This is a genomic window from Pseudoroseicyclus sp. CXY001, from assembly GCF_041714655.1.
In the GTDB taxonomy this organism is placed as follows: Bacteria; Pseudomonadota; Alphaproteobacteria; order Rhodobacterales; family Rhodobacteraceae; genus Pseudoroseicyclus_A.
Window position 1 is genome coordinate 709165 of sequence record NZ_CP168219.1, and the last position, 109692, is coordinate 818856.

107 protein-coding genes and 2 tRNA genes (1 of these 109 only partly in view) are annotated in these 109692 nt (G+C 69.4%); 53 read left to right on the plus strand and 56 right to left on the minus strand.

Annotation, left to right across the window (positions count from 1 at the left end):
• The first annotated feature begins 461 nt into the window (after nt 1-461).
• Nucleotides 462-1436, plus strand: coding sequence for a class II fructose-bisphosphatase (gene glpX / locus ACAZ03_RS03590; RefSeq protein WP_373355995.1), 975 nt, complete (start codon nt 462-464; stop codon nt 1434-1436).
• Between the two features lie 10 nt (nt 1437-1446).
• Here the strand turns inward: glpX and ACAZ03_RS03595 are convergent, their stop codons facing one another.
• Complete coding sequence (locus ACAZ03_RS03595; protein ID WP_373355996.1) at nt 1447-2127, minus strand: sugar transferase; 681 nt, start codon at nt 2125-2127, stop codon at nt 1447-1449.
• A 439-nt stretch (nt 2128-2566) separates the two neighbouring features.
• On the opposite strand from ACAZ03_RS03595, the gene ACAZ03_RS03600 reads away from it, so the two are divergent.
• From ACAZ03_RS03600 to ACAZ03_RS03610, 3 genes are read left to right on the plus strand one after another with little or no spacing between them, the layout of a single operon-like run.
• Nucleotides 2567-3277 carry a sulfotransferase family 2 domain-containing protein gene (locus ACAZ03_RS03600; RefSeq protein ID WP_373355997.1) on the plus strand — a complete coding sequence of 237 codons (711 nt, stop codon included), beginning with the start codon at nt 2567-2569 and terminating at the stop codon, nt 3275-3277.
• Nucleotides 3274-4536: a hypothetical protein gene (locus ACAZ03_RS03605; RefSeq protein WP_373355998.1), complete on the plus strand. Its 1263-nt coding sequence runs from the start codon at nt 3274-3276 to the stop codon at nt 4534-4536. Before ACAZ03_RS03600 ends, ACAZ03_RS03605 begins: the two co-directional genes overlap by 4 nt.
• A complete protein-coding gene (locus tag ACAZ03_RS03610) occupies nt 4533-5768 on the plus strand; it encodes an O-antigen ligase family protein (RefSeq protein WP_373355999.1) in 1236 nt (411 codons plus the stop codon). The genes ACAZ03_RS03605 and ACAZ03_RS03610 overlap by 4 nt, the downstream gene beginning before the upstream one ends.
• On the opposite strand, the gene ACAZ03_RS03615 is transcribed toward ACAZ03_RS03610, so the two are convergent.
• The 5 genes from ACAZ03_RS03615 to ACAZ03_RS03635 all read right to left on the minus strand — a co-directional run bounded on the left by ACAZ03_RS03615 (nt 5681) and on the right by ACAZ03_RS03635 (nt 9474).
• Nucleotides 5681-6394: a hypothetical protein gene (locus tag ACAZ03_RS03615; RefSeq protein WP_373356000.1), complete on the minus strand. Its 714-nt coding sequence runs from the start codon at nt 6392-6394 to the stop codon at nt 5681-5683. The genes ACAZ03_RS03610 and ACAZ03_RS03615 overlap by 88 nt on opposite strands.
• A gap of 136 nt (nt 6395-6530) precedes the next feature.
• A complete protein-coding gene (locus ACAZ03_RS03620; RefSeq protein ID WP_373356001.1) occupies nt 6531-7370 on the minus strand; it encodes a glycosyltransferase in 840 nt (279 codons plus the stop codon).
• Nucleotides 7321-7851, minus strand: coding sequence for a serine O-acetyltransferase (locus ACAZ03_RS03625; protein ID WP_373356002.1), 531 nt, complete (start codon nt 7849-7851; stop codon nt 7321-7323). Before ACAZ03_RS03625 ends, ACAZ03_RS03620 begins: the two co-directional genes overlap by 50 nt.
• Nucleotides 7838-9121 carry a hypothetical protein gene (locus ACAZ03_RS03630; RefSeq protein ID WP_373356003.1) on the minus strand — a complete coding sequence of 428 codons (1284 nt, stop codon included), beginning with the start codon at nt 9119-9121 and terminating at the stop codon, nt 7838-7840. The genes ACAZ03_RS03625 and ACAZ03_RS03630 overlap by 14 nt, the downstream gene beginning before the upstream one ends.
• 268 nt (nt 9122-9389) lie before the next feature.
• A tRNA-Leu gene (locus tag ACAZ03_RS03635) sits at nt 9390-9474 on the minus strand.
• Between the two features lie 123 nt (nt 9475-9597).
• On the opposite strand from ACAZ03_RS03635, the gene ACAZ03_RS03640 reads away from it, so the two are divergent.
• Nucleotides 9598-10344 carry a rhomboid family intramembrane serine protease gene (locus ACAZ03_RS03640; protein ID WP_373356004.1) on the plus strand — a complete coding sequence of 249 codons (747 nt, stop codon included), beginning with the start codon at nt 9598-9600 and terminating at the stop codon, nt 10342-10344.
• Nucleotides 10345-10399: 55 nt separating this feature from the next.
• On the opposite strand, the gene ACAZ03_RS03645 is transcribed toward ACAZ03_RS03640, so the two are convergent.
• Nucleotides 10400-11188, minus strand: a complete 789-nt coding sequence (locus tag ACAZ03_RS03645; RefSeq protein WP_373356005.1) for an inositol monophosphatase family protein — start codon at nt 11186-11188, stop codon at nt 10400-10402.
• 390 nt (nt 11189-11578) lie between these two features.
• Here ACAZ03_RS03645 and ACAZ03_RS03650 point away from each other — a divergent pair, with 390 nt between their 5' ends.
• The 8 genes from ACAZ03_RS03650 to ACAZ03_RS03685 all read left to right on the plus strand — a co-directional run bounded on the left by ACAZ03_RS03650 (nt 11579) and on the right by ACAZ03_RS03685 (nt 22955).
• Nucleotides 11579-13516, plus strand: a complete 1938-nt coding sequence (locus tag ACAZ03_RS03650; RefSeq protein WP_373356006.1) for a putative bifunctional diguanylate cyclase/phosphodiesterase — start codon at nt 11579-11581, stop codon at nt 13514-13516.
• Between the two features lie 192 nt (nt 13517-13708).
• A complete protein-coding gene (locus ACAZ03_RS03655; protein ID WP_373356007.1) occupies nt 13709-14617 on the plus strand; it encodes a sulfite exporter TauE/SafE family protein in 909 nt (302 codons plus the stop codon).
• A complete protein-coding gene (locus tag ACAZ03_RS03660) occupies nt 14614-15378 on the plus strand; it encodes a TIGR02186 family protein (protein ID WP_373356008.1) in 765 nt (254 codons plus the stop codon). The genes ACAZ03_RS03655 and ACAZ03_RS03660 overlap by 4 nt, the downstream gene beginning before the upstream one ends.
• 283 nt (nt 15379-15661) lie before the next feature.
• Nucleotides 15662-16450, plus strand: a complete 789-nt coding sequence (locus ACAZ03_RS03665; RefSeq protein ID WP_373356009.1) for an autoinducer binding domain-containing protein — start codon at nt 15662-15664, stop codon at nt 16448-16450.
• 83 nt (nt 16451-16533) lie between these two features.
• Nucleotides 16534-17160: an acyl-homoserine-lactone synthase gene (locus ACAZ03_RS03670; protein ID WP_373356011.1), complete on the plus strand. Its 627-nt coding sequence runs from the start codon at nt 16534-16536 to the stop codon at nt 17158-17160.
• An 89-nt stretch (nt 17161-17249) separates the two neighbouring features.
• A complete protein-coding gene (locus ACAZ03_RS03675) occupies nt 17250-18779 on the plus strand; it encodes an ATP-dependent RecD-like DNA helicase (protein WP_373356012.1) in 1530 nt (509 codons plus the stop codon).
• Between the two features lie 262 nt (nt 18780-19041).
• On the plus strand, nt 19042-20307 hold the full coding sequence (gene lysA / locus ACAZ03_RS03680; RefSeq protein WP_373356013.1) for a diaminopimelate decarboxylase: 1266 nt from the start codon (nt 19042-19044) through the stop codon (nt 20305-20307).
• A 92-nt stretch (nt 20308-20399) separates the two neighbouring features.
• Nucleotides 20400-22955 (plus strand): TIGR02302 family protein, encoded by a 2556-nt coding sequence (locus tag ACAZ03_RS03685; protein ID WP_373356015.1) that lies wholly within the window; start codon nt 20400-20402, stop codon nt 22953-22955.
• A 30-nt stretch (nt 22956-22985) separates the two neighbouring features.
• Here ACAZ03_RS03685 and ACAZ03_RS03690 read toward each other — a convergent pair whose 3' ends face one another.
• Complete coding sequence (locus ACAZ03_RS03690) at nt 22986-23876, minus strand: zinc-ribbon domain-containing protein (protein ID WP_373356016.1); 891 nt, start codon at nt 23874-23876, stop codon at nt 22986-22988.
• A 157-nt stretch (nt 23877-24033) separates the two neighbouring features.
• Here ACAZ03_RS03690 and ACAZ03_RS03695 point away from each other — a divergent pair, with 157 nt between their 5' ends.
• Genes ACAZ03_RS03695 through ACAZ03_RS03710 form a run of 4 tightly spaced genes read left to right on the plus strand, consistent with a single transcriptional unit; the run spans nt 24034 to nt 26941 of the window.
• Nucleotides 24034-24711, plus strand: coding sequence for a cell division ATP-binding protein FtsE (locus tag ACAZ03_RS03695; RefSeq protein WP_373356017.1), 678 nt, complete (start codon nt 24034-24036; stop codon nt 24709-24711).
• Nucleotides 24711-25613 (plus strand): cell division protein FtsX, encoded by a 903-nt coding sequence (locus tag ACAZ03_RS03700; protein ID WP_373356018.1) that lies wholly within the window; start codon nt 24711-24713, stop codon nt 25611-25613. The genes ACAZ03_RS03695 and ACAZ03_RS03700 overlap by 1 nt, the downstream gene beginning before the upstream one ends.
• A gap of 50 nt (nt 25614-25663) precedes the next feature.
• On the plus strand, nt 25664-26335 hold the full coding sequence (locus ACAZ03_RS03705; protein ID WP_373357037.1) for a lysophospholipid acyltransferase family protein: 672 nt from the start codon (nt 25664-25666) through the stop codon (nt 26333-26335).
• A 3-nt stretch (nt 26336-26338) separates the two neighbouring features.
• The gene (locus ACAZ03_RS03710) at nt 26339-26941 is read left to right on the plus strand and encodes a pyridoxamine 5'-phosphate oxidase family protein (protein WP_373356019.1); all 603 of its coding nucleotides are present in this window, start codon (nt 26339-26341) and stop codon (nt 26939-26941) included.
• Nucleotides 26942-26966: 25 nt separating this feature from the next.
• On the opposite strand, the gene ACAZ03_RS03715 is transcribed toward ACAZ03_RS03710, so the two are convergent.
• The 3 genes from ACAZ03_RS03715 to ACAZ03_RS03725 all read right to left on the minus strand — a co-directional run bounded on the left by ACAZ03_RS03715 (nt 26967) and on the right by ACAZ03_RS03725 (nt 29749).
• Nucleotides 26967-27659, minus strand: coding sequence for a nitroreductase family protein (locus ACAZ03_RS03715; protein WP_373356020.1), 693 nt, complete (start codon nt 27657-27659; stop codon nt 26967-26969).
• Entirely contained in the window at nt 27659-28636 is a 978-nt protein-coding gene (gene mbfA, locus ACAZ03_RS03720) for an iron exporter MbfA (protein ID WP_373356021.1), read from the minus strand. The genes ACAZ03_RS03715 and mbfA overlap by 1 nt, the downstream gene beginning before the upstream one ends.
• 117 nt (nt 28637-28753) lie before the next feature.
• Entirely contained in the window at nt 28754-29749 is a 996-nt protein-coding gene (locus ACAZ03_RS03725; protein ID WP_373356022.1) for an asparaginase, read from the minus strand.
• Nucleotides 29750-29942: 193 nt separating this feature from the next.
• Here ACAZ03_RS03725 and ACAZ03_RS03730 point away from each other — a divergent pair, with 193 nt between their 5' ends.
• Nucleotides 29943-30470: a hypothetical protein gene (locus ACAZ03_RS03730; protein WP_373356023.1), complete on the plus strand. Its 528-nt coding sequence runs from the start codon at nt 29943-29945 to the stop codon at nt 30468-30470.
• Nucleotides 30471-30612: 142 nt separating this feature from the next.
• Nucleotides 30613-30981, plus strand: a complete 369-nt coding sequence (locus ACAZ03_RS03735; RefSeq protein ID WP_373356024.1) for a VOC family protein — start codon at nt 30613-30615, stop codon at nt 30979-30981.
• Between the two features lie 3 nt (nt 30982-30984).
• On the opposite strand, the gene ACAZ03_RS03740 is transcribed toward ACAZ03_RS03735, so the two are convergent.
• Nucleotides 30985-31356: a DUF4260 domain-containing protein gene (locus ACAZ03_RS03740; RefSeq protein ID WP_373356025.1), complete on the minus strand. Its 372-nt coding sequence runs from the start codon at nt 31354-31356 to the stop codon at nt 30985-30987.
• 128 nt (nt 31357-31484) lie between these two features.
• On the opposite strand from ACAZ03_RS03740, the gene rlmN reads away from it, so the two are divergent.
• A complete protein-coding gene (gene rlmN, locus ACAZ03_RS03745; protein WP_373356026.1) occupies nt 31485-32684 on the plus strand; it encodes a 23S rRNA (adenine(2503)-C(2))-methyltransferase RlmN in 1200 nt (399 codons plus the stop codon).
• A 77-nt stretch (nt 32685-32761) separates the two neighbouring features.
• Complete coding sequence (locus ACAZ03_RS03750) at nt 32762-33595, plus strand: hypothetical protein (protein ID WP_373356027.1); 834 nt, start codon at nt 32762-32764, stop codon at nt 33593-33595.
• Nucleotides 33596-33770: 175 nt separating this feature from the next.
• Here the strand turns inward: ACAZ03_RS03750 and ACAZ03_RS03755 are convergent, their stop codons facing one another.
• The 7 genes from ACAZ03_RS03755 to ACAZ03_RS03785 all read right to left on the minus strand — a co-directional run bounded on the left by ACAZ03_RS03755 (nt 33771) and on the right by ACAZ03_RS03785 (nt 42475).
• The gene (locus tag ACAZ03_RS03755) at nt 33771-34904 is read right to left on the minus strand and encodes a Gfo/Idh/MocA family protein (RefSeq protein WP_373356028.1); all 1134 of its coding nucleotides are present in this window, start codon (nt 34902-34904) and stop codon (nt 33771-33773) included.
• A 12-nt stretch (nt 34905-34916) separates the two neighbouring features.
• On the minus strand, nt 34917-35657 hold the full coding sequence (locus tag ACAZ03_RS03760) for a sugar phosphate isomerase/epimerase family protein (protein ID WP_373356029.1): 741 nt from the start codon (nt 35655-35657) through the stop codon (nt 34917-34919).
• Between the two features lies 1 nt (nt 35658).
• Nucleotides 35659-38073: a glycosyl hydrolase 2 galactose-binding domain-containing protein gene (locus ACAZ03_RS03765; protein WP_373356030.1), complete on the minus strand. Its 2415-nt coding sequence runs from the start codon at nt 38071-38073 to the stop codon at nt 35659-35661.
• Entirely contained in the window at nt 38070-39152 is a 1083-nt protein-coding gene (locus ACAZ03_RS03770; RefSeq protein WP_373356031.1) for an ABC transporter ATP-binding protein, read from the minus strand. Before ACAZ03_RS03770 ends, ACAZ03_RS03765 begins: the two co-directional genes overlap by 4 nt.
• Before the next feature lie 5 nt (nt 39153-39157).
• Nucleotides 39158-40162: a carbohydrate ABC transporter permease gene (locus ACAZ03_RS03775; RefSeq protein WP_373357038.1), complete on the minus strand. Its 1005-nt coding sequence runs from the start codon at nt 40160-40162 to the stop codon at nt 39158-39160.
• Nucleotides 40163-40169: 7 nt separating this feature from the next.
• Entirely contained in the window at nt 40170-41105 is a 936-nt protein-coding gene (locus tag ACAZ03_RS03780) for a carbohydrate ABC transporter permease (RefSeq protein WP_373356032.1), read from the minus strand.
• 140 nt (nt 41106-41245) lie between these two features.
• Nucleotides 41246-42475, minus strand: coding sequence for an ABC transporter substrate-binding protein (locus ACAZ03_RS03785; RefSeq protein WP_373356033.1), 1230 nt, complete (start codon nt 42473-42475; stop codon nt 41246-41248).
• Nucleotides 42476-42664: 189 nt separating this feature from the next.
• Between ACAZ03_RS03785 and ACAZ03_RS03790 the strand changes: the two genes are divergently transcribed.
• The 3 genes from ACAZ03_RS03790 to ACAZ03_RS03800 are packed head-to-tail and all read left to right on the plus strand — an operon-like array spanning nt 42665 to nt 45924.
• The gene (locus ACAZ03_RS03790; RefSeq protein ID WP_373356034.1) at nt 42665-43741 is read left to right on the plus strand and encodes a LacI family transcriptional regulator; all 1077 of its coding nucleotides are present in this window, start codon (nt 42665-42667) and stop codon (nt 43739-43741) included.
• Between the two features lie 12 nt (nt 43742-43753).
• The gene (locus ACAZ03_RS03795; RefSeq protein ID WP_373356035.1) at nt 43754-44809 is read left to right on the plus strand and encodes a sugar phosphate isomerase/epimerase family protein; all 1056 of its coding nucleotides are present in this window, start codon (nt 43754-43756) and stop codon (nt 44807-44809) included.
• Nucleotides 44806-45924 carry a Gfo/Idh/MocA family protein gene (locus tag ACAZ03_RS03800; RefSeq protein WP_373356036.1) on the plus strand — a complete coding sequence of 373 codons (1119 nt, stop codon included), beginning with the start codon at nt 44806-44808 and terminating at the stop codon, nt 45922-45924. Before ACAZ03_RS03795 ends, ACAZ03_RS03800 begins: the two co-directional genes overlap by 4 nt.
• A 370-nt stretch (nt 45925-46294) precedes the next feature.
• On the opposite strand, the gene ACAZ03_RS03805 is transcribed toward ACAZ03_RS03800, so the two are convergent.
• Both ACAZ03_RS03805 and ACAZ03_RS03810 read right to left on the minus strand, forming a co-directional pair.
• The gene (locus ACAZ03_RS03805; RefSeq protein WP_373356037.1) at nt 46295-47188 is read right to left on the minus strand and encodes an LOG family protein; all 894 of its coding nucleotides are present in this window, start codon (nt 47186-47188) and stop codon (nt 46295-46297) included.
• 102 nt (nt 47189-47290) lie between these two features.
• Nucleotides 47291-47581 (minus strand): hypothetical protein, encoded by a 291-nt coding sequence (locus ACAZ03_RS03810; RefSeq protein WP_373356038.1) that lies wholly within the window; start codon nt 47579-47581, stop codon nt 47291-47293.
• Between the two features lie 213 nt (nt 47582-47794).
• Between ACAZ03_RS03810 and dapD the strand changes: the two genes are divergently transcribed.
• Both dapD and ACAZ03_RS03820 read left to right on the plus strand, forming a co-directional pair.
• Nucleotides 47795-48622, plus strand: coding sequence for a 2,3,4,5-tetrahydropyridine-2,6-dicarboxylate N-succinyltransferase (gene dapD, locus ACAZ03_RS03815; RefSeq protein WP_373356039.1), 828 nt, complete (start codon nt 47795-47797; stop codon nt 48620-48622).
• Nucleotides 48623-48628: 6 nt separating this feature from the next.
• A complete protein-coding gene (locus ACAZ03_RS03820; RefSeq protein ID WP_373356040.1) occupies nt 48629-49375 on the plus strand; it encodes a class I SAM-dependent methyltransferase in 747 nt (248 codons plus the stop codon).
• A gap of 379 nt (nt 49376-49754) precedes the next feature.
• On the opposite strand, the gene malG is transcribed toward ACAZ03_RS03820, so the two are convergent.
• The 4 genes from malG to ACAZ03_RS03840 are packed head-to-tail and all read right to left on the minus strand — an operon-like array spanning nt 49755 to nt 55077.
• Nucleotides 49755-50645, minus strand: coding sequence for a maltose ABC transporter permease MalG (malG, locus tag ACAZ03_RS03825; protein ID WP_373356041.1), 891 nt, complete (start codon nt 50643-50645; stop codon nt 49755-49757).
• A gap of 23 nt (nt 50646-50668) precedes the next feature.
• On the minus strand, nt 50669-52201 hold the full coding sequence (malF, locus tag ACAZ03_RS03830; RefSeq protein ID WP_373356042.1) for a maltose ABC transporter permease MalF: 1533 nt from the start codon (nt 52199-52201) through the stop codon (nt 50669-50671).
• Nucleotides 52202-52242: 41 nt separating this feature from the next.
• Entirely contained in the window at nt 52243-53415 is a 1173-nt protein-coding gene (gene malE / locus ACAZ03_RS03835; protein ID WP_373356043.1) for a maltose/maltodextrin ABC transporter substrate-binding protein MalE, read from the minus strand.
• Nucleotides 53416-53445: 30 nt separating this feature from the next.
• Entirely contained in the window at nt 53446-55077 is a 1632-nt protein-coding gene (locus tag ACAZ03_RS03840; protein ID WP_373356044.1) for an alpha-amylase family glycosyl hydrolase, read from the minus strand.
• Between the two features lie 199 nt (nt 55078-55276).
• Here ACAZ03_RS03840 and ACAZ03_RS03845 point away from each other — a divergent pair, with 199 nt between their 5' ends.
• A complete protein-coding gene (locus ACAZ03_RS03845; protein WP_373356045.1) occupies nt 55277-56350 on the plus strand; it encodes an ABC transporter ATP-binding protein in 1074 nt (357 codons plus the stop codon).
• A 310-nt stretch (nt 56351-56660) separates the two neighbouring features.
• Here the strand turns inward: ACAZ03_RS03845 and ACAZ03_RS03850 are convergent, their stop codons facing one another.
• Nucleotides 56661-57341: a GntR family transcriptional regulator gene (locus ACAZ03_RS03850; RefSeq protein WP_373356046.1), complete on the minus strand. Its 681-nt coding sequence runs from the start codon at nt 57339-57341 to the stop codon at nt 56661-56663.
• A gap of 183 nt (nt 57342-57524) precedes the next feature.
• Complete coding sequence (locus ACAZ03_RS03855; RefSeq protein WP_373356047.1) at nt 57525-58250, minus strand: M48 family metallopeptidase; 726 nt, start codon at nt 58248-58250, stop codon at nt 57525-57527.
• 130 nt (nt 58251-58380) lie between these two features.
• On the opposite strand from ACAZ03_RS03855, the gene ACAZ03_RS03860 reads away from it, so the two are divergent.
• The 3 genes from ACAZ03_RS03860 to ACAZ03_RS03870 all read left to right on the plus strand — a co-directional run bounded on the left by ACAZ03_RS03860 (nt 58381) and on the right by ACAZ03_RS03870 (nt 59617).
• On the plus strand, nt 58381-58713 hold the full coding sequence (locus ACAZ03_RS03860) for a TIGR02300 family protein (RefSeq protein WP_373356048.1): 333 nt from the start codon (nt 58381-58383) through the stop codon (nt 58711-58713).
• Nucleotides 58714-58830: 117 nt separating this feature from the next.
• Nucleotides 58831-58906 (plus strand) — tRNA-Ala (locus ACAZ03_RS03865).
• Nucleotides 58907-59077: 171 nt separating this feature from the next.
• Entirely contained in the window at nt 59078-59617 is a 540-nt protein-coding gene (locus tag ACAZ03_RS03870; protein WP_373356049.1) for an AAA family ATPase, read from the plus strand.
• Between the two features lie 19 nt (nt 59618-59636).
• On the opposite strand, the gene ACAZ03_RS03875 is transcribed toward ACAZ03_RS03870, so the two are convergent.
• The 6 genes from ACAZ03_RS03875 to ACAZ03_RS03900 form a co-directional block, all read right to left on the minus strand.
• Complete coding sequence (locus tag ACAZ03_RS03875) at nt 59637-60566, minus strand: 2-hydroxyacid dehydrogenase (protein WP_373356050.1); 930 nt, start codon at nt 60564-60566, stop codon at nt 59637-59639.
• A gap of 9 nt (nt 60567-60575) precedes the next feature.
• Complete coding sequence (gene rodA / locus ACAZ03_RS03880; protein WP_373356051.1) at nt 60576-61715, minus strand: rod shape-determining protein RodA; 1140 nt, start codon at nt 61713-61715, stop codon at nt 60576-60578.
• 1 nt (nt 61716) lies between these two features.
• A complete protein-coding gene (gene mrdA / locus ACAZ03_RS03885) occupies nt 61717-63666 on the minus strand; it encodes a penicillin-binding protein 2 (RefSeq protein WP_373356052.1) in 1950 nt (649 codons plus the stop codon).
• A complete protein-coding gene (locus ACAZ03_RS03890) occupies nt 63663-64202 on the minus strand; it encodes a rod shape-determining protein MreD (RefSeq protein ID WP_373356053.1) in 540 nt (179 codons plus the stop codon). The genes mrdA and ACAZ03_RS03890 overlap by 4 nt, the downstream gene beginning before the upstream one ends.
• Nucleotides 64203-64637: 435 nt before the next feature.
• Nucleotides 64638-65585, minus strand: a complete 948-nt coding sequence (mreC, locus tag ACAZ03_RS03895; protein ID WP_373356054.1) for a rod shape-determining protein MreC — start codon at nt 65583-65585, stop codon at nt 64638-64640.
• 38 nt (nt 65586-65623) lie between these two features.
• Nucleotides 65624-66661, minus strand: a complete 1038-nt coding sequence (locus ACAZ03_RS03900) for a rod shape-determining protein (RefSeq protein WP_373356056.1) — start codon at nt 66659-66661, stop codon at nt 65624-65626.
• A gap of 378 nt (nt 66662-67039) precedes the next feature.
• Between ACAZ03_RS03900 and ACAZ03_RS03905 the strand changes: the two genes are divergently transcribed.
• Genes ACAZ03_RS03905 through ACAZ03_RS03915 form a run of 3 tightly spaced genes read left to right on the plus strand, consistent with a single transcriptional unit; the run spans nt 67040 to nt 68200 of the window.
• Nucleotides 67040-67372 (plus strand): ArsR/SmtB family transcription factor, encoded by a 333-nt coding sequence (locus ACAZ03_RS03905; RefSeq protein WP_373356057.1) that lies wholly within the window; start codon nt 67040-67042, stop codon nt 67370-67372.
• The gene (locus tag ACAZ03_RS03910) at nt 67369-67827 is read left to right on the plus strand and encodes an SRPBCC domain-containing protein (protein WP_373356058.1); all 459 of its coding nucleotides are present in this window, start codon (nt 67369-67371) and stop codon (nt 67825-67827) included. Before ACAZ03_RS03905 ends, ACAZ03_RS03910 begins: the two co-directional genes overlap by 4 nt.
• A gap of 4 nt (nt 67828-67831) precedes the next feature.
• The gene (locus ACAZ03_RS03915; protein ID WP_373356059.1) at nt 67832-68200 is read left to right on the plus strand and encodes an iron chaperone; all 369 of its coding nucleotides are present in this window, start codon (nt 67832-67834) and stop codon (nt 68198-68200) included.
• A 62-nt stretch (nt 68201-68262) separates the two neighbouring features.
• Here ACAZ03_RS03915 and ACAZ03_RS03920 read toward each other — a convergent pair whose 3' ends face one another.
• From ACAZ03_RS03920 to ACAZ03_RS03930, 3 genes are all read right to left on the minus strand, one after another.
• On the minus strand, nt 68263-69825 hold the full coding sequence (locus ACAZ03_RS03920; protein WP_373356060.1) for a 2-isopropylmalate synthase: 1563 nt from the start codon (nt 69823-69825) through the stop codon (nt 68263-68265).
• Nucleotides 69826-69838: 13 nt separating this feature from the next.
• Entirely contained in the window at nt 69839-70192 is a 354-nt protein-coding gene (locus ACAZ03_RS03925; RefSeq protein ID WP_373356061.1) for a cupin domain-containing protein, read from the minus strand.
• A gap of 208 nt (nt 70193-70400) precedes the next feature.
• A complete protein-coding gene (locus tag ACAZ03_RS03930) occupies nt 70401-71162 on the minus strand; it encodes a MauE/DoxX family redox-associated membrane protein (protein ID WP_373356062.1) in 762 nt (253 codons plus the stop codon).
• A gap of 101 nt (nt 71163-71263) precedes the next feature.
• Between ACAZ03_RS03930 and ACAZ03_RS03935 the strand changes: the two genes are divergently transcribed.
• Entirely contained in the window at nt 71264-71923 is a 660-nt protein-coding gene (locus tag ACAZ03_RS03935; protein ID WP_373356064.1) for an SDR family NAD(P)-dependent oxidoreductase, read from the plus strand.
• 66 nt (nt 71924-71989) lie between these two features.
• Here ACAZ03_RS03935 and ACAZ03_RS03940 read toward each other — a convergent pair whose 3' ends face one another.
• Both ACAZ03_RS03940 and ACAZ03_RS03945 read right to left on the minus strand, forming a co-directional pair.
• The gene (locus ACAZ03_RS03940; RefSeq protein WP_373356065.1) at nt 71990-73861 is read right to left on the minus strand and encodes a glucose/sorbosone family PQQ-dependent dehydrogenase; all 1872 of its coding nucleotides are present in this window, start codon (nt 73859-73861) and stop codon (nt 71990-71992) included.
• A gap of 305 nt (nt 73862-74166) precedes the next feature.
• Entirely contained in the window at nt 74167-75660 is a 1494-nt protein-coding gene (locus tag ACAZ03_RS03945; protein ID WP_373356066.1) for an MORN repeat-containing protein, read from the minus strand.
• Between the two features lie 156 nt (nt 75661-75816).
• Here ACAZ03_RS03945 and ACAZ03_RS03950 point away from each other — a divergent pair, with 156 nt between their 5' ends.
• The 3 genes from ACAZ03_RS03950 to ACAZ03_RS03960 all read left to right on the plus strand — a co-directional run bounded on the left by ACAZ03_RS03950 (nt 75817) and on the right by ACAZ03_RS03960 (nt 78632).
• Entirely contained in the window at nt 75817-77478 is a 1662-nt protein-coding gene (locus tag ACAZ03_RS03950) for an NAD+ synthase (protein WP_373356067.1), read from the plus strand.
• 159 nt (nt 77479-77637) lie between these two features.
• Nucleotides 77638-78186 (plus strand): 2OG-Fe(II) oxygenase, encoded by a 549-nt coding sequence (locus ACAZ03_RS03955; protein ID WP_373356068.1) that lies wholly within the window; start codon nt 77638-77640, stop codon nt 78184-78186.
• Between the two features lie 26 nt (nt 78187-78212).
• A complete protein-coding gene (locus ACAZ03_RS03960; RefSeq protein ID WP_373356069.1) occupies nt 78213-78632 on the plus strand; it encodes a DUF1801 domain-containing protein in 420 nt (139 codons plus the stop codon).
• 93 nt (nt 78633-78725) lie between these two features.
• On the opposite strand, the gene lpdA is transcribed toward ACAZ03_RS03960, so the two are convergent.
• The 12 genes from lpdA to ACAZ03_RS04020 all read right to left on the minus strand — a co-directional run bounded on the left by lpdA (nt 78726) and on the right by ACAZ03_RS04020 (nt 92337).
• Complete coding sequence (gene lpdA, locus ACAZ03_RS03965) at nt 78726-80111, minus strand: dihydrolipoyl dehydrogenase (protein ID WP_373356070.1); 1386 nt, start codon at nt 80109-80111, stop codon at nt 78726-78728.
• Between the two features lie 45 nt (nt 80112-80156).
• On the minus strand, nt 80157-80552 hold the full coding sequence (locus tag ACAZ03_RS03970; RefSeq protein ID WP_373356071.1) for an MAPEG family protein: 396 nt from the start codon (nt 80550-80552) through the stop codon (nt 80157-80159).
• Nucleotides 80553-80639: 87 nt separating this feature from the next.
• Entirely contained in the window at nt 80640-81872 is a 1233-nt protein-coding gene (gene odhB, locus ACAZ03_RS03975) for a 2-oxoglutarate dehydrogenase complex dihydrolipoyllysine-residue succinyltransferase (RefSeq protein WP_373356072.1), read from the minus strand.
• 4 nt (nt 81873-81876) lie between these two features.
• Nucleotides 81877-84831, minus strand: coding sequence for a 2-oxoglutarate dehydrogenase E1 component (locus ACAZ03_RS03980; protein ID WP_373356073.1), 2955 nt, complete (start codon nt 84829-84831; stop codon nt 81877-81879).
• Nucleotides 84832-84880: 49 nt separating this feature from the next.
• Nucleotides 84881-85498, minus strand: coding sequence for a hypothetical protein (locus ACAZ03_RS03985; protein WP_373356074.1), 618 nt, complete (start codon nt 85496-85498; stop codon nt 84881-84883).
• Between the two features lie 6 nt (nt 85499-85504).
• A complete protein-coding gene (gene sucD, locus ACAZ03_RS03990) occupies nt 85505-86392 on the minus strand; it encodes a succinate--CoA ligase subunit alpha (RefSeq protein WP_373356075.1) in 888 nt (295 codons plus the stop codon).
• A 36-nt stretch (nt 86393-86428) separates the two neighbouring features.
• A complete protein-coding gene (locus ACAZ03_RS03995) occupies nt 86429-87583 on the minus strand; it encodes a hypothetical protein (protein ID WP_373356076.1) in 1155 nt (384 codons plus the stop codon).
• The gene (locus tag ACAZ03_RS04000; protein WP_373356077.1) at nt 87580-88050 is read right to left on the minus strand and encodes a hypothetical protein; all 471 of its coding nucleotides are present in this window, start codon (nt 88048-88050) and stop codon (nt 87580-87582) included. The genes ACAZ03_RS03995 and ACAZ03_RS04000 overlap by 4 nt, the downstream gene beginning before the upstream one ends.
• A 23-nt stretch (nt 88051-88073) precedes the next feature.
• Nucleotides 88074-89267, minus strand: coding sequence for an ADP-forming succinate--CoA ligase subunit beta (gene sucC / locus ACAZ03_RS04005; protein ID WP_373356078.1), 1194 nt, complete (start codon nt 89265-89267; stop codon nt 88074-88076).
• 254 nt (nt 89268-89521) lie between these two features.
• Nucleotides 89522-90751, minus strand: coding sequence for a peptidase T (gene pepT / locus ACAZ03_RS04010; RefSeq protein ID WP_373356079.1), 1230 nt, complete (start codon nt 90749-90751; stop codon nt 89522-89524).
• A 117-nt stretch (nt 90752-90868) separates the two neighbouring features.
• Entirely contained in the window at nt 90869-91831 is a 963-nt protein-coding gene (gene mdh / locus ACAZ03_RS04015; protein ID WP_373356080.1) for a malate dehydrogenase, read from the minus strand.
• Nucleotides 91832-92034: 203 nt separating this feature from the next.
• Nucleotides 92035-92337 carry a hypothetical protein gene (locus ACAZ03_RS04020; RefSeq protein ID WP_373356081.1) on the minus strand — a complete coding sequence of 101 codons (303 nt, stop codon included), beginning with the start codon at nt 92335-92337 and terminating at the stop codon, nt 92035-92037.
• Nucleotides 92338-92602: 265 nt separating this feature from the next.
• On the opposite strand from ACAZ03_RS04020, the gene ACAZ03_RS04025 reads away from it, so the two are divergent.
• From ACAZ03_RS04025 to ACAZ03_RS04075, 11 genes are all read left to right on the plus strand, one after another.
• Entirely contained in the window at nt 92603-93436 is an 834-nt protein-coding gene (locus ACAZ03_RS04025) for a CoA ester lyase (protein ID WP_373356082.1), read from the plus strand.
• Nucleotides 93437-93470: 34 nt separating this feature from the next.
• Nucleotides 93471-94022, plus strand: a complete 552-nt coding sequence (locus ACAZ03_RS04030) for an NnrU family protein (RefSeq protein WP_373356084.1) — start codon at nt 93471-93473, stop codon at nt 94020-94022.
• A gap of 5 nt (nt 94023-94027) precedes the next feature.
• The gene (locus tag ACAZ03_RS04035) at nt 94028-94231 is read left to right on the plus strand and encodes a DUF1737 domain-containing protein (protein WP_373356085.1); all 204 of its coding nucleotides are present in this window, start codon (nt 94028-94030) and stop codon (nt 94229-94231) included.
• Nucleotides 94232-94458: 227 nt separating this feature from the next.
• A complete protein-coding gene (gene sdhC / locus ACAZ03_RS04040; protein WP_373356086.1) occupies nt 94459-94848 on the plus strand; it encodes a succinate dehydrogenase, cytochrome b556 subunit in 390 nt (129 codons plus the stop codon).
• Between the two features lie 8 nt (nt 94849-94856).
• The gene (sdhD, locus tag ACAZ03_RS04045) at nt 94857-95228 is read left to right on the plus strand and encodes a succinate dehydrogenase, hydrophobic membrane anchor protein (protein ID WP_373356087.1); all 372 of its coding nucleotides are present in this window, start codon (nt 94857-94859) and stop codon (nt 95226-95228) included.
• Nucleotides 95225-95668, plus strand: coding sequence for a hypothetical protein (locus ACAZ03_RS04050; RefSeq protein ID WP_373356088.1), 444 nt, complete (start codon nt 95225-95227; stop codon nt 95666-95668). The genes sdhD and ACAZ03_RS04050 overlap by 4 nt, the downstream gene beginning before the upstream one ends.
• Entirely contained in the window at nt 95665-97470 is a 1806-nt protein-coding gene (sdhA, locus tag ACAZ03_RS04055; RefSeq protein WP_373356089.1) for a succinate dehydrogenase flavoprotein subunit, read from the plus strand. Before ACAZ03_RS04050 ends, sdhA begins: the two co-directional genes overlap by 4 nt.
• 10 nt (nt 97471-97480) lie before the next feature.
• Nucleotides 97481-98623, plus strand: a complete 1143-nt coding sequence (locus ACAZ03_RS04060; protein WP_373356090.1) for a glycosyltransferase — start codon at nt 97481-97483, stop codon at nt 98621-98623.
• Nucleotides 98623-98940, plus strand: coding sequence for a hypothetical protein (locus ACAZ03_RS04065; protein ID WP_373356091.1), 318 nt, complete (start codon nt 98623-98625; stop codon nt 98938-98940). The genes ACAZ03_RS04060 and ACAZ03_RS04065 overlap by 1 nt, the downstream gene beginning before the upstream one ends.
• Nucleotides 98937-99257 carry a hypothetical protein gene (locus ACAZ03_RS04070; RefSeq protein WP_373356092.1) on the plus strand — a complete coding sequence of 107 codons (321 nt, stop codon included), beginning with the start codon at nt 98937-98939 and terminating at the stop codon, nt 99255-99257. Before ACAZ03_RS04065 ends, ACAZ03_RS04070 begins: the two co-directional genes overlap by 4 nt.
• Nucleotides 99258-99274: 17 nt before the next feature.
• Nucleotides 99275-100054 (plus strand): succinate dehydrogenase iron-sulfur subunit, encoded by a 780-nt coding sequence (locus ACAZ03_RS04075; RefSeq protein WP_373356093.1) that lies wholly within the window; start codon nt 99275-99277, stop codon nt 100052-100054.
• A 185-nt stretch (nt 100055-100239) separates the two neighbouring features.
• On the opposite strand, the gene ACAZ03_RS04080 is transcribed toward ACAZ03_RS04075, so the two are convergent.
• Nucleotides 100240-100851: a MarR family transcriptional regulator gene (locus ACAZ03_RS04080; protein WP_373356094.1), complete on the minus strand. Its 612-nt coding sequence runs from the start codon at nt 100849-100851 to the stop codon at nt 100240-100242.
• Between the two features lie 58 nt (nt 100852-100909).
• On the opposite strand from ACAZ03_RS04080, the gene ACAZ03_RS04085 reads away from it, so the two are divergent.
• The 3 genes from ACAZ03_RS04085 to creD all read left to right on the plus strand — a co-directional run bounded on the left by ACAZ03_RS04085 (nt 100910) and on the right by creD (nt 104174).
• Nucleotides 100910-101884: an ATP-binding cassette domain-containing protein gene (locus ACAZ03_RS04085; RefSeq protein ID WP_373356095.1), complete on the plus strand. Its 975-nt coding sequence runs from the start codon at nt 100910-100912 to the stop codon at nt 101882-101884.
• Nucleotides 101885-101888: 4 nt separating this feature from the next.
• The gene (locus tag ACAZ03_RS04090) at nt 101889-102647 is read left to right on the plus strand and encodes an ABC transporter permease (RefSeq protein ID WP_373356096.1); all 759 of its coding nucleotides are present in this window, start codon (nt 101889-101891) and stop codon (nt 102645-102647) included.
• A gap of 123 nt (nt 102648-102770) precedes the next feature.
• Complete coding sequence (gene creD, locus ACAZ03_RS04095) at nt 102771-104174, plus strand: cell envelope integrity protein CreD (protein WP_373356097.1); 1404 nt, start codon at nt 102771-102773, stop codon at nt 104172-104174.
• A gap of 94 nt (nt 104175-104268) precedes the next feature.
• Here the strand turns inward: creD and ACAZ03_RS04100 are convergent, their stop codons facing one another.
• Nucleotides 104269-104610 (minus strand): DUF6455 family protein, encoded by a 342-nt coding sequence (locus ACAZ03_RS04100; protein ID WP_373356098.1) that lies wholly within the window; start codon nt 104608-104610, stop codon nt 104269-104271.
• Nucleotides 104611-104691: 81 nt separating this feature from the next.
• Between ACAZ03_RS04100 and ACAZ03_RS04105 the strand changes: the two genes are divergently transcribed.
• Nucleotides 104692-105546, plus strand: a complete 855-nt coding sequence (locus ACAZ03_RS04105; RefSeq protein ID WP_373356099.1) for an urea carboxylase-associated family protein — start codon at nt 104692-104694, stop codon at nt 105544-105546.
• Here the strand turns inward: ACAZ03_RS04105 and deoD are convergent.
• Nucleotides 105543-106247, minus strand: a complete 705-nt coding sequence (gene deoD / locus ACAZ03_RS04110) for a purine-nucleoside phosphorylase (RefSeq protein WP_373356100.1) — start codon at nt 106245-106247, stop codon at nt 105543-105545. The genes ACAZ03_RS04105 and deoD overlap by 4 nt on opposite strands.
• 72 nt (nt 106248-106319) lie before the next feature.
• Nucleotides 106320-106754, minus strand: a complete 435-nt coding sequence (locus ACAZ03_RS04115; RefSeq protein WP_373356101.1) for an H-NS family nucleoid-associated regulatory protein — start codon at nt 106752-106754, stop codon at nt 106320-106322.
• A 313-nt stretch (nt 106755-107067) separates the two neighbouring features.
• Between ACAZ03_RS04115 and ACAZ03_RS04120 the strand changes: the two genes are divergently transcribed.
• Complete coding sequence (locus ACAZ03_RS04120; protein WP_373356102.1) at nt 107068-108456, plus strand: 1-acyl-sn-glycerol-3-phosphate acyltransferase; 1389 nt, start codon at nt 107068-107070, stop codon at nt 108454-108456.
• A gap of 3 nt (nt 108457-108459) precedes the next feature.
• On the opposite strand, the gene ACAZ03_RS04125 is transcribed toward ACAZ03_RS04120, so the two are convergent.
• Complete coding sequence (locus tag ACAZ03_RS04125) at nt 108460-109026, minus strand: MOSC domain-containing protein (protein WP_373356103.1); 567 nt, start codon at nt 109024-109026, stop codon at nt 108460-108462.
• Between the two features lie 6 nt (nt 109027-109032).
• Nucleotides 109033-109692 carry the final stretch of an ABC transporter transmembrane domain-containing protein gene (locus ACAZ03_RS04130; RefSeq protein WP_373356104.1) on the minus strand. Its footprint extends 1128 nt past the window's final position, so only the last 660 of its 1788 coding nucleotides appear in the window; its start codon lies beyond the right edge, outside the window; the stop codon is at nt 109033-109035.

Sequence of the window (109692 nt, forward strand, 5' to 3'; positions counted from 1 at the left end):
ATCGGATCGGATGCGGAGATAGCGCGGGCAGGCCGGGAGGGAAAGGCGGGGTTGCGGTGGCGGGCGAGAGTGACGGGGCGGCGGCTCCTGCAGGCGGTCGAGCGGTGCCCCCCCCCGGTACGCGCCGGAACGGCGCAGTGCGAGTGCCGGCCCGTCCCGCGGGCTGGCGCTCTCGTGGGGCAGCGCAACGCGTCGGGCGGAGGATGTGGCGGCGCCATAAAGTGCGATGCGGAACCGTCAGGAGCGCCAACCCCCGGCCCGGCGCTCGCCCTGCGCGGCACCGGTGTGCTCGGTCGCGAGGGGGACGGTGGGTTGCAAACCCACCCTACGAAGGTTGCGGCGGTCGCGCGGAGCTTCTCCACCCGCCGCAGAAGCCCTTCCGCCCGACGGTTTGCGCTACCAGCCTTGGCGCTGTCATCTTGACGCGCTAGGCCCTTTCAGGACCCCAGAGAGGACCCCAGATGCCCGATCCCGCCACGAAGTTCCACGACCGCATGCTCTCGCTCGGCCTCGCCCGCGTCTCGGAGGCGGCGGCCATCGCCTGTGCCGATCTCATCGGCCGGGGCGACGAGAAGGCCGCCGACCAGGCTGCCGTCAACGCCATGCGCAACCAGCTCAACATGCTGGACATCAAGGGCACCGTCGTCATCGGCGAGGGTGAGCGCGACGAGGCGCCGATGCTCTACATCGGCGAGGAGGTCGGCGCCGGCGAGGGGCCGGAGGTCGACATCGCCCTCGACCCGCTCGAGGGCACGACGCTGACCGCCAAGGACATGCCGAACGCGCTCACCGTCATCGCCATGGGCCCGCGCGGCTCGATGCTGCATGCGCCCGATGTCTACATGGACAAGCTCGCCGTCGGCCCCGGCTTCCGCCGCGGCGTGGTAACGCTCGACATGAGCCCGTCCGAACGGGTCAGCGCGCTGGCCACCGCCAAGGGCTGCTCGACGAAGGACATCACCGTCTGCGTCCTCGACCGGCCCCGGCACGAGGACATGATCGAGGAGATCCGCTCGACCGGCGCCGCCATCCGGCTGATCACCGACGGCGATGTCGCCGGCATCATGCATTGCGCCGAGGCGCAAAAGACCGGCATCGACATGTACATGGGCTCCGGCGGCGCGCCCGAGGGCGTGCTCGCCGCGGCGGCGCTCAAATGCATGGGCGGGCAGATCTTCGGCCGGCTCCTCTTCCGCAACGACGACGAGCGCGGGCGGGCGAAGAAAGCCGGCATCACGAATTTCGACCGCGTCTACACGCGGGACGATCTGGTGACGCAGGATGTGATCTTCGCCGCCACGGGCGTGACGGACGGATCGATCCTGCCCGGCATCAAGCGCGAGCCCGGCTACGTGACGGCGGAGACGGTGCTGATGCGCTCGAAGACCGGATCGGTCCGGCACATGTCCTACCGCAACCCGGTCTCGGCGATCTGAGGGGCCCGGCCTAGAGGCCGGTCGGGCTGATGACGGCCCTGGCGGTCCGGAAGAGGATCGCCAGGTCGCCGCGCAGGCTTATGCGCGAGATATAGGCCCGGTCGAGCGCGATGCGCTCGGCATAGGTCGTGCCGTTCCGGCCCGTGATCTGCCAGAGCCCGGTGATGCCCGGGCGCACGCTCTCGTAAAGCCCGCGGGAGACCCCGTAGAGCGCCAGCTCCACCTCGGGGACGGGCCGGGGCCCGACGAAGCTCATGTCGCCCCGCAGGACGTTCCAGAGCTGCGGCAATTCATCGAGGCTCGTCCTGCGCAGGACCGCGCCGAGCGTGGTGACGCGCGGGTCATTGTGAAGCTTGTACCCGGCGGCCCATTCCGCGGCGGCCTCGGGATTCTCGGCGAGATGGCGCGCCAGGCGCTCGGAGGCATCGGGCACCATCGTGCGGATCTTCCAGCAGATGAAGGGCTTGCCGTCCCGGCCGATGCGCCGATGGCCAAAGAAGCCGCGTCCACCGTCGCGACGGGCTAGGAGCCATAGGATTCCAATCATCGGCGCCACGATCGGCATGATGACGATGGCGAGGATCAGATCCGTCGGGCGTTTGAAACGCCGGCCATACAGCCTCGATCTGCGGCCGCGACGGCCCTCGGTGCCATGGCGTGGCATTTCCTCGGTCAAGGAATTGTCGGTCAAATCACGTCCCCCAGCACGCCCTTCAGGGCCGAATCCCTGAATTTGCAGGGAGAGAATCGCTTTAGCAGCATTCCCTAGCGTAAAGTATCAAATTGTTCCGATCTACAATATTCGCGCGCCACAGTCCCTGCGTCCGGGCACTCCGCCAATTTACTAGTCACATGACCGGCTGAACACCTCCTTCTGGCGCGCCGTTCGGCAGCTTGTCAACTGCGCACCTCGGGATCCTGTCTTGCCCGGGTGTTTGGTTAACGGATGGCGGAGAATCGCCAAGCTATCGAGCGCCTACAAATGATGCCGGGCACGGGGGGAGAAGAACAGTCCCCATATCTGGCAGGTTTACGAGGGCCTGCGGCCATGCGAGCTCTCTGTGTGCAGGCCGTGTTCGCCTGCACCGGCGGCGCCCCGCTGCCGCAAGTTGGTTAACGATGCAGGCCGGATGGTGACCGCACGGCTCTCTCCTCTGTCGCGCCGCTGCCTCTTTCGGCAGCGGCTGCAGGACAGGATCGGCGTAGAGGCGCTGACCCTCTATCGTCTGGCCACGCGGCGGAGCTATTTTCCCGCGTCGTATCACGCGCTGGGCGCCATTTTCATTCACATTCCGAAATGCGCGGGGACGAGCCTTGGCGAGGCTCTATTCGGTACCGGCCGGCCCGGGCATTTCGAGTGGCGACATTACGCCGCGGAAAACCCCGAGGCGTTCCGCCGCTATTTCAAGTTCGCCGTGGTGCGCGACCCGGTGGAGCGGTTCCTCAGCGCCCATGCCTATCTGATCGCCGGCGGCAAATCCGCCGCCGACCGGGCCGCGGGGCAGGACATTGCCGCCCATGGCGACGCGGCCTCCTTCCTCAGATCCGGCTTCCGGGCGGGGGGCTGGCAGGATTACGTGCATTTCCGCCCGCAGGTCCGCTTCATTTGCGACAGGGAGGGCCGGCTGCAGGTCGACCTCCTCGCGCGGCACGAGACGCTGGCGGCGGATTGCGCGGCCATCGGCGCGCGGCTTGGCCGACCCGCCCGGCTCGAGCGGCGGAATGTCACCCCCGGGGGCCGGCCGGGGCGCGAGGCGCTCGACCCGGCGGCGCTGAGAGTGCTGGCCGAGGCCTATCGGGACGATTTCGCCTGGCTCGGGTATCCGGAGCCCGACACGTGAGGCAGGACGGCCTCGGCTCCGCACTCGCGATCTCGCTCGCGGCCAAATTCGCCGCCGCGCCTGTGGCCTACCTCTTCCTTCTGCTCCTTGCGCGGCTCCTCGGGGCGGAGGGCTTCGGGCAGGTCGCGCTCGTGCTCAGCGCCGCCGGCTTCGGGGCGCTCCTGGCCGGAGCGGGCCAGCCGACGCTGGTCCTGCGAGAGCTCTCCGCCCGCGGCCCCGCGGGCGCCGTCTGGGGGCGGGCGCTGGCCCTCTCGGCGCTCGGCGCGCTCCTCGGCGCGGCCGGGCTCGCGGTTGCCCTGCGGCTCGGCTTCGGCACGAGGCTGACGCCCGGCGTGCCGCTGGCGGGCGGGGCGCTTCTGGCGGCACTGGTCGGGGCGGAGCTCTTCTCCCACGCGCTGCGCGCCGGCGGGGCGCCGGGGCTGGCGCTTCTGCCGCGCGAACTCGCCTGGCGGGCGCTGGCGGGGCTGGCGCTCTGCGGCGCGGCGGCGGCCGGGCTCCACCCGACACCGGCGGGAGTGCTCTGGCTGATGGCCGGCGTGCTGGCCCTGCTCGTCGGGCTGCAGGCCGCTGCCGGCCGGCGACACCTGCCGCGCCCCGTACGGGGCGCCCCGGGGCGTGGCGGGGCCGCGGCCTTCTGGGGCATCGCCGTCGCCTCGGGTCTGCCGCAGCACCTGACCCTTGTCGCGGCGGGGCTCTCCCTGCCGGCTGAGGCGACAGGCGGGCTCTTCGCCGCCCTCCGCACCGCGGCGCTCCTGTCGCTGCCTCTGGCCGCCGCCAACCTCGCGCTCGCCCCGCGTCTGGCGCGGGCGGGCGGGCATGGGGCGGAGGTGCAGGCCGCCATCCGGCTGATCCTGCCGTTGGCGGCTCTGCCCGCGCTCCTCGGGCTCGCGGGGCTGGCGCTCTGGGGCGCCCCGGTGCTCGGCCTTTTCGACGAGACCTATCGCGCCGCCGCCCCCGCGCTGGTGATCCTGGCCGCCGGCTTCACGCTCAACAGCCTCACCGGGCCGGCGGGGCTGGTGATGACGATGGGCAGAGGCGAGCGCGCCTGGCTTCGCCTGACCCTTTGCGCCGGCGCGGCCGGGGTCATCGGCGCCGCGCTCGCCGCGCCCTTCGGGCCCGCGGCCGCTGCCGCCGCCATCGCGCTCGCCCAGACCGGGCAGAACCTCGGCGCCGCCGCCTGGGTGCGCCGCGAGCGGGGGGTGGAGACGACTGTGCTCGCCCTCCTCCGCCCCCGGGCCGCGCCCGCAGTCGCGCCATGACACCCTTCCTGCTCTCCGGTCACGGGCTGGCCGCGCCCCTGCCGCCGAAGCCGCTTCTGCCGGCGCTGATGACGCTCCTCGTCATCTCGCTCTTCGTGCAGATCGAACTCGTCGAGATCGCGGCGCGCAGCCTCACCGCCTATCACGTCGTCGCCTGCCTCGGCGGGCTCATCCTCCTCCTCGGCTGGACGGTCGGGCGAGGGCCCGCCGTGTCGCGGCAGGTGGCGCTCGCCCTCGGCTTCACCGGCAGCCTCGCCGCCCCGGCGCTGCTGGGCTGGGACCTCGGGCTGGCGAGCTCGGTGCTGGGCTTCGCGCTCGTCTTCTATCTCTTCGGGCTGCGCTTCGGCCGGACGGCGCCCGAGGCGCGCGCCCGCATCTATGCCATTGCGGCGCTTGTCTTTTTCATCGCTACCCTGGGGCGAAACCTCCTTCATGCCGGCGAGCTTCCGCGGGTCTATTCGCGGCTCAGGGGTTGCGAGGGGTGCTTTCTTGCCCCCGGCGGGCGCAATATCGAGGCGACGCTGCTTGCCACGCTGGCGCTTCTCTACCAGGGGCGGCACCGGCATCTCTTTGCCCTGATGATGACGGCGACCGTGCTGCTCTATGAGAGCCGCGTCGGGCTGATCGGCGCGGGCATCTACTGGATCGATGCGCTTCTGCGCAGCCGCCTGCCGGTGCGCCGCCTCGCGCCGCTCATCGCCGGCATCGCGGCGGCGACGCTGCTCCTCGCCACCGGCCCGCCGGAAATTCTCGCGCGCTTCAGCCTCTCTCACGAGATCACCCTCGGCAACGAGGGGCTGGGCCGGCTGGCGCTCTGGTCGGCGGCGGTGGAGCTGATCCCGGCGCATCCGTTCGGCGTCGGGCCGGGGCAGGCGGTCGGGGCGATCAACCGCGAGCTGATCCGCAGCTTCTGGGAGAACAACGTCCACAACGTCGCGCTGACCTGGCTGCTCGACCTCGGCTGGCTGCATGGCGCCGCCCTCTCGGTCTTCGTCCTCGGCGCCGCCTGTCTGGCGGGGCTCGGCCCCCGCCAGCCCGAATCGGCGGCGCTGATCTTTCTGACCCTCGCGGGGCTCGTCGGCCTTTCCGGCTATGATGCGCCGCTCTTCTTCTGCCTCGGCACCTTCGTCGCCGCGCGGGCGCGTCAGGCCAGCGCCGCCTCGGCCGCCGCCACAGCGCCGAGGTCGGCCGAGCCGAGGATCACCGCATGCCGGAGCTCGCCCGAGACATAGGCGGAGTTCCAGCGGCTCCCGAAGAGCTTGAATTCCGTGGGCGAGGTCAGCGAGCCGTCATAGCCGGCATCGGCGGCGACCTCGGTGCCGTCGATCCGCAGCCGCGCCGTGGCGCCGGCGGCGTCGAGCACGAGCGTGAAGACATGCGACCCGCTCCAGTCGCCGCCCGCCTCCATCGGATCGATGGCCACGTCGCTGCCGATGACGAGGGCGCGGAAGGCCGAGGGGTCCCCGGCGCGAAGCTCGGTGCCCTTCGCCCCGTGGCAGCAGAAGAGGTCGCCGTGATGGGCGCTCCAGCTGTCGATCCGCGCCTTGACGATGATGGCATGGCTCGCCGGGATGGCGAGGCTGGCCTTGAGATAGACCCCGGCCCCGGCGAAGCCGACGCCGGTCGCGGTGCGGCTGGCCGGCGCGCCGGTGGCGCCTATTGTCAGCGCCGGGGCTCCGCCTGCGCGGGAGCTGAGCCGGCGGACGGGCTGGCCGGCTTCGCTGGCGGGCGTCGTGCCGGCGGCATCCTGATAGAGCGCGGGGCCATGGCCCGCATCGTACCAGGCAAGCGGCGCGAGCGCGGCGATGCCGCCCGGGCGGGCCGGCGCGAGGCCGGTCGACAGGCCAAGACCCAGCATCAGGAGGCGCCCCCGCGCCCTGTCGATCCACCCATGCCCTTGCCTCCTTCGCCCAGTGATCCGGGCCGGGAGGATCGGCGGGGGAGGTGAAGGGCGCCTGACGCCACCGCGACGGCGCCCCCCGGGGCGCAACGCTCTAGCGGTGCAGCCGGCGCGCGTAGAGCTCCTGCATCAGGGGCCCCGGCAGCAGGCGAAGCGGCAGCCTTTGGGCAAGGTTCGCCGCCACCTCGGGCAAGGTCATCAGCCCTTCGCGAAGGATCTGCCGGAAGAAGGCGACCTCCTTGAGCGCATAGCCGAGGCCGGAGCGCCGGGCGATCATCGCCCGGCCGCCGCGGAAATCGAGATGCACCGCGTCGATCACCCCGATGGCCCAGCCGGCACGGATGAGGCGGAGCGAGATCCACCAATCCTCGAAGGGCAGGCGCGTCTCGGGGAAGGGCACGGAGGCGAGCGCCTCGGCCCGGAAGATCGAGGCGCTGTGGTTGATCGGCGTGCGCCTGCGGGCATAGGCGGCGAGGTCGAGCCCGGCCGGCAGGCGCCGCTGGCCGACGGGCCGCTCCGGCGCGCTCTCGAAGATCGACACCTGGGCGGAGGCGACGCCGACCTCGGGATGCGCCTCCATATAGGCGACCTGCTCGGCGATGCGCTCCGGCCGCGAGATATCGTCGGCATCGGTGCGCAGGATATAGCGGCAGCGGCCGTTCAGCCGCTCCGCCCCGGCGCGGAGCGCGTTCGAGAGGCCGACATTGGCTGGCAGGAACAGCACGTCAGTCGAGATCGGGCACTCCGCCCTGTGGCTCGCGAGCGCCTCGCGCAGCCCCTCCGGCAGCGCCCCGTCGGCGACGACGAGCACGCGGGCGGGCGGCAGGCTCTGCCTCTCGGTGATGGCGTGAAGCGCCGCCCGGAAATGCGCGGGGTCGTCGCGCTCATAGACCGCCATGAGCACGATGACGCCGCTCGCCTTGATCTGGCCCATGATCTCCTCCGTTCCGGGCTGGGATGAACGCCGCCAGGCTGCGTGGCGTGACCACGGCATTGGCGGGAATGCGGGTGCCGGCCGGGATCTCTACCGGGCCGAGGATCGCGGCGCCGGTCCCGACGGTGACGCCGTCGCCGAGCACGGGCGCGCCGTCGCCGGGAAAGCGGTTGCCGATGCAGATGCGCGCATGCAGCCGGCAGGAGCGCCCGAGCCGGGCGCCGCCGTTGATGATGATCCCGTGGTAATGGAAGATGACGAGCCCGCCGCCGATGTCGGCGGTGAAGGGCAGGTGGATGCCGAAGACGAGCTCGAGGAGCTTCTCGAACAGCCGGACGGGCGCGAAGATCCGGTGGCGCCGGTAGAGGCCGGAGCCGAGGCGGAAGAGCGCCAGGTAGACGAGCGACAGATCGAAGAGCGTCGCCGGCCCGTGGGCGCGGGCGAGGGCGCGCACGGCGCGCAGATCTTCAGCGAAGCGCATCGGGCAGGAGCCTCCGGCGGATCGCCTCGGGCAGGGGCCGCGCCTCCGCCGCCGCGAGCGGCACGATATGGGCGCCGAGATACCATGTCAGCAGCGCGGGCTCGGCGAGGAGCCGCTCGAAGAGCGAGCGCCCGAGAAAGCGGCAGGGCCGCCCGAGGATCCCCGCCTCCAGCCCGACGGTGGAATTGATCGTGACGACCTCCTCCGCCCGCGTCAGAAGCGGCCAGGACGGACCGGCCGCCGGGATGAGCCGCGGTTCGCGGAGCGCCATCCAGCCGAAGGCGAGCATCTGGCTGAGCCGGTGCTCCGCCGGATGGAGGTTGCTGACGAGCGCGCCCCCTCGGGGGAGCTGGCAAAGGGCCAGGCGCAGCGCCGAGCGATTGTCATGGGCCGCATGGAAAAGAAGCTGGCTGTCGGAGGAGACCTGCTGCGGCAGGTAGGTGAGCCGGCCCGGCGCCCGCCCGCCCCGCTCCCGCGCCTTCCCGAGCGCGGCGAGCGCCGCCGTGACCGGCCGCTTCAGAAGGTAGCCGAGTGCGCGGTCGGCGCTGAAGGCGATGTAGCGCGGGGTCATCCGCCAAGGCGTCAGGAGCTGGCCCAGTTTCTCGGCGAGGTCGTCCCCGGTGAGCCGCGCCTGCGGCGGGGCGCCCGGCCGCTCCTTGCCGGCGAGCCAGGCCCGGCGCCAGGCGGCGTAGTCGAACCCCTCGGGCGGCGGCGGGGCGGCGCCCGAGCCAAGCGCCCGGAAGGTGCCGCTCTCGGCATTGGTGCCGCCCTCCTCGATGACGAAATGCCCGGCGATATTCGCCGTCTCGAGCGCGCGGAGCGGCAGGCCGCTGGCGGCGAGGCAGCGGTCGATGAACTTGGTGCCGTTCCAGCACCAGATCACGTCCGGCCGGGCGGCGGCGAGGAGCGCCCCGATCTCGGCGTGATAGCCCGCGGCGAGCCCCGGCGGCAGCGCCCCGAGCCGGCCGCAGAGCGAGCGGGCGTAGAGCCGGCGCAGCTCGGCATCCGGCCGGCGCCGGCGGGGGGAGAGGCGGATCACCTCCTCCCCCGCCGCGCGAAGCCGCCGGGCCGCGGGCCGGCTCTCGGTCACGAAGAGCGCCGCCACGCCCTCCGCCGGATCGGTCTCCGGCCCGCCCGCCCGCAGCCCCTCGAGGAGCTTCAGAAAGAGCGCAACCCGCGCCACTCCATCCACATGGATGAGCGCCTTCACCTCGCCCAAAGCAACATGCCTCCACTGGCGCGACCCCTCCCGGGCGCCGCGATCCTGCATCTGCAACGATCTGATAAGCTCTTGGTTAAAAAGGCGTAAATGGCAGACAGGCGTTAACCATTTTCTCGCGCCCGCCCCACATGTCTTTGCTCCCGGGCATCCTCGGGGGGAGTCGGCCCCTTGGGGCCGGCGGGGGGGAAGACAGCCCCCCGGGGCGACCCGGCCTCCGCCAGGACGGTGGCCGGCTCCAATGCCCGGCGGGTGCCACCGGGCCCAAAATTCTTCTCGAAGAATTCTTGCCCCTCCGCCGGCGGCGGAGCTCAGGCGCTGGTGCCCGCGGCCGGACTCGAACCGGCACGGCCGAAGCCAAGGGATTTTAAGTCCCCGATGTCTACCAATTCCACCACGCGGGCGCCGGATGCCGTTGGTAGAGCGCCGGGGGCCTGCTGGCAAGAAAGGCGCGCGAGCCGCGCCCGGTGGCTCCCGCAAGAGAGCGCGCTTGACCGCCCGGCGGGGCTGGCGGAAAGCTCGGCCCCATGTTTCCGATCCGCGATCACAACCCCTCCGAACGCATGCCCTGGGTCACCTGGGGCCTCATCGCCGCCAATGTCGCGATCTGGGTCTGGATGGAGATGGCGCTGAGGGACGATGCCTCGCTCGGCGCCTTCTACTACCGCTTCGCCATGTTCCCGGCGGGGGTCGTCGGCGGGGAGGGGCTGCACACCTTGGTCACGGCGACCTTTCTCCATGCCGGATTCCTGCACCTCGCCGGAAACATGCTCTTCCTGTGGATCTTCGGCGACAATCTGGAAGACCAGATGGGCCACGGCCCCTATCTGGTCTTCTATATCGCCTGCGGCGCGGCCGCGAATGTCGCGCAGATCCTCCCCGATCCGATGAGCCCGATCCCGGTCGTCGGGGCTTCGGGGGCCATCGCCGGGGTGATGGGCGGCTACCTCTTGCTCTTTCCGCGGGCGAAGGTGGACATGCTGCTGTTCCTCCTCGTCTTCGTGCGCATCTTCAAATGGCCGGCCTGGGTGATGCTGGGCATCTGGTTCGCGTTCCAGGTGGTCCGCGGGATCGGCGACAGCGGCGCGGGCGGCGGCGTCGCCTACTGGGCGCATGCCGGCGGGTTCGTCGTGGGGCTGGTGCTGACCCTGCCGCTCTTCTGGCGGCGCGGCGGGCGGCGCTTCTGGGACAGGACGCATGGGCAGCCCCCGCATCCCGAGGCGCGCTACAGGTTCGAGGACAGCACCGTGCCGAAAGTGACCCGTCGGCGCTGAGCGGCCATCGCGGCGCCGGGGGGGCGAACCCCGCCGGGCGTCAGACCGCCGGGCCTCAGACGTTGCGGATGAGCTTGGCGAAGCGCTCGAACGTGCCGGCATTGCCGGCGATGAGGGCGCCCGATTCCAGCGGATTGTCGGCCGGGTCCATCGCCTCGACGAAGCCGCCCGCCTCGGTGACGAGCAGCAGGCCGGCGGCGATGTCCCAGGCGTTCAGCTCGCGCTCCCAGTAGCCGTCGTAGCGGCCGGCGGCGACATAGGCGAGATCGAGCGACGCTGCGCCGAAGCGGCGGACGCCGGCCGTCTCGGGCAGGATGCGGGCGAGGTCCTTCAGGCTCTGCGGCAGGGTGGTCTTGGCGGCGAAGGGCAGGCCGGTCGCGAAGATGCACTCGATCATCCGCGTGCGGCCCGAGACGCGCAGCCGCGATTCGTTCATCCAGGCGCCTTCGCCGCGCTCGGCCCAGAAGAGCTCGTCCTTCGCCGGGTCGTAGACGACGCCGGAGACGACGCGGCCCTTGTGCTCGAGCGCGATGGAGACGGCCCAGTGCGGCAGGCCGTGAAGATAGTTCGTGGTGCCGTCGAGCGGGTCGACGATCCAGCGGCGGGTCGGGTCCTCGCCCTCCTCGGCGCCGCCTTCCTCGCCGACGAAACCGTAGGTCGGCCGCGCCTCGCGCAACATCTTGCGGATCATCGCCTCGGCGGCCCGGTCGGCGCGCGAGACGAAATCGCCCGGCCCCTTGGCCGAGACCTGCAGCTGCTCGACCTCGCGGAAGTCCTTCACGAGCTGGCGGCCGGCCGTCCGGGCGGCGCGCTGCATGACGTTCATGTTGGCACTGGCCGCCATGGGGGGCTCCGTTGCAAGGGTCTGAGGCTGTCGCGATCGACGCCCGCCTATAGGGGCAGCGCCGGTCAGGGGCAAGCATCGGGCCGGCTGGCGGGTCCGGTGGCGGCACGGTGGCGGCCGGCACGCCGCCTCGCGCTGCGGCAGGGCCACCGCGCGACGGCCCGGATTCGGCCCTGGCTCCGCCGCGCCCCGGATCGTGGCCAAACTCTGTCAAATTGTCGGTTTTCTGTTGTCGTGCCGAGGCTTCGTGGCAACAGTTCATGTAACCAGCGGGCTCTGATCACAGCAGTTTACCTTTCTTCTTGCGCCATGGGGACGGGCGGGGCGAAGTGAGCGGCGAACCCACCGGCGCTCGCCTTCGCGGGCCCGAGCGCTTTTCCGAACGGACCCATGCTGCGCAGATTGTACGAGAACATCCGCCACGAGACGCGCTTCGTGATTCACATCGCGGCGCGGGACGTCTTGAAACGGATTGCCTCCATCGCGCTGATCCTGGCCGTCTGCGTCTTCGCCGGGGTCGACTGGCTCGAGATCCTGGTCGTCGCCGCGGTCATCGCCGTGGCCGAATGCATGGCGCTGGTGCTCCACAAGGTCCGCCCCGAGCGCGAGCAGGACATGTCCTTCCTCTTCGTGATGGCGATGTGGTGGACGAACGTGACCTCGACGCTGGCCTATCTCTGGCCTGCGACGATCCTCGCCGGCCAGCCTTCGATCGCGCTGCTCCTCGGCGGCTACATGTGGATGTTCGGCGTCTATGTGCACATCTCGAACACCTATGTGGCGCTGCCGCTCTACAACTGGTCGATGATGATCCCCTCCTTCGGGACGGCCGCCATCGTGCTCGCCACGGCAATCGAGATCGATTACGGCCCCTCCCGCCCCGCCGAATGGTGGGTCGCGGGGGCGCTGATGGTCGTCTATGCCGCGAATACCTTCGAGACGATGACCATGCAGAAGGACACGCAGCGCGCCCTCGCCGCGGCGAGGGCGGAGGCGAATGCAAGGTTGCGGGCGCTCGAGCACATGACCCGCCACGACGGGCTCACGGGACTTCTCACCCGGCGGGCCTTCGACGAGGCGCTGGCGCGGCGGCTCAGCCCGGCGCGCGGGCGGCCGCAGGGCGCGGTCTTCCTCGTCGATCTCGACGGCTTCAAGCCTATCAACGACAGTTTCAGCCATGAGGCCGGCGACCGGGTGCTGATCGCCATCTCCGCGCGGATGCGCGAGATGGCGGGGCCGGACGGGCTCTCTGCCCGTTTCGGGGGCGATGAATTCGCGCTCGCCATGCCGGCCATCACCAATGCCGAGGACGCGGAGCGCTTCGCCGTCTCGCTCGCCCGCCGGCTCGAGGCGCCAATCGAGTTCCGCGGCAAGTTCCTTCGGGTCACCGCCTCCATCGGCATCGCCATCGCCACCGACGGGCTGGCGACCGTCTCGGCGATCTGCGCCGCCGCCGATCAGGCGATGTATCGCGCCAAGTCGGACAACGAGACGCGAGCGGTCATCTACGATCCGTCCTACTTCCAGCCGCGGCCCTCGCTGCAGGAGCGGCAGGCCGTCATCGAGGCGCTGCAATCGGGGCATATCCGCCCCTGGTATCAGCCGAAGGTGCGGCTCGATACCGGCGAGATCGTCGGTTTCGAGGCGCTGGCCCGCTGGGAGGATGGCGAGCGCGGCGTGCTGCTGCCCGGGCGCTTCCTGCCGCTGATCAACGAATTCGGGCTTCAGGGGGATTTCCTCCACTGCATCGCCAGCCATGTGCTCGCCGATGTGGCCGCCCTTCTGAAGGAGGGGCTCGACCCGGGCCGCGTCTCGCTCAACGTGCCCGAGGTGGCGCTGGCGACGCTGTCGGGCCAGCAGGAGCTGCAGCGCCTGCTCGACGATGCGCCGGAGGCGGCGCGGCATATCACCTTCGAGATCACCGAGGATGTGTTCATCGCCCGCGCCGGCTCGATGATTCAGAAATCCGTCGCCGAATTCCGCCGCGCCGGCGTGCGCATCTCGCTCGACGACTTCGGCACCGGCTTCGCCAGCTTCCAGCACCTGCGGCAGCTCGAGTTCGACGAGCTCAAGATCGACATGAGCTTCGTGCAGGGGCTCGGCGTGGACCCCTCGGTGGAGGTGCTCCTCGCCGGCTTCCTGCAGATCGCGGGCGGGCTCGGGGTGTCGGTGATCGCCGAGGGCGTCGAGACCGACGACCAGCGCGCCCAGCTCCTCCGGCTCGGCTGCGTCTTCGGCCAGGGCTGGCGCTTCGGCCGCGCCGCGCCGCTCGAAGAGGCGCGCATCCGGCTCTTCGCCGAGATGTCGCGGGCCAGCGGCACCGCCTGAGAGCCGTGGCCCGGGGCCGGGCCGCTCGGCCGGCCCTGCCGGGCCGTTTCGCCCCCCCTTCCCGCCGCCCCGCCTGCCGAGCGGGCAGGCCATGACCGCAAATCCCCATGAGGGCTTCTTTTCTCCGCCCGGCTCTGGCAAGGCGTCGCCAAGAGGTGTTCAGTTGATCGGCAGGGGGGTGCGCGCGCGACCATGACCATCTATCTGCCGATCGCCGAAGTCTCTGTCTCCGCCTTCCTGCTCCTCGGCATCGGCGGCCTCGTGGGGCTGCTCTCCGGGCTCTTCGGGGTGGGCGGCGGCTTTCTGATCACGCCGCTGCTGTTCTTCGTCGGCATCCCGCCGGCGGTCGCCGTGGCCTCCTCCGCCAACCAGATCGTCGCCTCGTCGGTCTCGGCGCTTCTGGCGCATCTGCGACGGCGGAACGTCGATCTCGTCATGGGGATGGTGCTGCTCGTCGGCGGCCTCGTCGGCTCGGCGCTCGGTGTCGTCGTCTTCAACATCCTCAAGCGGGTCGGGCAGGTCGATCTGGCCGTCTCGCTCTGCTACGTCGTCTTCCTCGGCATCGTCGGCGCCATGATGCTGGCGGAGAGCCTGCGGGCGCTCCTCCGCCAGCGCGCCGGGGCGGTGCCGAAGCGGCGGCGGCACAACTGGGTCCATGCGCTGCCCTTCAAGATGAAGTTCCGCGTCTCGGGCCTCTACATCTCCGTCATCCCGCCGCTCATGGTCGGGCTCGCCGTCGGCGTGCTGGCGGCGATCATGGGCGTCGGCGGTGGCTTCATCATGGTGCCGGCGATGATCTACCTGCTGGGGATGCCCACCAAGGTCGTCATCGGCACCTCGCTCTTCCAGATCCTCTTCGTCACCGCCTTCACGACGATGCTGCACGCCGTCACCTCGCACAGCGTCGACCTCGTGCTCGCGCTTCTGCTGATCGTCGGCGGCGTCATCGGCGCCCAGTTCGGCACCCGCATCGGCGCGCGGATGCGGGCCGAGCAACTGAGGATCCTCCTCGCGCTTCTCGTCCTCGGCGTCTGCATCCAGCTCGGGCTCGAGCTGGTGCTGCATCCCGGCGATCTCTTCTCCATCGAGGCGGCGAGATGAAGCGCCTGGCCCTCCTCCTCGTCCTCCTCCTCGCGGTGCCCGCCACGGCACCCGTCGCGGCGCAGGAGCGTCTGGTCTTCGGCCTCAGCCAGGAGGAGGTGGCGATCACCGCCACCTTCGACGGCGACGATCTTCTGATCTTCGGGGCCATCGCCCGCGAGTCGCCCCTGCCGGCCGATCCGGCGCAGGTGATCGTCACCATCTCCGGCCCCACGCGGCCGGTGACCGTCCGCCACAAGGAGCGGCGCTTCGGCATCTGGGTGAACACCGAGCATGTGCTCATCGACGCCGCGCCCTCCTATTACGCCGTCGCCACCTCGGCGCCGCTGGAGGAAGTGCTGACCTACACAGAGGACATGCGCTACGGCGTGACGCTGCCCCATGCGATCCGCTCCGTCGGCAACCAGGTGCTGAACTCGGCGGATTACACCGAAGCGCTGATGCGCATCCGCGGGAGGCAGGGCTTCTACCGGATGATGGAGGGCGAGGTCGATTTCGCCGAATCGACGCTTTTCCGCACAAGGATGACCCTGCCCGCGAACCTGACCGAGGGCGCCTATCAGGCACGCATCCTCCTCACTCGCAACGGCGAGGTGGTCGACGAGCTCCATGCGCAGATCCCCGTCTTCAAGGTCGGGCTCGAGCGCTGGCTCTACAACCTCGCCCAGAACTTCGCGCCGCTCTACGGGCTCCTCGCGCTCAGCCTCGCCGCCTTCGCCGGCTGGGCCGCCTCCGCCGCCTTCTCGCTCCTGCGCCGCTAGGGGCCTGGCCGCAGGAGCCCCCGCCATTTCGGGGGGGACCGAAGCCGCGAGTGGTCTGGTCACCTGCGTTGACGATAGGCTGTCGGGATTAGTCACCTGTTAACCAATCGTCAGGATTGTCTCATGTGGAACGACTGGATCATCGACGTGCTCTCGGACCTCGGCGCCCATGCCCGCGCCAACGGCCTGCCGGCGACGGCTGAGGCCCTGCGGGAAGCAGCGCTCGTCGCCGCCATCGAGACCGCGTCGGAGAGCCGGCCGCCGCCTGTGCCGGGAGGGTGCCATGAGACTAAAGACGTTTCTGGAGGAGCTGGAGGCCGCCACTGGGCTTGAGCGCATGCAGGAGCTGATCCTGTCGCTGAGAGAGCGCTACTCCGTCGCCCATGTGGTCTATCACTGGGTCTCGCCCGACGGCGAGCAATATGGCTGCGGCTCCTACGACCCCGTCTGGGTCGCCCGCTACGTGGCCGAGGATTACATCCGCATCGATCCCGTCGTCATCGGCTGCTTCCAGCGCTTCCACCCGGTGGACTGGAAGGATCTCGACTGGTCCGGCAAGATCACCCGCGCCTTCCGCGAGGATGCGCTCCGCCACGGCGTCGGGCGGCAGGGCTTCTCCGTGCCGATCCGCGGGCCGAACGGGCAGTATGCGGTCCTGTCGCTGTCGGACAATCGCTCGGAAGACGATTGGGCGCGGCTGACGGCGGCCTGCAAGCGGGAGTGGATCCTCCTCGCCCATTGCTTCCACCAGAAGGCGTTGGAGCTCGAAGGCAGCCGCGCGCCGGAGCCGCTCCGCGGCCTCTCCCCGCGCGAGATCGAGGCGCTGACCTTCCTGGCCATGGGCTATGCCCGCGCGCAGGTGGCCGACATCCTGTCGATCTCGGAACATACGCTCCGGGCCTATATCGAAAGTGCGCGCTTCAAGCTCTCGGCGCTCAACACGATCCATGCCGTGGCCCGGGCCATCGCCGAGGGGCTGATCGTCACCTCCGGCGCCGCCCGCGCGGCCCCCGGCGCCTGGCCCGGCCGCGAGATGCCGGACCGCACCGAGCGCCGCGCCGCCAACGGGTGAGTTACGCAACGCCCGGTGGGGCCGGGGGGCATTAACCCTGCCTTGGGCATCTTTCCTCGCGACAGAGCCGCGAGGAGGGACAGATGCTCAGATTTCTCTACGCCCATGATCTTGCCGCCGAGCCGGCGCTCGAAGACGGCATGTTCCGCCACCGGGCGGAGCAATTCGTCCGCCGCCTCGGCTGGGATCTCGCCCTCGACGCAAGGGGGTGGGAGCGCGACGACTACGACGCCCTCAACCCGCTCTACGTCATCTGGCAGGGCGAGGACGGCGCCCACCTCGGCTCCGCCCGCTTCCTGCCGACGACCGGGCGCACCATGGTCAACGAGCATTTCGCCCATATCGCCGGCGGGCCGATCACCAGCCCCTTCATCTGGGAATGCACCCGGCTCTGCCTCGCCCCCGGCGCGGGGCCGGAGGTGGCGGCGGCGCTCCTCCTCGGCGGCTCGGAGCTGATGCGGCAGGCGGAGCTGCAGCATTTCGTCGGCGTCTTCGACCAGCGGATGCTGCGCGTGTACCGCGGCATCGGCGCCATGCCGGAGGTGCTGGGACTTGAGGCCCGCATCGGCGTCGGCCTCTGGGCCTACGAGCCCGAGGCCCGCGCCCGGCTCTGCGCCCGGAGCGGCGTGACGGAGGATCAGGTGCAGGGCTGGTATCGGGAGGCCACGACCGGGCCCCGCCGCTCGGCCCTTGCGGTCGCGGCGGAATAGGGCAAGCCAAGGCAGACCCCCCAAGGAAACCCCGGCCCGATCCCCCTCGCCTCTGGCGGCCCCCCGGCAGGGGGGCTAGTCTGGCCCCCATGTCCGCCCTCACCCTCTCCGCCGATCAGGCCCAGGCCTGGGACGCGCTGGCCGAGGCGCTGCAGGAGGCGGGCATCGACCTTGCCGACGGCAGCACCGGCCCGCGCCCCGAGGGCGCCTCGCAGGTGCTCGCCATCACCGGCAAGGCCGGCTCCGGCAAGACGATGCTCCTCGCCGAGCTGACCAAGGCCCTGAAGGAGACCGGCGTCGACCTCGTCTCCGGCGATTACGAGGGGCGGCGGCGGAAGGAGCGGCGGACGCTGGCGATCCTGTCGCCCACCAACAAGGCGGCGAGCGTCCTGCGCACGCGGGGCGTCCCCGCCACCACGATCCACCGGATCATCTACACGCCGGTCTACGACCCCGAATACGAGAAGGTCGCCGAATGGCTGGCGGGGCAGGGCGACCGGCCGGAGGTCGAGGGGCTGACGCCCGAGCAGCTCGACCGCGCCTTCGCCGCCTATCAGGCCTATGCCTCCGTCCCCGCGGCGCTGGCGGCGGCGGGCCTGCGCGGCTCCGATTTCATCACCGGCTGGAAGCGCCGCGACGAGCCGCTCGACATCGGCTTCGTCGATGAAAGCTCGATGCTCGATGCCAAGCAGTTCGAGGACCTCAAGGAGATCTTCCCCTCGCTCGTCCTCTTCGGCGACCCCGCGCAGCTTCCCCCGGTGAAGAGCGAGGGCGGCATGGTCTTCGACCGGCTGGGCGAGGCGCAGCGGTTCGACCTCTCCCGCATCCACCGGCAGGAGGCGGACAGCCCGATCCTCGACCTCGCCCATGCCCTCGCCGACCCCGCGCTCGATTTCGCCGGCTTCGAGCAGATGGTCGCCGAGGCCGCCGCCCGCGACGACCGCGTTCAGCTCGCCCCCCGCGCCGATGCGGGGCTGATGGCGCGCTCGCCGGTGCTCGTCTGGCGGAATGCCACGCGCATCCGCCTGATCGGCGCCTTCCGCAAGGCGCATGGCGCGCCCGAGGACATGCTGCTGCCCGGCGAGCCGCTCATCTGCGACGGGATCGAGCTGCCGCTCAAGCACCGCAAGCGGCGGCTGGATCTCGAGGCGCGCGGCCTCATCAAGGGCGCGCAGGTCATCTACCTCGGCCCCGGCAAGCGCCCCGGCTTCTCGCGGCTCTGGATCGTCGGCGCGGAGGAGCCGCAGGTTTCCGCCGCCTCGATCGTGAAGATCGAGAAGGACGGCGAGGAGGAGCCCTTCATGCCCTATGCCGCGACGATGGGCGCGGTGTTCCTGCACGGCGCCGCGGTGACGATCCACAAGGCGCAGGGCAGCCAGTGGGAGCAGGTGCAGGTCTTCGCCCCAGACCTCTGGGTCGCGGCGCGCATGGGCCGGGTCGAGGCCGGCCAGCCGCTCTGGAAGCGCCTCGCCTATGTGGCGATCACCCGCGCGCAGGAGCGGCTGCTCTGGGTCACCCGCGCCGCGCTCGCCCGCCCCTTGGAGCCCCTCTCCACCGCCGACATCCTCGCGGCCGCCCCCTCGCCGCTGGAGCTGACGGCCCCGTCGGGCGAGGACTGATCCCCCGGGTCGCTTGGGCGGCCGTCGCGGCCGCGCCATCGACGGCCCCGGCCCGCCTCCCTCTCCCGGGCGCGCCGCAACCCTCGCGCCCGGTCCGCACCGCCCCGTCCAAAAGCCCTGATCCCCTTTCATCTGGCCAAAAATACCTCGGAGGTGTGGAGGCAGAGCCTCCACCCGGCCCGGAACGGGCCGGCCCCCCGGCCTCTCCACCCCGGCGCCACTCCCGATTGAAGCCCCCGCCGGCTCTGCTATGAGCCTTGCCATGGATCATTTTCTCTACCGCGCCGGCCAGCTTCATGCCGAGGATGTCTCCGTGGCGGAGATTGCGGCCGCCGTCGGCACGCCGGTCTACATCTATTCCGCCGCCACGCTGACCCGGCATTTCCGGCTTTTCGACGAGGCGCTGGGCGAGACCCCGCATCTCGTCTGCTATGCCGCTAAGGCGGCCGGCAATGTGGCGATCCTGAAGCTCCTCGGCGATCTCGGCGCCGGGGTCGATGTCGTCTCCATCGGCGAATACCTGAAGGCCAAGGCCGCCGGCATCCCGGGCGAGCGCATCGTCTTTTCCGGCGTCGGCAAGACGCGGGGCGAGATGGCGGCGGCGCTGGAGGGGGGCATCCGCCAGTTCAACCTCGAGAGCGAGCCCGAGATGCGGGCGCTGTCCGAGGTCGCCTCCGGCATGGGCGCCGTTGCCCCCGTCACCATCCGGGTGAACCCGGATGTGGACGCGAAGACCCATGCCAAGATCGCCACCGGCCGGTCGGAGAACAAGTTCGGCATCCCCATCGCCAAGGCCCGCGCCGCCTATGCCGAGGCGGCGGCGCTGCCGGGCCTCAAGGTTGTCGGCATCGACGTGCATATCGGCAGCCAGCTCACCGAGCTCGCCCCGTTCGAGGCCGCCTTCACCAAGGTCGCCCAGTTGACCGAGGCCCTCCGCGCCGATGGGCACGATATCTCCCGGCTCGACCTCGGCGGCGGGCTCGGCATTCCCTATGAGCGCTCCAATTCCGCGCCGCCCCTGCCGGTGGAATATGGGCAAATGGTCCAGCGGACGCTCGGCCATCTCGGCTGCGAGATCGAGATCGAGCCCGGCCGGCTCATCGCCGGCAATGCCGGGATCCTCGTCTCGACGCTCATTTATTTGAAGGAAGGCGAGGGCCGCGACTTCCTGATCCTCGATGCGGCGATGAACGATCTCATCCGCCCGGCGATGTATGACGCCTGGCACGACATCGTGCCGCTGGCCGAGCCGGCGCCCGGCGTCGAGCCCCGGCCCTACGACATCGTCGGCCCGGTCTGCGAGACGGGCGACACCTTCGCCCGCGCCCGCCCGATGCCGCCGCTGACCGAGGGCGACCTCGTCGCCTTCCGCTCCGCCGGGGCCTATGGCGCGGTGATGGCGAGCGAATACAACGGCCGCCCGCTGGTGCCGGAGGTGCTGGTGAGCGGGGATCAATTCGCGGTTATCCGCCCAAGGCCGAGCTATGAAGAGATGATCGGGCGCGATAGCCTACCCACGTGGCTGTGAAGCGCATAGATGATGGCCTCAAAGAGAGAGGCAGTGAGCTGAGACATCCCGAGGGCCGCGCGCCCACTTCTTTTCCGGACATTTCCCGCCCCGTGACGCTGACGCGCGCGGGGATGGTGGCCGAACGTCTCTGCCGCGCCTTCTGGCCGTTCTGGATCGCGGCCGGGCTGGCCCTCGCCATGCTCGCCGCCGGCTGGCTGCGCGCCGCGCCGGTGGAGCTCTACTGGATCTCCGGGCTCGGCTTCGGGGCGGCGCTGCTCATGACCTTCGGGCTCGGGCTTCGCCGCTTCCGCTGGCCGTCCCGGGACGAGGCGCTGGCGCGCGTCGATGCCGCCATGCCGGGCCGGCCCATCGCGGCTTTGGCCGATGCCCAGGCCATCGGCGCCGGCGATGCCGCCTCCGAAGCTGTCTGGGCCGCGCATCAAAGGCGCATGGCGGCGGCGGCGGCCAGGGCGAGGCCGGTGGCCGGCGATTACCGCCTGTCGTCGCGCGACCGCTACGGGCTGCGCTATATCGCGGCGCTCCTTCTCGTCACCGCGCTCCTCTTCGGCTCGCTCTTCCGCATCGCCCTGCCGGGCGAGGTGGCCGGCGGGCCCGGCGCCGCGCTCGCCTCCGGCCCCGCCTGGGAGGGCTGGGTGGAGCCGCCGGCCTATACGGGCCGCCCCTCGCTCTACCTCGCCGATATTCCCGCCGGGCCCCTCAGCGTCCCCGAAGGCTCGGTCGTGACGCTCCGCCTTTACGGCGAGGTCGGCGCTCTGGCGGTGGCGGAGACCGTCTCGGGCCGCACCGGCAATGTGCCCTCCGCCGCCGACGAGCGGCAGAGCTTCACCATCCGCCAGGACGGCCGGCTGGCCATCGAGGGCGCCGATGGCGCCACCTGGCAGGTGCGCGTGACGGCGGACATGCCGCCCGAAGTGCGGCTCGACGGGCCGCTGCAGGTCGAGGGGACGGGCGAGATGAGCCAGCCCTTCGCCGCGACCGACGATTACGGCGTCGTCTCCGGCGCGGCCACGCTCTCGCTCGATCTCGGCGCGGTGGAGCGGGCCCATGGCCTCGCGGCCGAGCCCGACCCGCGCGAGCCGCTGATCGTCGACCTGCCGATGCCCTTCACCGGCAGCCGCGAGGCTTTCACCGAACGGCTGGTGGAGGATTTTTCGGAACATCCCTGGGCCAACCTCCCTGTCACGCTGACGCTGGAAGTGACCGATGCCGCCGGCCAGACCGGCGCCGCCGCGCCCATGGAGATGATCCTCCCCGGCCGCCGCTTCTTCCAGCCCATCGCCCGGGCGGTGATCGAGCAGCGGCGTGACCTCCTCTGGTCGCGGGAGAATGCGCGGCGCGTCCTGGGGATGCTGCGCACGATCGCCTACGAGCCGCAGGGCTTCTTCCCGAACGAGATCACCTATCTGCGGCTCTCCTTCACGCTCCGGCGCCTCTCAGGCTACCTCGAGGCGGGGGCGCTGACGGCCGAGCAGCAGGACGAGCTCGCCGCCGCGCTCTGGGAGCTCGCCGTGCAGCTCGAGGACGGCACGCTGGCCGATGCCCGCGCCCGGCTCGAGCGCGCCCGCGACCGGCTGGCGGAGGCGATGCGCAACGGCGCCAGCGAGGAGGAGATCCAGGAGCTGATGAACGAGCTCCGCGACGCCACCGACGATTACATGCAGATGCTCGCGCAGAATGCCCAGCCGTTGGAGAACCAGGCCGACCAGCCGCAGAGCGCCCAGAACGAGATGCAGACGATCACGCAGGACGAGATCGACGCGCTCATGGATCAGATCCAGGAGCTCATGGAGCAGGGCCGGATGGCCGAGGCGGCGGAGCTCATGGAAGAGCTCAACCAGCTCATGGACAACCTGCAGATGCAGCAGGCCGAGGGCGGCCAGGGGATGAACACGCCGGGTCAGCAGAGCATGGAGGATCTCGCCGAGACGCTCCGCGACCAGCAGGGCCTGACGGACGAGAGCTTCCAGGAGCTGCAGGAGCAGTTCGGCCAGAATGGTCAGGAGGGGCAGCAGGGCCAGCAAGGCGAGCCCGGCCAGCAGGGCGAAGGCCAGAGCCCCGGCGCCGGCGAGGCGCAGGACGGCCGCCAGGGCGAGAACGGCCAGGGCGGCGAGGGCGGCGCCGAGGATCAGCCCGGCGGCCCGGGCTCGCTCGCCGAGCGGCAGGAATCGCTCCGGCGCGAACTGAACCGCCAGCGGCAGAACCTGCCCTATACCGGCGGCGACGAGGCCGATGCGGCCCGCGAGGCGCTGGACCGCGCCGAGGGCGCCATGGAGGGCGCCGAGGATGCCCTGCGCGAGGGCGACCTCGCCGAGGCGATCGACCGCCAGGCGGAGGCGATGAACGCGCTCCGCGACGGGATGCGCAATCTCGGCGAGGCGCTGGCGCAGAACCAGCAGGAAACGGAGCCCGGCCAGGGCCAGGGCGAAGGCCAGACCATGGGTCAGGTCGCGCCGCTCCGCCGCGACCCGCTCGGGCGCGAGATGGGCGAGGCCGGCCAGCTCGGCACCGACGAGAACCTCCTCGGCAGTCAGGACCTCTCCGAACGGGCCGACGAGCTGATGGAAGAGATCCGGCGCCGCTCCTCCGAACGCGAGCGTCCGAAGCTGGAGCTCGATTACCTGCGCAGGCTCCTCGAGCGGTTCTGAGAGGGCGGGCCCGGAGGGGCCCGCGGCCGCTCAGCTGTCGCCGGCGATGTTGTTCAGCCGGGTGGTGAGGGACTGCAGCTCCACGTCCAGCCAGACGCGGCCGGCGTTCACGGCATCCACATAGCGCTCCAGCGCCGGTGCCGCCGCCGGGAAGAGCTCGGAGAGATTCGGCGCGAAAGCATAGGCCAGGGCCAGGATCGCTAGCGCGAAGAGCGTCAGCGAGAACCCGCGCCGGAAGCCGCGGCGGGTGACGGCGGCCGTATCCTCCGGCTCCTCCGCCGGTTCCGGCTCGCTCTCGGGGCGGAGCGAGGTGTGAAGCTCGTCGATATCGGGCAGCAGCTCCCGGCGGGGGGCGGCGCTGTCCGCCCCGCCGAAACCCGGCCGCACGGGGCGGCGGCGGAGGGGCGGGTCTTCAGGATCGGGGGCATCGGGGGCGGGCGTCGGCGCGGGCGCGGCGCGCGCGGCCTCGGGCAGGTCCAGCTCCGTCTGCGTCTCCATCCCGCCCATGCGCTCGCGGCGGCGCTGCTCGGCCTCGCGGGCGGCCTCCTCGCGGAGGATGGCGGCGATCTCGGGCGTGACCGAGGGCCGCATCGGCGCCTCTTCCGGCTCCTCCCGCGGGGGCGGCGGCGTGACGCGGCGGGGGGCGGGCGGCGCCCCGGGCGCGGGGGTGCGGCCGCCGGGCGGCTCGGCGAGCGCGCGGAGCGAGGCGGGCAGGTCCTCCATCCCCTCGGGTTCCGCCACCGGCGGCGGCATCCGCCGGGCGGGCGGCGGCGCGGGCGCCGCCTCTTCCGCCACCGAGGCGCCGGGGCGCTCGAACCAGGTGTGAGAGCACGCAGAGCATTGCACGTCGCGCCCCTCGTCGGGGATCACGTCGTCCGGAACCTCGTATTCAGCGCCGCAATTGGGGCAGATCAGGCGCATGCGCGGTGCTTCTCCCGGCGGTTTCCTGCCGCTCGACTGCTCTTCTTCCCTCGCACCCTTACCCAGCCCGCCCGCATCCGCCAAGGACCACGGCGGCGGCGCGATTGATCCTGTTGCCGATATTCGGCAATAAGCGCGGACAGCCGGGAGGGGCGGAGTGATCGAGCTCAAGGACGTGGCCTATACCTATGGCGGGGCCGAGCTGTTTTCGGGCCTCGGCCTGACGCTCGCGCCGGGGTCATTTCATTTCCTGACCGGCCCCTCGGGCGCCGGCAAGACGACGCTTCTGAAGCTCTGCTACGGCGAGCTCACCGCCACCGCCGGCGAGGTCACGCTCTTCGGAGAGGAGCGGCGGGGCCTCAGCCGCGACGCGCTGGCGCTGACGCGGCGGCGGATCGGCGTCGTCCATCAGGATTGCCAGTTCCTCGACCATCTGCCGCTGGCCGAGAACATCGCCCTGCCGCTCACCGTCGCCGGCCGCCCCGGCGGCGGGGCGGAGGGGGACCTGCGCGACCTCCTCGCCTGGGTCGGCCTCACCCAGCAGGCCGGACAACTGCCGCCGCAGCTTTCGGGCGGCGAGCGGCAGAGGGCGGCGCTGGCGCGGGCGGTCATCACCTCGCCCGATGTCATCATCGCCGACGAGCCGACCGGCAACATCGACTGGGAGATGTCGCAGCGGCTGCTGAAGCTCCTCGTCGAGCTCAACCGGATGGGCAAGGCGGTGCTCATCGCCACGCATGACCTCGAGCTGATCCGGGCGGCGAAGGGCATGGTCTCCGCCCGGGTGCTGCGCCTGAAGGACCGCCGGCTGCAGATGGCGGGGGCGGGGCTCTGATGCCGGTGCTCCCCCGCCTTCTGTCGCTCGTCACCGGGGATCGCGGCGCCGACCGGGCCGTGCCGCCCTCGGGTTTCACCTCCTGGCTGACGCTGGGCGCCGCCGCCGCCATGGCCTTCCTCGCCGTCTTCGCGCTCGCCTTCTCGGCCGCGACCGGCCGGCTCGCCGACCGGTGGTCGGAGGAGCTGGCGCGCACCTCGACGCTCCGCATCTCCGCCCCGGCGGAGGAGATGGCGGCCCAGACCGCCGCCGCGCTCCGCGTGCTCGGCCAGACGCCCGGCGTCGCCGAGGCCCATGCGCTGACGGCGGAGGAGCAGGAGGCGCTCCTCGCCCCGTGGTTCGGGCCCGATCTGCCGCTGGATAGCCTGCCGCTGCCGCAGCTCGTCGAGATCGTCGAGGAGGGCGAGGGCTTCGACCCGGCCGGCCTCCGCGCCCGGCTGGTCGCCGAGGTGCCCGGCGCCGTGCTCGACGATCATGCCCGCTGGCGCGAGCCGCTGGTGGCAGCCGCCGGGCGGCTGCGGCTCCTCGCGACGCTCTCGACGCTGCTCATCGGCGCGGCGCTGGTGGCGATGGTGACGCTGGCCGTGCAATCCTCGCTCGCCGCCAATGCGCAGATCATCCGCGTGCTCCGCCTCGTCGGCGCGCGGGATGTCTACATCGCCCGCGCCTTCGTGCGCCGCTTCACGATGCGGGCGCTCCTCGGCGCGCTGGGCGGGACGGTGCTCGGCACCGCGGCGCTTCTCATCCTGCCCCGCTCCGATGTGGCGGGGGGCTTCCTCACGGGGCTCGGCTTCGCGGGGGCCTCGTGGCTCCTGCCGCTGACGATCCCGCCGGTGGCGGCCATCGCCGCCTTCTGGGCGAGCCGCTCGGCGGCGCTCACCCGGCTGAGGGCCGAATCGTGAGCTGGCAATGGGTGAAGTCGCTGGCCTTCGTGGCCATCGCCTATACGCTCATGGGGCTCGTCGCGATCGTCTACTTCCCCTATGCGCTCGCCACGCCCAAGGGCGCCACCGCCGCCGCCCATGCCTGGGCGCATAGCTGCCGCTGGCTCCTGCGCGTGATGCTGGACCTGCGGACGGAGGTGCGGGGCGAGATCCCGACAGGCGAGGTGCTGATCGCCGCCAAGCACCAGAGCTTCCTCGACATCATCGTCATCTTCTCCGTCATGCCGCGGCCGAAGTTCATCATGAAGCGCGAGCTTCTGTGGACGCCCTTCCTCGGCCAGTACACCTGGCGGATGGGCTGCATCCCGGTGAACCGGGGGCGGCGGGCCGAGGCCATCCGCAAGATGGTGGCCGATGTGCAGGCCGGCCGGTCGCTGCCCGGGCAATTGGTGATCTATCCGCAGGGCACGCGCGTCCCTCCCGGGGTGAAAGCGCCCTACAAGGTCGGCGCGGCGGCGCTTTATCAGGAGCTGAAGCAGCCCTGCGTGCCCGCCGCCACCAATGTCGGGCTCTTCTGGCCGAAGCGCGGAATCCTCAGGAAGCCCGGGCTCGCGGTGGTGGAGTTCCTGCCGCCGATCCCGCCGGGACTGACGAGCGCGGCGCTGATGACGCGGCTCGAGCGCGAGATCGAGGCGGCCTCCGACCGGCTGGCGGCGGAGGCGAAGGCGCAAGGGAGCTGAGCCATGGAGTTCATCGACGACATCGCGGGGCTCGAGGCGCTCTACGGCACGCCGGGCGAAGCCTCCGTCATCAAGGTCACGCCGCATCTGACGGAGGAATACCGCCGCTGGATCGCCGCCTCGCGCTTCCTCATCCTCTCCACCATCGGCCCCGAGGGCACGGATGCCTCGCCGCGCGGCGATGACGGCCCGGTGGTGGAGATCCTCGACGCAGGCACGGTGGCGCTGCCCGACTGGCGCGGCAACAACCGGATGGATTCGCTGCGGAACATCGTGCGCGACCCGCGCGTGTCGCTGATGTTCATGGTGCCCGGCTCCACCAATGTCATCCGCGTCAACGGCCGTGCCCGGGTGACGGCGGACGAGGCGATGCGCGCCCGCTTCGAGCGGCAGGGTGCCCTGCCGCGCACGGTGGTCATCGTGCGGATCGAGGAGGTCTATTCCCAATGCGCGCGCGCGATCCTGCGGGCGCGGCTCTGGACCGCCGGCGACGAGAGCGAGGGGCTGCCCACGGTCGGCGACATGCTGGCCGGCATCAAGGCGGGCTTCGACGGCGCGGGCTATGACGCCGACTGGCCGGGCCGGGCCGCCGCGACCATGTGGTAGGCTGCCTCGTTTCCGTGAGAATTCCTCACTCGAAGGTCGTGAGGATCTGCCCCAATGGCTTCTTGCGCTTGGCGACGGCGGGCACCGTCGCATCCTCCGCCGGGTAGCCCACGGGCAGGATCATCACCGGCTTCTCGCTCGCCGGGCGGCCGCACATCTCGGTCAGGAACCGCATCGGGTTCGGCGTGTGCTCGAGGCAGACGAGCCCCGCATGGTGGATCGCGGCGATGAGGAAGCCCGTGGCGATGCCGACGCTTTCGGGCACGTAGTAGTTCTTGTAGCGCGCGCCGTCCTCCGTCTCGCCCCAGCGCTGGGCGAAGATGACGATGAGCCAGGGCGCCGTCGTCAGATGCGGCTTCTCGGCGCCGGTGCCGATGGGCTCGAGCGCCGCGAGCCATTCGTCGCCGGCGCCGCCGCTGTAGAAGGCCTTCTCTTCCTCCTCCGCCGCCGCGCGCACCCGCGCCTTCATCGCCGGATCGGCGATGGCGGCGAAATGCCAGGGCTGGTGATTGGCGCCGGAGGGGGCGGTGCCGGCAGTGGCGACGATCGCCTCGACCACCTCCCGCGGCACCGGCCGGTCGGAGAAGGCGCGCACCGAATGACGCTTGCGCATATAGGCGAGGAAGGCCTCGGCGGCGGCCTGCGCCTCCTCCGGTTCCCGCTGCACTCGGTCGGGCAGGGGGAGCGGCTCGTAGCTGACCTCGCCCTTGCGATACATCACCCGGCCCCGATGAGCGCGCCCGCGGCGAAGACGAGGGCGCCGCCGAGGACCACCTGGAAGGTGGCGCGGAGGAAGGGCGTCTGCATGAAGCGGTTCTGGATCCAGGCGATGGCCCAGAGCTCGATGAAGACGACGATCAGCGCGATCACCGTCGCCGTCCAGAAATGCGGGATGAGATAGGGCAGGGCGTGCCCCAGCCCGCCAATCGTGGTCATCACGCCGGTAGCCACACCGCGCTTGAGCGGCGAGCCCCGGCCGGAGATCTGCCCGTCGTCGGAAGCGGCCTCGGTGAAGCCCATCGAGATGCCGGCGCCGACGGAGGCGGCGAGCCCGACGAGGAAGGTCGTATGCGGATCCTCCGTCGCGAAGGCGGTGGCGAAGATCGGCGCGAGGCTGGAGACAGAGCCGTCCATCAGCCCGGCGAGGCCCGGCTGCACCCAGGTCAGCACGAATTGCCGGCGTTCGGTCGCGGCCTCCGTCTCGCGCGCCGCCTCGCCCAGATGCGCGGCCTCGAGCCCCTCGGCGGCGGCCTCGTGCCCGGCCTCGGCGGCGGCGAGGTCGCCGAGGAGCGCCCGGGTCGCCGCATCGGTGCTGGCGCTGGCGGCATGGGCGTAGAAGGCGGCGGCATCCCGCTCCATCCGCGCCGCCTCGGCACGGATGCGGGCGAGGGAGAGGTTCTCGACCAGCCAGACCGGCCGGCGGGCGTAATAGCCCGCCACATGCTCGCGGCGGATGAGCGGCACGAACTCGCCGAAGCGGGCCCGATGCGCCTCGATCAGCCGGTGGCGGTGCGTGTCCTCCTCCGCGGCCATGCCGTCCATGACCTTGGCGGAATTGGGATAATCGGCGCGGAGCCGCTCGGCATAGGTCCGGTAGATGCGCGCATCATCTTCCTCGGAGGAGATGGCGAGCGCCAGCACCTCCTGCTCGGAGAGGTCGGAGAACCGGCGGCGCTGACTGAGGGCGAAACGCATGGGGCGACGCTACGAGGGGCGGGCGCGATGGGCAAGCGGCCTGACATCAAGCCGCCCGTCCTTGCTCGCCGCGGGGGGCCATCGGTGGCCGGCAGCCCCCCGGCCTCTCGGCCAGTCCTACCGCAGCGCGGGGGCGAGCCGCGTCTCCGCGGCGGCGATGCCCCGGCAGTTCACCAGCTTCTTCTCGGCATGTTCCTGATAGGCGGGCGAGGCGCGGTCGAGCACGCCCAGACCCGCCAGCACGCCGGCGATGGCGGCCTCGGCGGCCCGCGACGCCCCGTCGGCGATCTTGAGCGCGACGCCGAGCCCGAGGTCGGGCAGGATCGCCGTATAGACGCCCTCCGCCCCGCCCTTGATCGTCACGCGGCCGCCGCAGGCGCGCATGAGCTCGGTGCAGGCGGCGCCCTCGTCGGAGATGAGCTCGGGATGGGTCCGCATGGCCTCGGCGATGCGCACCATGGCCTCGGGGCGGCGGCCGGACTGGCCGGGGGCGGCGGCGAAGCGGGCCATGCCGCGGGCGAGATCGTCGAGCCGGCAGGCGAAGTTCGGGGCCGAGCAGCCGTCGATCCCGTAGCCGGGCGAGGCGCGGCCCGTCACCTCCTCGAAGGCCTCGCGGACGGCCTTCTGCACCGGGTGATCGACCTCGATGTATTCCGGCCCCGCGCCCAAATGCTTCGTCAGCGTCAGGAAGCCCGCATGCTTGCCAGAGCAGTTGTTGTGGATCTGGCAGGGCTCCTCCTCGGCGCGAATGAGCCCGTTCCGCGCCGCCTCGTTGCCCGGCATATGCGCGCCGCAGCGCAGGTCGGGTTCGCCGAGTCCGAGCTCGTCCAGCCAGGCCGAGACCCGCTCGGTATGGATCGCCGCGCCCCGGTGCGAGGCGCCGGAGAGCGCGAGCTGCTCGCTGGTGAGCCCGGCGGCATGGGCGGCGCCGCTTTCGATGAGCGGCAGGGCCTGGATCATCTTCACGGCGGAGCGGGGGTAGATGATGGCGCCGGCATTGCCATGGCTCTGCACCACCTCGCCGGCCGCATTGGCAATAACCACATGCCCGGCGTGGACGCTTTCCAGCCGTCCGCCCCGCCAGATTTCCACGAGATCGACGCGATGCTCCATAGCCTGCCTCATTCGCTGGTCGAGCGGCGCCGGCACGAATCCGCGCAAAGCTGTGAGATCGGGGGACTTTCCCCGCGCCGCGATTTGTTGCACAACCTCTGCTATCGAGACGAGCGGCCCCCTGCCACCCCTCAAATGCGCGCATGAAGCGCCGGGCGGGGCCCGTAACGAGGCAAGACGGAGGTTCGCCCTGATGTTTCCACGCATCGCCGCAGTAGCTGCCCTGGCCCTGGCCGGCCTGACAGGCCCGGCCCTGGCGCAGGAAGAAACCGACAACCGCGTCGCCGCCGCGACGGATTGGAGCGTCTTCCAGGAGACGAATCCGACGGAGTGCTTCGCGGTCTCCGCACCGAAGGAGCAGCTCAACACCCGCGACGGCTCGCCCGTCTCGGTGACGCGCGGCGAGACGCTCCTGTTCGTCTTCTACCGGCCCGAGCAGGGCGTGAACGGTCAGGTGACGTTCACCGGCGGCTATCCCTTCGCGGGCGGCTCCACCGTGACGCTGGATATCGGCGGCACCGAGTTCCAGCTCTTCACCGAAGGCGAATGGGCCTGGCCGGCGACGCCGGAGGACGATGCCCGCATCGTCACCGCGCTGAAGGCCGGATCCTCTGCTATCCTCACAGGCGTCTCCGGGCGCGGGACGACGACGCAGGATACCTTCTCGCTACTCGGCGTGACCGCCGCGATCGAGGAAGCGGAGCGGCGCTGCACGAGCTGATCTCATCGGGATGCGCGGGGGCGGCCGCCCCGTCGCCATTGGTGCTTGAACCAATGGCGCACTCGGGTGGCGACCCCCCGCCTCGGGGGGCGCTCGCGCCCCCCGAGATCCCCCCTGAGGATTTTTCTGGAGCAAAGACGGGGTGAGATTCGTCAATCCCCTGCCGTTCGTCGCCGATCTCGAGCGGTCGCGGCGCTTCTATGAGGGCGTGCTCGGCCTCCGCGTGACCGAGGCGGAGGGCGCCGTCGTGATCTTCGAGGGTGGCTTTGCCATCCACGAGGGGGCGGCGCTCCACCGGACGATCTTCGGGCAGCCGCCGGTAGAGGCCGGGCCCTGGGGGCGCGGCAATCTGGTGCTCTATTTCGAGGAGCCGGAGCTCGAGGCGGCCTTCGCACGGGTCTCCGCAGCGGCGGAGATCATACATGGCATCGAAGTGCAGGCCTGGGGGCAGCGGGTCTTCCGCTGCCGCGACCCCGATGGCCATATCGTCGAGATCGGAGAGCCCGAGTGAGGTTCAGCCCTTGCGGCCGATCTCGCCCAGATGCGTCTGGTTGAAGCCCTCGGGCAGCTTCAGCCCGTAGCCGAACATCCTGTCGAAGCCGGAATGCGCCAGCCAGAGCGCGCCGAGCCCGGCGAGGGGCAGCGAGGCGGTGACGATGCCGGCCGCGAGCACGAGTGCGCCGAAGGCATAGACATGCACGAGGTTGTAGACGACCGAACCGACCTTCGGGCCGGCGAGGTATCCGCCGAAGCTGAGGTCGGGCGCGAAGAACAGAAGGATCGCCGCCCACCAGGGCAGGCCCGGCGCCACGCCGAGGTAGATGGCGAGGCCCGCGGCGAAGACCGCCGCCCCTTCGAAGCGTTGCCAGAGGATCGCGCGGGGCATCTGTCGCTCCTTCCCGTGTCGCCCCGAAGCTGGGCAGCCCGGCGCCCGCCCGCAAGCCCCTCGCCCGCGTTTGACTTTGCGTCTGGCGGCAAAGGCACTATATGGCGGGCCTGCCCCGAGGAATGACGATGACCGAAGCCCACGCCGCCCCGATCACGCAAGACGTGCTGACCATCCCCCGCCGCGAGGCGGCCGAGGGGAAGCGCAACCTCGTCGGCCTGACGCGGGAGCAGATGCGCCTCGCCCTCATCGAGGCCGGCACGCCGGAGAAGCAGGCGAAGATGCGCCTGAACCAGCTCTGGCAATGGGTCTATCACTGGGGCGTCCGCGATTTCGACGCGATGACCAACCTCGCCAAGCCGTACCGGGCGCTCCTCGCCGAGCATTTCGAGATACGCCTGCCCGAGATCGTCTCGCGGCAGGTCTCGGAGGATGGCACCCGGAAGTATCTCGTCCGCATCAACGGCGGGCACGAGGTCGAGACGGTCTACATCCCGGAGGAAGATCGCGGCACGCTCTGCATCTCGTCCCAGGTCGGCTGCACGCTCACCTGCTCGTTCTGCCACACCGGAACCCAGAAGCTAGTGCGCAACCTCACCGCCGCCGAGATCGTCGGGCAGGTGATGCTGGCGCGGGACGACCTCGGCGAATGGCCGGAGCCCGGCGCGCCGAAGGACGAGACGCGGCTTTTGAGCAATGTCGTGCTGATGGGCATGGGCGAGCCGCTCTACAATTTCGACAATGTCCGCGACGCGATGAAGATCACGATGGACGGCGAGGGGCTGGCCCTCTCGCGCCGGCGGATCACGCTGTCGACCTCCGGCGTCGTGCCGGAGATCGCGCGGACGGCTGAGGAGATCGGCTGCCTCCTTGCCGTCAGCTTCCACGCGACGACCGACGAGGTGCGCGACAGGCTGGTGCCGATCAACAAGCGCTGGAACATCGAGACGCTGCTCGCGGCGCTGAAGGAATATCCGCGGCTGTCGAACTCCGAACGGATCACCTTTGAATACGTTATGCTCGACGGGGTGAACGACAGCGACGCCGATGCGCGGCGGCTGGTGAAGCTCATCGAGGGCATCCCGGCGAAGGTGAACCTCATCCCGTTCAACGAATGGCCGGGGGCGCCCTACAAGCGCTCGTCCAACAACCGCATTCGCGCCTTTGCCGACATCGTGCACAAGGCCGGCTATGCCTCGCCGATCCGCACGCCGCGGGGGGAAGACATCATGGCCGCCTGCGGGCAGCTCAAATCCGCCACCGAGCGGGCGCGCAAGTCGCGGGCCGAGATCGCCCGCGAGGCGGGGATGGGCTCCGGCGCCGCTTGACGGCACCGGCTTGACGGGACCGGCTTGACGGCGCCCGGGCGCCGGGCGAGGGAAGACCAACAAGGGGGAGGGCCGATATGAGGCTGAAGCTCAACAAGATCGATTTCGACATCGCCGCCGTGCCGGGCAAGACCCGCACCGCCGTCCTGCAGGATCCCTCCGCCGCCCCGGCGCTCGCCAGCGCCGTCTGGGAATGGAATGCCGAGACCGGCGAGGCGATCGTCGCACCCGGCATCGAGGGCAACATGCGCCTGCCGAACGGGCTGATCTTCTTCGTGGCGAAATCGGGCGGCGAGGGCCGCCCCGAGCGCAACGACGGCGCCAGCAAGAAGATGGCCGAGCGCTTCACCTCTGCCCTCGGCGCCAAGTCGCTCGGCGAAGTGGCGGGCGCCATCAACCGGGTGCTCGGCGTCGGCGAGGTCAAGCTGCCGGTGGAGACCTACGAGGCCCTGAAGGCCGGCTGCACCTTCCGGCTGGTCGCGCATATCGACTTCGCCGTGCTGCAGCTCCGCGCCGGCGACCGGAACCTCTCGGCCCATCTCCTCATCCCGGGGCAGATCGTCTTCCGCCCGTTGGTGGTGAAGGTCACCGACCAGGCCGCCCATGACGCGGCGCTGGAGGCGAACCCCGGGCTCGACAAGAAGCTGCAGGCCGCCGTCCTGCCGCCCCGCACCCGCGCGGCGCTCGACATGCGGCAGATGGCGCTGACGACGCGCTTCAAGGAAGCGCAGGAGCTTGCGAACAAGCTGGAGGCCGACGGCGCCGACGACGACGCCAAGCGCCTGCCGCAGATGGAGCTGCAGCGCCTCGGCGCCGAGGCCCAGGTGCTGGCGCGGCTCGCCGCGCAGCAGCAGGGCAAGGCGCCCGGTCAGGGCCCGGGCCTCGCGCGGCCGCAGCCGGCGAACAACTGAGCTGAGAGAGAGAGACTGGGGCCGCGATGGCCCCGGAGCGCACCGGCCCGGGCATCCCCCGGGCCGCGCGTTCTTGCGCCTGACCTCGATGCACCGGGTAGGGTGGGTTTGTAACCCACCGCCCGGCGGCCCCGGGGAGCGCCGGCGGCGAGGCCTCTCGCCGCCGCGCCGCGCCTCAGGCCATCAGCGCCTTGGCTTCGTCCGGCGAGAGCGCCTCGGGGCGGGCGCAGGTGGTGGTCATCTCGACGAAGTCACCCGTCTCCCCCGATTTCAGGATCGAGGTCATCACGTCGACCGCATGGACAGCCAGCTCCAGCGAGCAGCGATGCGGGCGGCCCTCGGCGATGGCCGTCGCCATGTCGGCGAGGCCGGCACAGCGGTAGTTTGCCTGGGTCGGCGCATCGACGGGCTGGTTCGCCACCGCGAACGGGTGGCCGCGCTCGGCGACCTCGATCGGGTCCTCGCCGCGCTCCGTCATCTCGACATGGCCGCCGAAGAAGTTCGGGTCGGGCACGTAGAGCGAGCCCTCCTCGCCGTAGAGCTCCATGTTGAAATGCCGGTGCTTCCAGACGTCCCAGCTCGCGCCCAGCGTCACGATGGCGCCGTTCTCGAACTCGAGAAGCGCATGGATGTTCGTCGGCGTGTTCACCTTCAGCATCTCGCCGTCACGCGGGCCGTTGGCGATCTTCCGCTCGGGGAAGGAGATCGACGCCATGGCGCCGACGCGCTTCACCGGGCCGATGAGCTGGATGAGGTTGGTCACGTAATAGGGGCCGAGGTCGAGCACCGGGCCGGCGCCGGGCTGGAAGAAGAAATCCGGGTTCGGATGCCAATGCTCCATCCCGTGGTTCTGCACGTGGCAGGTGCCGCCGATGATCCGGCCGACCTTGCCCTCGTCGATCACCGCGCGGGCGAGCTGATGGGCGCCGCCGAGGAAGGTATCGGGTGCCGAGCCGACGCGCAGGCCCGTCTCGTCGGCGAGCTCTTTCAGCGCCTTGGCCTCGTCCAGCGTCAGGACGAGCGGCTTTTCCGAATAGGCATGCTTGCCGGCCTTCAGGATGCGCGTGGTGATCTCGTAGTGCACCGCCGGGATGGTGAGGTTCACCACCACGTCGATGTCATCGGCGGCGAGGAGATCCTCGACGCTCATCGCGCGCACCGGGAATTCGGCGGCCCGCGCCTCGGCGGCCGCCATGTTGATGTCCGCCACGGCCTTCAGCTCGAGCGCCTTGAAGAGCGGCGCGAGGCGCAGGTAGGCGTGGGAGATGTTGCCGCATCCGATGATGCCGACACCGAGTTTGCTGGTCATTTGGAGTGCTCCTCAGAGGGTCTTCAGCGCGGCGAGCGAAGCGCTGGCAAAGCGCTTGTCGTCGCTGGGGTTGTCATGTTCCAGAACGAAATGGTCGATGCCGGCGGCGCGGGCGGCGGGGACGATGGTGGCATAGTCCACGACGCCGGTGCCGAGGTCGGCCCAGCCGTCCTCGTCCGCTTTCTCGCCTTCGGGGGCGATGTCCTTGATGTGGACGGCCTCGATGCGGCCCTTGTAGCGCTCGAGCATCTCCAGCGGGTCCTTGCCGGCGCGGGTGACCCAGCCGAGGTCGAGCTCGAGGCAGAGGCTTTCCTCCTCGAGGATGCAGTCGAGCGGCAGGAGGCCGCCCTCCAGATCCACCAGCTCGAAATCGTGGTTGTGCCAGCCGAAGGGGATGCCGGCAGCGGTGAAGGGCTTGCCGGCCTTGGCCAGCCGCGCCCCGAAGGCGCGCCAGCCCTCGGCATCGGTCGGGCGCTCGTCCGGCGCCATCCAGGGGCCGAAGACGGCGCGCATGTTCAGCTCCTTGGCCAGCGCCACGAAGCCCTCCGGGTCGCGCTCGAGGTCTCCCACGGCGATATGGGCGGTGGTCATGCTCATGCCCGTCTCGGCCAGCGCCGCCTTGAGGGCGGGAATGTCCCCGAAAAGGCCGCCGTAGCCCTCGCATTCGGTGAAGCCGGCCTCCGACAGCATCGCCAGGGTGGCGGGCAGGGGGCCGAAGTTGCGCGAGCAGAAGAGCTGGTAGGAATAGCCCATGTCAGGTCCGTTTCATGGTTGCAGAGTAAAGGTCGCGGAGCGTGAAGTTGGGCTCCGCTGAGGGGTCGGCGGGGGTGAAGCGCAAGGTGGTGCTGGCGCCGGGTCCGAGATGCACGGCATTGCCGCTCCAGCGGCCCGGCACGTCGGTCTCCGCCGTCAGGAAGAAGCTCATGGTCTCGACCGTGAGCGCGACGAGCCAGTCACCGCCCTCGCGGGTGATCTCGGCCTTGGGCGCCGAGTCGGGCAGGTCATAGGCCTTCCAGGGGCGCGGAGCGAAGATGTCGCCGGCATGGGTGCCGTCCGAGCCCTCCCAGCCGAAGGTCAGCACCTCGCCTTCCTCCAGCTCGCCCTCGGGGATGGTCATCAGCACCTCGGCCTCGAGCCCGAGCACGGCCGAGCCCTCGCCGAGGTCGCGGGTGGAGCCGTCCATCGCCGTTGCATAGGCGGTGACGGAGAGCTCCACATCCTCCAAGAGGTCGTTGATGCCCATGATGTCGACGCTGCCGTCCGCGCGGGGCACGGCGGTCGCCAGCACCGGGGCATAGAAGCCCTTGGCGAGGTGATGCAGCATCTTCCAGTCGCCGCCATGATCGAGAGACGACCAGGAGCAGACGGGCCATGTGTCGTTGAGCTGCCAGTAGAGCGTGCCCATGCAATGCGGCTTGAGGCTCCGCCAATGGGTCACCGCCGTCTTGATGGCGAGGCCCTGCTGGATCTGGGAGAGCCAGACGAAATCCTCGAAGCGCTCCGGCCAGCGAAAATAGCGGAACATCGTCTCGGCGATGCGGGCATTGCCGCCGGCGTTCTTCTGGTGGCTCTCGAAGACCGGGCTCGCGATGTTCCAGTCCTCCTCGCCCGCGAAGCGCCGGATGGCGTTGAGCGAGGGGTAGGACTGGAAGCCGAATTCCGAGCAGAAGCGGGGGGAGACATCGCGGTAATGGTCGAAGTCGCGGCCCTCGTGCCAGACCGACCAGAAATGCATGTCGCCCGCGCTGTCGTCATGCCAGGCATCGCCGAAGTTCATCGGCCCCGGCGAGGGCGAGGAGGGCCACCAGATCGCGCCAGGCGCCGTCTCTGAGAGCGCCGCCTCGATCGTGCGGTTCAGCCGGTCGTAGCTGACGAGATAGCGGTCGCGGTTGTCGCGGCTCTCGGGGAACCAGTTCAGCGCGCCAATGAGCTCGTTGTCGCCGCACCAGAGCGCGATGCAGGCATGGTGGTGCAGGCGGGCGGCCTGTTCGCGCACCTCGGTATCGACGTTGGAGAGGAACTCCGGCGTCGAGGGGTAGAGGTTGCAGGCGAACATGAAATCCTGCCAGACCATGAGCCCCAGCTCGTCGCAGGTATCGTAGAAGCTGTCCGGCTCGTAGCGGCCGCCGCCCCAGACGCGGATCATGTTCATGTTGGCGTCCACGGCGGATTGCAGCAGGTCGCGCGTGGCGTCCTCGCTGATCCGCCCGGGCAGCGCATCGGCGGGGATCCAGTTGGCGCCGCGCGCGAAGACGGGCGCGCCGTTGACATGGAGCTGGAAGGAGGTGCCGCCCTCGTCCTCCTCCGTCACCAGCTCGATGGTCCGGAGGCCGATCTGCCGCGAGGCCCACGCGCCGCCGCAGGTGAGGCCGAGCTCGTAGAGGTTCTGCTCGCCGAGACCGGCGGGCCACCAGAGCTGCGGGTCCTCGATCTCGAAGACCGCGGTGATGCCGCCGCCCTCGACGATGCCCTCCAGCTCCTGCCCGGCGCAGGTGAAGAGGCAGTTCTCGCCCTCGCCGCCGGAGATATAGGCCGTGACGGTCAGCGTGACGCGACCGTCGTCATGTTCCTGCGCCACCTCGATCCGCTCGATGGCGGGGCAGGTGGCATCGACAATCTCTGCCCTTCCGTAGAGGCCGAAGGGGGCGAGCGCGATGTTCCAGTCCCAGCCGAAATCGCACTGCACCTTGCGGAGCATGTTGCCGTGCGGGATCGGGGAGTTGTTGCTCGAATAGGGCAAGAAGAAGGGCTGGCGCTTCTGCAGCGCCGCGGCGCCCGCCACGTTGGAATGGAAGGTGATCTCGATCTCGTGCTCGCCGGCATCCAGATGCGAGACATCGGCCCGCCAGGTGCGGAAGGCATTGTCGGCGGTCAGGATCTCCTCGCCGTCGATGCTGACGGTGGCGAGCGTGTCGAGCCCGTCCAGCACCAGTTCGCCGGGCGTGTCGTCGTCGAGCGTGAAGTTCCGGCGCGCCACCCAGTCGGTCTCGGCGATCCAGCGCAGATCGTATTCGTTCCGGCCCCAGTAGGGATCGGGGACCTCGCCGGCATCGGCAAGGGCCGAAATGGCGTCGCCGGGCACCGGAAAGGGGGCGGAGATGCCTCCGCCCGCCTCTTCCAGAACCCAGTCTCCGCCGAGATCGGCAAGGACGGGGCGCGATGCTGTCACAGACGCTCCTCGGTCGCGGTGTCGAAGAGAGAGGCGCGGGCCGGGTCGATGCCGATGGTCAGGGTCTCGCCATCCTTCACCGGCAGGTGCCCGTCCATGCGGATGCGGAAGGGCTCGCCGTTCATGCGGCTCCAGACCAGCGTGTCGGAGCCCATGGGCTCGACCAGCTCGGCCTTGACCTCCATCGTCGCGGGCGCGTTCGCCGCGAGCTCGCCGGTGACGATATGCTCGGGGCGGATGCCGGCGATGGCCGGGCCGTCCTTGCCGCCGGAGCTGGCGAACTCGTAGCGGTCCGTCCGCATCGTCAGCTCGCCGGCGGTGAAGGTGCCGCCCGAGAGCGTGCCGTCGACGAAGTTCATCGAAGGGCTGCCGATGAAGTCGGCCACGTATTTGTTGACCGGCTTGTTGTAGATCACGTCCGGCGTGTCGAGCTGCATGATCAGCCCGCCCTTCATGATCGCGATGCGGTCGGCGAGCGTCATCGCCTCCACCTGGTCGTGCGTGACGTAGATCATCGTGTTGGTGAGCTGATGGTGCAGCCGCTTCAGCTCGACCCGAAGATCGGCGCGGAGCTTGGCGTCGAGGTTCGACAGCGGCTCGTCGAAGAGGAAGACATCCACGTCGCGCACCAGCGCCCGGCCGATGGCCACCCGCTGCCGCTGGCCGCCCGACAGGGCGCCCGGCTTGCGCTTGAGAAGCGGCTCGATCTGCAGGATCTCGGCGGCGCGGTCGACGCGGCGGCGGATCTCGTCCTTCGGCACGCGGGCGTTCTTCAGGCCGAAGGAGAGGTTCCCCTCGACCGTCATCTGCGGATAGAGCGCGTAGGACTGGAAGACCATGCCGATGCCCCGCTCGGAGGGCTCCTTCCAGGTGACGTTCTCGCCCTTGATGAAGATCTGCCCGTCGGTCGGCTCGAGCAGGCCGGCGATGCAGTTGAGCAGGGTGGACTTGCCGCAGCCCGACGAGCCGAGGAGGACGAGGAACTCGCCGTCGCGGATGTCGAGGTTGAGCTTCTGAAGGACCTTCACGGCACCGAAGTGCAGGTCGAGATCCTTGATCTGTACGGAGTGGTCGGTCATGTCAGTCAGCCTTTGACGGCGCCGGCGGCGATGCCGCGCACGAAGAGTTTGCCGGAGACGAAGTAGATGCACAGCGGCACAAGGCCGGTCAGCATCGTCGCCGCCATGTTGACGTTGTATTCCTTGATGCCCTGCACCGAGTTGACGATGTTGTTGAGCTGCACCGTCATCGGATATTGCTCGGCCCGCGTGTAGACGACCCCGAAGAGGAAGTCGTTCCAGATACCCGTGACCTGCAGGATGATCGCGACGACGAGGATCGGCAGCGACATCGGCAGCATGATCCGGAAGAGGATCTGCCAGAAGCCGGCGCCGTCGACACGGGCCGCCTTGAAGAGCTCGTCGGGGATCGAGGAGAAGTAGTTGCGGAAGAGCAGCACGAGGATCGGCATCCCGAAGATCGTGTGCACGAGGACGAGGCCCCAGACCGACCCGAAGAGCTGGATGCGGCCGCGGCACGAGCCCTCCGCCGAGGTGAAGATCCCGCAGGTGCCCTGCCAGATATCGGTCATAAAGCCGCCGATCTCGCGCAGGATGATGACCACCGGGTAGAGCATCACCTGGTAGGGGATGAAGGCGCCCATGAGCAGGATGGTGAAGAACACCTCCGAGCCTTTGAACTTCCATTTCGACAGCGTGTAGCCCGAGATGCAGGCGATCGAGATCGATATGATCACCGAGGGGATGAGGATCCGCACGGAGTTCCAGAAGCCGCGGGAGAGCCCGTCGCAGTTGACGCCCGTGCAGGCCTCCGCCCAGGCCTTGATCCAGGGCTCGAAGGTGATCTCGCGCGGCAGCGAGAAGACGTTGCCGATGCGGATCTCGGGCATGGTCTTCAGCGAGGTGACGATCATCACGTAGAGCGGCAGCAGGTAGTAGATCGCCACGATGATGAGCACGCCGTAGAGCGCGATGTTGCGCCGCGAGAAGGCCCGCTTCGGGCGGGCGCCGCGGGGTCCGTCGATCATGCCGTGGATCGGCTCTTCGGCGGCCTTGGTGGTGTTGAGCATTCCGATGTCAGCCACGCTTCCGGCCTCCGAATTCGAGCAGCGCCCAGGGGACGAGGATGATGACGACGCTGAGCAGCATCATGGTCGAGGCGGCGAAGCCCTGGCCGAGGTTCTGCCCGCCGAACATGGCCTGCATGACGTATTTGGCCGGCACTTCGGACGAGATGCCCGGGCCGCCGGAGGTCTGCGCGACGACGAGGTCGTAGAGCTTGATGATGCCGGAGGCGATGAGCACCACGGCGGTGACAAAGACGGGCCGCATCATCGGGATGATGATCCGCACATAGGTCTTCCAGACCGGGATGCCGTCGACGCGGCTGGCCTTCCAGATGTCGTCGTCGATGCCGCGCAGGCCCGCGAGCATGATGCACATGATCAGCCCCGTGCCCTGCCACAGCCCGGCGATCAGCAGGCCGAACATGACGATGTCGGGGTTGTGCAGCGGGTTGAAGGTGAAGCTCTCCCAGCCGAGCGAGCGCACGACGCCCTGCACCCCGTATTCGGGGTTGAGCACCCATTGCCACACGAGCCCGGTGACGATGAAGCTCAGCGCGAAGGGATAGAGATAGATGGTGCGGAAGGCATCCTCGAAGCGGATCTTGCGGTCGAGCAGCGCGGCGAGCACGAAGCCGATGACGAGGGTCAGCACCAGGCTGAAGACGCCGTAGATGGCGAGGTTCTCGATCGAGATCAGCCACTTGGAGGTGCTCCAGAGCCGCTCGTATTGCGCCAGCCCGACGAAATCGAGCTTGGGCAGCAGCCCCGAGGACGTGAAGGAATACACGACCGTCCAGATGGTGCCGCCGAGGAAGACCCCGCAGGCGATGAGGATCAGCGGGATGAGCGCGATCTTGGATGCGAGATTGCGAAAAAGCCGGATCGGGCGCCGGGCGGGCGCACTGCGTTCCGGGACGGCGGTGTCGGCGGATTCTGCGATCGCCATTGGCTGCCTCCCTGACCTAGAGCGATGCTGTCGTTAGGCATCATGCACGATTTTGTCGGGCAATCTGCAAGTTTTGGGCCTCGGGACGAAATGGGCCCCGCAATGGGGGCCCATCCGCTTCGGCCTGGCGGCCTGAGCTATCAGCTCGCCGATTCGATGATCTGCGCGTAGCGCTCCTGGACATCCTCGGCGGTCATCGAGGGGGTGTTCCAGAATTCGGTCATCAGGTCGTTCAGCTGCGTGTTGACGTCCGGCGAGATCAGCTGGTTGCCGGACGGCATGGTGTTGCCGGCGGCCAGCAGGTCGAGGCCCTTCTGGGTGCACTCGTTCACCGTGGTCAGGTCGACGTCGCCGCGGATCGGCAGCGAGCCCTTGACGGAGTTGAAGGCGACCTGGACTTCCGGCGAGAGCAGAAGCGCGGCAAGTTCCTTCTGGGCGGCGGTGATCTCGGGATCGTCCACCACGGGGAAGTAGAAGGCGTCCCCGCCCGTATCGAGGATCGCCACCTCCCCGAGACCCGGCAGGCAGGAGTAATCCTCGCCGGCGGTCATGCCGGCCACGGCGAACTCGCCCTGCGCCCAGTCACCCATGATCTGCGCGGCGGCATCGCCGGTGATCACGGCGTTGGTCGCCTGGTTCCAGTCCTGCACGTCGAGGCCTTCGGCCATGTCGCGAGCGTCGGCAAAGGCCTGGAAGACCTCGCCATAGGCTTCGCCGCGCACGACGGAGGCGTCCTTGTCACGGTTCACCGCGAGCCAGTTGTCGAGGCCGGCGAGGGCGACGACCATGACGCCGAAGGAGCCGGACTGCTGCCAGGACTGGCCGCCCATGGCGAGCGGCACGACGCCGGCTTCACGCAGGGCTTCGGTATCGGCGACGAACTCGGTCCAGCTTTCCGGAACCTCGAGGCCGGCCTTCTCGAAGGCGGCGTTGGAGAGCCACATCCACTGCCAGGAGTGGATGTTGACCGGCGCACAGTAGACGCGGCCTTCGTAGGTGCAGGCGTCGAGCAGCGACGGCGGGTTCACGATGTCTTCCCAGCCTTCGGCTTCGGCGACGTCGGTGAGGTCGAGCATCAGGCCGGCTTCGATGAGCTCCTGGGCCTGAAGACCGTGGTTGAACTGGAAGGCGGCCGGCGGGTCACCGCCGAGGATCCGGCTGACCATGACGGGGCGAGCCACGTCACCGCCGCCGGCGATGGCACCGTCGACCCAGGTGTTGCCGGTGGCATCCCAGGCCTTGGCGAATTCGGCCACAGCCGCGGCCTCGCCGCCGGACGTCCACCAGTGCATGACCTCGAGGTCCACGGCACCGGCACTGGTTGCGCTAACAATCGCAGTCGCAGCCAGGAGCTTGGTGGTGAGTTTCACGATTTGTCCTCCCTGATCTAAATCGTTGTAGATTCCTCTATAACGTTTTAGTTTTGTGAGGCAAGAAATATTCGTGCGCTGTTCACGTCGCTCGTGAAACAATGATGCTGCGACGCAGCGACGATTGCCGCAGGGGCACAATCGGGGGGTCGCCCCGGCACTCGCGGCGAGGGGAGGATCAGGCCCGCCATGGCCGACAAGAAGACCACGCGCGCCGGCTCCGATGCGGAGGCCGCGGTGCCGGCGGCGCCGGTCCTCAGGGCCGAGCGCAAGCCGACGCTGCGCACCATTGCCGACATATCCGGCCTTGCGGTGCCGACCGTCAGCCGTGCGCTCAACGACGCCCCCGACATCGGCGCGGCGACGAAGGAGCTCGTCCGGCGAATCGCCGACGAGATCGGCTACATCCCCAACCGCGCCGGGGTGCGCCTGCGCACGGGGCGGACGAATGTCATCGCGCTGGTCCTGTCGACCGAGCAGGAGATCATGAACCACACGGCGCGGCTCATCACCTCGATCTCGGCCACGCTGCAGGGCTCTCCCTTCCATCTCATCGTCTCTCCCTATGTGGGAGAGAAGGATCTGATGAAGCCGATTCGCTACCTGGTGGAGACCCGCTCGGCCGATGCGCTGATCTTCAACATGATCGAGCCCGAGGATGCCCGCGTCGCCTATCTGATGGAGCGCGGCTTCCCCTTCGCCACCCACGGGCGGACGAAATGGGCCGACCGGCATGCCTATTGGGATTTCGACAACGATGCCTTCGCGCGCATCGCTGTCGCGCGGCTGGCGGAGCGGGGGCGGCGCCACATGCTTTTGATCGCGCCGCCGCTGCATCAGAACTACGCCCAGCTCATGGTCGCCGGCGCCCGGGCCGAGGCCGAGGCGCGCGGCTGCACGCTCCGTGTCGCCGCGCCCGTCACCTCCGATTCGGAATCGGCGCCGATCCGCTCGCATGTCTCTGAGGCGCTCGCCCGGGCGCCCGAGATCGACGGCATCGTCTGCGGCTCGCCGACGGCCGCGATGGCCGCCGTCGCGGCTCTGGAGGCGCGGGGGCGGGTGATGGCCGGCGATATCGACGTGGTCGCGAAGGAAGCGATTCCCTTCCTCGCGCTTTTCCGCGACACAATGCTGGTGATCGATGAAGATGTGCGCGCCGCGGGGGAATTCCTCGCCCGGGCCGCCATGAAGGCCGTCCGCGAACCGGGCGCGCCGCCCATGCAGGGGCTTGAAATACCGACCGGGGAATCGTTCACCTCGGCCTGAAGGAGGAAAGATATGGCATTGCAGATCAAGGGGCCGGCGCTGTTCCTGGCCCAGTTCGCAGGGGACGAGGCGCCCTACAACACGCTCGAGGGCATCACCAAATGGGCCGCCGGGCTCGGCTACAAGGGGGTCCAGATCCCGACCTTCGACGGCCGGCTCTTCGACCTCGACAAGGCCGCCGAGAGCGACACCTATTGCGACGAGGTGAAGGGCATCTGCGCCGATGCCGGCGTCGAGATCACCGAGCTCTCGACCCACCTGCAGGGGCAGCTCGTCGCGGTGAACCCGGCCTATGACCTCGTCTTCGACGCCTTCGCGCCGAAGGAGGTGCATGGCAACCCCAAGGCCCGCCAGGAATGGGCGGTGGATCAGGTCAAGAAGGCCGCCGTCGCCTCGAAGCGGCTGGGGCTGAGCCACACCGTCGGCTTCACCGGCTCGCTCGCCTTCCCCTTTCTCTACCCCTGGCCGCAGCGGCCCGAGGGGCTGGTGGACGAGGCCTTCGCCGAGCTCGCGCGCCGCTGGGTGCCGATTCTCGATCACTATGCCGAAAACGGCCAGGACATAGGCTTCGAGATCCATCCCGGCGAGGACGTCTTCGACGGCGCCACGTGGGAGATGTTCCTCGACGCCTGCGGCGGCCATGTCGCGGCGATGATCAACTACGACCCCAGCCATTTCGTGCTACAGCAGCTCGATTATCTGGCCTTCATCGACCTCTACTACGACCGCATCAACGCCTTCCACGTGAAGGATGCCGAGTTCAATCCCGACGGGCGGCAGGGCGTCTATTCCGGCTATCAGCCCTGGCTGAACCGCGCCGGCCGCTTCCGCTCGCTCGGCGACGGGCAGGTCGATTTCGCGGCGATCTTCTCGAAGCTGACGGGCTACGGCTACGATTCCTGGGCCGTGCTCGAGTGGGAATGCTGCATCAAGAGCCCCGAGCAGGGCGCCGCCGAGGGCGCGCCCTTCATCGCCTCGCATCTGATCGACAGGGCCGACCGGGCCTTCGACGATTTCGCCGGCGGCGAGCGGGACGAGGCCACGATCAAGAGGATGCTGGGGCTATGAGCAAGCGCTTGAAACTCGGGATGGTCGGCGGCGGTCAGGGCGCCTTCATCGGCGGCGTCCACCGCATCGCCAGCCGCATCGACGGCCGGTGGGAGCTGGTGGCGGGGGCGCTGTCCTCCGACCCGGCCCGCGCCGCGGCCTCCGCCACCGACTTGGGCATCGACGAGGGGCGCAGCTACGGCTCCTATCAGGAGATGGCGACCGCCGAGGCGGCCCGCGACGACGGCATCGACGCCGTGGCGATCGTCACGCCCAACCACGTCCATGCCGGGCCGGCGGTGGCCTTCCTCGAAGCCGGGATCAACGTCATCTGCGACAAGCCGCTGGCGGCGACGCAGGAGGATGCGGCGCGGATCAAGGCCGCCGTCGAGGCCTCCTCGGCGAAGTTCATCCTGACGCATAACTACACCGGCTATCCGCTGATCCGGCAGGCGCGCGAGATGGTGGCGCGGGGCGACCTCGGTACCCTGCGGATCGTCCAGGCCGAATATGCGCAGGACTGGCTGACGGAGGAGGCCGACCCCTCCAACAAGCAGGCCGACTGGCGCACCGACCCGGCCCGCGCCGGCGGCGGCGGCATCGGCGACATCGGCACCCATGCCTATAACCTCGCGAATTTCGTCTCGGGGCTGAAGACGGCGGCACTGGCCGCCGACCTCTCCAGCTTCGTGCCGGGGCGGAAGGTGGACGACAACGCCCATATCCTGCTGCGCTATGAGGGCGGGGCGAAGGGCATGGTCTGGGTCAGCCAGGTGGCGCCCGGCAACGAAAACGGCCTCCGTCTGCGGATCTACGGCGACAAGGGCGGCCTGGAGTGGAACCAGGAGAACCCGAACGTCATGACCTGGGCGCCCTTCGGCGAGCCGAAGCAGCTCCTCACCCGCGGCGGGGCGGGCCTCGGCGGCGGGGCGGGGAGCCATACGCGCATCCCGCCGGGGCATCCCGAGGGCTATCTCGAGGGCTTCGCGAACCTCTATTCCGATGCCGCCGACCTGATCTCGGGCGAGAGCGACGGCGCGCTCCTGCCGGGGATCGAGGCGGGGCTCGACGGGATGTGGTTCATCTCCGCCTGCCAGGAAAGCTCCGGCAAGGACGGCGCCTGGGTGGCGCGCTAGGGCAGGCCGCGCGGCCTCGCATTCGTCCATCGCCCGCCCCCGGGGACCGCCGGGGGCGGGCGGTTTCTTTTGTGACAGTGGTCGTGGCGTAGGGTGGGCTTGTAACCCACCATGGGCGCAACGCATCGAACGATGCCCCGCCCGGTACGCGCCGCAGGCGCTGGGCGAGCGCCGGCCCGTCCCGCGGGCTGGCGCTCTGGTGAGGGCAGGCGGGACGGTGGGCGGGGGATCGGCTGCACCATAAAGCGCGCCGCCCAACCCGCAGGAGCGCCACCCCCGGGCCGGCGCTTGCCCTGCGCGGCACCGGCGAGCCCGGTTGAGAGGGGGCGGTGGGTTACAAACCCACCCTACGCCTGGGGGGCAGGGCGTCCTACGCCTCCGGCGGTGCCCCCGCGCCCTGGCCCGTGCCGGTGTCGCGGCCGGGCACGATGCTGCGGCGTTCGCCGGCGTTGGGCCAGCTGTCCATCGCTTCCAGCGCCTCCTCGGCCGTCTCGACATAGCGGAAGAGCGTCAGGTCATCGGGGCTGATCGTGCCGGCCTCAGCCAGCGCCTCCCAGTTGATGACCCGCTCCCAGAAGTCCCGCCCGAAGAGCAGCACGGGCACCTGGCCCATGCGGCCGGTCTGGATCAGCGTCAGGCATTCGAAGAGCTCGTCCATCGTGCCGAAGCCGCCGGGGAAGATGCAGACCGCCCGGGCGCGCATCAGGAAGTGCATCTTGCGGATCGCGAAATAGTGGAAGTTGAAGGCGAGCTCCGGCGTCACATAGGCATTCGGCGCCTGCTCGTGCGGCAGGACGATGTTGAGCCCGATCGAGCGGCCGCCGGCCTCGGCCGCGCCGCGGTTGCCGGCCTCCATCACGCCCGGGCCGCCGCCGGTGCAGATCACGTCCTCCTGCCCGCCGGTCTCTGCCATCGACCGCTCGGTCACGCGCTTGGCGAAGCGGCGGGCCTCCTCGTATTGGGCGCTGAGCGCCGCCAGCGCCTCGGTCTTCGCCTCGGCCTTGCGCGACGGCGGCAGGATGCGGGCGCCGCCGAAGAGCACGACGGTCGAGGCCACCTCGGCCTCGTCCAGTGCCATCTGCGGCTTGAGGAGCTCGAGCTGGAAGCGGACGGGGCGCAGCTCCTCCCGCGTCAGGAAATCCTCGTCGGCGAAGGCGAGCCGGTAGGTCGGCGAGCGGGTCTGCGGCGTGTCGGGCACGAAGCGCGCGGAGGTGCGGTCCTCGCGGCTGTCGCGGAGCGGGTGCTTACGGTGCGGCTCTTTCATGGGGCCTCCCTCGGGGTCGGCCCCGTCATGGCAGGCTCCGCAGCCGGGAACAACCGCGGAGCCTTTGGTCTTCACGGGCGCCGGAGCGGCCCCCGGCTCAGCTCAGCTCTGGGAGGCGAGGAAGCCCGGGCAGCGGCCCCGCGCATCGGTCAGCCCGATGCTCGAGCCGTTGATGATGAGGTGCCAGGTCGGCAGGTAGCCGGGCGCCTGGGCGCGGGCATAGGAGCAGCCGGTGCGCGGGTCGGTCCAGGTGTGCGCGGTATAGGAAGACGGCGGGCCGGCCCAGCGGCTCGGCCCCGGCGCGACGCTCTGCGCGGCGGCGGGGGCGGCGGCGATGGCAAGCGGGCCGGCGAGGGTCAAGGCGGCGAGGGCGGCGGTCAGAAGGCGGGTCATGCTGGTCTCCATCAGGTGACGACGGGGCCTCTGCTAGACCTCGCTCGCGGCAAAGCGGGGTTGGAAGCTGGGCGGGATTGCGGCACTTCGCCGAAAATTGCCGGCGCCTCTTAAGGTGCCGCTAACACCTTCCGACGTGCCGCCGCCACGATTGCCAGAGGCCGGCCCATCGGGCAAGAAGCGCCCGACCCATTGCCGCCGAAGGAGTGCCCCATGTCCAATGCCCAGCTCGAAGCCGCCATCGAGGCCGCCTGGGAGGGTCGCGCCGAGATCACCCCCGCCACCACCGGCGAGACCCGCGAGGCGATCGAGGATACGCTGAACGCGCTCGATTCCGGGGCGCTCCGCGTCGCCGAGCGGGGGGAGGACGGGGTGTGGACCGTCAACCAGTGGGCGAAGAAGGCGGTGCTTCTCGGCTTTCGCATCAAGGACATGGAGCCGCAGTCGGGCGGGCCGCAGGGCTCCGGCTGGTGGGACAAGGTCGACAGCAAGTTCCTCGGCTGGGGCGAAAACCAGTGGCGGGCCGCCGGCTTCCGCGCCGTGCCGAATGCCGTGGTGCGCAAGAGCGCCTATATCGCGCCGGGCGTGGTGCTGATGCCGAGCTTCGTCAACCTCGGCGCCTATGTGGGCGAGGGCACGATGGTCGACACCTGGGCGACGGTCGGCTCCTGCGCGCAGATCGGCCGTCACGTGCACCTGTCGGGCGGCGTCGGCATCGGCGGCGTCCTCGAGCCCATGCAGGCCGGCCCGACGATCATCGAGGACAATTGCTTCATCGGCGCCCGGTCGGAGGTCGTCGAGGGCGTCATCGTCCGCGAGGGCTCGGTGCTCGGCATGGGCGTCTTCCTCGGCCAGTCGACGAAGATCGTCGACCGGGAGACGGGGGAGGTGAGCTACGGCGAGGTGCCGCCCTATTCGGTCGTGGTCGCCGGCTCGATGCCCTCGAAGGGCGGGGTCAGCCTCTATTGCGCGGTGATCGTGAAGCGGGTCGACGAGCGGACCCGCTCGAAGACGGGGATCAACGAGCTCCTGCGGGACTGACCTGCGATGGTGGAGGGGCAATACGGGACCACCTCCAACCTCGCGGCCCGCGGCGCGCTGCACGCGCGCTATGCCACGCGCGACTGGTTCGGCTGGGTCCATGAGCGGGTGGCCCTGAGGGACGGCGAGGCAGTGCTCGACATCGGCTGCGGCGCCGGCTGGCTCTGGGACAGGCCAGGCCTGCCGGAGGTGACGCTGACGCTGGCCGACCGGTCCCCCGCGATGGTCGAGGCGGCGCTGGGCCGGGCACAGGTGGCGGAGAAAACAGGCGCGGTGGCCGATGCCGAGGCGCTCGGCTTCGCCGCCGGGCAGTTCGACGCGATCCTGGCGCTGCACATGGCCTATCACCTGGCCGAGCCGGCGGAGGCCCTGGCGCAGATGGCGCCGCTTCTGGCGGAAGGCGGCCGGCTGGCGCTTTCGGTCAACGCGACAGGCAACCTAGGCGCGCTCTGGGAGATCGCGGCGGAGTGCCTCGGCCTGCCGCCGATGGACCCCTCGGTCGCAGTCTTCTCCGACATCGCGGCGGAGGCGGCGCTGGTGGCGGCGTTCGGGCAGGTCGAGCGGCACGACTATGCGGATCTCTACGTGGTGTCGGAGCCGGAGCCGCTGGTGGCCTACCTTTCCTCCCTCCCGGAGGCGCAGGAAGCGGGCGCGGATGCGACGCCGGCAATCCGCGCGGCGGTCGACGCGGCGCTGGAGCGGGGGCCCCTGGAGCTTCCGCGGCGGAGCGCGTTGTTCGTGGCTAGGGGGTAGGGTGGGTTTGTAACCCACCGTGGCGGAACGGGTGGGCGGGGCGGAAAAACTTGAGCGGTGGGTTGGACAACCACCCTACGCGTTTCCGACGGTTGTGCGATGCCCCCGCCCGGTACGCGCCGCAGGCGCAGGGCGAGCGCCGGCCCGTCCCGCGGGTCGGCGCTCTGGTGGGCCTGGGCGCAGCCGGTGAGCGGGGAGGTTGGTTGCACCATAAAGCGCGCCGAACAGCCGGCAGGAGCGCCAACCCACGGGCCGGCGCTCGCCCTGCGCGGCACCGTTGGGCGGGGGGGGGGCGACGGGGTGGTGGGTTACAAACCCACCCTACGCCTGACTCCAACTGCGGGCGAACGCCGGGCTTCGGCTCGGCCCCCTCCGCCGCTCACCCCTTCACCGAGCCCTCCGCCAGCCCGCTCACCAGGTAGCGCTGGGCCACCAGGAACACCGCGGTGATCGGCACGCCGGAGAGGATGGCGGCGGCGGCGAAGTCTCCCCAGAGGTAGCGCATCTCGTTGAGGTAGAGCCGCGAGCCGACCGCCAGCGTCATCTGGTCCTGGCTGCGCAGGAGCACGCTCGCCACCGGGTAGTCGTTGATCGCGCCGATGAAGACGAGAACGAAGACCACGCTCATCATCGGCACCGCCAGCGGCAGGAAGATGTAGCGGAAGGTCTGGAAGGGCGAGGCGCCGTCGATGGCCGCCGCCTTGTCGAGCGCCGGGTCGACGCTGTCGAAATAGCCCTTCAGCGTCCAGATATGCATGACCACGCCCGACCAGTAGACGAGCACCACCGCGAGGTGGCTGTCGATGCCGAGCACGGGGCTGACCTCGCTCATGGAATCGAAGATCGCGTAGATGGCGACGAGCGCCAGCGTGGTTGGGAACATCTGGACGATGAAGAGCGAGTCGAGGAGGCCCCCCCGCCCCCGGAACCGCACGCGGCTGAAGGCATAGGCGGAGATGGTCGAGATCACGAGCACCCCGGCGCCGGCGAGGAGCCCCAGCTTCACGGAGTTCCAGAGCCAGCGGAGGACGGGGTAGGGCGGCGGCACCACCGTCCCGTCCTCCCGCGTGTAGGGGATGCCGAGGGCCAGCGACCAGTGCTCGAGCGTCGGGTTGCGGGGCAGGAGCGTGCCGACGGCGAAATTCCCCTCACGGAACGAGATCGAGAGGATCACGAGGAAGGGGAACATCACCAGGCAGATGAAGACGATGAGGAAGGCATGTGCGGCGATCTTCTTCCGCCTGAGGTCGGCCTTGCGTTCGACGATCATGCCCAAACCCTCATGCCAAACTCCTATTGAACGCGCCGCCCGGCGCGGCGGATGGCGACGAAATTGGCGTAGGAGAGCCCGGCGACCAGCAGGAAGATCAGGAGCGTGATCGCCCCGGCGAGGCCGAACTGCTGGAGCGAATCCGAGAACGCGATCCGGTAGGTGAAGCTGGCGAGGATGTCCGTCTGCCCGGCGGGGACGATGGTCCCCGGCATGTCGGGAAGGCCCCGCGTCAGCAGCAGGATCACCACCAGATTGTTGAAGTTGAAGGCGAAGCTGGCGATCAGGAGCGGCAGGAAGGGCGGCAGGATCTGCGGCAGGGTGATCGTGAAGAACACCCGCGCCGCCGAGGCGCCCTCCAACGCCGCCGCCCGCTTGTGATCCTCCGGCACCGACTGGAGGAAGCCCATGGCGAGCAGCATCATGTAGGGATAGCCCAGCCAGATGTTGACGATGAGGATCATCACCCGGGCGAGGAAGGCGTTGGAGAACCAGTCGGGCCTGATGCCGAAGAGCGCCTCGAGGATCAGGTTTATCTCACCGAAATTCTGGTTGAAGAGCCCGCGGAAGACGAGGATCGAGATGAAGGCCGGCACCGCATAGGGCAGGATCAGGAGGATCCGGTAGACCGGCTTGAAGCTCAGATGCGGCCATTGCAGCACCACGGCGAGCGCCAGCCCCAGCGCGAAGGTGCCGACGACCGAGCCGGCGGCGAAGATCACCGTCCAGAGGAAGATCGAGGCGATGGGCGCGCGGATGCCGCGCGACTGCAGGATCCTCTCGAAATTGCCGAAGCCGATGGGCACCCGCCAGCCGGGGGAGACGGCCTCGCCCGCCTCCGTCCGGTAGAAGCCGGTCGAATGGTCGGGGGTCAGGAGCGCGCCGTCCTCCGTCCGCGCCAGCACGCCGCCGGCGAGGCGCTGGTACTCCGGGGTGACGGAGGCAAAGGTCCTGAGGCTCGCATTCCGCAGGATCACCCCCTCCGGCGTCGTCAGGGCGAGGCTCTGCAGCCCGCCCCTCAGAGCGATGGCGTCGCGGCGTTCGAGGAGCTCGGCGGGTTCCTCCGCCGGGGCCAGCTCGGCCTCTTCCTCGGCCGTCTCGTCGAGGGGCACGGGCTCCGAGAGGAGCCCCGCCTCGGGCAGCCAGATCCGGTAGGCGCCGCCGTCGGGCGCCACGGCGAAGGGCTGCTCGGTCTCGGGGTTCACCGAGCCTCGCGACAGGAGCACCTCCTGCGCGCGCTCGAAGGTCAGGAGATTCAGCGAGGAGTAATTCGTGAAGCCGATCCAGATGGTATAGGCCATCGGGAAGGCGACGAAGACCAGCACGGCGGCGATACCGGGGAAGATGAACCGCTGCGCATAGAAGCGGCGGAACGAGAAGAGCAGCGCCGTGGCGACGGCCAGCGCCAGAAAGAGCGCGCCCAAGAGTGCCAGCCCCTCCAGATAGAGCCGGAAGGCCCCGTAGAGGAGCGCGAGCGAGGCGAGCGCCGTCAGGGCGATGCGCGTGAGCGCGGCGCCTGTGCTCTCGCGGAGCTGGGGCTGGGCGGCGGCGGACATGGGCAGAGGCGGCCCCGGGCGTCACCGCCCGGGGCACTGGCTCATTCGCCGAGGATCCGCGCGGCGGCGTCGTTCAGCGCCTCCTCCGCGGTCTGGGCGCCGGTGGTGATGTTGGTCATCGCCGGGGCCATGGCGCTCCAGAACGCGCCCATCTCGGGGTTGGAGGGCATCGGCACGCCGATGGCGGCGACTTCCAGCATGCCCGAGACGAGGTCGTTGTTCATCGCCTCCGCCGCGCTTTCATCCGCGAGCGCGCCCAGCATGTTGTTGCGGTTCCAGATCGCCAGCCCCTCGTCGGTGAGGAGGTAGTTCTCGATCAGCTCCACCGCGAGGTCGGCATTCGGCGAGGCGGCGTTGATCGCCAGCGCCTGCACGCCGAGGAAGGGCGGCGAGGGCTCGCCGTTCACCGTGGGGATGGGCGCGACGCCGAAGTCGATGCCGGCGGACTCGAGCCCGCCCCAGGCCCAGGGGCCGTTGAGGACCATCGCCACTTCGCCGTTGTTCATCGCGCCTTCCATCACGCCGTAATCGACGCCCTCGGGCATGACGCCGGTCTCGATGAAGCCCTCGAGCACCTCGGCGCCCGCGATGGCGCCGGGGGTGTTCACGCCGGTATCGGTGCCGTCATATACGCCGTCGACCTTCTGGAAGGCATAGCCGCCGCCGGCCATGAGCATCGGCATGGTGAAGTAGATGTTGTTGTAATCCCAGAGGATCGGGCGGATGCCCTCGGCCATCTCCATCTCCGGGATCTCCTCGAAGCTCGCCGGCGGCGCGTCGATCAGATCCTTGTTGTAGATGAGGTGCACGGCCTCGACGAAGACGGGATAGCCCCAGAGATCGTCGCCGATCTGCAGCGCCTCGAGCGCCGAAGGGAGGACGCCGTCCAGCCAGGCCTGGCTCGCCGGCAGCGGCTCCAGAAGCCCGCCCGCGGCCCATTCGCCGAAGCGGTCATGCGCCCAGAGCACAATGTCGGGCCCGTCGCCGGTGGCGGCGGCCTGCTGGAACTTCGTGGGCAGGTCGGGGTCGACCACCTCGACCGTGACCGGCACGCCGAGATCGTCGATGAAGGGCTGCACGGCCTCGCGCAGGGCCGCCTCGTCGCGGTTGGCGCCGACCCAGATGAGCAGCTCGCCCTCGCTGAGCGCGAAGGCGGGCATGGCGGTGGTGGCAAGAAGCCCGGCGGCCGCGACGGCCGCAAGTCTGTTGGTCATATCATCCTCCCTCGGGGAGGAGAGGGGCCCTTACGCCTCCTCCGTAACCTCCCGCAGGGTCAATGTTAGCGCTCCCTGCGATTCGAGGAAGACAAATCCGCGCGGCGGCAGATCGAGCGCGGTGCCGTCCAGATCAAAGGTGCCGGGCCCGACCGGCGTGCCGGCGCCGATCAGCGTCAGCGCCTGCGGCTCGGAGGAGAGGTTGAAGACGCCCGTGAGGTTGGCATCGCCCCAGACCCGGCGGATGGCGAGCACCGGCTCCGGCAGGTCGATGAAATCGGCCTCGCCGAGGCGCAGCTCGTCGCGCTCGCGGCGGAAGGCGAGCATGGCGCGGTAGGCGTTGAGGACGCTGTCGTCATCCTCCTCCTGCCGGTCGACGGCGCGGGCGGCCTGCTCGGGCTTCACCGGCAGCCAGGGCTTGGCGTCGGAAAACCCGCCGTGCTCGGCCTGGGCCGACCAGACCATGGGCGTCCGGCAGCCGTCGCGGCCCTTGTATTCCGGCCAGAACTCGATGTTCGCCGTGTCCTGCAGCTCCTCGAAGAAGATGTCGGTGTCCGTCTGCCCGAGCTCCTCGCCCTGGTAGATGCCGAGCGTGCCGGGGAAGGAGGCGAGAAGCGCGATGGCCTGTTTCGCCACATCCTCCGTCGCCTCGCCGGGCTTCGTCCAGCGGCTGACGTGCCGCTTCACGTCGTGGTTGGAAAAGCTCCAGCAGGGCCAGCCGTCGGGCGCCTTGTCGAAGAACTTGGCGATGCGGCTCTGGAAGTGCTTCGCCGTCTGGTCGGGGCCGAGGAATTCGAAGGAATAGGCCATGTGCAGCCGGTCCTCGCCCGTGGTGTATTCGGCCATGATGTCGATCTGCCGGCCCATCTCGCCGACCTCGCCGACCATCATCCGGGCGCCGTATTTGTCCGTCAGCGCGCGCAGGCGCTTCAGGATGGCGATGTTCTCCGGCTGGGTCTTGGAATGGATCTGGTCCTGCGCCTCGTAGGGATTGACCGGGAAGTGCTGCCAGTCCGACGGCGGATTGTCCCGCAGCTTGGCGTCATGGACGTAGAAGTTGACGGTATCGAGCCGAAAGCCGTCGACCCCGCGCTTCAGCCAGAACTCCATGGAGTCGAGCAGCGCATCCACCGCCTCGGTGCAGTGGAAGTTGAGATCCGGCTGCTCCTTGAGGAAGTTGTGCAGGTAATATTGCCGCCGCCGCGGATCGAACTCCCAGGCGGAGCCCCCGAAGATCGAGAGCCAGTTGTTGGGCGGCCCGCCGTCGCGCTTGGGGTCGGCCCAGACATACCAGTCGGCACGCGGGTTGTCCTTCGAGGCGCGGCTCTCCTGGAACCAGGGGTGCTCGATCGAGGAATGCGACAGCACCTGGTCGATGATGACCTTGAGCCCGAGCTCATGGGCCTTCGCCAGCATCGCGTCGAAATCCTCCATCGTGCCGTAGAGGGGGGAGACGCCGGTGTAATCCGAGACGTCATAGCCCATGTCGGCATCGGGGGAGGTGAAGAAGGGCGACAGCCAGATCGCGTCGACGCCGAGCGAGGCGACATGCTCGAGCCGCGAGGCGATCCCCGGCAGGTCGCCGATGCCGTCGCCGTTACTGTCCTGATAAGAGCGCGGATAGATCTGATAGATCACCGCATCGCGCCACCATTCCCGCATAGGTCCCTCGTACTTCGCAGCGTCTGCCAGGGCGGATGGCGAGCTGCCGGCTCCGCTTCGGCGGGCACCTTTACCCGGTCAGGGGCGAGGTCAACCCCCGAGGGGCCGATCCGGGGCCGATCCGGCCCCCGACCGCCGCGATAGACAGGCCCCTGCCGCAGGATTAGCCTGACGCTAGGGACGGCGGGGGAGGAAAGCTGTGCTCGATGGCAGCAGGCAGGTTGCGCTGAAGGCGGAGGCGCTCACCAAGAGCTACGGCGGGCTCAAGGTCCTCCATGGCATCGACATGGAGATCGGGGCCGGCGAGTTCCTCGTTCTCGTGGGGCCCTCGGGCTGCGGCAAGTCCACGCTTCTCAACTGCATCGCCGGGCTGGAGGAGATCACCGAAGGCCGGCTGATGATCGGCGGCCGCGAGGTGACGGGCGAGCCGCCCGCGGCGCGCGACATCGCCATGGTCTTCCAGAGCTACGCGCTCTACCCGACGATGAGCGTCGCGCAGAACATTGGCTTCGGGCTGAAGATCCGCCGGGTGCCGAAGGCCGAGGCCGAGGCGAAGGTCCTGGAGGTCGCGAAGCTTCTGCAGATCGACCATCTGCTCGACCGGCTCCCCGCCCAGCTCTCCGGCGGGCAGCGGCAGCGGGTGGCGATGGGCCGGGCGCTGGTGCGTGAGCCGGCGCTCTTTCTCTTCGACGAGCCCCTGTCGAACCTCGATGCCAAGCTCCGCGTGGAGATGCGGGCCGAGATCAAGCGGCTCCATGCCGCGACCGGGACGACGATCGTCTACGTGACGCACGACCAGATCGAGGCGATGACGCTGGCGAGCCGGATCGTGGTGCTGAAGGGCGGGGTCGTCCAGCAGATCGGCACGCCGGAAGAGATCTACGACCGGCCCGCCAACACCTTCGTCGCCGATTTCATGGGCTCGCCGCCGATGAACCTCGTGCCCGCCGAGGTGGCCAGGGGCGGGCTCGCCATGGGCGAGACGCGGCTGGAGATGCCGGTGCCAGCGGGGATGACGGGGCGGGTGATCCTCGGCATCCGGCCCGAGCATCTGGCGCTGGCGGAGGAGGGGCAGGAGGCCGACCTGCGGCTGAGAGCGCTGATGGTCGAGAACACCGGCGCGGAGGCCTATCTGACGCTGGCCCTCGGCGAGGGCACGATCACCGCCCGCCTCCCCGGCCGGCTCCATGTGGCGGAGGGCGAGGAGGTCGGGCTCCGCCTCGACCGGCGCGCGCTTTGCCTCTTCGATGCGGAGACAGGGGCGCGGATCTGATGAGCCCCTCGCATTCGGGGTAGGGTGGGTTTGTAACCCACCGCCGGCTCAACGCATGAGCAATGCCCCGCCCGGTGCGCGCCGAAGGCGCAGGGCGAGCGCCGGCCCGTCCCGCGGGCTGGCGCTCTGGTGAGGCTGGGCGCACCGGTGAGCGAGGGCGGAATTGCACCATAAAGCGCGCCGCTCGGGCCGCAGGAGCGCCACCCCCCGGGCCGGCGCTCGCCCCGCGCGGCAGCGTTGCAATAGGTTGAGAAGGGGAAGGTGGGTTACAAACCCACCTTACGCCCGGGCCGGACCGTCGGCGGCCCGGCTACCCCTTCAACATCCGCAGCCCCTGCGTGACATCCGCCCGCACCGCCAGCCGCAACCCCGGCTCGTCGCCGGCCTTCAGGGCCGCGAGGATCAGCCGGTGGTGCTGCGGCGGGTCCGTCCGGCGGAGGCGGGCGTAAAGGGCGCGCATGGTCGGGCCGAGCTGCAGCCAGACCGTCTCCGCCATCGCCAGGATCGCCGGGGCCTGGGCGCGAAGGTAAAGCGTCCTGTGGAATTCGAGGTTGGTGCGCAGATAGCCCGTCGCGTCGTGCCGGCCGACCATCTGGCTGACCGAGGCGTTGATCGCCTCCAGCCGGTCGATCAGCGCGAAATGCGCGCGGGGCAGGGCGCGGCTGGCGAGCTCGGGCTCGAGCAGCGCCCGGAGCGTCGCCAGCTCCTCGATCCGCTCGTTGGAAAGGGCCGGGGTGGAGACGCGGCCGGAGGCGGAGAGCGACAGCGCCCCTTCGGCCACCAGCCGCCGCACCGCCTCCCGCGCCGGGGTCATCGAGACACCGAAGCTCTTGCCGATGCCGCGCAGCGTCAGCGACTGGCCGGGCGTCAGTTCGCCATGCATGATTTGCCCCCGCAGCGCGCGATACACCCGGTCATGCGCCGCGCCCGTCTGCTCGGGGCGGGCGATGTCGGGGGCGCGGGGCGCGTCGGGGCGGGCGGTGAGGGTCATGGGCGCATGTGATCACAAATCCTGCGCCCGTCAATCGACGGTTAACCGGGCTTGGTCGCCACCCCCCCTTGGGATCCCCTTTCATCTGGCCAAAAATACCTCCGGGGGGTCGCCATTGGTGGCGCCATTGGTTCGAGCCCCAATGGCGACGGGGCTGGCCCCCCGGCCTCTCCACCATCCCGGTCAGTCCAGCCGCAGCCGATGGAGCTCATGCCCATGGCGCTTCAGCCAGCGCCGCGCCGCCGCGTCGCCGGGAAACATCTCCCGCACCAGCGCCCAGAAGGCCGGCGAGTGGTTCATCTCTGCCAGATGCGCCACCTCATGGGCCGCGACGTAATCGAGCACCGATGGCGGGGCGAGCACGAGGCGCCAGGAGAACATGAGGTTCCCCTCCGACGTGCAGGAGCCCCAGCGCCCCTTGGGATCGCGGAGCGTGATCTTGCCGTAGCGCCGCCCGAGCGCCGCGGCATGGGCGTCGCTCGCCGCATGAAGCCGGGCGCGCGCCTCCTCCTTCAGGAAGACCTTCAGCGCCGGGGCGAGAAGGCCCTCCGCCTCCGGCACCTCCAGCGCGCCGGGCCTGGCGCGGACATGGCGGACGGGGGCGGGCTCCAGCACCACCTCCTCCCCGAGGAAGGGGATCGTCCCCCCCGCCACGGGCCGCAGCTCCGGCGAGAGCCCGGCGAGCTGCGCGCGGAGCCAGGCCTCCCGCTCGCGGAGGAACGCCAGACCCTCCGCCTCCCGGGCGCGGAGCGGCAGCGTCAGCACCGCCTCTCCGGTGACCCGGCTGACGCGCAACGTGTAGCGCCGCGCCCGGGCCGAACGCTTCAGCGCGACGCTGAGCGGCGGATCGCCCGGCAGAAGGGTATGTGCAGCGGCGGAACCTCGGCCGCCCAAAGGTTTTGACACCATGGGGTTCATATGGCAGAGGCCGTGAATCCGTTGCAAGGCCTCGCGACCGCCGAGTCGCCCGGGCCTCCCGATCACCCGGCCGGACGCCGCTTCGCGGCCGGCCCGCCGGACCACCAGGACGAGGACATCCATGCCCAAGGAAGAATGGGGAACAAAGCGCATCTGCCCGACCACCGGCAAGCGGTTCTACGACATGAACCGCGACCCGATCGTCAGCCCCTACACGGGCCAGGTCGTCACCATCGACCCGGCCAAGAACCGCACGATGGTCGCCGATGCCGAGGATGCGCAGACCAAGAAACTCGCGTCCCGCGACAATGACGACGAGGAACTGCTGATCGAGGACGACGACGACGAAGACGTCGATCTCGGCGATGACGTCCTCGAGGAAGATGACGACGACGACGATTCGGTCTCCTTCGAGGAGCTGGGCGACGTCGCCGGCAAGGACGACGAGGACTGACCTAACCGGGGCGGCGCCCGCCGCCGCCCCGACACTGGCCCTGCCCGGGATTTTCTGCTTGATCTCGCATGGGCCGCCGCATAGAGAGCGGCACGCGCCCGAAAGGGCGCTCCGGATGGGGCCTTAGCTCAGCTGGGAGAGCGCTTGCATGGCATGCAAGAGGTCAGGGGTTCGATCCCCCTAGGCTCCACCATCCTCCCCCCAGAAAGCACCTGACAGGTCTGGCCTTTGCGTCAGAGACGTTGCCTCTGCCGCGCAGACGGGGTGCTGTTTGCCCTCCCAACTCTGATGCTGCCGCGATCCACGCCCTCGGCGTCTCGACCGCCCCACAGCGCCCCTCCCCAGCTACCCCCAAGGATGCCCCATGAGCGACCATTTCTTCGTCGTGACGGGCGGCCCCGGTGCGGGCAAGACCAGCCTGATCACCGAGCTCGCCCGCCGCGGCTTTCACACGATCCCCGAATCCGGCCGCGCGGTTATCCGTGAGGAGATGGCCAGCGGCGGAGACGCCCTCCCCTGGGCGGATCGCATGGCCTATGCCGAACAGATGCTGGCGCGGGACCGGCAGGCGCATCAAGGCGCGGCGGGGCTGCGCTGCCCGGTGATCTTCGATCGCGGCATCCCGGATGGGATCGGCTATCTGCGGCTCTGCGGGGCGCCGGTGCCCCCCGCCATGGCCGCCGCCGCGCGCGCGCAGCGCTACAATCGCCGTGTCGTCTTCGCGCCCTATTGGGCCGAGATCTTCGCGCAGGACCCTGAGCGCCGGCAGGGCCCGGCAGAGGCTGAGGCGACGGGCGCGGCGCTCCGCGACACCTATGCCGGCCTCGGCTACCGGCTCGTCGAGCTACCGCGGGCCAGTGTAGCGGCGCGGGCCGACTGGATGATCGCCGAGCTCGGGCTCTGACACCGCCCTCCCGGACGCCTCAGTAGCCTGCCTCCCTGTCCACCAGATGGAGGAGCGGTTCTCCCGCCTCCATCCGCCGGATGTTCTCGGCGATGACGGCGCTCGCCGTCTCGGGGCGGGTCTCCGCAGCGATATGCGGGGTGACGGTGACGCCGGGATGCGCCCAGAACGGATGATCGTCCGGCAGGGGCTCCACCCGGAAGACGTCGAGCGTCGCATGGCTGAGCCGGCCCTCGTCCAGCGCCGCGAGGAGGGCCTCGTCGTCCAGCACCGTGCCGCGGCCGGGGTTCACCAGCGCGGCGCCGGCGGCGAGGCGGGCGAGGGCGGCGGCGTCCAGCATCCGCTCCGTTTGCGGCGTCTGCGGCAGGAGCGTCACAAGGATCTCGGCGCCGTCCAGTGCCTCCGCCAGCCCATCGGAGCCACTGAGGCAGCGGATCCCCTCCACCGCCTTCTCCCGCCGGCTCCAGCCGGTCACGTCGAAGCCGAGCCCGGCGAGGGCCCTCGCGCAGGCGGCGCCGAGGGCGCCGAGGCCGAGCACCGTCACGCGCCTGTCCCGCGCCAGCTTCGGCGAGACATTCACCCAGGCGCGGCCCGGGTTGACTATATGCGCATCCATCCCGAGGTGATGGCGCAGCACGTGCCCCGCCACATATTCCACCATCCCCCGCTCGAGCCCCCCATCGACCATCCGCGCCAGCGGCAGGGTCAGCGTCGGGTTCGCCACAATCCGCTCCACCCCCGCCCAGAGCGACAGGACGGCCTTCGCCCGGGTGAAGGGGGTGAAATCCTGCAAGGGGCCGGAGGGGGCGTAGACGATGTAGTCCACGGCCTCCGGCGGCAGCTCCGTGCCGATCTCGGCCGTCAGGCCCTTTGCCTCCAGCGCCGCCTCAAGATGCGACAGATAGAGCTCGAACTGCCCCGGGCGGGCGGAGAAGAGGAGGCGCAGCATGGACTTGGCTCAGCGTGGCTTGTGGACATGGGCGGATTGCATCAGCCCGAAGCCGAGCAGCAAGATCAGCATGGCCGATCCGCCCCAGGAGACGAGCGGCAGGGGCACGCCGACGACGGGCGCGAGGCCCATCACCATGCTCATGTTCACCGCGAAGAACAGGAAGAAGGTGGCGGCGATCCCGATGGTCAGCAACGCCGCATAGCGGTCGCGGTTGGTCAGCGCCGAGGAGATGCAGAAGACGATGATGAGGGTATAGAGCAGCAGCAGCCCGAAGGCGCCGATGAAGCCGAATTCCTCCGCCAGCGTCGTGAAGATGAAATCGGTGTGCTTCTCGGGCAGGAAGTTCAGCCGGCTCTGCGTGCCTTGCATGAAGCCCCGCCCGGCCCAGCCGCCGGAACCGAGCGCGATCTTCGCCTGGGTGATGTGGTAGCCCGCCCCGAGCGGGTCGTTGGCGGGGTCGAGGAAGGTGTCGATCCGGCGGTACTGGTAGTCTTCGAGAAGCTGCCAGGGCGTTCCCCGGCTCTGGAACACCGCGAAGACGGCGCCGACGCCGACGGCGATGACGGAGGCGAAATAGGCCCAGTGGACCCCGGCCGCGAAGATCACCGCCCCGCCGCCGAGGAGGAGCAAGAGCGCCGTGCCCAGATCCGGCTGCGCCAGCGTCAGAAGGACGGGCAGGATGATGAGGATGAGCGGCAGCGCCACGAAGATCGGGTTGGAGACCCGCGTGGCCGGCAGCCAGTCGTAATAGGCCGCGAGCATCATCACGAGGCTGATCTTCATCACCTCGGACGGCTGGAGCTGGATGAAGCCGAGGTCGATCCAGCGCTGGGCGCCCATGCCCACCTCGCCGAAGAAGTCCACCGCCACCAGCAGCGCCAGCGCCGTCAGATAGGCGAGGACGGACATGTTCCGCCAGAACCAGATCGGCACCATCGCGACGATCAGCATCCCCACCATGCCCACGCCGAAGCGCTTGAGCTGCGGCAGCATCCAGGTCTCGGCATTCCCGCCGGCGACCGAGTAGAGCATCAGGAAGCCGAAGGTGGCGACCGCGCAGATGAGCAGGATCACCGCCCAGTTGAGGTAGAGCAGCTTCCGCGGCCCGGTCGGCACATATTTGGTGTTGTACTCGAGATAGGACATCTCAGGCTCGCGTCGTCGCCGTGGCGCCCTGTGGCGCGAGCCCGCGGATATGCTCCTGCTGCTCGGCGATGCGGCCGCGGAGGTTGGACGGGTAGACGTCGAGCGGCGGGTCGCCGTCGTAGAGCGCCTGCAGCGTGATGTCGCGCGCGATGGGGCCGGTGACGGAGGAGCCGCCGCCGCCATGCTCGACCACCACGCAGACCGCGAAGCGCGGATTGTCATAGGGCGCGAAGTCGACGAAGAGCGCGTGGTCGCGCCGGTTCCACGGCAGATCCTCGTTGGAGGTGACGCCGCGCGCCCGCTCTTCCGGGGTGATCCGGCGGACCTGGCTGGTGCCCGACTTGCCGGCGATCTTGGCCTCGTCCACCACCGTGCGGCTGCCGTAGCCCGTCCCCCGCTGGTGGTTCACCACGTCGAACATGGCGGCCCGGAGGCGCCTCAGGTTGTTCTCGTTCAGCCCCATCGGCTCGCCGGCGCCCGAGGGCTGCTCGATGCCGTCGATGGTGTGGACGAGCCGCGGCGTCACCGAGCGGCCGGTGGCGACGCGGGCGGTCATCACGGCGAGCTGCAGCGGCGAGGCCAGCACATAGCCTTGGCCGATGGAGGCGTTGACGGTGTCGCCGATCCGCCAGTCCTCGCCATAGCGCTCGCGCTTCCAGGCGCGGTCGGGCGCGATGCCGGAGGTGATGGCCGACAGTGGCAGCTCGTGGCGCACGCCCAGCCCGAAGCGCCGGGCCATCTCGGCGATCTTGTCGATTCCGACGCGCTGGGAGGCCTCGTAGTAATAGCAGTCGCAGCTCTGCTTGATGCTCTCGTGGAAGGTGACATTGCCATGCCCGCCGGAGCGCCAGCAGTGGAAGCGGATGCCGGAGATATCCGTGTAGCCGCCGCACCAGATCGTCTCTTCCGGCTCGACCTCGCCGGCCTCGAGCGCGGCGAGCGAGGTGACGAGCTTGAAGGTGGAGCCGGGCGGGTAGCCGCCCGAGACGGCCTTGCCGGAAAGCGGCACATGGTCGTTGCTCAGCAGATCGTTGTAATCGGCGACGGAGATGCCGCGCACGAAGAGATTGGGGTCGAAGGAGGGGGAGGAGGCGAGGGCGCGGATGTCCCCCGTCTCGACATCGAGCACCACGGCGGCGGCGCTCTCGCCCTCGAGCCGCGCCTGCACGTAGCGCTGCAGGTTGGCGTCGATGGTGAGCTGGATGTCGGAGCCGGCGTCGCCCTCCTCGCGGTCGAGCTCGCGCATGACGCGGCCGAGGGCGTTGACCTCGATCCGCCGCGTGCCGGCGGCGCCGCGCAGCTGGTGCTCCATCCGCGCCTCGACCCCGGTCTTGCCCACCTGGAACTTGGGGATCTGCAGAAGCGGGTCGTCATCGCCGACGAGGTAGCCCTCGGTCAGGTCGTAATCCGACACCGGCCCCACATAGCCCACCACATGGGCGCTGTCGGAGCCGAGCGGATAGGTGCGCGACAGGCCCACCTCGGCGGTGATGCCGGGCAGGGCCGGGGCATTGGCGGTGACCTTCGCCACATCCTCCCAAGAGACGCGCTCGACGATGGTGACGGGCACGAAGGGCGAGCGGCGGGCCATCTCCTCCTTGGCGCGGGCGACGAGCTCGGGGTCGATCTCGACGAGCCGGGTGAGGCGGGCGAAGGCCGCGTCGATGTCGCCGGCATCCTCGCGGGTGATGACGATCCGGTAGTTCTGCTCGTTGCCGGCGAGCAGCACGCCCTGCCGGTCGAAGACCAGCCCCCGCGCCGGCGGCAGGATGCGCATGTTGATGCGGTTCTCCTCCGCCAGCATGCGGAACTCGTCGGCATGGTCGACCTGCATGGAATGCATCCGCCAGCCGAGCACGCCGACGACGCCGGCCTGCAGGCCGCCGAGCACCATGGCGCGGCGCGAGAAGCGGCGCTGGATGAGGGCATCGTTTCGGGTCGGGCGTTTCATATCCTGTGTCCCAGTGAATCGACCTGCCCCGGCGCCGGCCGCGTCACGCCGAAGAGCCAATGCGCGGTGATGGCAGCCAAGGGGTAGATGAGCGCGGTCAGCAGTGTTTCCGAGGCGGTGAGCGACAGGGGCGGGCGCGGCGTCATGAAGAGCCCCAGGAGCAGCCGGTAGCCGAGCGCGGTCACGGCGAGCCCGGCGGCCACCGTCAGCCATTCCTGCCCGAAGGAGGCGGAGCGCAGCGTCCCCGACCGCCGCCGCAGCCATTCGGTGAGCAGCAGCACCATCAGGGCCCAGAGCCCCGGTGGCCGCTGGAAGACGATGTCGGCGGTGAAGAAGACGATGGCGACGAGCGCCGCCGGCATCAGGTCCGGCCGCCGCGCCGCCCAGAGGAGCGTGAAGGCGAGAAGCAGGTCCGGCGGCGCCCAGCTCTTCGGCAGGGTGTTGAGCGGCAGGAGCCGCAGGAAGATGAGCACGAGCGCCAGGCAGAGGAAGAGCCCCCGCCCGATCCAGACGCGGCTGACGGGCGTGGACATCATGGCGCTGTCCTCCCCCGGGCCGGTGGGTTGAAAACCCACCCTACGCCCGGGGCAACCCGTTGCGCAGGGGGGTAGGGTGGGTTTGCAACCCACCACACGGCCGATGCCAGGGTGCACCCTTGCCGCCTGAGCCCCCGCCCGGTACGCGCCGCAGGCGCAGGGCGAGCGCCGGCCCGTCCCGCGGGCTGGCGCTCCGAGAGTGCGCGCAAAGCTCCGAGCGAGGATGTGGCGGCACCATAAAGCGCGCCGCTCAGCCGTCGGAGCGCCATCCCCCGGGCCGGCGCTCGCCCTGCGCGGCACTGTTGGGCCGGGTACAGGGGCTGCCGCCCCCGCGCCCCCCCGTCTTTGCTCCCGAAAAATCCTCGGGGGGAGTCGCCCTTCACGGCGACGGGGGGCAGACAGGCCCCCTCGGGCGCCAGCAAAAAGGAGATGCGCTCAGCCATTGGTCCCCCCCGCCAGCTCTTCCATCAGCGCCTCGGGCACCGTGGGGTCGGGCACGTCGGGTTCGGGGATCGTATCCTCCGGCACCACCGGCACGATCAGCGCGCCGGGGTCGGTGATCTGCTCCGTCTCGGGGCTGCGGAGCACGCGCAGGAACTCCAGCCGCTCGTAATCGGCGGCGAGCCGGGCGCGGAGGCGCCGGTCGGTGCCGAGCGCCACCTGGCCGACCAGAAGGTCGGGCGGGAAGAGCCCGCCGTCGCCCGCCGTGACCACCCGGTCTCCCGGCCGCACGACATCGGCATCCTCTATGAAATCGAGCGCCGGGTTGATCGTGTTGTCGCCCGTCAGCACCGCCCGCTGGCCCGAGGGCTGGATCACCACCGGGATGCGGCTCGAGGCGTCGGTGAGGAGGATGACCCGCGCCGTGGTCTGCCCGACGCCCGAGATCCGCCCGACGAGGCCGATCCCGTCCATCGCCGGCCAGCCGTCGAGGATGCCGTCGCGCGCGCCGACGTTGAGCAGCACCGACTGCCGGAAGGGCCCGCCCGAATCGGCCAGCACCACGCCGGTGACATGGGTGAGCTCAGGATCGAGCCGCACGTTGTTGAGGTCGCGGAGCTTGGCGTTTTCCTGATCGAGCTGCAGCGCCGCCTCGCGCCAGGCGCGCATCCGCTGCAATTCGCGGCGGAGCTCCTGGTTCTGCTCGGCGAGCTGGGCGTAGCTCTGGAAATCGGCGACGAGATTGGCGAGCCCGGTGACCGGCGCCATGGCCCAGTCGAAGCTCGGCACCACCTTGTCGATCACCGCGGCGCGGAAGCGTTCCACCCGGGGCGAATCGATACGCCAGACGAGGAAGGTGAGCGCCAGCGCGAGGCAGAGGAGCCCGATCAGCAACCTGCGGATCGGGGTGACGTAATCCTCACCTCGACGGTCCTGGGCCAAGGGCCTCTCCCATTCCGCAGGGGCGCCGGCGCCCCCGCTCAGCTGTCGTAGTCAATAACGTGCCGGAGCTGCTTTTCATATTCCAGCGCCTTGCCCGTGCCGATGGCAACACAATTGAGCGATTCATCGGCGACGGAAATGGCGAGCCCGGTCTGTTCGCGAAGCGCGAGGTCGAGCTGGCCGAGGAGCGCGCCGCCACCAGTGAGCATGACGCCCCGGTCGACGATGTCGGCGGCGAGGTCGGGCGGCGTCGCTTCCAGCGCGGTCATCACCGCCTCGCAGATCTGCTGGACGGGCTCGGCGAGCGCCTCGGCGACCTGCGCCTGGGAGATCTCGGTCTCCTTCGGCACGCCGTTCAGAAGGTCGCGGCCGCGGATATGCATCGACTGGCCGCGCCCATCATCGGGCATCCGCGCCGTGCCGATGGAGGTCTTCACCCGCTCGGCCGTCGCCTCGCCGACGAGGAGGTTATGCTGGCGCCGGAGGTAGGAGACGATGGCCTCGTCCATCCGGTCGCCGCCGACGCGGACGGAGCGGGCATAGACGATGTCGCCGAGCGACAGCACGGCCACCTCGGTGGTGCCGCCGCCGATGTCGACGACCATGTTGCCCGTGGGGTCGGTGATCGGCATACCCGCGCCGATGGCGGCGGCGATGGGCTCGGCGATCAGCCCGGCGCGTCTTGCGCCGGCGGAGAGCACCGACTGGCGGATGGCGCGCTTCTCGACCGGCGTGGCGCCGTGGGGCACGCAGACGATGATCTTCGGCTTCGAGAAGGTCGAGCGCTTGTGAACCTTGCGGATGAAATACTTGATCATCTCCTCGGCCACGTCGAAATCGGCGATGACGCCCTCGCGCATCGGCCGGATGGCCTGGATCGATCCGGGGGTGCGGCCGAGCATCAGCTTGGCGTCCTCGCCAACGGCGAGCACCTTCTTCACCCCGTCCTTGACGTGATAAGCGACAACGCTCGGCTCCGAGAGCACGATGCCGCGGCCCTTGACGTAGACCAGCGTGTTCGCCGTGCCGAGGTCGATGGCCATGTCGGAAGAGAAAAGCCCGCCCAGTCCGATCATCTCAGCTGTCCCCGCCTGCAAAATTGTTCCCTGGCCCGCGACTCCCCCCGGGCCCGCAAGCAGGGTGCTTATAGGGTGGAGCCGGCCCGGGCGAAAGGGAGGGTGGCGATCACTTGGGCGGGATACCGCCCTTGGGGGGAAAGGCCGGGGGGCTTGCCAGCCCCCCGGACCCCCTGGCCCGGGGGGCGCTCGCGCCCCCCGAGACCCCCCTGAGGATTTTTCGGGAGTAAAGACCGGGGGGCGTCGAAGGTGATCGTCCAGAGGATCTTCTCGCCGGAGCCCTGAAAGGGGCAGCGCAAGCCGGAGGGCTCCGGCTTTAATATTCCACTTCAGCTATGTTCCGAATCAGCTATATGAAGGGCAACGAAAGAGGACACCATGCAGCTCGATGCCACCCTCACAGCGCTCAGCGACCCGACGCGGCGGGCGATCCTTCTGCGTCTGGCGGAGGGGGAGGCCACCGTGGCCGAGCTCGCCGCGCCGCATGATCTGACGCAGCCGACGATCTCCAAGCATCTGAAGGTGCTGGAGGCGGCGGGGCTGATCGAGACGCGCCCCGATGCCAACCGCCGGCCGCGCCGGCTCGTGCCCGGGGCGCTCCGCGAGCTCTCCGACTGGGTCGAGCAGTTCCGCCGGATCTGGGAGGGCCGCTTCGACAATCTCGACGACTTCCTACGCACCGAGCCCCCCTCGAAAGGACAGGGAAGATGACCCCCACCGAGACCGAGACCGAAAGCGCGTTCGAGATCGACCGCGCCGCCCACACGATCCGCTTCTCCCGCCATCTCCCGGCGCGGCCGGCGCGCGTCTTTGCCGCCTGGACGGACCCGGCGAGCGTGACGCAATGGTGGGATCCGACGGGCGCACCGCTCGCCGAATGCGAGATCGACGCGCGCGAGGGCGGCGCCTTTCGCTTCGTGAACCAGGGCCACCCGGATCACCCCTTCGTCGGCACCTACACGCGGCTCGACCCGCCCAATGGCTTCGACATGGCGGCCATGGGCGCCACCTCGCAGACGCGCTTCACGCCCGAAGGGCAGGGGACGCGGATGGTGATGGAGATGCGCTGCGCCTCCGCCGAGCATCTGGAGCAGTTCCTGAAGCTGGGCATCGCCGAGGGCACGGCGAAGACGCTCGCCAATCTCGGCGCCCATCTGGCGGGCTGACCCGATGCCGGCGCCCGAGAGCATCGACGCCTATCTGGTGGGCCTCCCCGAACCGGCCCAGGGCGTCATCGCCGAAATCCGCCGGCGGATCGCCACCGCGGCGCCGGAGGCGGAGGAGACGATCCGCTACGGGATGCCCGCCGTGCAGATCGGCGGGCGGACGGTGATCCATTACGCCGGCTGGAAGGCCCATGCGGGGCTCTATCCGGTCTACCGGGGCGATGCCGCCTATGAGGCGGCGCTGGCACCCTGGCGCGACAAGAAGGATACCGTGCGGCTCCCCTACAAGGCGGAGCCGTTCCCTTGGGAGATCGTCGAGATGATCCTCGCCGCGCGGCTTGCGGTGATGCGGGCGGGGGGCGGCGGCGTCTAGGGCCGGATGACGAGGCGGGGTGAGCCCCACCCGACGCCGGCGGCGCGGGTGGGGCCTTTCCCTCAGCCGGCGTCCTTGTAGCTGACGCCCTTCACATCCGCGCCCGGCGCGCTCTTCTCGCGGCGGACGAGCAGGCGGTTGATGGCGTTCACATAGGCCTTGGCGGAGGCGACGACCGTGTCGGTATCCGCCGACTGGCCGGTGGCGATGCGGCCCGCCTCCTCGAGGCGGACGCTCACCGTCGCCTGCGCATCCGTACCCTCGGTCACGGCGCTGACCTGATAGAGCTGCAGCCGCGCGCCATGATCGAAGATCGCCTTCACCGCGTTGAAGGTCGCATCCACCGGCCCGTCGCCGGTCGCCGAGACAGACTGGTCTGTCCCGTCGAGCTCGATGGTCATCTCGGCCTCGGCCTTCACGCCCATCCCGCAGCTCACCCGCAGCGATTTCAGCTTCAGCCGGTCCTCCACCGCCTCGTTCTGGCGGACGAGGGCGACGAGGTCCTCGTCATAGACCTCCTTCTTGCGGTCGGCGAGCTCCTTGAAGCGGACGAAGACGTCGTTGAGCTGGTTTTCCGCCAGCTCGAACCCCAGCTCCTTCAGCTTCGAGCGCAGCGCCGCCCGGCCCGAATGCTTGCCCATGACCAGCGAGGTGGCGGTGAGGCCGACATCCTCGGGGCGCATGATCTCGAAGGTCTCGGCATTCTTCAGCATGCCGTCCTGATGGATGCCGCTTTCATGCGCGAAGGCGTTCTTGCCGACGATGGCCTTGTTGAACTGCACGGGGAAGCCCGAGACGGTGGCGACCCGGCGGGAGATGTTCATGATCTTCCGGGTGTCGACGCCGGTGTGCCACGGCATGATGTCGCCCCGCACCTTGAGCGCCATGACGACCTCTTCCAGCGCCGTGTTGCCGGCGCGCTCGCCGAGGCCGTTGATGGTGCACTCGATCTGCCGGGCGCCGCCCGCGACGGCGGCGAGGCTGTTGGCCGTCGCCATGCCGAGGTCGTTGTGGCAATGCGTGGCGAAGATTACCTCGTCGGCGCCGGGCACGGTCTCGATCAGCCGGCGGATCAGGTCGGCCGATTCCACGGGGGCCGTGTAACCGACCGTATCGGGGATGTTGATCGTCGTGGCGCCGGCCTTGATGGCGATCTCGACCACGCGGCAGAGGTAGTCCCACTCCGTCCGCGTCGCATCCATCGGCGACCATTGCACGTTGTCGCAGAGGTTGCGGGCATGGGTGACGGTCTCGTGGATGCGCTCGGCCATCTGGTCCATGTCGAGATTGGGGATGGCGCGGTGGAGCGGCGAGGTGCCGATAAAGGTATGGATGCGGGGGGAGCGGGCGTGCTGCACCGCCTCCCAGCAGCGGTCGATATCCTTGAAATTGGCGCGGGAGAGGCCGCAGATCGTGGCGCGCTGTGCCATCTTGGCGATCTCGGAGACGGCTCGGAAATCGCCCTCGGAGGCGATGGGGAAGCCGGCCTCGATGATGTCGACGCCCATGTCGTCGAGCATCGCGGCGATCTCGAGTTTTTCCTCATGGGTCATGGTGGCGCCGGGGCTCTGCTCGCCGTCGCGCAAGGTGGTGTCGAAGATCAGGACGCGGGAATTGTCGGTCATCTGAGCCTCCTCCTCAAATCTTCGGTTTCGCGGCGGCGGTCGCCGGATCGCCGGTGTTGGGTTCGCCCTCGGGCTCGATGAGAAGCACCTTCGCTTCCCGCTCGGCCCGGGGCCGGTGCACGACGCCCCTCGGCACGACGACGATCTCGCCGGGCCCGAAGGTCACCGAGGGCGCGCCCTCGTAATCCATGGTGACCTCGCCGTCGAGGACGAGGAAGAAATCATCGGACTCGTCGTGCTTGTGGAAGTCGAAGGCACCTTCGATCTTCACCACCATGATATCGTTGCCATTGTAGCTGGCGACGATATGCGGGTCCCAATGGGACGCCACTTTCGCCAGCTTCTCGGCGAGATTGATCTTCTGCATCTGGGGTCTTCCCTGGTCTTAGCGTGTCCTGGCGCGCGGATACCTCTGAGCGGTCGCGCCGAAAGGCACGCTCAGAGGCAGCTAAGAAGGAGAAGGCCGAGCGCCGGGGACCGCGCGGGATGCGCGGCAGGGGCGGGAATATGGGCCTTCTGTGCCATGGCGCGGATCATAGGAGCGATTCGGTTGAGGGAAAGTCTTTTCTCCGCCCTCAGAGCGCGAGTTTGACGATCCCCCAGAGCCCCATCGCCACCATCGCGAGATTCTCGCTCAGCGAGACGAAGCCGAGCGGCACGGCGGAAGAGCCGCCGACGCAAGCGCATTTCAGCTCCCGCCGGTCGATATAGACGGCCTTGAAGACGCTCAGCGCCCCTATGGTGCCGATGAAGAGCGCCACGGGGATCGACAGCCAGGGCAGGATGCCGCCGAGCATCAGCACGCCGGCCAGCGCCTCGCCATAGGGGTAGATCCGCCCGTAGGGGACCCAGCGGCGGGCGAGGAGGTCGTAGTTGAGGAACATGGTGGAGAAGCTCTCCACATCCTCCAGCTTGCGGATAGCGAGGATGCACATCGAGAGCGCGACGAACCATTCGGCGGTGCGGATGGCGATGGCGGTGCCGAGAAGGCCCCAGGTGAGGGCAAATGCCGCGGCGGCGGCGACGGCGAAGATGGCGATGACGGGCTGGTAGGAGGTCTCGCCCTCCTCCCGCACCTTTTTGCCGAAATGGCGGCGGAGGTCGTCATAGCCGCCGATCCGCTCGCCGCCGATCCAGGTCTGGGGCGAGGTCTCGACGCCGTGCTCCTGCAGGAAGGCGTCCGTCTCCTCGCGGGTGGTGAGGTGATGGTCATCGACCTCGTAGCCCTGCCGCTCCAGCAGATCGACGGATTTGAGGCCGTAGGGACACAGATGATCCGGCATCACCATCCGGTAGATGGTGGCGCGCTTGGCGCTGTCGGTGCTGTCTTTCGGCATGAGACGGCCTCCTTTGCTGGGTCAAGGCAGGCCCGCCGGCGATTGTTCCGGATGAACCGGGGGCGGATGAACCGGGGGCGAGGGCGCGGCGTAGAAGGATCGTGGACCAGGTTCTCATCATCGGCGCCTCCGGCGGCATCGGCAGCGCTCTGGCGGCAGAGGCCGAGGCGCGGGGCGCCGCCGCTCAACGGCTCTCCCGGCAGCAGGACGGGTTCGACATCACCGATCCGGCGAGCGTCGCCGCGCATCTCGGGCGGCTGGAAGGGCCGTTCGAGGCCATCTGGATCGCCACGGGCATCCTCGCGCCGAAGGGCGGCGCGCCGGAGAAGGCGCTGAAGGCACTGGAGCCGGCGGTGATGGCGCAGGTCTTCGCCGTCAATGCCATAGGCCCCGCGCTGGTGATTCATCAGGCCGCCCGGCTGCTGCCCCGGGTCAGGCCGTCGCGCATCGGCGTACTCTCGGCGCGGGTGGGCTCCATCGGCGACAACAGGCTCGGCGGCTGGCATTCCTACCGGGCGAGCAAGGCGGCGCTGAACCAGATCATTCGCGGCGCGGCCATCGAGCTGGGGCGCACGCAACCCCAGGCGGTGCTCGCCGCACTGCACCCCGGGACGGTCGAGACTCCGTTCACCCAAGGCTATCCCCGCGAGAAGCTGGCGCCCGATAAGGCCGCGAAGGCGCTCTGGGGCGTGCTGGAAGGGCTGGCGCCGGGCCAGAGCGGCGGGTTCTTCGACTATGCCGGCAAGCCCGTGCCCTGGTAGGCCCCCGCGCAGCAAAAGGGCGGAGGATTGCTCCCCCGCCCCGCTGTGGCCTGGCTCAACTCGACATTAGCGAGCGGCAGCGACCTCTTCGACGGTCACGATGCCGAACTCGTTGCCGAACGAGTTGCGGATGTAGGTGCCGACCTGAGCGATGCTCTCGTCATCGAGCGTGCTGCCGAAGGGCGGCATGTAGCCGAAGCCATGCACCAGCGTTTCGGCGACGTATTCGGCGCTGGCGAGGTTCTCGTTGCCGGCAAGCTTCACGCCCTCGTCGCCTTCACCTTCCACGCCGTGGCAGCTCACGCAGTTGATGCCGTACTTGGCTTCACCGATGCGCACCATCTCGGCGATGGAGGCGTCGGTCACCTCGGCGGTCTCCGTGCCCTCGTCCATCGGCGCGGCGGAGGCTTCGTCTTCGAACTCCTCCTCGCCGGCTGCCTCGTCAGGGGCGGTGTCGTCGGTCTCGACGCCCGCATCTTCGCCGGAGGTCACCGGCATGCCGGTGTCGTCACCGCCATAGGTGAACATCAGGATCGCGCCGGGGTTCAGCATGACATCGCTCGTCAGGCTGTCGCCGTAGAGCGCGGCGGCCGAGCCGAAGGCGTCGGTCGCGATGAAGACGGTGCGGTTGTCCGGCCCGATCAGCACGTCGCGGTAGCGGTTCTGCGTGTTGAACCACGCGGTCGGCAGACCGTCGGCTTCCATGCCGTCTTCGCTCAGCGGCTGCACGTAGAGCGTGCCGTGCTTCAGCGTCGGCAGCAGCACCGAATTGTCCCACTCCGCGATGCCGTCTTCACCGGCGTCGTAATAGAGGATCGACGACGGCGCGATGGTCGGGTTGCAGATGTAGCCGCACTGCTCGCCGAAGGGGAAATCGTCGCCCACGGTGAAGTACGTCGCCAGCGGCGGCACCATCTCGGGCTCGAACTCGGCCTCGGGGTAGGTCGGCACTTCCGGCGGGAACTCGCTCGACCGGGCCGTGCCTTCCGGAGCGGCGCTCCAGTTGCCGTAGAGGTAGCCGCTGTCATCAATGTAGCCCGCGACATTCGGCCAGCCGTAGTTGCCGCCGGCCTGGATGATGTTGAGCTCGTCATCGGTGCTCGGGCCATGCTCGGCTTCGTAGAGCACGCCGTCGTTGCCGAAGGCGAGGCCCTGCGGGTTCCGGTGGCCGTAGCTGTAGATGTGGCTCTGCACGCCATCGATCGTCGGGTTGTCCTCGGGGATGTCACCCTCGGGCGTCATCCGCAGGATCTTGCCGGAATAGCTGACCCAGTCTTCGCTCGCGACCTCATCGGCCGTCGGCAGCTGCTGGGCGCGGTTGGGGCGCTGGTAATTGCGGCCGAAGTTCGCGCCCTGCTCACCGATGGAATAATAGATCATGCCATCGGGGCCATAGACGACGCGGCCGGCATTGTGGTCGTTCCAGGCCGGCAGGCCCGTGATCAGCGGCATCGGATCGACGAGCTGCTGGACCTCTTCATCCCAGGTGTAGCGGACGATCTGGGCGGAGGGGTCGGCCTCTTCCTCGGTGCCGTTGTTCACGGTGTAGCCGATATAGACGTAATCGTTGCCCGTGCCCTGCATGAGCTCGGGGTGCAGCGCCAGGCCAAGCAGGCCCTCGTGCTGGGCGCCGGTATAGACGTCATCCAGCGTCAGAAGGGTCTGCTGCTCGCCCGAGACGGGATCGACGCGCGTGACTTCGCCGGAGGTGCGCTCGGTCAGCCAGATCATGTCGTCCGGGGCCCATTGCATGGCCCAGGGGTTGCTGAGCTCCGTGGTCAGCACGCGGGACGAGAACAGGTCGTTCTGCCCGGTCTCGATCTCGACGGGGGTTTCCTGGGCGACGGCCGGCGCGGAGGTGACGGCCAGGCCGAGGGCGAGGGTGCTGCCGGTGGCGAGGGCCACGGCGCGCGAGGTTTGGCGAATGAATGCGGTCATATGGAGAATATAGCTCCCTGTGTGTTCTTGAGGCGGCAAAGCCCGGCTTCGCCGTCTGGATGAGTCATGTGGCGGGTTTTCCGGCGCGTGCCGCCCGTTTGGGGCGTTGACGCGCAAGAGAACCCGGCCGCGCCCAGCCGTTCGGTCTGGGGCGTCAGTGAGATCAACAGGTCTGGGGAGGGATGGTTCCGAAAAAGATAGGAGCTGCCGGGGGTTACGCAGCGGCATCGCTGCGGTGGTTCGGTGCGGCTGGCAGCGGGCAGGGCAGGGCGGAGCGGCGCCAGGCAGCGCCGCCCGCAAATCCCCTATTCGGCCGGCGCTTCCGCCTCGCCCGGCGCCTCGGCAGCGCCTTCGTCCGGCGTCTCGATGGCCCCCGGCTCCTCGGCCGGCGCGCCGCCCTCGAGGGCGCCGTCTTCCAGCGCGCCGTCCTGCCATTCGCCGGTCGCGACTTCGCCGCTGGCGTAGCGCATCGTGCCCTCGCCCTGCCGCCGGCCGCCCTCGAAATGGCCCTCGTAGACATCGCCGTTGGCGTAGGTGGCGACGCCCTCGCCGGAGATCTCGCCATTCTCCCAGCCACCCACATAGGTGAATCCGTCGGGCATCGTGATCGTCCCCTGGCCATGGCGCTGGCCGGCGAGGAACTCGCCTTCGTAGACCGTTCCGTCCGCGTAGGTGGCGGTGCCCGTCCCCTCGCGCTGGCCGGCGACCCAGCCGCCGGTATAGGTATAGCCGTCGGGATAGGTCATCGTGCCCTGGCCCTCGTTGCGGCCGCCGACGAAGCTGCCCTCGTAGACCAGCCCGTTCGCATAGGTGGCCACGCCCTCGCCCTCGATCACCCCATTGACCCAGCCGCCCTCGTAGGTCGAGCCGTCGGCATAGGTGATCTTGCCCTGGCCGTTCGCCAGATCGGCGGAGAACTCGCCGGCATAGACCGATCCGTCGGGATAGGTGACCTCGCCGATCCCCTCGATCTGCCCGGCCTCCCAGGCGCCCACGTATTTGTAGCCGTCCTGCCCGGTGAAGGTGCCCTGCCCGTGGCGGCGATCCTCGTGGAAGCCGCCCTCGTAGACATCGCCGTTGGCATAGGTGACCTTGCCTGTCCCCTCCCGCCGGCCGGCGACGAGCGTGCCCTCGTAGACATCGCCGTTCGGCTGGGTGAGCGTGCCCTCGCCCTCCATCTGACCGTCGACCCACTCGCCCGTATAGGTCAGTCCGTCCGGCATGGTCAGCGTGCCCTGGCCGTTCCGCTCGCCGTTGACGAGCGCGCCCTCGTAGACCGATCCGTCTGCGAAGGTGATCGTGCCCGTGCCTTCCTTGACGCCGTTCACCCAGGCGCCGGAATATTCATAGCCCGAGGGCGTCGTCATCGTGCCCTGGCCATGGTGCATGGCGTTGCGGAAGTCGCCCTCGTAGCGGACGCCGTTGGCATAGGTCGCGACGCCCTGACCGGTGATCTTGCCGTCTTCCCACTCGCCCTCGTAGGTGCCGCCATCGGCGAAGGTGATATGGCCGACGCCCTCCGGCTTGCCGGCGGCGAACTGGCCCTCGTAGACCGACCCGTTCGGATAGGTGGCGGTGCCTTGCCCCCGGATCTCGCCCTCGAACCACTCGCCGGAATACTCATAGCCGTTCGGCAGGCGGTAGGTGCCCTGACCGTGCTGGCGGCCGTTGAGGAACTGGCCCTCGTAGACGCCCCCGTCCTCGTATTGCTTGGTGGTGACCGACTGGGCCGCGGCCGGGCCGCCAAGGCCGGACAGAACGGGCCCCGCCAGAATCAGACCCGCCGCGATGAGACGCATGCCCCGGCGCCCTTTGCTCATCTGCCCCACTCCCTGGCTTTGCTCGCGCCGGCCAGCCTAGCGGCCGGGACCCTTGCTGACAACTCTCGCCCCCGGCTGCTTTTCCTCCGCTCACGCGCCGTTTATGGGGTTGGAGACCTGAATGAGGAGCCGATGATGGCCGACCGCTTTCGCCTGACCCTCGCGCAATGGAACCCGGTGATGGGCGACATCGCCGGCAATGCCGCGAAGGCGCGGGAGGCCTGGGAGGCCGGGCGCGCCGCCGGGTCGGACTTCGTGGTGCTGCCCGAGATGTTCCTCTCCGGCTACCAGCCGCAGGATCTGGTGATGAAGCCCGCCTTCACCCATGCCGCCATGGCGGCGGTGGAGGCGCTGGCGAAAGACTGCGCCGACGGGCCGATGCTCGGCATCGGCGCGCCCTTCCTCGACGAGAAGGGCCTTCTCTTCAATTCCTACGCCGTCCTCAAGCACGGCCGCATCCATGCCCGGCGGCTGAAGACAGAGCTGCCGAATTACAACGTCTTCGATGAAAAGCGCGTCTTCGCGCCCGGGCCGCTCTCGGGGCCGTTCGACGCCGGGCCGCTCCGCATCGGCATCCCGATCTGCGAGGATTCGTGGTTCCCCGACGTGGCCGAGGCCATGGCGGAGAGCGGCGCCGACCTCCTCGTCGTGCCAAACGGCTCGCCCTACAGGCGGGGCAAGTTCCATGTGCGGATGCACCACATGGTCGCTCGCGTGGTCGAGACCGGCCTGCCGCTCGTCTATCTGAACCAGGTCGCCGGGCAGGACGATCAGGTGTTCGACGGCGGCTCCTTCGTCCTCAACCGCAAGGGCGCTTTGGCGGTGCAATGGCCGGTCTTCGACGAGAAGCTGGATCATGTGGATTTCGCGCCCGGGCCGGACGGCTGGGCCGCGGTGGAGGGCGAGAAGGCCACGCATCCCGGCGATCTCGAGCAGGATTACCGGGCGATGGTGCTCTCCGTCGGCGATTACATGCGCAAATGCGGGTTCAAGGCAGCGCTTCTCGGCCTTTCCGGCGGGGTGGATTCGGCTTTGACGGCGGCGGTGGCGGCGGATGCGCTCGGCCCCGAGAACCTCCGCGCCGTGATGCTGCCCTCGGAATACACCTCCGAGCATTCGCTGGAAGATGCCAAGCTGGCGGCCGAGCGCCTTGGCTGCCGCTACGATTTCGTGCCCATCGGCCCGGGGCGGCAGGCGATCACCGAGACGCTGGCGCCGCTCTTCGAGGGGCTGGCTCCGGACGTCACGGAAGAGAACATCCAGTCCCGCCTCCGCGGGCTGCTCCTCATGGCGCTTTCCAACAAGTTCGGCGAGATGCTGCTGACGACGGGCAACAAGAGCGAGCTCGCCGTCGGCTATGCGACGATCTACGGCGACATGAACGGCGGCTACAATCCGCTCAAGGATGTCTACAAGACCCGCGTCTTCGAGCTCTGCCGCTGGCGGAACGCCAATCACCGGAGCTGGATGAAGGGGCCGGAGGGCGAGGTCATCCCGGCGCGGATCATCGACAAGCCGCCCTCGGCCGAACTCCGCGCCGATCAGAAGGACAGCGACTCGCTGCCGCCCTACGAGGTGCTCGACGGCATCCTCGACCTGCTGGTCGACCACGAAGCCTCCCTCGCCGATTGCGTCGAGGCCGGGTTCGACCGGGAGGTGGTCAAGCGGATCGAGCACCTCCTTTACATCAGCGAATACAAGCGCTTCCAGTCGGCGCCGGGCACACGGCTCACCAACCGCGCCTTCTGGCTCGACCGCCGCTACCCCATCGTGAACCGCTGGCGCGACGGCAGCTAGGGGCAGGGCACGGGCCGCGCCGGGCGTAGGGCGGGCTTCAGCCCGCCACCCCCCCGCCACCCCCCGCCCCCCGAAAACGACGCCCTCCACGTCGCCCGCGGCGCAGCCCCGCCCCTCCGCCGGCCCTATGAGCGCGCATCCCGCCAGGAGCGCGCCCCCATGATCGTCGTCCATTCCATCCCCGAGGCCTTCTCGCCGGCCGAGTGCGAGCGCCTCGCTCTCCTCGCCGCCGGCGCCCCCGCCAGCGCCGCCCGGCTCGTCGGCGAGCGCGCCAGCGCGATCCGCCGCGCCGAGCTGATCTGGACGGACGAGCAGGAGGGCGCCGGCTGGGTCCTCGACCGGCTCATCGACCTTGCGGCGCAGGCGAACAGGTCTGTCTTCGGCTTCGACCTCAGCGATTTCTCCGAAAGCCCGCAGATCGCCCGCTACCGCGCCGAGGCGGAGGGGCATTTCGACTGGCACAGCGACATCGGCTCCGGCCGCCTCGCGATGCGCCGCAAGCTGACGCTCGTCGTCCAGCTCTCCGAGCCGGAGGCCTACGAGGGCGGCGCGCTCGAGATCATGCCCTCGGGCCATGTCGTCACCGCGCCCCGCGCGCGGGGGACGGCGACGCTCTTCCCCTCCTACCTCCTCCACCGGGTGACGCCGGTCACCGAAGGCGAACGGCTGTCGCTGACGGTCTGGGCGCACGGTCCGGCCTTCCGCTAGGGCAGAACCCGCGCTAGGCTCGGGCCATGGCCCAGCAGACAACCCTCTCGGCGGAGGTCGCCGCCTTTCTCGCTGCCGTCGAGCCGGCCGGCCGGCGCGCCGATGCCGAGGCGCTGGCGGCGCTCTTTGCCGAGGTCACCGGCTGGGCGCCGAAGCTCTGGGGCTCGATCGTCGGCTACGGGTCCTACCACTACCGCTATGAGAGCGGCCGGGAGGGCGACAGCCTCGCCACCGGCTTCGCGCCGCGCAAGGCCAACCTGGTGCTCTACATCATGCCCGGCTATCAGGAATACGGGCCGCTGCTCGACCGGCTCGGCAAGCACAAGATCGGCAAGTCCTGCCTCTATCTCGGCGCGCTCGCGAGCGTCGATACCGAGGTTCTGAAAGTGATCATCCGCGCCGGCCTCGATGACCTCGCCAAGCGCTACCCCGTCACCCCCTCCTGATCCGCCCTTCATCTGGCCGAAAATACCTCGGAGGTGTGGAGGCAGAGCCTCCACCCGGCCCGGCACGGGCCGGCCCCCCCCAAAGCCAGAGCGTCAGGCGTGGATCGCGCCGTCCCCGCAGGCCAGCGCCGCCTCGCGCACCGCCTCCGAGAAGGTCGGGTGGGCGTGGCAGGTCCGCGCCACGTCTTCCGCCGCCGCGCCGAATTCCATCGCCACGCAGATCTCGTGGATCAGGTCGCCGGCGCCCGGGCCGATCAGGTGGCAGCCGAGGATCCGGTCCGTCTCCTTGTCGGCGAGGAGCTTCACGAAGCCCTCGGCGGCGAAGACCGCCTTGGCCCGCGCATTGCCCATGAAGGGGAACTTGCCGACCTTGTAGGCGCGGCCCTCCTCCTTCAGCTGCTCCTCGGTCTTGCCGACGGAGGCGACCTCGGGATGCGTGTAGATCACGCCCGGGATCACGTCGTAATTCACATGGCCCGCTTGGCCGGCGAGTCGCTCGGCAATGGCCATGCCCTCGTCCTCGGCCTTGTGGGCCAGCATCGGCCCCTCGCGGACATCGCCGATGGCGTAGATCCCCTCCACCGAGGTCTTGTAATGCGCATCCGTGGCGATCTGGCCGCGCTTGGTGAGCTCGACGCCCAAGCCATCGAGCCCCAGCCCCTCGTAGAAGGGCCGCCGGCCGGTCGCCAGCAGCACGACATCGGCCTCCAGGCTCTCTTCGCTCTCGTCCTTGCGGTTCTGGAAGGTGAGCGTCACGCCGCCCTTGCCCTTCTCGGCCTTCTGCACCGCGGCGCCGAGCTTGAAGGTCAGCCCCTGCTTGGTCAGCAGCTTCTGGAAGTTGCGGGCGACCTCGGCATCGAGGCCGGGGGTGATGTGGTCGAGATATTCGACGACCGTCACCTCGGAGCCGAGCCGCGCATAGACCGAGCCGAGCTCCAGCCCGATCACGCCCGCGCCGATGACGGCGAGGCGCTTCGGCACCTCCTTGAGCTCCAGCGCGCCGGTGGAGGTGACGATCACCTCCTCGTCGACCTCGACGCCCTTGAGGGGCGCCGGCTCGGAGCCGGAGGCGATGACGATGTGCTTCGCCTCGTGCACCTCGTCGCCCACCTTGACCTTGCCGGCCTCGGGGATCGTCGCCCAGCCCTTCAGCCAGTCGATCTTGTTCTTCTTGAAGAGGAATTCCACGCCGCCGGTGTTCTGGCCGATGGTCTTGTCCTTGTAGGCGAGCATCTTCGGCCAGTCGAAGGTCGTCTCGCCCTCGAGCCCCATCTCGCCGAAATTGTGCTTGGTCTCGTGCAGCATGTGGCTGGCATGGAGGAGCGCCTTCGACGGGATGCAGCCGACGTTCAGGCAGGTGCCGCCCAGCGTCTCGCGGCCCTCGACCACAGCGGTCTTGAGGCCGAGCTGCGCGCAGCGGATGGCCGAGACGTAGCCGCCGGGGCCGGCCCCGATGATGATGACGTCATAGGCGGACATGGGACTTCCTCCGTAAAACAGAAACGATATGCATCGCGGGCCCGCTCAGAGCAGCGCCAGGACAATGAGGCCGAGCGTCGCGACAAGGCCTATGGCCCAGACGACGCTCCGCCAGGGGTTGAGATCGAGCGCGTAGATGGGGATGTAGGCCGCCCGGGCGGCCAGGAACACCCAGCCGAGGATCGCGGTCAGCCCCATCGCGGAATCGGACAGCACCACCAGCACCACCGCCGCCGTGAAGAGCGCCAGCGCCTGATAGCTGTTCGTCAGCGCCCGGTTGATGCGGTTGGTCAGGGGCGAGGGGCGCAGCCCCGCGGCATCGTCCCGGCTGCCGGTCGCGGCCCTGCGGCCGACATCGCGCCAGCCGACCCAGACGAGCAGAAGCCAGTTGGCCACGACGATCAGGCAGGCAAGGCCGAGGTTGAAAAGATCGGCGGTCATCGCGCGGCCCCGCCGCAGGCCGGACCGGCCCGCCCCGGAAGGGGCAGGGCGGGGCCGGCGGGAAGGGCGCGCGCGAGGGTCACCGGATCACAGGTCCATCAGCAGGCGGCGCGGGTCTTCCAGCGCCTCCTTGACGCGCACGAGGAAGGTCACGGCGCCCTTGCCGTCGACGATGCGGTGATCGTAGCTCAGCGCCAGATACATCATCGGCCGGGCGACGATCTGCCCGTTCACCACCATCGGCCGCTCCTGGATCTTGTGCATCCCGAGGATGCCCGATTGCGGCGGGTTGAGGATGGGGGAGGACATCAGCGAGCCGTAGACGCCGCCGTTCGAGATGGTGAACGAGCCGCCCTGCATCTGCGCCATCGACAGCTTGCCGTCGCGCGCCTTGGTGCCGAGCTCGGCGATCTCCTTCTCGATCTCGGCGAAGCTCTTCTGGTCGGCATCGCGCACCACCGGCACGACGAGGCCGGAGGGCGTGCCGACGGCGACGCCCATGTGCACGTAGTTCTTGTAGACGACGTCGGTGCCGTCGATCTCGGCATTGACGTCGGGCACTTCCTTCAGCGCATGGCAGCAGGCCTTCACGAAGAAGGACATGAAGCCGAGCTTCACGCCGTGCTTCTTGAGGAAGAGGTCTTTGTATTCGTTGCGGATATCCATGACCGCGCCCATGTCGACCTCGTTGTAGGTCGTCAGCATGGCAGCGGCGTTCTGCGCCTCCTTGAGCCGGCGGGCGATGGTCTGCCGCAGGCGCGTCATCTTCACCCGCTCCTCGCGGGAGGCGTCATCGGCCGAGACGGGGGCGCGGGGCGCGGATTTGGCGGCCGGCGCGTCCTTGGGTTCGGAGAGCGCCTTCAGCACGTCCTCCTTCATGATCCGCCCGTCCTTGCCGGTGCCGGAGACCTCGTCCTTCGACAGGCCCTTCTCCTCCATCAGCTTCTTGGCGGAGGGGGCGTCCTCGACATCCTTGCCCGTCGCCGTCTCGGGCTCACTCTCTTGCTCGGGGGCCGGCTTGTCCTCTTTCGGGGCTTCGGCCTTCTCTTCCTTCGGGGCGTCGCCGCCCTTGGCGGGGGCATCGCCCTCGGCGATCTTGGCGAGGAGCGCGTCGACGCCGACCGTCTCGCCCTCGCCCGCCACGATCTCTTCCAGCGTGCCGGCGGCGGGGGAGGGGACCTCCACCGTCACCTTGTCGGTTTCCAGCTCGCACAGCATCTCGTCGGCCGCGACGGTATCGCCGGCCTTCTTGAACCAGGTGGCGACGGTGGCTTCGGTGACGCTTTCGCCCAGGGTAGGGACGCGGACTTCGGTGCTCATGATCTTATCCTTCCAGACCCAGCGCGTCGTTCACGAGCGCCTGTTGTTGTGCCTTGTGCTGCGAGGCGAGGCCGGTCGCCGGCGAGGCGGCGGCGGCGCGGCCGACATAGCGGGGCCGCCCGTGCTTGGCGCCGATGCGGCTCAGCACCCATTCGATGTTCGGCTCGATGAAGCTCCAGGGGCCCTGGTTCTTGGGCTCTTCCTGGCACCAGATCATCTCGGCCCCCTTGAAGCGCTCGAGCTCCTTCACCGCCGACTGGGCGGGGAAGGGATAGAACTGCTCGAAGCGCATCAGGTAGACGTCGTCGAGCCCGGCCTCGTCGCGCGCGGCGAGGAGGTCGTAATAGACCTTGCCGGAGCACATGACGACGCGGCGGATCTTGTCGTCGGCCTTCAGCTCCATGTCCGAATGGCCCTTCTCCGCATCGTCCCATAGGACGCGGTGGAAGGAAGAGCCGGTGATGAAATCCTCGGTATCAGAGATCGCCATCTTGTGGCGGAGGAGCGACTTCGGCGTCATCAGGATCAGCGGCTTGCGGAACGTCCGGTGAAGTTGGCGCCGCAGGATGTGGAAGTAGTTCGCCGGGGTCGTGCAGTTCGCCACGATCCAGTTGTCACCGCCGCACATGGTGAGGAAGCGCTCCAGCCGGGCCGAGCTGTGCTCCGGCCCTTGGCCTTCGTAGCCGTGGGGCAGAAGGCAGACGAGCCCCGACATGCGCAGCCATTTCGCCTCGCCGGAGGAGATGAACTGGTCGAACATGATCTGCGCGCCGTTGGCGAAATCGCCGAACTGCGCCTCCCAGAGCGTCAGGGCGTTCGGCTCGGCCAGCGAGAAGCCGTATTCGAAGCCGAGCACGGCATATTCCGACAGCATCGAGTCGATGGCCTCGTAGCGGGCCTGGCCCTCGCGGATGTCGTTGAGCGGGTAGAAGCGCTCCTCCGTCTTCTGGTCGATGAAGGCGGAGTGGCGCTGGCTGAACGTGCCGCGGGTCGAATCCTGGCCGGAGAGGCGCACGGGATAGCCCTCGAGCAGCAGCGAACCGAAGGCCAGCGACTCGGCGGTGGCCCAGTCGAAGCCCTTGCCGGTCTCGAACATCTCGCTCTTGGCCTCGAGAAGGCGCGTCACCGTCCGGTGCATGTTCCAGCCCTCGGGCGCCCGGGTCAGGGCGCGGCCGAGGTCGGCCATCGTCTCTTCGGCGATGGCGGTGGTGCCGCGCTGGTATTGCTCCTCGTTCTCGCGATCGAGGTGAGACCAGCGCCCGTCCAGCCAGTCGGCCTTGTTGGGCTTGTAGGTCTTGCCGGCCTCGAACTCGTCGGAGAGCTTCGACTGGAAGGACGCCTTCATGTCCTCGATCTCGCCCTCGGGGATCAGCCCGTCCTTGACCAGCCGGTCGGTGTAGAGCGTCAGCGTCGTCTTGTGGGTCTTGATCCGCTGATACATCACCGGGTTGGTGAACATCGGCTCGTCGCCCTCGTTATGGCCGAATCGCCGGTAGCAGAAGATGTCGATCACGACATCCTTGTGGAACTTCTGGCGGAACTCGGTGGCGACCTTGGCGGCATGGACGACCGCTTCCGGGTCATCGCCGTTGACGTGGAAGATCGGCGCCTCGACCATCAGCGCGATATCGGTCGGATAGGGGCTCGAGCGGCTGAAATGCGGCGCCGTGGTGAAGCCGATCTGGTTGTTGACGACGATATGGATCGTGCCGCCCGTGCGGTGGCCCTTGAGGCCGGAGAGGCCGAAGCATTCCGCCACCACGCCCTGGCCGGCGAAGGCCGCGTCGCCGTGGAGGAGGATCGACAGCACCTGCGTGCGGTCGGGGTCCTTCAGCTGGTCCTGCTTGGCGCGGACCTTGCCGAGCACGACGGGGTTCACCGCCTCGAGGTGGGAGGGGTTCGCCGTCAGCGAAAGGTGCACCTTGTTGCCGTCGAACTCCCGGTCGGACGAGGCGCCGAGGTGGTATTTCACGTCGCCGGAGCCGTCGACATCCTCGGGCTTGAAGCTGCCGCCCTGGAATTCGTTGAAGATCGCCCGGTAGGGCTTCTGCATGACGTTGGCGAGCACCGAGAGGCGCCCGCGGTGCGGCATGCCGATGACGATCTCCTTCACGCCGAGATTGCCGCCGCGCTTGATGATCTGCTCCATCGCCGGGATCAGGCTCTCGCCGCCGTCGAGGCCGAAGCGCTTGGTGCCGGTGTATTTCACATGGAGGAACTTCTCGAATCCCTCGGCCTCCACCAGCTTGTTGAGGATCGCCTTGCGGCCTTCCGTGGTGAAGGCGATCTCCTTGCCGAGGCCCTCGATCCGCTCCTTGAGCCAGCCGGCTTCCTCGGGGTTGGAGATATGCATGTATTGCAGCGCGAAGGTGCCGCAGTAGGTCCGCCGGACGAGCGCGATGATCTCGTTCATCGTGGCGACCTCGAGTCCGAGGACGTTGTCGATGAAGATCGGCCGGTCCATGTCGGCCTCGGTGAAGCCGTAGTTCTTGGGGTCGAGCTCGTGATGCGTGGTGTCGGCGCGCATCCCCAGGGGGTCGAGATCGGCGACCAGATGGCCGCGGATCCGGTAGGCGCGGATGATCATCAGCGCCCGGAGGCTGTCGAGCACGGCGGAGCGCACCTGCGCCTCGTCGAGGGTGACGCCCTTCTCGGCGGCCTTGTCCTTGATCTTCTTCGCCGCCGCCTCCGGCTCGGCCGGCCACTGGCCGTCGAGCGCGGCCGTCAGCTCGCCGCCCGGCACCGGCGGCCAGTCGGCGCGGCCCCAGGAGGGGCCGGCGGCGGCGGCGCGCGCCTCGGGGCCGGTGTCGCCGAGCGATTTGAAGAAGGCCCGCCAGCTCTCGTCCACCGCATTCGGATTTTCCGCGTAGCGGGCGTGGAGCTGCTCCACGTAATCGGCATTGGCCCCGTCAAGGAAGGACGAGGCATGGAAGACGTCGTTCGGGCTCTGGTCGGTCATCACTCTGGCTCCGTGTCGGAGAACATGGCGGGATGCCCCCGCCGGGGGGTCATTCGGCTGGTTGCTGCACCCGCTCCAGCCGGTAGGCGTCGGTCAGCTCGGTGCGGGGCGGGTCGGAGGTGAGCCGCGTCCAGGTGGAGATCATCTGGTAGACGCGGTCGGGGTTGAAGGCCAAGGCGGTCTCGTCGAAGCGCAGGGCGCGCAGCTCGAGATCCGGCAGCTCCTCCGGCGCGCCGTAGGCGGCGGAGAGGGCGAAGAGCTCGTCATCAGGCGGGGCGGCATAGTAGCACGAGACATGCTCCAGCCCCTCGGGCGTCTCGGCGACTGCGAAGGCGAGGACGGCCTCGCCCTGGGTCCAGAGCGTGATCGTGCCGCCCGCCATGACACTGGCGAAATTGCCGGCAAGCTCGCTCGCGAGGGCGAAGCGCGCCTCGAGGTCGTCCATGCCTTGCGTGAAGCCCATGACATGCGCGGTCGCGAGGTCGAGCAGCTTGTCGCCGTCGGGCTCGGCCAGTTGCTGCCAGCCGATCGCCGGCAGCCGCTCCAGCTTCTGCGGCCCCGTGGTCATGGGATCGCTGCAGAGCGTCATGACCGGCTCCAGACCGGCCGCGGCGGCGGGGCCGGCGGCGGCGAGCATCAGGGCGGCAAGGGTCGCGTTGCGCAGCATGTCAGATCACCCGATCTCGATGGCCTTGAGCACCGCTTCGCCAAGCCCCGCGGGGCTGTCGGCGACGACGATGCCGGCGGATTTCATGGCTTCGATCTTCGATTCCGCATCGCCCTTGCCGCCGGAGACGATGGCGCCCGCGTGGCCCATCCGGCGGCCCGGAGGCGCCGTGCGCCCGGCGATGAAACCGGCGACCGGCTTCCAGCGGCCCTTCTTCTTCTGCTCGATGAGGAACTCGGCGGCCTCCTCCTCGGCGGAGCCGCCGATCTCGCCGATCATGATGATCGACTGCGTCTCGTCATCGTCGAGGAACATGTCGAGCACGTCGATATGCTCGGTGCCCTTGATCGGGTCGCCGCCGATGCCGACGGCCGTCGACTGGCCGAGCCCGCTGTCGGAAGTCTGCTTGACCGCCTCATAGGTGAGCGTGCCGGAGCGCGAGACGACGCCGACGGAGCCGCGCTTGTGGATATGGCCGGGCATGATGCCGATCTTGCAGGCATCGGGCGTGATGACGCCCGGGCAGTTCGGCCCGATGAGCCGCGTCGCGGTGCCTTCGAGCGCGCGTTTGACGGACATCATGTCGAGCACCGGGATGCCTTCGGTGATACAGACCACCAGCGGGATCTTGGCGTCGATGGCCTCGAGGATCGAATCCGCGGCGAAGGGCGGCGGCACGTAGATGACGGAGGCATTGGCGCCGGTCTTGGCCACGGCCTCGTGGACGGAGTTGAACACCGGCAGGTCGAGATGGGTCTGCCCGCCCTTGCCGGGCGTGACGCCGCCGACCATCTTCGTGCCATAGGCGATGGCCTGCTCCGAATGGAACGTGCCCTGGCTGCCGGTGAAGCCCTGGCAGATCACCTTCGTGTTTTCGTCAATCAGTACGGCCATGTGCCTCGTCCTTTCGGGGAAGGTCTGCTTGCTGTCTCAGGGCGCCAGCGTGGTCGCGCCCGGTCTGCGTCGAAGGAGCCTTGCGGCCCAACCGCGGGTTGCTGTCTTCAATTGTCTCGCCGGCGCGGCACCGGCCTGGGTGCCGGCAGCCCCGGCGATCTCGCCGAGCCGGATGGCGCGCACGACGCCGGCGCCGACTTCCGCCAGCTCGGCCGCCGTGGGCGGCGGGGCGGGTGGGGGCGCGGCATTGGCGGGAAAGAGCTCGGCCCGCTCGGGGAACCAGCGGGCGCGGAGCGCCTCGTTGCTCTCGGCATTGGCGTCGCGCACCCGCGCGACATCCTCGGGCGAGAGCGCCAGACGCGGCCGGTCGGCATAGGTCCGCTTCAGGTGGGTCACCAGCGTGCTGGTGAAGCGGTCGCTCCGGTCGCCGCCGAGACCCTCCTCGGCGATGTTGAGCTGGCGGAGGAACTCCGCCGCCGCGGCGCTGAAGCTCTCGTTCATCCGCTCGGGGCGGGTGAAATCGGCGGCGTTGAGCCCCAGGATCGCGGCGAAATCGGCGAGGAGGTCGCCGTCCTTCATTGCGTCCTTCTCGAGGAGCCTGACGATCATCCGATCGCCGGCGCCCGCCGCCTCCCAGTCGCGCACGACCTTGTCATGGTCGTGCACCAGCGCGGCGGGGACAGTCTGCTCGAGCGTCTTCGTCAGGCCGAAGCGCAGGCGCTGCGAATAGCGGCTGACCAGCAGATCCTCCTGCCGGCGGAGGTAGATCACATAGGTGACCTTGCCGAAATGCCGGCGGAACATCCGGTCGGCCGCTGCGCTGAGCTCGGGGCTGACCCGCGCGCCGCCGATATGCTCGCTGGAGAGGACGACCTTCGCCGGCTTCTCCGCCGCGATCCAGCCGTCCAGCGCCGCCTCGAAACGCTTCGCGAAATCCGCCTGGGCGGCGAGGTCGGGCGTGCCGAAGACGCGGCGCGGCATCGGATCGGGCAGGAGCTCGCCCGCCTCGGCGAACTGGCAGAGCGCATATTCGATCTGGCTGTAGCGCACCGGCATGCCGCGCATCGGCACCTGCGCGAAATGCACGCCGGCGCCGGCGAGCGCCGCCTTGTTCTCGCGCAGCCAGGACTGGATCGAGGTGGTGCCGGTCTTCGGCATCCCCACATGGACGATGGCCTCGGGACGGCTCATTGGAAGGCCTCCCCGATGACGAGCGCGCGCAGGTAGCTCCGCCCCAGCGTGTCCTCGTCGATCAGTTCGGCATAGACCTCGCCATCGGCGGCGGCGTGGGAGAGAAGCGACAGCGCGAAGCGGGCGTTCTCCTCCGTGCCCGCCACCAGCGAGCAGCCGGGGCGGCCGCGCACGTCGACGAGCTTCACAGTGAGGTCGAGCGCCTGGTGATACCAGATGCCGTCGGCGGGCTGGTAGGCGAAGGGGCCGTCGGCGAGGAGAACCTCGGCCACGGCGAAATCCGGCTGGGTCTCGACGCAGATCGTCAGGAACATCTGCGCCGTCTCTACGGCCCCCGCCGGCGCCAGGGCCGCCCGCGCATCCTCGCCGGAGGCAAGGGCGGGCGAGGCAAGGGCAAAGAGGGCGCCCGCGAGGGGAGAGATCGCCCCCCGGCGCCCTGTCGTCCGGCCCTGCCTTGCGCGGTTCATGTCTGTCCTCCGGCCGGTCCGGCTCAGCCCTTCACGGCCTTGACGATCTTCTCCGCCCCGTCCCTCAGGTCGTCGGCGGCGATGACATTGAGCCCGGAACTGGCGATGATCTCCTTGCCCTTCTCGACATTCGTGCCCTCGAGCCGCACGACGAGCGGCACTTCGAGCCCGACTTCCTTCACCGCGGCGATCACGCCCTCGGCGATCACGTCGCAGCGCATGATGCCGCCGAAGATGTTGACGAGGATGCCCTTCACCTGCGGATCGGAGGTGATGATCTTGAAGGCCTCGGTGACCTTCTCCTTCGTCGCGCCGCCGCCGACATCGAGGAAGTTCGCCGGCTCGGCGCCGTAGAGCTTGATGATGTCCATCGTCGCCATGGCAAGGCCGGCGCCGTTGACCATGCAGCCGATCTCGCCGTCGAGGGCGACGTAGTTGAGGTCGAACTTCGAGGCGGCGAGTTCCTTGGGGTCCTCCTCCGTCTCGTCCCTGAGCGCGAGGATGTCGGCATGGCGGTAGAGCGCGTTGCCGTCGAAGCCCATCTTGGCGTCGAGGCACTTGAGGTCGCCCTTGTCGGTGACGATGAGCGGGTTGATCTCGAGCATCTCCATGTCCTTCTCGCGGAAGAGACGGTAGAGTGTGCCCATGAGCTGGACGCATTGCTTGACCTGCGGCCCGGTGAGGCCGAGCGCGAAGGCGATGCGGCGGCCGTGATAGGCCTGATAACCTGCCGCCGGATCGACGGAGAAGCTGAGGATCTTCTCGGGCGTCGAGGCCGCGACCTCCTCGATATCCATGCCGCCCTCGGTCGAGGCGACGAAGGAGATGCGGCTGGTGGCGCGGTCGACGAGGAGCGCGAGGTAGAGCTCGGTTTCGATGCCGGAGCCGTCCTCGATATAGATGCGGTTCACCTGCTTGCCGGCCGGGCCGGTCTGCTTGGTGACGAGCGTGCGGCCGAGCATCCGGCGCGCCTCCTCGGCGGCCTCCTCGACCGACTTGGCGAGGCGGACGCCGCCCTTCTCGCCGGCATCGGGCTCCTTGAACGAGCCCTTGCCGCGGCCGCCGGCATGGATCTGCGCCTTCACGACCCAGAGCGGCCCGTCGAGCTCGCCCGCCGCCGTCTTCGCCTCTTCGGCGCGCATCACGGCGCGGCCTTCGGAGACCGGGGCGCCATAGGAGCGCAGGAGAGCCTTGGCCTGGTATTCGTGGATGTTCATCGGGCAGTGCCTCCTTGAAGACTCATCTGGTCGCGCATCACGGGCCTTGCCCCCTCGCGCGCGGGCCCGTCATGCGGGTCGCGCATGCGGGATCGCGCCGCCGGGGCGGTCGGGCCCCTCAAAGCATAGGATCGGTTTATAAAGAACCGCAAAATGAGGCTGTTTGCGCAAAACCCGACAAATGTGATCACACGTTTCGCGCGTGTGATCACAAGTGGGCGGTCCGCTCGGCAGGTCTCTGCCGGTTCCGCGACTCAGCGCGTGGCGCGAGCGGCGATGGCGAGCATCAGTTCGGTGGCGCGGGCCATGTCCTGGATCGAGATCCATTCGAGCGGGCCGTGGATATTCTGCATGCCGGTGAAGAGGTTGGGGCAGGGCACGCCCATCTCGGTCATGCGCGAGCCGTCGGTGCCGCCGCGGATCGCGGTGAACTTCGGCTCGATGCCGATGTCGCGCGCCGCATCGGCGGCGAGGTCGACCGGCGTCATGTCCTTCTCCAGCCAGTAGCGCATGTTGCGGTATTGCGGCGTGATCTCGCAGCTCACCACCGCGCGCGGCTCGCCCGCCTGGATCGCCTCGCAGGCCTTGCGCAGGATCTCGCCCTTCTCCGCCAGCCCCTCCAGCTCGTAGTCGCGGATGATGAAGCGGATCTGCACCTCGGCGGCGTCGCCCGTCATCTCGCCCGCCATGATGAAGCCGTCGCGGCCGCGGGTCGTCTCCGGCGTCATCGTCGATTGCGGCAGGAGCGTCAGCAGCTTGGCGCCCAGGGTGATCGCGTTCACCAGCTTGCCGAAGGACAGCCCGGGATGGATCGAGACGCCGCGGATCCGCACCATGGCGCCATCGGCCGAGAAGGTCTCGTATTCGATCGAGGGGGGCTTCTGCCCATCGAACGTATAGGCGAAATCGGCGCCGAGGTCCTTCGGCAGCTTCTCGTGGGCGCCGCGGCCGATCTCCTCATCCGGCGTGAAGGCGAGGCGGAGCTTCGGGCGGGGCGTGCCGGTCTCGATCATGTGGCGGGCGGCGGCCATGACGATGGCAACGCCGGCCTTGTCGTCGCCGCCGAGAAGCGTCAGGCCCGAGGCGGTGACGATGTCGTCGCCCACCTTCTCGGCCAGATAGGGCGAGGCCTCGGGCGAGAGCACGAGGTCGGGATCGTCCGGGTAGGTGATGTCGCCGCCAATGTAGCCGCGGATCACGCGGGGCTTCACGCCCTCGGCGTGGAACTGCGGCGCGGTGTCGACATGCGCCATGAAGCCGATGGTGGGGCCGGGGGCGGTGCCGGGCACGGTGGCGAGGACGGTGCCGTAATCGGTGAGCTCGATCTCCTCGGCGCCGATCTCCTCCAGCTCCTTCACGAGCAGCCGTGCCATGTCGAGCTGGATCGCCGTCGAGGGCTCGGAGAGGCTGTCGACATCCGACTGGCTGTCGATGGCGCAATAGCGGACGAGACGGTCTTCGAGTTCGGCGTTGAAATCGGGCATGGCAGGCTCCTCGGGCGTTCGGGCCGGAGGGAATGCCCGGGCGGCCGGGAAGTCAACCGCAGCAAAACGCCCGGACCTCGGGGGAGGTTCGGGCGCTGGTCTGGCTCGCAGAGTGGCTTACGCCAGCGTCGAGTCGATCTCCTTGCAGGCATCGACGAGGCCCTTCACGGCCTCGACCGACTTGTCGAAGCCGGCCTGCTCCTCGCGGGAGAGCTTGATCTCGATGACCTTCTCGATGCCGCCGGCACCGATCACGGTCGGCACGCCGACATACATGCCCTTGAGCCCGAAGGCGCCGTCGACATAGGCCGCGCAGGGCAGGACGCGCTTCTGGTCCTTGAGATAGGCTTCCGCCATCTCGATCGCCGAGGTCGCGGGGGCGTAGAAGGCAGAGCCGGTCTTGAGGAGGCCGACGATCTCGGCGCCGCCGTCGCGGGTGCGCTGGACGATGGCGTCTAGCTTGTCCTGCGTGGTCCAGCCCATCTCGACGAGGTCGGGGAGCGGGATGCCGCCGACGGTGGAGTAGCGGACGGAGGGCACCATCGTGTCGCCATGGCCGCCGAGCACGAAGGCGGTGACGTCCTTCATCGAGACGCCGAATTCGAGGCTGAGGAAATGCCGGAAGCGAGCCGAGTCGAGCACGCCCGCCATGCCGCAGACCTTCTCGTGCGGCAGGCCGGAGAATTCGCGCAGCGCCCAGACCATCGCGTCGAGCGGGTTGGTGATGCAGATCACGAAGGCATCCGGCGCGTGGGTCTTGATGCCCTCGCCGACGGATTTCATCACCTTGAGGTTGATGCCGAGGAGGTCGTCGCGGCTCATGCCGGGCTTGCGCGGCACGCCGGCGGTGACGATGCAGACGTCTGCGCCCGCGATGTCGGCGTAATCGTTGGTGCCCTTGAGGCTGGCGTCGAAGCCTTCGGCCGGGCCGCTTTCGGCCAGGTCGAGCGCCTTGCCCTGGGGAATGCCTTCGGCAATGTCGAAGAGAACGACGTCGCCGAGCTCCTTGATCGCGGCCAGATGGGCGAGCGTGCCGCCGATCTGTCCGGCGCCGATGAGGGCGATCTTCGGTCTGGCCATGGGGGTGGTCCCTTGCTGTGTGGCGTTGACGCGTTGCCTATCGCCGAGTGACCCTTCACGCAAGGGCGGGAAGGGCCGCAAATCCTGCTAGCGATAACAGGCGCGCCGGGCGCCCGGCCGCCGCCGGACGCCCGGTTTTCATGCGAAGATCGCGCCCGGAGACCGGTGCGATTTCCGGTGCCCGGGCGGCCGGCCGAGCCCGCTCAGGCTGGCGCGTCGGTGTTCGGCAGCGCCTCGGCCAGCGCCTCGTAGGCGACGCCGGCCGCGACGAGGCAGGTCGGCCCGCCGGGGCGGGTCATCGTGATCGTCCATGTGCCGGTTTCCAGCGAGGCGAAGACCTCGACCACGGCATTGTTGGCGCCGAGCGCGATGGATTGCCGGCTCTCGCCGTAGCGTTCGGCGAGGCGGGTGACGACGTCCTCGTGAGCCGCGCAATTGGCGGCGAGGGCGGGCCCGGCGAGGGGCAGGGTTAGGAAGGCGGCCGCGAGGGCGAGGCGGGGGCGCATGGCGCTGTCCTTTTCAAACGGGGCGCCTTTGGCGCCGGCTACCTGTCTGGCGCCTCTGGCGCCGGCATTGACGATCGGCCGCTTCGCCCTCCGCCGCCTTTTGCGGCGGAGCCCTGCCCATGCGACCTTTTCGCTCTGAGGCTGCGGCCATCCTGCCAAATCGAGGTTAAGGGAGCGTTCGTTGCGGCGCGGACCCGCCCGCAACCCGCGCCCTTGCCCCCGGCGCGCCCCTGCGGCAGGACAGCGCCGCGAGAAGGAGACCGGCATGACCCTCCGCCCCTGGCGCTCGGCGCTCTACATCCCCGCCTCCAAGCCCCGCGCGATGGACAAGGCGCGCGGCCTCGATGCCGATGCGCTGATCTTTGACCTCGAGGATGCCGTCACACCGGCCGAAAAGCCTGCCGCGAGAGAGGCGCTGGCGGTGGCGCTCAAGGCCGGGGGCCATGGCCCGCGGGCCTGCCTCGTGCGCATCAACGGCCTCTCGACCCCCTGGGGCGAGGAGGATCTCGCCGCCCTTGCCGCGCTCCGCCCCGATGGGGTGCTCCTGCCGAAGGTGGGCGCGGCGGAAGACCTCTCCGCCGTCGCCGCCCGCCTGCCGGGCCTGCCGCTCTGGGCGATGATCGAGACGCCGCGGGGCGTCCTCGCTGCCGCGGAGATCGCCGCGCATCCGGGGCTGGAGGGGCTGGTGCTCGGCACCAACGACCTCGCCGCCGAGCTCGGCGCGCGCAGCCGCGCCGGGCTGGCCCATGCGCTGCAGCACACGCTCCTCGCCGGGCGGGCCGCAGGGCGGATCGTGCTCGACGGCGTCTACAACGCCTTTCGCGACGAGGCCGGGCTGCGCGCCGAGGCGGAGGAGGCGCTGGCCTGGGGCTTCGACGGCAAGAGCCTCATCCATCCCGGCCAGATCGCACCCGTGAACGAGGTCTTCACTCCCTCGCCGGAGGCGCAGGCCGCGGCCCGCGCCCTCATCGCCGCCCATCGGCAGGCCGAGGCGGCGGGGCAGGGCGTTGCCGTCCATGAGGGGCGGATCGTCGAATCCTTGCATGTCGCAGCGGCGGAGGCTCTTCTGGCGCGGGCGACATTGGCCGGGCCGCGATGACGGAGCCGGGTCCGGGGCTGACGGGGGACGAGACATGATCTGGCTGATACTGGGGGTGCTCCTGTGGAGCCTGCCCCACATGATGAAGCGCTTCGCGCCGGGGCTCCGCGCCCGGATGGGGGAGGGGCCGGGCAGGGGTGTGATCGCCGTGGCCGCGCTCGCCGGGCTCGTGCTGATGATCGTCGGCTACCGCAACGCCGCCTATGTGCCGGTCTACGATCCGCCCTATTTCCTGCGGCATCTCAACTGGATCCTGATGCTGCTCGCCGTCGTGCTCATCAACCTGCAGTTCTCGCGCGGGGTGCTGCGGACGAAGCTCCGCCATCCGATGCTGAACGCGGTGAAGACCTGGGCGATCGCCCATCTTCTGGTGCGCGGCGACCTCGCCTCCCTGATCCTCTTCGGCGGGCTCTTCGCCTGGGCCCTGTCCGACATGATCCTCATCAACCGGCAGGTGCCGGACTGGACGCCGCCGCCACGGGGCACCGTGGTCAACGACATCCTCTATGTCGTCGTCTCGGCCCTCGTCTACATCGCCGTCGTCTATATCCACGGATGGCTCGGGCCGTCCCCCTTCGGAGGCTGAGACCCATGCGCGCCTACAGATTGCTCACCGAGGACGATACCTCGGCCTTCTGTCACAAGGTGACGGAGGCGCTGGCGAAGGGCTGGGAGCTGCACGGCTCGCCCGCCTATGCCTATGACGCCACCGCCGGCATCATGCGCTGCGCCCAGGCCGTCACCAAGGAGGTGGACGGCGAGTACGAGCCCGGCATGAAGCTCGGCCAGCTCTGAGGCGCCGGGGCCGGGCCGAGAGGCCCTCCGCTCCCCGGATCGCCCGCCCTTGGGCCGCGAATCGCAGCGGCGGCTAACTGCTTGCGGTAACGGCTCTTAACCTGTGATCACACGCCCCCGGCATGTGATCACAAGGGTCGGATTTCCGCCGCAAAGCCGCGTCGGCGCGTGACAAGCGCCGCGATTGCGGTAAAACCGGCCCGACCACGAGACGCGAGGAGGACTCCATGGCGGACGTCAACCGGGGCAACAGACCGCTCAGCCCTTTCATGTTCGGGCTCTATTATCGCCCGCAATGGACGTCGATGACCTCCATCGCCAACAGGATCACCGGGCTGTCGCTCATGGTCGCGGCGCTCATGGTCGTCTGGTATCTCTCCGGCCTCGCCCTCGGCGGGCGCGCCTTCGAGATCGCCGATGGCGTGATCACAAGCTGGTTCGGCGACCTCGTCATGACGCTCAGCGTCTATGCGCTTTGGTACCACACGCTGGCCGGCGTGCGGCATCTGATCTGGGACACGGGACGGATGCTCAAGGTGGAGCATGCCGAGCTGGCCGGGAAGGTCATCGTCGGCGCGGCGCTTCTCCTCACCATCATCACCATCATCATCTGCTGAGGCCCGACATGCGCTACATGACCGACCGCAAGCGTGCCGTGGGGCTCGGCTCCGCCCATTCCGGGGCGCATCACCACTGGCAGATCATTGTCACCTCCGTCGCGCTCGCGTTGATCGTGCCCTTCTTCGTCTTCACCTTCGGCCGCATGTACGGCGCCCCCTTCGAGGAGATGCGCGCCTACATGGCCCGGCCCTGGCCGGCTGTGATCACGGCGCTGACGCTGATCGTCGGCTTTTACCATTTCGCCATCGGCGCCCGCTCGACGGTGGAGGATTACCTCGGCGGCCTCACCCGCAAGCTGGTGCTGATCGCGCTCAACTTCCTCTGCCTCGGCGCGGCGGCCTATGGGCTCTTCGCCCTGGCGCGGCTCGCCCTGTGAAGGGGGCCCTCGCCCTTCTGGCACTGGTCGCCGCCCCCGCGGCGGCGGAGGAGCTCACGCCTTTCGACGAGGCGATGAAGACGGCGAGCTATGCCTATCCCTTCGCGCGCTGCGCGGGGTTCTACGACGCGATCATCGCCCGCTCCAGCGAGGCGGAATTCGGGGCGGAGGGCTGGGCCATGCTCAACACGACCTCTGAAGAGATGATCCTCGCCGCGGCGCTGATGGCCGGCAATGACGACGCGGCGCTCGACATGGCGGCCGGCCTCGCGGCCGCCTACCGCTCGGCGGAAGACTGGCAGGCGCAATATTCCGCCCGCTTTGCAGAGAATTACGAGGCCAGCGGCGAGATCATCGCCGGTGACGCGCTCCTCGAAGCCGATCTGGGCTTCTGTGCCGAGCTGCGCCTCCTGGCCGCAGACCTGGGGAATGCAGAATGACCGCATACGATTATGAAACCCATGCCTATGACGTCGTCGTCGTGGGGGCCGGCGGCGCCGGGCTTCGGGCGACGCTCGGCATGGCCGAGCAGGGGCTGCGGACGGCCTGCATCACCAAGGTCTTCCCGACCCGCTCGCATACCGTCGCCGCGCAGGGCGGCATCGCCGCCTCGCTCGGCAACATGGGGCCGGACCATTGGCAATGGCACATGTACGACACGGTGAAGGGCTCCGACTGGCTCGGCGACACCGACGCCATGGAATACCTCGCCCGCGAGGCGCCGAAGGCGGTCTACGAGCTGGAGCATTACGGCGTGCCCTTTTCCCGCACCGAGGAGGGCAAGATCTACCAGCGCCCCTTCGGCGGCCACACGACCGAATTCGGCGAGGGCCCGCCGGTGCAGCGCACCTGTGCCGCCGCCGACCGGACCGGCCACGCGATCCTGCACACGCTCTACGGCCAGAGCCTGAAGCAGAAGGCGGAGTTCTACATCGAGTATTTCGCGCTCGATCTTCTGATGTCCGAAGACGGCCAGTGCCAGGGCGTGCTGGCGTGGAAGCTTGATGACGGCACGATGCATGTCTTCAACGCCAAGATGGTGGTGCTGGCGACGGGCGGCTACGGCCGCGCCTATTTCTCCGCCACCTCGGCCCATACCTGCACCGGCGACGGCGGCGGCATGGTCGCCCGGGCCGGGCTGCCGCTGCAGGACATGGAGTTCGTGCAGTTCCACCCCACCGGCATCTACGGTGCCGGCTGCCTCATCACCGAGGGCGCGCGCGGCGAGGGCGGTTATCTCACCAATTCCGAAGGCGAGCGCTTCATGGAGCGCTATGCGCCGACCTACAAGGATCTGGCCTCCCGCGACGTCGTCAGCCGCTGCATGACGATGGAGATCCGCGAGGGCCGCGGCGTCGGCGCCGAGGGGGATCACATCCACCTCAACCTCAACCACCTCGACCCCGCGACGCTCGCCGAGCGGCTGCCCGGCATTTCGGAGAGCGCCAAGATCTTCGCCGGCGTCGACGTGACGAAGGAGCCGATCCCGGTGCTGCCGACGGTGCATTACAACATGGGCGGCATCCCGACGAACTACTGGGGCGAGGTGCTGAACCCGACCGAGGAGAACCCCGACGCGGTGGCCCCCGGGCTGATGGCGGTGGGCGAGGCGGGCTGCGCCTCCGTCCACGGGGCCAACCGGCTCGGCTCCAACTCGCTGATCGACCTCGTCGTCTTCGGCCGCGCCGCCGCGATCCGCGCCGGCAAGATCGTCGACCCCGAGACTGCCGTGCCGGTGGCGCCGAAGGCCGCCATCGACGCGTCGCTCGAGCGTTTCGACGGGCTCCGCCATGCCAGCGGAGGCACGCCGACGGCCGAGCTTCGGCTCGAGATGCAGAAGACCATGCAGGCCGACGCCGCCGTCTTCCGTACCGACAAGACGCTCGCCGAGGGTGTGGAGAAGATGAAGGCCGTCGCCGGCAAGATGGATGACCTCCATGTCACCGACCGCACGCTCGTCTGGAACTCCGACCTGATGGAGACGCTGGAGCTGACCAACCTCATGCCCAACGCGCTCGCCACCATCGTCGCCGCCGAGGCCCGCAAGGAAAGCCGTGGCGCCCATGCCCATGAGGACTGGCCGGACCGCAATGACGAGGAGTGGCGCAAGCACTCGCTCGCCCATGTCGAGGGCACCGAGGTGCGGCTCGACTACCGGCCCGTGCATCTCGACCCGCTGACGGACGAGGGCGAGGGCGGGATCGAGCTCAAGAGGATCGCGCCGAAGGCGCGGGTCTACTGAGGCGACAGGGATGGCGGCGGACACTCCGGCCCTTGCGGATGCCCCGGCGGGCGCGCTGACCGGCGCGCCTCCCGGTGCGCTTGTGCAAGGCGCGGGGCAGGCCGGGGCCGACTTGCCCGAGCTGACCGTCCCCGTCCATTTCGTCGCCCCCGAACGCTGCCACTGGCCCGAGATGCCGGCGGAGGGGCCGGCCAGGGCGCTGCCCGAGGAGGTCCTCGCCGGCAAATGCAATGCGGCGGTCGACCCCTGGACCCTGCGTATCTTCCACGATCTGCGCCTGCACTCGAGCCTCGTCACGCTCGGCAGCCGCACCCGCGCGGATGCGATCAACGTCAGCCTCCTGTGGGATTTCGGACGCAAGGCGCTGCGGCCCGGGCATTTCGTGGTGCTCACCCAGTCTGACGGCTATCCCTCGCCGCTCGCCGATGTGCTCATCCGGCAGAACGACGTGGAGCCCGATGGCGCGAGGAGCTTCCACATCCCGCATACCCCGCAGCCCGGCCTCGTGCCGCGCGATCCGGCCCGGGGCGACCGGGTCGAGGTGCTGGCCTTCAAGGGCGACCGCGTCAATCTCGACGCCCGCTTCCGCTCCGAGGGCTTCCTGGCCGAGCTGGCGCGGCGCGGCGTGGTGCTCCGCACCGATTTCCAGGCGGCGGACGGCCGGCAGGACTGGGGCGATTACAGCGATGTCGATTGCGTGCTCGCCGTGCGTGACCTGACTTTGGCGGATGCCGCCAACAAGCCCGCCTCCAAGCTGACGAACGCCTGGATGGCCGGCGTGCCGGCGCTGCTCGGGCCGGAGCCGGCCTTCCAAAGCCTCAGGCGCGACCCGCTCGATTACATCGAGGTGCGCAGCCCCGCCGATGTGCTCGCGGCGATCGACCGGCTGCAGGGCGAGGCGGGGCTCTATCGCCGCATGGTCGAGAACGGCCGCGCCCGCGCCGTGGATTATGCGCTGCCCGCCGTGCTCACCCGCTGGATCACGCTGCTCAACGGCCCGATCGCCGCGGCCTGGGCGCGCTGGAAGGCGCGGCCGCTGGCGCTCAGGGCCATGGATTGCGCGATCAAATATCTGCGTGAGGGGGCGGCGCGGCGGGACTATCTGTCCTATCGTGACAGCGGCCCAAGGTTGCTTGATGGAGTGCCGACGTGATGCCGTCTCGCCTGTTCCCGATCCCGCGCGCCCTCCCGGGCGTGGTGCTGCTCCTCTGCGGTGCCCTCGCTGCCTGCGGCCCCCTGCCGCCGCCCGACCCCGAGGAGGTCGCGCAGGAATGCGAGGCGCGCGCCCGCGCCGCCACCGGCCCGACGGGCGAGGTGCGCATGGGCGCCAATTCGCAAAGCGGCCCCTATACCGGGATCTCCATCGGCATCTCGGGCGATTTCCTCGCCGGGCGCGACCCGATGGAGGTCTATTCGAGCTGCGTCTGGCAGAAGACCGGCGCCGCCCCGACCCGGCCGCCGCGGCTGTGACCGGCGCGCCCCGCCTCTGTGCGCTTCTCGCGCTGCCGGCCCTCGCGGCCTGCGATACCGGCCCGGCGGACGCGGCCCTCTCGGCCGAGGCGCGCATGGCCCTTGCGGTGCTGACGACGCTCAACGAGAGCGCGGCCGAGCCTGTGCCGGAGAATCTGCTCCTGCGCAGCGCCATCTGCATTTCCGAAACCGCCCGGCCGGAGGAGCGCGTCGCGCTCGCCACCGCGGCGCCGGGCGATGCCGCGGCCCCCGGGCCCGTGGCGATCACCAGCGCCGTCGCCCACCGCCCGGATTTTGACGCCTGCCTGACCGGCTGAGAGAGAAAGAGGGACCCATGGTTCAACTGACCCTTCCGAAGAATTCCCGCATGGTATCGGGCAAGACCTGGCCGAAGCCGGAGGGCGCGAAGACCACCCGCAAGGTGCAGATCTATCGCTGGAACCCCGAGGAGGGCGGCAATCCGCGGCTCGATACCTATTTCATCGACATGGACACCTGCGGGCCGATGGTCCTCGACGTCCTGATCAAGATCAAGAACGAGATCGACCCGACGCTGACCTTCCGCCGCTCCTGCCGGGAGGGGATCTGCGGCTCCTGCGCGATGAACATCGACGGGATCAACACGCTGGCCTGCACCTACGGGCATGACCGGATCAAGGGCACGATCCGCATCTATCCCCTGCCGCACATGCCGGTCATCAAGGACCTGATCCCCGACCTCACCCATTTCTACGCCCAGCACGCGAGCATCATGCCCTGGCTGGAGACCAAGTCGAACACGCCGGCGAAGGAATGGAAGCAGTCGATCGAGGACCGCCGGAAGCTCGATGGGCTCTATGAATGCATCATGTGCGCGAGCTGCTCGACGGCCTGCCCCAGCTACTGGTGGAACGGCGACCGCTACCTCGGCCCGGCGGCGCTTTTGCACGCCTATCGCTGGATCATCGATTCCCGCGACGAGGCGACGGGCGAGCGGCTGGACCAGCTGGAGGACCCCTTCAAGCTCTACCGCTGCCACACGATCATGAACTGCGCCAAGACCTGCCCCAAGGGGCTCAACCCCGCCAAGGCGATCCAGGAGATCAAGGGGATGATGCTCGAGCGGGTGGTCTGAGGGGGGCCAAAATTCTTCTGCGGAGAATTTTGGCATAAGATCTTTCGAGGAAAAATCTTGGGGCGCGGCGGGGACGTCGCGCCTTTTTGCTGGCCGGGTACCCGGGGGGCTGTCTGCCCCCCGTCGCCTTTGGCGACTCCCCCCGAGGATGCCCGGGAGCAAAGACCAGGGGGCGGGGCGCCCGGCTAGCGCAGGGGGCGCATGGGGGTGAGGGCGGCTTCGGCCGCATCGACCGCTTCGGGAATGGCGGCGGCGACCGCCTCTGCCTCGCCCTTCATCGCCTCGGAGAACCGGCGCGCCAGCGCCATCGGCTCGGTGCCCTCCCTGGCCTCTGCCGTCGTGGCGGCGAGGCGGCGGGCGAGGGCGAGGTTCATCTCGGAGCTGATCAATAGGAAGCGGGTGACGAAGGCCATCTGCGCCGCGTCCATCTCGGCCATCATCGCCTGACCGACCTCCTGGAAGCGGCCGTAGATGAGCCCGGCGATCTGGCCGGCGCGCTCGGTGACCTCCACCAGCACGCGCCGCCGGTCGCCGGGGTCGGGCACGCGGCGGAGGTAGCCGGCCTTCTCCAGCCTGTCGACCATCGCGGTGACCGCGCCGGAGGACAGCCCCGCCTCCGCCCCGAGAGCGCCGGCGCTCATCCGGCCCATGCGGTCGAGGATGTCGAGGCAACGGCCATCCGTCCGGTTGATGCCGAGAAGGGCGCAGGCGGCCTCGTCCAGCCGGTCGGTGGCGTTCTGGTGGATGCGCAGGACGCTGGCGAGGCGCCACAGCCTTTCATCTGACTCTCTTGACAATAAAGATACTCCATAAATAAGAAGACGAATAGTCGAGAGAATCGGGGCGGGTCAAGGGATGTCGGACGAAGGCGCAGGCGCGGCGATCCATGCGCGGGGGCTGAAGAAGACCTACAAGGGCCGCAAGGGCGCCGAGGTCGTGGCCGTCAAGGGCGTCGATCTGGATGTCGCCAAGGGCGAGATTGTCGGCTTCCTCGGCCCCAACGGCGCCGGCAAAACGACGACGCTGAAGATGCTGGCGACGCTGCTGACGCCCTCCGGCGGCACGGCGCGGGTCGCGGGCTGCGACCTCGCTTCCGACCCGCTCGGGGTGCGCCGGCGGATCGGCTATGTCAGCCAGACCGGCTCGACCCTGCCCGATGCCAAGCTCATGCTCGAAATCGAAAGCCAGGGCCGGCTCTACGGCCTTTCCACCGCCGAGGCGCGCAGGCGCGGCCTCGAGCTGATGGAGGCGCTCGACCTCGGCGGGCTGGAAAACCGCAAGAGCCAGGCGCTCTCGGGCGGCCAGCGGCGGCGGCTCGACATCGTCATGGGGCTCCTGCACGAGCCGGAGCTCGTCTTTCTCGACGAGCCGACCACCGGGCTCGACCCGCAGGCGCGGGCCAATCTCTGGGAGCATATCCGGCGCCTGCGCGACGAGCGCGGCACGACGATTTTCCTCACGACCCACTACATGGACGAGGCCGACAGCCTGTCGGACCGCCTCTTGATCATCGACCAGGGCGAGATCGTCGGCGAGGGCACCTCCGCCAAGCTCAAGGCCGAGCTCAAGGGCGACAGCCTGACGCTGACCTTCACCGGCGCGGAGGAGGCCGAGCGCGGCGCCGCCATCGCGGGGGCGCTCGAGGGCGCCGCCAACCTCGTGACCACCGGCAACGTGGTCTTCCTCAACCTGCCCGAAGCCGCCCGCGCCCTTCCGGGGCTCGTCAAGCGGCTCGGCGAGGCGGGGGCGGAGCCGATCGGCGCCGAACTCTCCCGCCCGACGCTCGATGACGTCTTTCTGGCCCTGACCGGCCGCTCGCTGAGGGAATAGCCCGATGTTCTGGCGCGATACCTGGACGATCTTCCGCCGGCAGATGATCCTGTCGCTGCGCAACCCGGCCTGGGTGCTGATCGGGCTGATGCAGCCGATCATGTATCTCGCGCTCTTCGGCCCGCTCCTGCAGCGGGTGGCGGAGGTGCCGGGCTTTCCGCCGGGCGATAGCTGGAAGGTCTTCGTCCCCGGGCTCCTGGTGCAACTCGGCATCTTCGGCGGCTTCTTCGTGGGCTTCGCGGTCATCGCCGAATGGCGGGCCGGGGTGGTCGACCGGATGCTCGTCAGCCCGGCGCCGCGCGGGGCGCTGATCCTCGGGCGGGTGCTGCGCGATGTCGTCTCGCTGACCGTGCAGGGCGCCGTGCTGATGGCCGTCGCCACCGCCTTCGGCCTCAGCGTGCCGGCCTACGTCTTCGTCCTCGCGCTGATCCTCGTCGCCTTCCTCGGCGGGGCCTTCTCCGCCTTCTCCTACGCTGCCGGGCTGGCGCTGAAGTCGGAGGACGCTTTCGCGCCGCTCATCAACATGTTCGCCCTGCCGGTGCTGCTCCTCTCGGGGATCCTGCTGCCGATGACGCTGGCGCCGCGCTGGCTGCAGATCGTGTCGGATTTCAACCCGTTCAAGCATGTGGTGGAGGCGCTTCGCGCCGTCTTCCTCGGCGACGTGCTGACGCTGGTGACGGCATTCGGATTCGGCCTCGTAATCGCGCTCTTCGTGCTCGGCCTCTGGCTCGGGGCGCGGGTCTTCTCGGGCCAGGTCAAGTAGCGCCCTGATCCGGCATTCCGGACTGGCGGAGCCGGCCCGCTCCTGCGCATCTCCTGCACGGGCGCCAAGGGGCGCCTGCCGGGGCGCGCGGCTAGGGTCACCCCGGCAAGTCAGGAGGACATTATGCTCAGATCCGCCGGGTGGCGTTTTCTCATCGTCGGGCTACTCGCCCTTTTCATGGTCATCCCGCTCTTTCTCGTCGGCGCGGTCATCGGCGACCGGGCCGACTATGCCCGTGAGGCGATCGACGAGGTCGGCGCCGAATGGGGCGGCGCGCAGGTGCTGGCCGGGCCGCAGCTCGTGATCCCGGTGGAGGGTGAGGTGACGCGGCTCGTCGATACCGCCAGCGGCGTCTCCACCTCCGGCCTGTTGCCGCCGCCCCGCGAGGTGACGGAGCGGGCGCGGGTCGAGCCGCTCTATATCTTCCCCGACAGCTTCGAGCTGGCCGTCGAGACTGTGAGCGAAGAGCGTCACCGCGGCATCTTCACCGTGCCCGTCTACAGCGCCGTGGCGGTGGGGCAGGCGAGTTTCGACATGGACGAGGCCGAGAGCATGCTGCGCGAGGGCGAACGGCTGATCTGGGACGAGGCGGAGCTGCGCATCGGCCTCTCCTCCAACCGCGCGCTTCGCGGTGAGACGGAGCTCACGGCCGGCGGCGCGCCGCTGGTGCTCGAGCCTCTGCCCGGCAACGGCATCCTCGCCCGGGTGGGCGATCCGCGCGAGCTGGGGACCGTGGCGATGCGCATCGGTTTCAACGGGGCCGGGGCGCTCCATGTGGCGCCGGTCGGCCGGGTCAGCCATGTGACCCTGTCGTCCGACTGGCCGCATCCGAGCTTCGGCGGCGCCTTCCTGCCCGATGCGCAGGAGGTGCGGGAGGACGGCTTCGACGCGGAATGGACCATCCCGCATCTGGCCCGCGCCCTGCCGCAGATGAGCCGGTCGGATTATCTGCCGGGCTCGTCCTACGAGGCGATGGGGCTGGAGTTCTACCAGCCCAACGACTTCTACCAGAAGGCCTATCGCGCCGCGCGCTATGGCGTGCTCTTCGTGGCGCTCACCTTCCTCACCGTGCTTCTGGTCGAGGGCCGCTCGGGGCGGCCGGCGCATCCGGTGCAGTATATCCTGATCGGCCTCGCACAATCGGTCTTCGTGCTTCTGATGGTCGCCTATGCCGAGCAGATCGGCTACGGGCCGGCGTATCTTCTGAGCTCGGTGGCGACGATCGGGCTCCTGACGTTCTTCGGCTATGCCGGGCTCGGCCTCGGGCGGCGGACATGGGTGCTGAGCGCGACGCTGATCGTGCTATATACGCTCCTCTACCTCATCCTCCGCTCGGCCGATTACGCGCTGATCGCCGGCTCGACGCTCGCCTTCGCGGCGCTGGCGGGGACGATGGTCGCGACCCGGAACGAGGATTGGTACGGGGCCGAGGGGGCCCGGCGGCGCTGGTTCGCGCCGAAACCGGCGGAGCCGGAGGCCGCGCCCCCGGCCCCCACGCCGGAGGCGCCGCCGGAAGGCCGGCCCTGAGGAGAAGGCGGCGGGCCGGTCTCAGCCCGCCGTGAGGAGGAGGCGGCGGGCTGGCCTCAGCCCACCATGAGGAGAAGAAGGCGGCGGGCTGCCCTCAGCCCGCCGCGATCCGCGAAAAGGTCTCGGCGTTCGGGCAGAAGCCGCAGGCCTCCGGGCTGGTCTCGTGGGCCAGCTCGCGGCGGCAGGCGCGGTGCTCGGTGCAGCCGGAACAGGCGCGGGCGATCTCGGCCTCGTCCTCGGGGCGCTGAAGCTCGGCGCCGAAGACATGGGCCATCGTCTCCATGCGGGCGATCTGCTCGGCCGGCATGGCGGCGAGCGCCGTCAGTTCGGCGCGGGAGGTGTTCCAGGCGGCGAGGTCCCCCTCGGGCAGGCTGGCGATTTCACGGGCACGGCGGGCCGCGGGGCGTTCGCCGATCAGGACACTCAGGATGGACATCCGACATCTCCTCCAATTGACTGGCCCGATTATGGGCGCCCGGAGGGGCGCCGCATTGATCTCCATCAAGGAGCCCGCCGCATGACCCCAGCGACTCGCCCGCCCCCGGAAGATGCCGATGCCCGCCGCGCCGCCCCGCCGGTCACCGTCTATGGCGTGGATGCGCTGGCCCCGCCGGATCTCGGCCTTCGCGCCCGGGCCCGTGCGGCGGCGGTGCCCGTGGCGGAGGTCATCGTGCCGCCGCGCGAGGGGCGCGCGGTGCGGCTGGCGGCCGGGCAGATCCTGCGCATCTCCTGCCCCGAGGGGCCCCAGGTCGGCGATCTGAACCTCTTCGCGGCGGAGGATCTGAGCGAGCGATTCTACTCGGGCAAGACGCGGGCGCTGCATGGCACGCATCTGGGAATGGGCGACCGGCTCTGGTCGAGCTTTCCGGCGCTCCGCCCGATGGCGACGATCATCGCCGACAGCCTGTCATGGTACGGCACCGATGCGTTCGGCTGCCGGGTGCATGACGTGATCGGCACGCGCTGTGACCCCTATACCGAACACCTGCTCACCGGGCGGAGCTACCACCATTGCTGCCATTCGAACCTCACGCGGGCGCTGGTGGCGGAGACGGGGATGGACCCGGCGGCGGCCGAGCCGCTTGTCCATGACGTGCTCAACCTCTTCATGTGCACCGGCTTCGATGCCGAGGGGCGCTACGTCATGAAGGCGAGCCCGGTGCGGGCCGGCGATGCGGTGGAGTTCTTCGCCGAGATCGACCTGCTGGCGCTGCTCTCCACCTGCCCGGGCGGGGATTGCTCGGCCAGCCATTCGAGCGACGAGGCCACCTGCTATCCGCTGAAGATGGAAGTGCTCGCCCCGCCGGAAGAGGCGCTGGCCGGCTTCACGCCGGCCGCGCCCTCGAGCTACGACCGCAGCCACGGGCTCTAGTCGAACGCGGCCTCGAGCGCGATCTCGACCATGTCGCCGAAGCTCTGCTCGCGGTCCTTCGCGGGCAGGGATTCGTGGGTCTGCAGATGGTCCGACACCGTGAGCACGGCCAGCGCCCGGGCGCCGTGGCGGGCGGCGAGCGTGTAGAGCTCGGCGGCCTCCATCTCGACCGCGAGCACGCCGTGGCGGGTCATCTCGGCGGCGATGTCGTCGCGCTCGTCATAGAACGTGTCGGAGGAATAGATGCCGCCGACATGCGGGGTCAGCCCCTTCGCCTCCGCCGCCGCGACGGCCGCGCGGAGGAGCCCGTAATCGGCCACGGGCGCGAAGTTCAGCTCGCGGAAGATGGTGGAGGAGGGGGTGGAGACGCTGCTGGCGCTCATGGCGATCACCACGTCGCGCACCTTCACGGCCGCCTGCATCCCCCCGCAGGAGCCGATGCGGATCAGCGTTTTCGCGCCGAAATCGCGTATCAGCTCATTGGCATAGATCGAAAGGGACGGCATCCCCATGCCGGAGCCATGAATAGTCACCGGATGGCCGCGCCATGTGCCGGTGAACCCCAGCATCCCGCGCACCTCGTTGATGCAGCGGGCACCCTTAAGAAACGTCTCCGCCGCCCAGCGGGCCCGATAGGGGTCGCCGGGCATCAGAACGGTTTCGGCAATCTCGCCGGGCGCGGCACCGATATGCGTGCTCATGACGTCCTCTTCGCAGGAAATCGGGCCCCTCGCGGGCGATCACACGCCATTCGGGCCGGCCCGGTGGCTTTCTCAGATCTCGAATTTCGAGATATCGACGCCGTTTTCCTGCGCCTCGCGAATCCAGGCCGGGCGGCGGCCCTTGCCCGTCCAGGTCATCGAGGCGTCGGAGGGATTGCGGTATTTCGCCGGGGATTTGGAGCCGGTCTTCTTGGCTTTCGGCGCAGCGCCGCTCGTCAGCTCCGAAAGGGAATAGCCATGCTCGGCCGCCGCGAGTTCCGCCGCCTTGAGCGCCGCCTTCTTCTCGCGGTCGGCGAGAGAGGCCAGGGCCTTGTCCACATCCTTCGAGAGCTTTTGCAACTCGGCACGGGACAGATTATTCAGATCAATCGGCATGAGTGGTGCTCCTGTGAATGATTTGCGTGTAATCGCGATTTTCCGCCATTGCAATCCCGCCGCCATCAATAGTCGCTTTCTGCGGGTATCTTCGAATTGCCGTTGCGGCATCCGCGCGGCGGGCCGCCATTCCCCGGCGCGGCAAAGTCGGCGCGCCCCTACGGCAGGCCGCAAGCCTCTAAATCCTAACAAAACGTTAATTTTCTTGTGGCGGCGGGTAATAGCAGCGTGAGGTCCTGCGCCCGGAACCGGGGGATGAGACGAAATGTCGCAGTATTTCCGCCAATTGAACTGAACGGTCGTATCGTTCGAATCTGAACCATTCTCTAATTTGTGAACGCGCCCCGCCCGTCCGGTTTTCGGCGAGGCGCTCGAAAGCCGCCCGACCCTTTACCCGGGGGGCGATTGATGCCAGCGTCTTTCAATGTTTCAGACGGTCGCCGTCCCCATCTGGTTGCTCGTACTGATCGTCCTCTTCGCGGCGGTCACCTTTGCCTCGCATTTCCTCTTCCCCTCGGTCCGCTGGTTCTTCCGGCGGCGGGCGGAGCGGCTGGTGGCGCGGATGAACGAGCGGCTGACGCGGCCCATCGAGCCGTTCAAGCTGGCGCGGCGGCACGACATGATCCAGCGGCTGATCTACGATACCGAGGTGAACCGCGCCATTCACGCCCATGCCCGCCGCAATGGCGTGCCGGAGAATGTCGCCTTTGAAACCGCCCGCCGCTATGCGCGCGAGATCGTGCCGCGGTTCTCGGCGGCGGTCTATTTCTCCTTCGGCATTCGCGTGGCGCGCTGGCTTTCCAACTCGCTGTATCGCGTGCGGATCGGCGCGCTGGATCGCGGTCAGTTTCAGGCGATAGACCCGGACGCCGCCGTCGTTTTCGTCATGAACCATCGCAGCAACATGGATTACGTGCTGGTGACCTGGCTCATCAGCCGCACCTCCACGCTTTCCTATGCCGTCGGCGAATGGGCGCGGGTCTGGCCGATGTCGGCGCTGGTGCGCGCCATGGGCGCCTATTTCATCCGGCGGAAAGACCGCTCGCCGCTCTACCGGCGCGTGCTGGCGCGCTATGTGCAGATGTCAGTCGCCGGCGGCGTGACGCAGGCGATCTTTCCCGAGGGTGGCCTCAGTCTCACCGGGCGGCTCGCGGCGCCGAAGCTGGGGCTTCTCAATTACATCGCCGAGGGGGCGGAGGAGCGCGACGTGATCTTCGTGCCCGTCGGGCTCAACTACGACCGGGTGCTGGAGGATCGGATCCTCCTCGCCGCCGACCCGTCGCAGCGGCAGTTCCGCCCGCCCTTCCGCCATGTCGCCCGGCGCTTCGCCCGGCATGTGTTCCTGCGGCTCACGCGGCAGTTCAAGAGCTTTGGCACCGCCTCTGTCGGCTTCGGCAAGCCCCTGTCGCTCCGCGCCTTTCTTGCCGGGGGCGGCGATGTCGAGGCGCTGGCGGAGGAGCTCATGGCCCGCATCGCCGCCGTCGTGCCGCCCCTGCCGGTGCCGCTCGTCGCCCGGGCGCTGCTCGAGGCCGGCCCGCAGACCGAGGCCGCGCTGGTCGCCGCCGTGACGGAGGAGCTGGCCGCGCTCACCAGCCTCGGCCAGGCGCTGCCCCGGCGGGACGCGCCGGAGCTGGTGCGCGACGCGCTCGAGATCCTCGCCGAGCGGCGGCTGGCGGTGGAGGGGGAGGACGGCGTCTGGACGCCGACGGAGAATGCCGGGCCGCTCCTCACCTACTACGCCCAGTCGATCGCCCACCATTTCGCGCCCGAGGCGCCGGTCGCGCCGGAGCCCGAGCCGGTTCTGGCGCCCTGATCGTCAGAGCTTGCGGAGAAGGTCGCCCACGGCCACCCGGCCGTCCCTGGTGACGCGCGCGTAGATGCCGCGGAGGTTCAGCTCCTTGCCCGGCCCGGTGTTCACCCAGGCCGTCGCCGGCTGGCCGTAGCGGGCGGCGAAGGCGGCGCAGCCCCGGTGCGGCTCTTCCGTCACCACCAGCTCGGCCGTGCCGAGCGCGAAGCGGGTGCCGGGCGGCATGTTGGCGGGCGTCAGGTCGAGATCGAGGAAGAGGTTGTCCCCCGCCGGCGGCCAGTTCTCGCGCGGACCGGCGATGGCCTCGATGACGCGGGCGGCCATGATGCAGATCTGCACGTCGGGCTCGGGGTTGCCGTTCTCGTCGCTGAGCCAGCAGCCCTTCGACCAATGGTCCCCGGCCACGCCGGCGGCCGCGGTGAGCTCCACCGCCTCCGGCGTCTCGCGGAGCCCGGCGGAGGGGCGGGAGACGATCAACTCCAGCCGCCCGCCGTCCTTCGGGGCGGCGCGGATATGCGCAAGGCTCTCGTCGAGCGCCGCGCGGCTCTTGTGAAATGCCGGGGCAATGCCGTCCATCACGCGCTACTCCGCTGCCAGTCCTTCGGTAAACTGCAGGCGCGCGAGGCGGGCGTAAAGCCCGCCCTCGGCGACGAGCTGGTCATGCGTGCCCTCGGCCACGATCCGCCCCTGATCGAAGACGAGTATGCGGTCGGCCTTCTTCACGGTGGCGAGCCGGTGGGCGACGATCAGCGTCGTACGCCCCTCCGCCAGATCCTCCACCGCGCGCTGCACGAGCTGTTCGCTTTCGGCATCGAGCGCCGAGGTGGCCTCGTCGAGCAGCATCACCGGCGCATCGCGCAGGATCGCCCGGGCGATGGCCACGCGCTGCTTCTGCCCGCCGGAGAGCATGAGCCCGCGCTCGCCAACATAGGTGTCATAGCCGTCCGGCAGCTGGGTCAGGAAGCCGTGGGCGGCGGCGGCATGAGCGGCGGCCTCGACCTCGGCATCGGTGGCGTCGGGCCGGCCGAAGCGGATGTTCTCGCGGGCTGTGTCGCCGAAGATCACCGGATCCTGCGGCACCAGCGCGATGCGCTGGCGGAAGGCGGCGCGGTCCATGTCGCGGAGGTCCACCCCATCGAGGCGGATGGCGCCCTCCTGGGGGTCGTAGAAGCGCTGGATGAGCTGGATGATCGTCGACTTGCCGGCGCCCGAGGGGCCGACGAGCGCCACCGTCTCGCCGGG

Bases quoted from the DNA above. Each gene is read 5' to 3' on its own strand.
- ACAZ03_RS04085 (WP_373356095.1), top strand. From the start codon at position 100,910: ATGTCGGACGAAGGCGCAGGCGCGGCGATCCATGCGCGGGGGCTGAAG.
- ACAZ03_RS03795 (WP_373356035.1), top strand. From the start codon at position 43,754: ATGGCATTGCAGATCAAGGGGCCGGCGCTGTTCCTGGCCCAGTTCGCA.
- ACAZ03_RS03770 (WP_373356031.1), bottom strand. From the start codon at position 39,152: ATGACCGACCACTCCGTACAGATCAAGGATCTCGACCTGCACTTCGGT.
- ACAZ03_RS03985 (WP_373356074.1), bottom strand. From the start codon at position 85,498: ATGCTGCGCAACGCGACCCTTGCCGCCCTGATGCTCGCCGCCGCCGGC.
- lysA (WP_373356013.1), top strand. From the start codon at position 19,042: ATGGATCATTTTCTCTACCGCGCCGGCCAGCTTCATGCCGAGGATGTC.
- mrdA (WP_373356052.1), bottom strand. From the start codon at position 63,666: ATGAAACGCCCGACCCGAAACGATGCCCTCATCCAGCGCCGCTTCTCG.
- ACAZ03_RS03905 (WP_373356057.1), top strand. From the start codon at position 67,040: ATGCAGCTCGATGCCACCCTCACAGCGCTCAGCGACCCGACGCGGCGG.
- ACAZ03_RS03955 (WP_373356068.1), top strand. From the start codon at position 77,638: ATGATCGTCGTCCATTCCATCCCCGAGGCCTTCTCGCCGGCCGAGTGC.
- ACAZ03_RS03610 (WP_373355999.1), top strand. From the start codon at position 4,533: ATGACACCCTTCCTGCTCTCCGGTCACGGGCTGGCCGCGCCCCTGCCG.
- ACAZ03_RS03670 (WP_373356011.1), top strand. From the start codon at position 16,534: ATGCTCAGATTTCTCTACGCCCATGATCTTGCCGCCGAGCCGGCGCTC.
- ACAZ03_RS03645 (WP_373356005.1), bottom strand. From the start codon at position 11,188: ATGGCGGCCAGTGCCAACATGAACGTCATGCAGCGCGCCGCCCGGACG.
- ACAZ03_RS03810 (WP_373356038.1), bottom strand. From the start codon at position 47,581: ATGACCCGCCTTCTGACCGCCGCCCTCGCCGCCTTGACCCTCGCCGGC.
- ACAZ03_RS03945 (WP_373356066.1), bottom strand. From the start codon at position 75,660: ATGCGTCTCATCGCGGCGGGTCTGATTCTGGCGGGGCCCGTTCTGTCC.
- ACAZ03_RS03660 (WP_373356008.1), top strand. From the start codon at position 14,614: ATGAAGCGCCTGGCCCTCCTCCTCGTCCTCCTCCTCGCGGTGCCCGCC.
- ACAZ03_RS04000 (WP_373356077.1), bottom strand. From the start codon at position 88,050: ATGAACCGCGCAAGGCAGGGCCGGACGACAGGGCGCCGGGGGGCGATC.
- ACAZ03_RS04035 (WP_373356085.1), top strand. From the start codon at position 94,028: ATGCGCGCCTACAGATTGCTCACCGAGGACGATACCTCGGCCTTCTGT.
- ACAZ03_RS03620 (WP_373356001.1), bottom strand. From the start codon at position 7,370: ATGGGCCAGATCAAGGCGAGCGGCGTCATCGTGCTCATGGCGGTCTAT.
- ACAZ03_RS03730 (WP_373356023.1), top strand. From the start codon at position 29,943: ATGTTTCCACGCATCGCCGCAGTAGCTGCCCTGGCCCTGGCCGGCCTG.
- ACAZ03_RS04025 (WP_373356082.1), top strand. From the start codon at position 92,603: ATGACCCTCCGCCCCTGGCGCTCGGCGCTCTACATCCCCGCCTCCAAG.
- ACAZ03_RS03820 (WP_373356040.1), top strand. From the start codon at position 48,629: ATGGTGGAGGGGCAATACGGGACCACCTCCAACCTCGCGGCCCGCGGC.
- mbfA (WP_373356021.1), bottom strand. From the start codon at position 28,636: ATGCGTTTCGCCCTCAGTCAGCGCCGCCGGTTCTCCGACCTCTCCGAG.
- ACAZ03_RS03655 (WP_373356007.1), top strand. From the start codon at position 13,709: ATGACCATCTATCTGCCGATCGCCGAAGTCTCTGTCTCCGCCTTCCTG.
- ACAZ03_RS03800 (WP_373356036.1), top strand. From the start codon at position 44,806: ATGAGCAAGCGCTTGAAACTCGGGATGGTCGGCGGCGGTCAGGGCGCC.
- ACAZ03_RS03750 (WP_373356027.1), top strand. From the start codon at position 32,762: ATGAGGCTGAAGCTCAACAAGATCGATTTCGACATCGCCGCCGTGCCG.
- ACAZ03_RS03950 (WP_373356067.1), top strand. From the start codon at position 75,817: ATGGCCGACCGCTTTCGCCTGACCCTCGCGCAATGGAACCCGGTGATG.
- ACAZ03_RS03725 (WP_373356022.1), bottom strand. From the start codon at position 29,749: ATGGAGCATCGCGTCGATCTCGTGGAAATCTGGCGGGGCGGACGGCTG.
- ACAZ03_RS03875 (WP_373356050.1), bottom strand. From the start codon at position 60,566: ATGCTGCGCCTCCTCTTCTCCGCCCGCCCGGGGCAGTTCGAGCTCTAT.
- ACAZ03_RS03775 (WP_373357038.1), bottom strand. From the start codon at position 40,162: ATGCTCAACACCACCAAGGCCGCCGAAGAGCCGATCCACGGCATGATC.
- ACAZ03_RS03940 (WP_373356065.1), bottom strand. From the start codon at position 73,861: ATGACCGCATTCATTCGCCAAACCTCGCGCGCCGTGGCCCTCGCCACC.
- ACAZ03_RS04090 (WP_373356096.1), top strand. From the start codon at position 101,889: ATGTTCTGGCGCGATACCTGGACGATCTTCCGCCGGCAGATGATCCTG.
- ACAZ03_RS04125 (WP_373356103.1), bottom strand. From the start codon at position 109,026: ATGGACGGCATTGCCCCGGCATTTCACAAGAGCCGCGCGGCGCTCGAC.
- ACAZ03_RS03640 (WP_373356004.1), top strand. From the start codon at position 9,598: ATGTTTCCGATCCGCGATCACAACCCCTCCGAACGCATGCCCTGGGTC.
- rodA (WP_373356051.1), bottom strand. From the start codon at position 61,715: ATGTCCTATCTCGAGTACAACACCAAATATGTGCCGACCGGGCCGCGG.
- ACAZ03_RS03700 (WP_373356018.1), top strand. From the start codon at position 24,711: ATGCCGGTGCTCCCCCGCCTTCTGTCGCTCGTCACCGGGGATCGCGGC.
- ACAZ03_RS03915 (WP_373356059.1), top strand. From the start codon at position 67,832: ATGCCGGCGCCCGAGAGCATCGACGCCTATCTGGTGGGCCTCCCCGAA.
- pepT (WP_373356079.1), bottom strand. From the start codon at position 90,751: ATGCCCGATTTCAACGCCGAACTCGAAGACCGTCTCGTCCGCTATTGC.
- ACAZ03_RS03900 (WP_373356056.1), bottom strand. From the start codon at position 66,661: ATGATCGGACTGGGCGGGCTTTTCTCTTCCGACATGGCCATCGACCTC.
- ACAZ03_RS03615 (WP_373356000.1), bottom strand. From the start codon at position 6,394: ATGCTGGGTCTTGGCCTGTCGACCGGCCTCGCGCCGGCCCGCCCGGGC.
- ACAZ03_RS03970 (WP_373356071.1), bottom strand. From the start codon at position 80,552: ATGACCGCCGATCTTTTCAACCTCGGCCTTGCCTGCCTGATCGTCGTG.
- ACAZ03_RS03630 (WP_373356003.1), bottom strand. From the start codon at position 9,121: ATGCAGGATCGCGGCGCCCGGGAGGGGTCGCGCCAGTGGAGGCATGTT.
- dapD (WP_373356039.1), top strand. From the start codon at position 47,795: ATGTCCAATGCCCAGCTCGAAGCCGCCATCGAGGCCGCCTGGGAGGGT.
- malG (WP_373356041.1), bottom strand. From the start codon at position 50,645: ATGATCGTCGAACGCAAGGCCGACCTCAGGCGGAAGAAGATCGCCGCA.
- sucC (WP_373356078.1), bottom strand. From the start codon at position 89,267: ATGAACATCCACGAATACCAGGCCAAGGCTCTCCTGCGCTCCTATGGC.
- ACAZ03_RS03890 (WP_373356053.1), bottom strand. From the start codon at position 64,202: ATGATGTCCACGCCCGTCAGCCGCGTCTGGATCGGGCGGGGGCTCTTC.
- ACAZ03_RS03930 (WP_373356062.1), bottom strand. From the start codon at position 71,162: ATGCCGAAAGACAGCACCGACAGCGCCAAGCGCGCCACCATCTACCGG.
- ACAZ03_RS03840 (WP_373356044.1), bottom strand. From the start codon at position 55,077: ATGCGGGAATGGTGGCGCGATGCGGTGATCTATCAGATCTATCCGCGC.
- sdhA (WP_373356089.1), top strand. From the start codon at position 95,665: ATGACCGCATACGATTATGAAACCCATGCCTATGACGTCGTCGTCGTG.
- malE (WP_373356043.1), bottom strand. From the start codon at position 53,415: ATGACCAACAGACTTGCGGCCGTCGCGGCCGCCGGGCTTCTTGCCACC.
- ACAZ03_RS03690 (WP_373356016.1), bottom strand. From the start codon at position 23,876: ATGCGCCTGATCTGCCCCAATTGCGGCGCTGAATACGAGGTTCCGGAC.
- lpdA (WP_373356070.1), bottom strand. From the start codon at position 80,111: ATGTCCGCCTATGACGTCATCATCATCGGGGCCGGCCCCGGCGGCTAC.
- ACAZ03_RS04020 (WP_373356081.1), bottom strand. From the start codon at position 92,337: ATGCGCCCCCGCCTCGCCCTCGCGGCCGCCTTCCTAACCCTGCCCCTC.
- ACAZ03_RS04105 (WP_373356099.1), top strand. From the start codon at position 104,692: ATGACCCCAGCGACTCGCCCGCCCCCGGAAGATGCCGATGCCCGCCGC.
- ACAZ03_RS04115 (WP_373356101.1), bottom strand. From the start codon at position 106,754: ATGCCGCAACGGCAATTCGAAGATACCCGCAGAAAGCGACTATTGATG.
- ACAZ03_RS03925 (WP_373356061.1), bottom strand. From the start codon at position 70,192: ATGCAGAAGATCAATCTCGCCGAGAAGCTGGCGAAAGTGGCGTCCCAT.
- ACAZ03_RS03855 (WP_373356047.1), bottom strand. From the start codon at position 58,250: ATGGTGTCAAAACCTTTGGGCGGCCGAGGTTCCGCCGCTGCACATACC.
- ACAZ03_RS04075 (WP_373356093.1), top strand. From the start codon at position 99,275: ATGGTTCAACTGACCCTTCCGAAGAATTCCCGCATGGTATCGGGCAAG.
- ACAZ03_RS03780 (WP_373356032.1), bottom strand. From the start codon at position 41,105: ATGGCGATCGCAGAATCCGCCGACACCGCCGTCCCGGAACGCAGTGCG.
- sucD (WP_373356075.1), bottom strand. From the start codon at position 86,392: ATGGCCGTACTGATTGACGAAAACACGAAGGTGATCTGCCAGGGCTTC.
- ACAZ03_RS04060 (WP_373356090.1), top strand. From the start codon at position 97,481: ATGGCGGCGGACACTCCGGCCCTTGCGGATGCCCCGGCGGGCGCGCTG.
- ACAZ03_RS03600 (WP_373355997.1), top strand. From the start codon at position 2,567: ATGGTGACCGCACGGCTCTCTCCTCTGTCGCGCCGCTGCCTCTTTCGG.
- odhB (WP_373356072.1), bottom strand. From the start codon at position 81,872: ATGAGCACCGAAGTCCGCGTCCCTACCCTGGGCGAAAGCGTCACCGAA.
- ACAZ03_RS03960 (WP_373356069.1), top strand. From the start codon at position 78,213: ATGGCCCAGCAGACAACCCTCTCGGCGGAGGTCGCCGCCTTTCTCGCT.
- ACAZ03_RS03995 (WP_373356076.1), bottom strand. From the start codon at position 87,583: ATGAGCCGTCCCGAGGCCATCGTCCATGTGGGGATGCCGAAGACCGGC.
- creD (WP_373356097.1), top strand. From the start codon at position 102,771: ATGCTCAGATCCGCCGGGTGGCGTTTTCTCATCGTCGGGCTACTCGCC.
- ACAZ03_RS03705 (WP_373357037.1), top strand. From the start codon at position 25,664: ATGGGGCTCGTCGCGATCGTCTACTTCCCCTATGCGCTCGCCACGCCC.
- ACAZ03_RS03760 (WP_373356029.1), bottom strand. From the start codon at position 35,657: ATGGGCTATTCCTACCAGCTCTTCTGCTCGCGCAACTTCGGCCCCCTG.
- ACAZ03_RS03805 (WP_373356037.1), bottom strand. From the start codon at position 47,188: ATGAAAGAGCCGCACCGTAAGCACCCGCTCCGCGACAGCCGCGAGGAC.
- ACAZ03_RS03675 (WP_373356012.1), top strand. From the start codon at position 17,250: ATGTCCGCCCTCACCCTCTCCGCCGATCAGGCCCAGGCCTGGGACGCG.
- mdh (WP_373356080.1), bottom strand. From the start codon at position 91,831: ATGGCCAGACCGAAGATCGCCCTCATCGGCGCCGGACAGATCGGCGGC.
- deoD (WP_373356100.1), bottom strand. From the start codon at position 106,247: ATGAGCACGCATATCGGTGCCGCGCCCGGCGAGATTGCCGAAACCGTT.
- ACAZ03_RS03665 (WP_373356009.1), top strand. From the start codon at position 15,662: ATGAGACTAAAGACGTTTCTGGAGGAGCTGGAGGCCGCCACTGGGCTT.
- glpX (WP_373355995.1), top strand. From the start codon at position 462: ATGCCCGATCCCGCCACGAAGTTCCACGACCGCATGCTCTCGCTCGGC.
- ACAZ03_RS03790 (WP_373356034.1), top strand. From the start codon at position 42,665: ATGGCCGACAAGAAGACCACGCGCGCCGGCTCCGATGCGGAGGCCGCG.
- sdhD (WP_373356087.1), top strand. From the start codon at position 94,857: ATGCGCTACATGACCGACCGCAAGCGTGCCGTGGGGCTCGGCTCCGCC.
- ACAZ03_RS03910 (WP_373356058.1), top strand. From the start codon at position 67,369: ATGACCCCCACCGAGACCGAGACCGAAAGCGCGTTCGAGATCGACCGC.
- ACAZ03_RS03870 (WP_373356049.1), top strand. From the start codon at position 59,078: ATGAGCGACCATTTCTTCGTCGTGACGGGCGGCCCCGGTGCGGGCAAG.
- ACAZ03_RS03625 (WP_373356002.1), bottom strand. From the start codon at position 7,851: ATGCGCTTCGCTGAAGATCTGCGCGCCGTGCGCGCCCTCGCCCGCGCC.
- ACAZ03_RS03920 (WP_373356060.1), bottom strand. From the start codon at position 69,825: ATGACCGACAATTCCCGCGTCCTGATCTTCGACACCACCTTGCGCGAC.
- ACAZ03_RS03755 (WP_373356028.1), bottom strand. From the start codon at position 34,904: ATGACCAGCAAACTCGGTGTCGGCATCATCGGATGCGGCAACATCTCC.
- ACAZ03_RS04065 (WP_373356091.1), top strand. From the start codon at position 98,623: ATGCCGTCTCGCCTGTTCCCGATCCCGCGCGCCCTCCCGGGCGTGGTG.
- ACAZ03_RS04100 (WP_373356098.1), bottom strand. From the start codon at position 104,610: ATGTCCATCCTGAGTGTCCTGATCGGCGAACGCCCCGCGGCCCGCCGT.
- ACAZ03_RS03850 (WP_373356046.1), bottom strand. From the start codon at position 57,341: ATGACCCTCACCGCCCGCCCCGACGCGCCCCGCGCCCCCGACATCGCC.
- ACAZ03_RS03715 (WP_373356020.1), bottom strand. From the start codon at position 27,659: ATGTATCGCAAGGGCGAGGTCAGCTACGAGCCGCTCCCCCTGCCCGAC.
- ACAZ03_RS03740 (WP_373356025.1), bottom strand. From the start codon at position 31,356: ATGCCCCGCGCGATCCTCTGGCAACGCTTCGAAGGGGCGGCGGTCTTC.
- malF (WP_373356042.1), bottom strand. From the start codon at position 52,201: ATGTCCGCCGCCGCCCAGCCCCAGCTCCGCGAGAGCACAGGCGCCGCG.
- ACAZ03_RS04030 (WP_373356084.1), top strand. From the start codon at position 93,471: ATGATCTGGCTGATACTGGGGGTGCTCCTGTGGAGCCTGCCCCACATG.
- ACAZ03_RS04120 (WP_373356102.1), top strand. From the start codon at position 107,068: ATGTTTCAGACGGTCGCCGTCCCCATCTGGTTGCTCGTACTGATCGTC.
- sdhC (WP_373356086.1), top strand. From the start codon at position 94,459: ATGGCGGACGTCAACCGGGGCAACAGACCGCTCAGCCCTTTCATGTTC.
- ACAZ03_RS03860 (WP_373356048.1), top strand. From the start codon at position 58,381: ATGCCCAAGGAAGAATGGGGAACAAAGCGCATCTGCCCGACCACCGGC.
- rlmN (WP_373356026.1), top strand. From the start codon at position 31,485: ATGACCGAAGCCCACGCCGCCCCGATCACGCAAGACGTGCTGACCATC.
- ACAZ03_RS03980 (WP_373356073.1), bottom strand. From the start codon at position 84,831: ATGACCGACCAGAGCCCGAACGACGTCTTCCATGCCTCGTCCTTCCTT.
- ACAZ03_RS03710 (WP_373356019.1), top strand. From the start codon at position 26,339: ATGGAGTTCATCGACGACATCGCGGGGCTCGAGGCGCTCTACGGCACG.
- ACAZ03_RS03650 (WP_373356006.1), top strand. From the start codon at position 11,579: ATGCTGCGCAGATTGTACGAGAACATCCGCCACGAGACGCGCTTCGTG.